The organism is Paenibacillus methanolicus (assembly GCF_008124765.1).
Taxonomy (GTDB): Bacteria; Bacillota; Bacilli; order Paenibacillales; family Paenibacillaceae; genus Paenibacillus_Z; species Paenibacillus_Z methanolicus.
In genome coordinates this window covers 109,744-195,482 of sequence record NZ_VNHS01000014.1, presented here as the reverse complement: position 1 = coordinate 195,482, position 85,739 = coordinate 109,744, and the positions used below count along the sequence as shown (strand labels likewise).

64 protein-coding genes, 1 rRNA gene, 4 pseudogenes and 1 riboswitch are annotated in these 85,739 nt (G+C 58.7%); of the genes and pseudogenes, 8 read left to right on the top strand and 61 right to left on the bottom strand.

Annotation, left to right across the window (positions count from 1 at the left end; genetic code table 11):
* The 6 genes and pseudogenes from BCM02_RS31085 to BCM02_RS36205 all read right to left on the bottom strand — a co-directional run.
* A 16S ribosomal RNA gene (locus BCM02_RS31085) occupies nt 1-92 on the bottom strand; the annotation flags it as partial.
* Nucleotides 93-414: 322 nt separating this feature from the next.
* A complete protein-coding gene (gene speD / locus BCM02_RS31080) occupies nt 415-1,224 on the bottom strand; it encodes an adenosylmethionine decarboxylase (RefSeq protein WP_148933022.1) in 810 nt (269 codons plus the stop codon).
* 300 nt (nt 1,225-1,524) lie between these two features.
* A complete protein-coding gene (locus tag BCM02_RS31075) occupies nt 1,525-1,872 on the bottom strand; it encodes a hypothetical protein (protein WP_148933021.1) in 348 nt (115 codons plus the stop codon).
* Nucleotides 1,873-1,978: 106 nt separating this feature from the next.
* A complete protein-coding gene (locus tag BCM02_RS31070; RefSeq protein WP_148933031.1) occupies nt 1,979-2,476 on the bottom strand; it encodes an NUDIX hydrolase in 498 nt (165 codons plus the stop codon).
* A 130-nt stretch (nt 2,477-2,606) separates the two neighbouring features.
* Nucleotides 2,607-3,065 (bottom strand): acyl-CoA thioesterase, encoded by a 459-nt coding sequence (locus BCM02_RS31065; protein WP_148933020.1) that lies wholly within the window; start codon nt 3,063-3,065, stop codon nt 2,607-2,609.
* 132 nt (nt 3,066-3,197) lie between these two features.
* A pseudogene (locus BCM02_RS36205) lies at nt 3,198-3,506 on the bottom strand (L,D-transpeptidase); the annotation flags it as partial.
* A gap of 1,559 nt (nt 3,507-5,065) precedes the next feature.
* Here BCM02_RS36205 and BCM02_RS31055 point away from each other — a divergent pair.
* Nucleotides 5,066-5,365: a hypothetical protein gene (locus BCM02_RS31055; RefSeq protein ID WP_148933018.1), complete on the top strand. Its 300-nt coding sequence runs from the start codon at nt 5,066-5,068 to the stop codon at nt 5,363-5,365.
* A 174-nt stretch (nt 5,366-5,539) separates the two neighbouring features.
* Here BCM02_RS31055 and BCM02_RS31050 read toward each other — a convergent pair whose 3' ends face one another.
* The 10 genes from BCM02_RS31050 to BCM02_RS31005 form a co-directional block, all read right to left on the bottom strand.
* Entirely contained in the window at nt 5,540-5,824 is a 285-nt protein-coding gene (locus BCM02_RS31050; RefSeq protein ID WP_148933017.1) for a hypothetical protein, read from the bottom strand.
* A gap of 135 nt (nt 5,825-5,959) precedes the next feature.
* On the bottom strand, nt 5,960-11,863 hold the full coding sequence (locus tag BCM02_RS31045) for a DUF3320 domain-containing protein (RefSeq protein WP_187434501.1): 5,904 nt from the start codon (nt 11,861-11,863) through the stop codon (nt 5,960-5,962).
* A 333-nt stretch (nt 11,864-12,196) separates the two neighbouring features.
* A complete protein-coding gene (locus BCM02_RS31040; protein WP_148933015.1) occupies nt 12,197-13,111 on the bottom strand; it encodes a glycerol kinase in 915 nt (304 codons plus the stop codon).
* Nucleotides 13,112-13,326: 215 nt separating this feature from the next.
* Entirely contained in the window at nt 13,327-13,656 is a 330-nt protein-coding gene (locus tag BCM02_RS31035) for a nucleoside triphosphate pyrophosphohydrolase (RefSeq protein ID WP_148933014.1), read from the bottom strand.
* Between the two features lie 96 nt (nt 13,657-13,752).
* Nucleotides 13,753-13,980, bottom strand: a complete 228-nt coding sequence (locus BCM02_RS31030; RefSeq protein WP_148933013.1) for a methionyl-tRNA formyltransferase — start codon at nt 13,978-13,980, stop codon at nt 13,753-13,755.
* 21 nt (nt 13,981-14,001) lie between these two features.
* Nucleotides 14,002-16,413: a restriction endonuclease-like protein gene (locus BCM02_RS31025; RefSeq protein ID WP_148933012.1), complete on the bottom strand. Its 2,412-nt coding sequence runs from the start codon at nt 16,411-16,413 to the stop codon at nt 14,002-14,004.
* Nucleotides 16,385-19,135, bottom strand: coding sequence for an MrcB family domain-containing protein (locus tag BCM02_RS31020; RefSeq protein ID WP_246183627.1), 2,751 nt, complete (start codon nt 19,133-19,135; stop codon nt 16,385-16,387). The genes BCM02_RS31025 and BCM02_RS31020 overlap by 29 nt, the downstream gene beginning before the upstream one ends.
* Nucleotides 19,136-19,169: 34 nt before the next feature.
* Nucleotides 19,170-21,038: a DUF2075 domain-containing protein gene (locus tag BCM02_RS31015; protein ID WP_148933011.1), complete on the bottom strand. Its 1,869-nt coding sequence runs from the start codon at nt 21,036-21,038 to the stop codon at nt 19,170-19,172.
* A 228-nt stretch (nt 21,039-21,266) separates the two neighbouring features.
* Nucleotides 21,267-22,493, bottom strand: a complete 1,227-nt coding sequence (locus tag BCM02_RS31010) for an RtcB family protein (RefSeq protein ID WP_148933010.1) — start codon at nt 22,491-22,493, stop codon at nt 21,267-21,269.
* 40 nt (nt 22,494-22,533) lie between these two features.
* A complete protein-coding gene (locus BCM02_RS31005) occupies nt 22,534-24,153 on the bottom strand; it encodes a limonene hydroxylase (protein ID WP_148933009.1) in 1,620 nt (539 codons plus the stop codon).
* 222 nt (nt 24,154-24,375) lie between these two features.
* On the opposite strand from BCM02_RS31005, the gene BCM02_RS31000 reads away from it, so the two are divergent.
* Nucleotides 24,376-24,936 (top strand): O-acetyl-ADP-ribose deacetylase, encoded by a 561-nt coding sequence (locus tag BCM02_RS31000; protein WP_148933008.1) that lies wholly within the window; start codon nt 24,376-24,378, stop codon nt 24,934-24,936.
* A gap of 233 nt (nt 24,937-25,169) precedes the next feature.
* Here BCM02_RS31000 and BCM02_RS30995 read toward each other — a convergent pair whose 3' ends face one another.
* The 14 genes and pseudogenes from BCM02_RS30995 to BCM02_RS30930 all read right to left on the bottom strand — a co-directional run bounded on the left by BCM02_RS30995 (nt 25,170) and on the right by BCM02_RS30930 (nt 42,678).
* The gene (locus BCM02_RS30995) at nt 25,170-25,613 is read right to left on the bottom strand and encodes a HEAT repeat domain-containing protein (RefSeq protein WP_148933007.1); all 444 of its coding nucleotides are present in this window, start codon (nt 25,611-25,613) and stop codon (nt 25,170-25,172) included.
* Between the two features lie 273 nt (nt 25,614-25,886).
* Nucleotides 25,887-26,006: pseudogene (locus BCM02_RS30990) on the bottom strand (DUF3934 family protein); the annotation flags it as partial.
* Nucleotides 26,007-26,254: 248 nt separating this feature from the next.
* The gene (locus tag BCM02_RS30985; RefSeq protein WP_148933006.1) at nt 26,255-26,905 is read right to left on the bottom strand and encodes a hypothetical protein; all 651 of its coding nucleotides are present in this window, start codon (nt 26,903-26,905) and stop codon (nt 26,255-26,257) included.
* Nucleotides 26,887-27,756, bottom strand: a complete 870-nt coding sequence (locus tag BCM02_RS30980; protein WP_148933005.1) for an ABC transporter ATP-binding protein — start codon at nt 27,754-27,756, stop codon at nt 26,887-26,889. Before BCM02_RS30980 ends, BCM02_RS30985 begins: the two co-directional genes overlap by 19 nt.
* 27 nt (nt 27,757-27,783) lie before the next feature.
* Entirely contained in the window at nt 27,784-29,349 is a 1,566-nt protein-coding gene (locus BCM02_RS30975; RefSeq protein ID WP_148933004.1) for a hypothetical protein, read from the bottom strand.
* Nucleotides 29,350-29,487: 138 nt separating this feature from the next.
* Nucleotides 29,488-29,871 carry a hypothetical protein gene (locus tag BCM02_RS30970; RefSeq protein ID WP_148933003.1) on the bottom strand — a complete coding sequence of 128 codons (384 nt, stop codon included), beginning with the start codon at nt 29,869-29,871 and terminating at the stop codon, nt 29,488-29,490.
* 328 nt (nt 29,872-30,199) lie between these two features.
* Nucleotides 30,200-30,853: a M48 family metallopeptidase gene (locus tag BCM02_RS30965; RefSeq protein ID WP_148933002.1), complete on the bottom strand. Its 654-nt coding sequence runs from the start codon at nt 30,851-30,853 to the stop codon at nt 30,200-30,202.
* 175 nt (nt 30,854-31,028) lie between these two features.
* Nucleotides 31,029-35,555: an S-layer homology domain-containing protein gene (locus BCM02_RS30960; protein ID WP_187434500.1), complete on the bottom strand. Its 4,527-nt coding sequence runs from the start codon at nt 35,553-35,555 to the stop codon at nt 31,029-31,031.
* Between the two features lie 204 nt (nt 35,556-35,759).
* Nucleotides 35,760-36,908 (bottom strand): response regulator, encoded by a 1,149-nt coding sequence (locus tag BCM02_RS30955; RefSeq protein WP_148933000.1) that lies wholly within the window; start codon nt 36,906-36,908, stop codon nt 35,760-35,762.
* The gene (locus BCM02_RS30950; RefSeq protein ID WP_187434499.1) at nt 36,905-38,689 is read right to left on the bottom strand and encodes a sensor histidine kinase; all 1,785 of its coding nucleotides are present in this window, start codon (nt 38,687-38,689) and stop codon (nt 36,905-36,907) included. The genes BCM02_RS30955 and BCM02_RS30950 overlap by 4 nt, the downstream gene beginning before the upstream one ends.
* Nucleotides 38,690-38,936: 247 nt before the next feature.
* Nucleotides 38,937-40,421 (bottom strand): 23S rRNA (uracil(1939)-C(5))-methyltransferase RlmD, encoded by a 1,485-nt coding sequence (gene rlmD, locus BCM02_RS30945; RefSeq protein WP_148932998.1) that lies wholly within the window; start codon nt 40,419-40,421, stop codon nt 38,937-38,939.
* Between the two features lie 72 nt (nt 40,422-40,493).
* The gene (locus BCM02_RS30940) at nt 40,494-41,414 is read right to left on the bottom strand and encodes a diacylglycerol kinase (protein ID WP_148932997.1); all 921 of its coding nucleotides are present in this window, start codon (nt 41,412-41,414) and stop codon (nt 40,494-40,496) included.
* Between the two features lie 117 nt (nt 41,415-41,531).
* A complete protein-coding gene (locus BCM02_RS30935) occupies nt 41,532-42,386 on the bottom strand; it encodes a sirohydrochlorin chelatase (protein ID WP_148932996.1) in 855 nt (284 codons plus the stop codon).
* Between the two features lies 1 nt (nt 42,387).
* Nucleotides 42,388-42,678, bottom strand: a complete 291-nt coding sequence (locus BCM02_RS30930) for a YerC/YecD family TrpR-related protein (RefSeq protein ID WP_148932995.1) — start codon at nt 42,676-42,678, stop codon at nt 42,388-42,390.
* 319 nt (nt 42,679-42,997) lie between these two features.
* Here BCM02_RS30930 and BCM02_RS30925 point away from each other — a divergent pair, with 319 nt between their 5' ends.
* Nucleotides 42,998-43,558 carry a hypothetical protein gene (locus BCM02_RS30925; RefSeq protein WP_148932994.1) on the top strand — a complete coding sequence of 187 codons (561 nt, stop codon included), beginning with the start codon at nt 42,998-43,000 and terminating at the stop codon, nt 43,556-43,558.
* A 237-nt stretch (nt 43,559-43,795) separates the two neighbouring features.
* Here the strand turns inward: BCM02_RS30925 and BCM02_RS30920 are convergent, their stop codons facing one another.
* From BCM02_RS30920 to BCM02_RS30795, 26 genes and pseudogenes are all read right to left on the bottom strand, one after another.
* Entirely contained in the window at nt 43,796-44,332 is a 537-nt protein-coding gene (locus tag BCM02_RS30920) for a hypothetical protein (RefSeq protein ID WP_148932993.1), read from the bottom strand.
* Between the two features lie 139 nt (nt 44,333-44,471).
* Nucleotides 44,472-45,467 carry an inorganic phosphate transporter gene (locus BCM02_RS30915; protein ID WP_148932992.1) on the bottom strand — a complete coding sequence of 332 codons (996 nt, stop codon included), beginning with the start codon at nt 45,465-45,467 and terminating at the stop codon, nt 44,472-44,474.
* A gap of 20 nt (nt 45,468-45,487) precedes the next feature.
* On the bottom strand, nt 45,488-46,099 hold the full coding sequence (locus BCM02_RS30910) for a DUF47 domain-containing protein (protein ID WP_148932991.1): 612 nt from the start codon (nt 46,097-46,099) through the stop codon (nt 45,488-45,490).
* A 301-nt stretch (nt 46,100-46,400) separates the two neighbouring features.
* Nucleotides 46,401-47,492, bottom strand: a complete 1,092-nt coding sequence (locus tag BCM02_RS30905; RefSeq protein WP_148933029.1) for a DUF3048 domain-containing protein — start codon at nt 47,490-47,492, stop codon at nt 46,401-46,403.
* Nucleotides 47,493-47,988: 496 nt separating this feature from the next.
* Entirely contained in the window at nt 47,989-49,413 is a 1,425-nt protein-coding gene (locus BCM02_RS30900) for a sensor histidine kinase (RefSeq protein ID WP_148932990.1), read from the bottom strand.
* Nucleotides 49,410-49,967, bottom strand: coding sequence for a winged helix-turn-helix domain-containing protein (locus tag BCM02_RS36425; RefSeq protein ID WP_148933028.1), 558 nt, complete (start codon nt 49,965-49,967; stop codon nt 49,410-49,412). Before BCM02_RS36425 ends, BCM02_RS30900 begins: the two co-directional genes overlap by 4 nt.
* Nucleotides 49,968-50,156: 189 nt before the next feature.
* Nucleotides 50,157-50,525 (bottom strand): annotated as a pseudogene (locus BCM02_RS30890) (response regulator transcription factor); the annotation flags it as partial.
* A 47-nt stretch (nt 50,526-50,572) separates the two neighbouring features.
* Nucleotides 50,573-51,991: an FG-GAP repeat domain-containing protein gene (locus tag BCM02_RS30885; RefSeq protein WP_148932989.1), complete on the bottom strand. Its 1,419-nt coding sequence runs from the start codon at nt 51,989-51,991 to the stop codon at nt 50,573-50,575.
* A 221-nt stretch (nt 51,992-52,212) separates the two neighbouring features.
* Nucleotides 52,213-53,181: a polysaccharide deacetylase family protein gene (locus BCM02_RS30880; protein ID WP_148932988.1), complete on the bottom strand. Its 969-nt coding sequence runs from the start codon at nt 53,179-53,181 to the stop codon at nt 52,213-52,215.
* Nucleotides 53,182-53,486: 305 nt separating this feature from the next.
* Nucleotides 53,487-53,747, bottom strand: coding sequence for an EsaB/YukD family protein (locus tag BCM02_RS30875; RefSeq protein WP_148932987.1), 261 nt, complete (start codon nt 53,745-53,747; stop codon nt 53,487-53,489).
* A gap of 192 nt (nt 53,748-53,939) precedes the next feature.
* Nucleotides 53,940-55,397, bottom strand: coding sequence for a hypothetical protein (locus tag BCM02_RS30870; protein WP_148932986.1), 1,458 nt, complete (start codon nt 55,395-55,397; stop codon nt 53,940-53,942).
* A gap of 351 nt (nt 55,398-55,748) precedes the next feature.
* Nucleotides 55,749-57,014 (bottom strand): phosphoribosylamine--glycine ligase, encoded by a 1,266-nt coding sequence (purD, locus tag BCM02_RS30865; protein WP_148932985.1) that lies wholly within the window; start codon nt 57,012-57,014, stop codon nt 55,749-55,751.
* A 168-nt stretch (nt 57,015-57,182) separates the two neighbouring features.
* A complete protein-coding gene (purH, locus tag BCM02_RS30860) occupies nt 57,183-58,730 on the bottom strand; it encodes a bifunctional phosphoribosylaminoimidazolecarboxamide formyltransferase/IMP cyclohydrolase (RefSeq protein WP_148932984.1) in 1,548 nt (515 codons plus the stop codon).
* A gap of 68 nt (nt 58,731-58,798) precedes the next feature.
* The gene (gene purN / locus BCM02_RS30855; RefSeq protein WP_148932983.1) at nt 58,799-59,416 is read right to left on the bottom strand and encodes a phosphoribosylglycinamide formyltransferase; all 618 of its coding nucleotides are present in this window, start codon (nt 59,414-59,416) and stop codon (nt 58,799-58,801) included.
* Nucleotides 59,416-60,459, bottom strand: a complete 1,044-nt coding sequence (purM, locus tag BCM02_RS30850; RefSeq protein WP_148932982.1) for a phosphoribosylformylglycinamidine cyclo-ligase — start codon at nt 60,457-60,459, stop codon at nt 59,416-59,418. The genes purN and purM overlap by 1 nt, the downstream gene beginning before the upstream one ends.
* Nucleotides 60,460-60,742: 283 nt before the next feature.
* Entirely contained in the window at nt 60,743-62,227 is a 1,485-nt protein-coding gene (gene purF / locus BCM02_RS30845; RefSeq protein WP_148932981.1) for an amidophosphoribosyltransferase, read from the bottom strand.
* Nucleotides 62,212-64,452 carry a phosphoribosylformylglycinamidine synthase subunit PurL gene (purL, locus tag BCM02_RS30840; protein WP_148932980.1) on the bottom strand — a complete coding sequence of 747 codons (2,241 nt, stop codon included), beginning with the start codon at nt 64,450-64,452 and terminating at the stop codon, nt 62,212-62,214. The genes purF and purL overlap by 16 nt, the downstream gene beginning before the upstream one ends.
* The gene (gene purQ / locus BCM02_RS30835; RefSeq protein ID WP_148932979.1) at nt 64,430-65,125 is read right to left on the bottom strand and encodes a phosphoribosylformylglycinamidine synthase subunit PurQ; all 696 of its coding nucleotides are present in this window, start codon (nt 65,123-65,125) and stop codon (nt 64,430-64,432) included. The genes purL and purQ overlap by 23 nt, the downstream gene beginning before the upstream one ends.
* 4 nt (nt 65,126-65,129) lie before the next feature.
* On the bottom strand, nt 65,130-65,372 hold the full coding sequence (gene purS / locus BCM02_RS30830) for a phosphoribosylformylglycinamidine synthase subunit PurS (protein ID WP_148932978.1): 243 nt from the start codon (nt 65,370-65,372) through the stop codon (nt 65,130-65,132).
* A 398-nt stretch (nt 65,373-65,770) separates the two neighbouring features.
* Nucleotides 65,771-66,661: a phosphoribosylaminoimidazolesuccinocarboxamide synthase gene (locus BCM02_RS30825; protein WP_148932977.1), complete on the bottom strand. Its 891-nt coding sequence runs from the start codon at nt 66,659-66,661 to the stop codon at nt 65,771-65,773.
* An 89-nt stretch (nt 66,662-66,750) separates the two neighbouring features.
* Nucleotides 66,751-68,046 carry an adenylosuccinate lyase gene (purB, locus tag BCM02_RS30820; RefSeq protein WP_148932976.1) on the bottom strand — a complete coding sequence of 432 codons (1,296 nt, stop codon included), beginning with the start codon at nt 68,044-68,046 and terminating at the stop codon, nt 66,751-66,753.
* A gap of 3 nt (nt 68,047-68,049) precedes the next feature.
* Nucleotides 68,050-69,327 carry a 5-(carboxyamino)imidazole ribonucleotide synthase gene (gene purK / locus BCM02_RS30815; protein ID WP_148932975.1) on the bottom strand — a complete coding sequence of 426 codons (1,278 nt, stop codon included), beginning with the start codon at nt 69,325-69,327 and terminating at the stop codon, nt 68,050-68,052.
* Entirely contained in the window at nt 69,324-69,809 is a 486-nt protein-coding gene (gene purE, locus BCM02_RS30810) for a 5-(carboxyamino)imidazole ribonucleotide mutase (RefSeq protein ID WP_148932974.1), read from the bottom strand. The genes purK and purE overlap by 4 nt, the downstream gene beginning before the upstream one ends.
* Before the next feature lie 486 nt (nt 69,810-70,295).
* Nucleotides 70,296-70,398: riboswitch (purine riboswitch) on the bottom strand.
* Between the two features lie 726 nt (nt 70,399-71,124).
* A pseudogene (locus BCM02_RS30805) lies at nt 71,125-71,640 on the bottom strand (GNAT family N-acetyltransferase); the annotation flags it as partial.
* Nucleotides 71,641-71,669: 29 nt separating this feature from the next.
* Complete coding sequence (uxaC, locus tag BCM02_RS30800) at nt 71,670-73,079, bottom strand: glucuronate isomerase (protein ID WP_148932972.1); 1,410 nt, start codon at nt 73,077-73,079, stop codon at nt 71,670-71,672.
* Between the two features lie 227 nt (nt 73,080-73,306).
* Nucleotides 73,307-74,602 (bottom strand): Gfo/Idh/MocA family oxidoreductase, encoded by a 1,296-nt coding sequence (locus tag BCM02_RS30795; protein WP_148932971.1) that lies wholly within the window; start codon nt 74,600-74,602, stop codon nt 73,307-73,309.
* Between the two features lie 332 nt (nt 74,603-74,934).
* Here BCM02_RS30795 and BCM02_RS30790 point away from each other — a divergent pair, with 332 nt between their 5' ends.
* From BCM02_RS30790 to BCM02_RS30780, 3 genes are all read left to right on the top strand, one after another.
* Complete coding sequence (locus BCM02_RS30790; RefSeq protein WP_148932970.1) at nt 74,935-75,816, top strand: AraC family transcriptional regulator; 882 nt, start codon at nt 74,935-74,937, stop codon at nt 75,814-75,816.
* Nucleotides 75,817-75,865: 49 nt separating this feature from the next.
* Nucleotides 75,866-76,267, top strand: coding sequence for a hypothetical protein (locus BCM02_RS30785; protein ID WP_148932969.1), 402 nt, complete (start codon nt 75,866-75,868; stop codon nt 76,265-76,267).
* Between the two features lie 108 nt (nt 76,268-76,375).
* Nucleotides 76,376-76,924 (top strand): hypothetical protein, encoded by a 549-nt coding sequence (locus tag BCM02_RS30780; protein ID WP_148932968.1) that lies wholly within the window; start codon nt 76,376-76,378, stop codon nt 76,922-76,924.
* Between the two features lie 84 nt (nt 76,925-77,008).
* Here BCM02_RS30780 and BCM02_RS30775 read toward each other — a convergent pair whose 3' ends face one another.
* Complete coding sequence (locus tag BCM02_RS30775) at nt 77,009-78,235, bottom strand: multidrug effflux MFS transporter (protein WP_148932967.1); 1,227 nt, start codon at nt 78,233-78,235, stop codon at nt 77,009-77,011.
* Nucleotides 78,236-78,254: 19 nt separating this feature from the next.
* Nucleotides 78,255-78,701, bottom strand: a complete 447-nt coding sequence (locus tag BCM02_RS30770; RefSeq protein ID WP_187434498.1) for a MarR family winged helix-turn-helix transcriptional regulator — start codon at nt 78,699-78,701, stop codon at nt 78,255-78,257.
* A gap of 261 nt (nt 78,702-78,962) precedes the next feature.
* Here BCM02_RS30770 and BCM02_RS30765 point away from each other — a divergent pair, with 261 nt between their 5' ends.
* Both BCM02_RS30765 and BCM02_RS35520 read left to right on the top strand, forming a co-directional pair.
* Nucleotides 78,963-79,610 carry a fumarylacetoacetate hydrolase family protein gene (locus tag BCM02_RS30765; protein WP_148932965.1) on the top strand — a complete coding sequence of 216 codons (648 nt, stop codon included), beginning with the start codon at nt 78,963-78,965 and terminating at the stop codon, nt 79,608-79,610.
* Between the two features lie 76 nt (nt 79,611-79,686).
* Nucleotides 79,687-79,857, top strand: coding sequence for a hypothetical protein (locus tag BCM02_RS35520; RefSeq protein ID WP_187434497.1), 171 nt, complete (start codon nt 79,687-79,689; stop codon nt 79,855-79,857).
* A 222-nt stretch (nt 79,858-80,079) separates the two neighbouring features.
* On the opposite strand, the gene BCM02_RS30760 is transcribed toward BCM02_RS35520, so the two are convergent.
* From BCM02_RS30760 to BCM02_RS30750, 3 genes are all read right to left on the bottom strand, one after another.
* On the bottom strand, nt 80,080-82,005 hold the full coding sequence (locus BCM02_RS30760) for a YhgE/Pip domain-containing protein (RefSeq protein ID WP_246183629.1): 1,926 nt from the start codon (nt 82,003-82,005) through the stop codon (nt 80,080-80,082).
* A gap of 216 nt (nt 82,006-82,221) precedes the next feature.
* Nucleotides 82,222-84,399 carry a YhgE/Pip family protein gene (locus BCM02_RS30755; RefSeq protein WP_148932963.1) on the bottom strand — a complete coding sequence of 726 codons (2,178 nt, stop codon included), beginning with the start codon at nt 84,397-84,399 and terminating at the stop codon, nt 82,222-82,224.
* A 178-nt stretch (nt 84,400-84,577) separates the two neighbouring features.
* Entirely contained in the window at nt 84,578-85,159 is a 582-nt protein-coding gene (locus BCM02_RS30750; RefSeq protein WP_148932962.1) for a TetR/AcrR family transcriptional regulator, read from the bottom strand.
* Nucleotides 85,160-85,739: the final 580 nt, after the last annotated feature.

The window sequence follows — 85,739 nt, the reverse complement described above, 5'->3', positions numbered from 1 at the left end:
AACCTTACCCCGAAGGGTAAGATCCGCTCGACTTGCATGTATTAGGCACGCCGCCAGCGTTCGTCCTGAGCCAGGATCAAACTCTCCATAAAAGAAAGATTGTTTAGCTCATTTCTTACGTTGACATATATCGCTCATTGTTCAGTTTTCAAGGAACAAGTTAGTTTCATTTGCTTGTCCGTCGCTCTCGCGGCCGGAATTAGAATATAACACATTGTTGCATTCCGTTGCAAGCTTTTTTTAAATTCTTTTTGTTTCTCGTTCTCGCGTTTGTTTCGTTCGCTGAGGACTTTTACATCTTACACGCCCATACGACAAAATGCAAGCTGATTTTTAAAGTTTTTTTAAAGGCCTTATTTCCTGCTCCATGCGCAAGGAAAAAGCCGCCCCCACGCAGGTGAGAACAGCTTTCGCTTAACGCGTGATGTTTTTGCCGTAGAAGATCTCGTCCATCTCGTGGCGGAGCTGCTCGGTGATGACTTTTTGTTCCGCGGGCGCAAGCTTGTCCTTGGTGTACCCGAACAGGTAGTTGTTCAGATCGAATTCGCGCAGCTTGCACTTCGTATGGAAGATGTTCTCCTGATAAACGTTGACGTCGATCATGTCGTACTGGTCGATGATCTCGTCTGGAATGTAGTTTTGGATGGAGCTGATGTCGTGGTCGATGAACAACTTGTGCCCCGTAATATCCCGCGTAAATCCGCGTACCCGATAATCGATCGTCATGATATCGGTGTCGAAGGAATGGATCAAGTAATTGAGCGCCTTCAGAGGCGAGATTTCACCACATGTCGAGACGTCGATGTCCGCGCGGAAGGTGCTGATCCCCTCGTCCGGATGGTATTCGGGATACGTATGTACGGTAATGTGGCTCTTGTCGAGCGCGGCCACAACCGCCTCCGGCAGTGGTCCCGGCGATTCTTCGAACGACTCGTTCGGCGCGGTCTCCACCGGCCCCTCTGAGACTAGGATCGTTACGCTGGCCCCTTGCGGCTCGTAGTCCTGACGGGCGATGTTGAGCACATGGGCGCCGATGATGTCCGTGACGGTCTTGAGGATTTTGGTCAGTCGTTCGGAATTGTATTGTTCGTCGATGTAGGCGAGGTAAGCTTCCCGCTCCTCTTTGGTCTTCGTATAACAGATGTCGTACATATTGAACGCAAGCGATTTGGTTAAGTTGTTGAAACCGTGCAGCGTGATGCGTTGTTCGGGCGTGAGCGTCATGAAGTTATCCCCCGTTTCGTTAAAAGTTCCCGCCTAATGTTCCCCCGTTGGATGTCCCCTATTCCGGCCGTACGGTTTGGGTAACAGCTTTTATTACCCGCTTGTCCGTCGTTCTACCAGATCAGCTGCATCTTCTATGAAGAAGCAAACATGGAAGAAGCAAACATGGACGTATTGGGCTTAGCTTGGCGCTGCACTGGCAATCAAAGATGCCTCCGGAAGGCTCAGATTGTGTCCTATATAATGAACAAAGCCTCGCCATCGTTGGCGAGGCTTTGTTGCGTACATGCGGTGACTTCGCTATTTTCTCTCGACGTGCAATAGCGTGACCGTCTTCGCCTGGTAGGTGCCTTGCAGATGCTCGTCCTTGAGCACGCCCAGTTTGAGCAAGCTGGCGATCTTGGCCGAGTCGGGTCTCGCTAACAGACGCCACAGCTGCGGATCGGGGAGCGCCGCGTAGAGCTTCTCCTCGTCGTATTCTTTCCGATCCTGCAACACTAATTTGGCCCGGTAACCGCCCGCTTCGAGTCCGGCCTCTCCCTGCTCGGCGCAAAACCCGGTGATTTCCGCGCGTAGCTCGGCGAGCTCCTGCTCGATTTCCTTCTGCTTGTTCTTCAGTTGGTAATACCGCTTCAACTGTTGATCCACGTGCCCATCACGCTCCTTGGTCTATCTGTATGCGGGATGGGCGGTTTTTAGGCTGGCGGGTTGCGCTCGGCGCGCGGATGCGGCCGGGTGTAGACGGAAGGAATTATTAAAGCTGGACGCGGTGGGTCGGTTCGGTCTGCGCACGATATGCGATCAGTTGCTCGCCGGCGTAGGTGAAATGGTGTTCGCAAAATGGCTGGTGCTCCAGCATGTACGGGAGAAAATACGGCACGTTGCTCACGACGCCGCGGTTGCGCGGGTGGAACAGCCACTCGGGGCTTTTCCAATCGAGGATGCCTTCCCGCGTGCCGACAGGTCCCTCGAAAACGTCGGCGTCCGAGGGCAGCTCCGCGATAAACGCATGCATGCCGCCGCTCCCCTCCTCGCTCGTCCACGTCACGGTGCCCGCATACCGAAGCCGGCTTGCCTCCACGCGAAGTCCCGTCTCCTCCTCGATCTCCCGCACGATATTCGCAAGCGGCGTCTCCCCTTGCTCGAGTTTGCCGCCGACGCCGTTCCACAGCCCCATGTTGGGCGCCGCGTTCCGGTTCAGCATGAGGACTTCGTCTCCCCGCCGAATTAACGCGATCGTATACTTCAGCATGTTGGTCACGCCCCCTCTTCCTTTCTCGCTACAAGGTGAGTTATATTCGCGAAACTTATAACGCTACTATTCAAAAAAAAAGACGGATTGCTCCGTCTTGGTAGTGGTCGTGTCGCGAATGCCGGACTGCTTAGGCGTTGGCGCCTTCGAAGGCGAGAATTCGCTCGCGCGCGGCATCGGAGATCGGCGTGCTCTTGCCCGTCTTCGTGTCGATGAGGACGATCGCGCCGCGTCCGCCCGCTTTCAGTTGGTCGTTCGCCACGAGCGCGTATTCGACGTCGATGGACGAGCGTCCGACATGCGCGGCCCGCACGTACAATTTGATCGGGTCCTTCAGGTAAAGCTGCGTCAAGTACTGGCACTCGAGGTCGGCGACAACGGATACTTTCTCGTCCGCGAACAGCTCGCCGGTCAGTTCCAGATTCTCGAAATATTCGATACGACCCTGCTCGAAGTACATAAAATAGCTGACGTTGTTCACGTGGCCGAGCAGATCCGTCTCGCAATAGCGGACTTTGATCGGCGTATAAAAGCGAAATTTGGCCAGCCAGGTCTGCGGATCGGGCTGGATAAAGGATTCTTTTCTCATGACGAAGCTCCCTTCGGGTTGCACGATGCAACATTCATTGTATCAGGCCTGAGGCGCGAACCACAATACGGTTTGTCGGGTAAGCGGAAGCCCAAGCGATACGGGAAGACTTGGGTTACGCGGCTACCCTTCGATGATTACATTCGTGCCGGTCGGGATCGCGTCGTAGAGCCATTCGACGTCCTTCGGGAGCATCCGAATGCAGCCGGCGCTTACGTACTTGCCGATGGACGAGGGCACGTTGGTGCCGTGGATGCCGTATTTGGTGCCGTTCGTATTCGGAACGTCGAGCCCCATCCACCGCGTGCCGAGCGGATTCGCGGGATCGCCGCCGGGGATGCTGCGGGCCGAGTAGTATGGGTTTTTGATTTTCGTAATGATGACGAACGTGCCGGTCGGGGTCAACCCCTTCGTCTTGCCGCTGGCGACCGCGAACGTCTTCGTTCGCTCCGGCGAGAACGAATAGTTTGTTCGCGGATAGGTCGATCCGGATGCTGAGCGTCTGCGCGGACGGCGAAGGCTTCGCGGTCTGCGCAGGCTTGGCGTCCGGCTGAGCCGGCTGGGTCGGCTGCGGTTTGGCTGCCGGCGCCGGTGGCGTCGTCGGTGGACCGGAAGCGGACGGGTTCGCGGTCTGGCCAGCGGTTGGCGACTGCGTCGCCGCGTTGGATGCGGATGCGCCGGTCGGCATGCTCGAGTACGCGTAGTATGGGTTGGGGACGGCGAGCTTTTGACCAGCCAGAAGCTTCGGGGCTGCCGGGTCGAGATCGTTGAACGCGGCCAGAAATTGAAGATACGCCGCCGGCTTGAAATAGCGGACGGACAAACCGTAGAGCGTATCGCCCGGCTGCACCGTATGCTGCACGTTCCCCGTCGGCTGCGGGATGACGAGGACGGCATTGGTCTGGAGACCACGGGCCGGGTCTAAAATGCCGTTGTATTGCATGATCGCGCGGATGTAGCCGCTGCGCGTGAACTGGCGGCTCGCGATCGCGTAGAGCGTGTCGCCCGCGCGGACTTCGTACATGCCCTGAATAATCGGATTCGGGAGGATGAGCGTCGTGCCCGCTTTCAGTCCCGCCGCGTTCGCGATGCCGTTGTACGCCGCGATCCGCGCGTAGTCGTCGCCGCTTAAATAGAACGTTCGCGCCACGCCAAAAAGCGTATCGCCCGGCTGTACCGTGTACGCTACGCTGATGTACCTTGCCGCGGCCGGTTCGACCTCCGCTCCTGCCGTCGTCCACATGCATTGACCCACCGCGATGAGCATGACGAGCATGCTCGCGGTCCATTTTACCCACTGTCTCACTGTTGATCACACCTTAGATGAAATATGTACGGCGCTGAGGTTTCGTCAAGATTCTGGTATTTTCCTGCTTGTTCGCGGCTGTGCGGTCGAAAACGAATCTTTGGTCCGGGGCGGCACAATGTGACGGATTGTGGCAATGGGTCTGGGGCGGTGGTTGGCGGTGGGCTTGGGGAGGAGTGGCGCGGGCGGGACGATGGGATTTTGGGCGGGGGCATGTGGGTAGGATTAGGCGTGTGGGGGATGATTGGGACGGCGGGATTTGGGCTGGGGTCGTGAGGGCTGATGTTGAGGAGTGCGTGGGATGGATGGGGATGGCGAGGTTTTGGACGGGAGGCTCGAGGGGCTGGAGTTGAGGAATGCGGCATTGATGTCGACGGCAGTATTCTGGATGGGGATCGCGGAGGACTAGGGTCAGGTGTTGGGAGACGGATGGGATGTCGGACTTGGACTGGGGCGTGGGGGCTGGAGATGAGGCGAGCGGGGATGGATTGAACGGCAGTATGGAAGGGAATCGCGGTGGGCTGGAGTTGGCTTACGCGTAGGTTGCTCGGAGACGGCGGCAATGTGGAGCGATTGAAAAAACGGGGAAGTTTGGTGCATGGGCTGCGCGCTGCCCTCCCCTATCGACGCTCGCTTATGGGGAGTCGGTGTAGTAAGATGAGAGGATTAGAACGCGAGGATATGAGGTGCTAAGATGGGCATTAGTTTTACCCGCTCCCTGGTCGATCGGCTGACGCGCGAGATCGCGGAGCTTGAGACGACGATACGGGGACATCAACAGAAGCGCAAGAAAACGCTGGGCAAGATCAACCAGCTGCAGCGCGACCAGAAGTTGAGCCAGTCGGCGAGCGACTTGAGCAGCAAGATTACGCGGGAGAATAAGCTGCGCAAAGAGATCGAGCAGATGGATGCGGAACTGACGCAGATGGCGAAGGCGTTGAAGGAGAAGCAGGCTTTGCTGGCGGATCAGAAGGGGAAAAGCGGCGAGGCTTAGGTTGATGCACCACTGTGGATGATGGATACGGCGACGTGAATGGCGTCGTGTCTGCGCGCTCGTTGAGGGCGGGAAGACGGTCTTCTTGGGAGCAACTGTTGTTGCGCATGGAAGGTTAGAAGGTGAAGGAATGAAAAAAGCGATGGCGCTTCCCGGTGCCATCGCTTTTTTCGTTTATTTTCTTACGTGGTAACGCTCCCAGTCGCGCAACGCTTCGGCTAGCGCTTGGTCGGGGAAATAGGCACGATGTCGAACCCAATCGGCTATGGCCTCGTTGCGCGTTCGGTAGGTTCTGTGGTCCGTGATGTTCCAAGGGTTGTAAATCTTGCGATACATACGGCCATCGGCGATGTATTCCTTGTAACGACGTACGGCTTTCGCGGCTTCTCGCTTGGCCCATGCGGTACCCGGCGTCGCGTGATCGGTCCAAACCGGCGACTTTTTGCGGCTTCTGCTCATGCTCTAACCTCCTTAACGGGAAGCTAGAGTCCATCGAGTTTCTTCAGCCCGGTCACCTCCTGGGCGGAATTTGCGAAACGCGCGCTGCTGCTACGAGAATATGAACCCACCGAGAGAATAGAAGCTCGAGCAGCGTTACTTCATAATAATCCGGTGCTGGTCATCCGTCTGGACCGTCCCGCGTTCCAGCGCGCATTCGATCCCTGCTCGCACGGCCTTATCCAAGGCGGCTCCGCTGCGCGCGTACCCTAGAGCTTTCACGACTTGCTTGACCAGCTCATCTTGCGGCAAGCTGATCTGCGAGGCAAGCACGTATTGCACGGCGGCGGCGATCTCCTCCGGAGGGAGTTCTTCGGCGGTGCGACGCAGCGCGTCTTCTTCCGCCACCCGGAAATGCGCATATTCGCTTGGGTTCACGCCCGCCGGCCAGAAATAAACCGTGCCCTCCCGCTCGGTCCGCGTCTCGCTCACCTGCTGCAGCAGTTCCGTGAACCGTTGGTCGAGCTTGGCGCCGAGACGGGCGATACCCCAAGCCTGTAGGATGCGCTTGGCCAGCAGCCCGCGGCTGATCGGCCCTTCCGCTTGGATGACCTGCCGAATTTGCTCCAGAATAAAGCCGGCGTTGGACGAGGCGTAGAATGCGTCCGTCCCCCAATCGACCTTCTGCAGCGCGGCTGGACGGTAAGGTTGCTTGCTCTCTGCCGTCGGCTCTGGCAGTGCGGCGGTTGCGGTTTCCGGAGTGACTGTTGCTGTTGCCGCTGTCGCTGATGGTGATGCTGCCGATTCTGTAGTTGCCGTCGGCCACGGTAGAAGCGATGGTTTTGGCGAGTCTAGCGTTGCGTTCTGAACGGATTGTTCCTGTTCATTAGCCGCATGTTGAATCGCCGCAATGATCCGCTCCGCGACTTTATCCGCATTCTCCCACCAGTCCGGCGTCCACAGCCGATAGAGCTTCCACCCCAACTGACGCAGCACCTGCTCGCGCAAAATATCGCGATCACGCGCGGTGTCGGCGTTCCGATACATCGGGCCGTCCATCAAAATGCCGAGCACGTACTGCCCGCCCTGCTCCGGATGCCGTACGCCGATGTCGATCCGATAGCCCGACGTGCCGACGTAGAGATCCGTCTCAAAGCCCTTCTGACGCAATTTCTCGGCCACCCCGCGATGCACGTGCGAGACCAGCGGAATTTGCTTCGCCTGTTCGCCCGCCGGCAGCGCGTGTTTGCCTTTCTCCGCATATTCCAAGAACGACTTCAGTCCGAGCACGCCTTGGGCGCTAATCCGGCTGGCCTGCAAATGATGGGCGCGCAGCGTAGAGAAGACGAGCATCTCCTCTCTCGCCCGGGACACCGCGACGTTCAACCGGCGCCAACCGCCTTCGCGGTTCAGCGGACCGAAGTTGAGATTGACTTTGCCGCTCGCATCCGGCCCATAGCCGACGGAGAACAAGATGACGTCCCGCTCGTCGCCTTGGACGTTCTCGAGGTTCTTGATGAAAATCGGTTCCGGCAGTTCGGCCGCCAGCTGCTCGAGCTCCGGTTCGCGCGCGAACGCCGCGTCGAGCATATCCTCGATCAACGTCTGCTGAATCGAGCTGAAGGTGACGACGCCCATGCTTTGGCGCTTGGCGGGATGCTTCAACCGGCGCGCGATCTCCGCGATAACCGCTTCGCCCTCGGCGCGGTTCTGCTTCGTGCGCCCGCGATCGTAGTACCCTTCGATCGGGAACCACGTAACGCTGGACACCGGCTCATCCGGAGACGGGAAGGTCATCAACTTGTTCTCGTAATAATGGGCGTTGCTGAACGCGATCAAGCTCTCGTGACGGCTGCGGTAATGCCAGGTCAGATGCCGCTGCGGCATGCCGAGCGACAAGCAATCCTCGAGAATGCTCTCCATGTCCTGCAGCACTTCTTCCTCGTCCTCCGCGTCTCCGCTGGACTTGGAGAAGAAGCTGGTCGGCGGCAGCTGCCTCGGATCGCCCACGATGACGGCTTGCGTTCCCCGTGCCAACGCCCCGACCGCCTGCGCCGTCGGCACCTGGGAAGCCTCGTCGAAAATGACCAGATCGAATTTCGCGTGTTTTGGATCCAAGTATTGCGCGACCGAAATCGGACTCATCAGCATGCACGGCGTCAGACGGGACAGCAGATTCGGAATGCCTTCGAACAGCTTGCGGATCGACATCGCACGGCCGCCGCTGCGGATGGCCCGCTGCAAAATGCCCGCTTCCGAGCTTTGCGCCGCTTCCTTCGTGATGACGGGAACGCGGGCGGATAACCGGGCGGCGATCTCTTGACGGGTTAGCTCGGCGAAACGTTGATCCGCTTCCTTGAACCGTTTGATCGCCTCCTCGAACAGTTGGCCGGAGAATGAACCCAGTTGCTCGTTGCGCGCGATGATGAAGTTGGCGCAGGCGCGGTACACGCCGCGGTCGAACGCGCCTTCGATCTCGTCGGTCGCGATCCGTCCTTCTTCGTAACTGGCGACGAGCGGCTGCAATCCCGCTTCCACCGCTTGGTCGCGGATGCGGCGCCATGCGCTCCAGTCGCGAAGCTGATCCAGATGGGATGACCATTGCTGCGCCTTCCCTTGCATAAAGGAGTGCCAATGTTCCGTACCGGAAGCGGCCGTCAGTACGGACCAGTCCGCTTGAAGCAAGCGTCCGATCGCTTCCTCGTCGGCCGCAACTTCCTGACCGGCGCGCTCCGCCCGAAGGAGCTGTTCCCGATGTGCCTGCATGCCGCTTGGGCCATTCGCGAGAAGCTCCGCTAGTCGGGTTGTCGTCTGGGCGGCACCGTGGGCGCCGAACGCTTCGAGCAGCGTCCGATCCAACCCCAGAAGCCAGGCGCAAGCCGCGTCGACCGCCTCCCAGTCGCCATGTTCTTCGGTTCGGAGCGACGGTCCGAGCAGCGGAAGGTTAGCGGCGCCCTTCTCGCGGAACGTCCGCTCTTCGGCTTGCAGATCTAGGATCGCGGACAGATGGTTCTTCACCTCGGTCTTCGCGATCGTCACGCCGGGGGCCGCCATCCTCCGAAGCAGCTTCGCGATCCGGTTCTGTCCGAGCCATCTCGGCAGCATCCATTGCAGTTCGGTCTTCGTCCACTCCGAGCTTGTCAATTGCGCGTCGAATTTCAGCACCTCCGGCTTGAACGCCGTCAGCACCTGCGCCTTCAATCGGTCCCGCTGTCTGCCCTGAGCCGACGCGGCTTGCACTTGGGCGACCGTCTCCGCGAGATTAGGCGTCTGCACGAAAGCCGGCCTAATATCCGGAGTTCGGCTAAGCAGCTCGCAGATTCGGGTGAACAGGACGGTCTGCTGCCTGGACATCGCCTTGGCCGATGAGATGCCGAGCAGATCGGCGGCTTGCGCAAAAGCGGCTTCGCCTTCGGATAGATGCGCCGCGTATTGGCGGAGCAGATTCTCCGCCTCTGTTTTGACCGGCTGGGTGTAATTCTTCAGCGTGAGCTCAGCTAGCGCATGACCGTGCGGATTGCCGCACTGGCTGCCGGCGGTCGTCATCTGGGAGACGAGGTCGCGCCATGCCGTCCACCGCTCCGGCTGCAGCGCTTCGATCGCGGCCGCGTTGAATTGGACGCTGTCCGGCCCTTGCCCTGCCTGCTCATAACCGGCAATCGCTTCGAACAGCGAGATCCCGAAATGCTGCTTGCGATGCAGCGCCTCGACATAGCCGTTCAACTCGTCGCGAAGCGCGGCCAACCGGTCGGACTGCGCGTTCCACCCTTCCGGGGGCATCATACGGGCGGTCTCCAGCACCGCGTTCAGCTGATCGAGCACGGCTTTCTTCGTACTCTTGTTCGAATGCAGCTCCAGACAAAACGGACCTAGCCCGATCTGCTCCAATCGCCGCTGCACGACGGATAAGGCCGCCATTTTCTCCGCAACGAAGAGCACTTTCTTACCGCTCGCCAGGGCGCTGGCGATCATGTTCGTAATCGTCTGGGATTTGCCGGTGCCGGGCGGACCATGGAGCACGAAGCTCTCGCCGCTGCCCGCCGCTTGGATCGCCGCCAGCTGAGAAGAGTCCGCGCTGATGGGAACAGCTAGGCTGGAAGGCGATGCCTGGTCTAGTGCCGGCGCGTCGTCCTCCGCTTCTTGCCATTGCAGCTTGCCGGCCATGAGACTGGCCACGATGCGGTTCTCCGCCAGCTCCTCCGACCGCGAACGGATGTCGTTCCACATGACGAATTGGCCGAACGAGAACAGCCCCAAGCACGCGCTCTCCTCCACGTCCCAACGGGGGACTTGAATGAGGGCATGCCGAAAGACGTTGAACACCTGCTTGAGCGCGATGCCCTTCTCGTCCCGCGGCAGCGGGTCCAAGCCGCCGATGCCGATGCCGAAGTCCTGCTTGATCATCTCCAGCAGCGTCACGTTAATCTGTGGCTCTTCGTCGCGCGCCCGGATGACGTAGCCCTGACGGGAAGATCGGCGAATGATGTCGACGGGCAGCAGGACGATCGGCGCATAACGCGGCGCTTCGCTGACGGGGGATTCGTACCATTTCAACAAACCAAGCGCCAGAAAGAGCGTATTCGCCCCATTTTCCTCCAGCGACGTCCGGGCTGAGCGGTACAAATGGATGAGCCGACGATCCAGCTCCGAAGCTTGCAGGTCGGCGCGAAGACGCTTGCGATCGAACTCCTCCCGCAGCAGCAGCGCCAGCGGATGGTTGCTGTTCACGTTCTGGTACAAGCCCGCGCTGCGCGCGTTGTCCTGCCAATCGCTCGGCTTGGCCAACAGTTGGAACTCCTCCCGCTCCGCCAGCGCATCCTCCAGATCGCTCAGTTGCGCGGTGATGATCGGCACGCTGGATTTGGTCAGGCGGAAATTGAGCAGCCCGTTGCGCAGCGTCATATCGAGCAGGCGGCGCTCCCATTGCTTCTGCTTCGTGCCCGGCTGCAGCTGATCGACCTCGATCGGCTTGCCGAGCTCCTCCAGCTGTTCGGGCGCCGATGATGGGCTTGAGCTCGAAGAGGCCGGTGCGGGTTCGATCACCCAGCCGTTCCCGCTGGCCGTCCGGATCGGAAGCGGACGGATCGCCGCCGCGCGCGCTCGGCGGATGTCGACGAGGCAGTCGAATTGATCCGGATTCTGCAAATGCGCGATCGCTTGGCTAACCGCTTCGTCGAAGCTTGCGGCCGAACCTTCCACGAACGCCGTCGCCTCCATGACGCAGATCTCGTTGACGCCCGGCGCGAGCCGCTTCGTCAGCAGCGAAATATCGTCCTGCACGCTCTCGGCGAACGTCTCCTCCACCAGCCATACGCCCGTGAACGCATGACCTGTCGTGAAGACGAGGAGCGGATGCAAGCCGACTGCCTCTAAGCAAGCGGCATAGAGAAGGGAGAGATCGAGACAATTGCCCATGCGATGCGCGACAATCGTCTCCGGCAGCCGGACGCGCTGTCCGATCTGCTCGAAGCTCGGCGGCGCGACGCAGTACGCGATGTTGCGGTTGTGAAGCGCGGCGTAAATCGCGGCGGCTTGGATGCGCGCTTGATTCGCGCTTTTGCTCTGGTAGGAGGTGAACGACGGACTGCCGGTCCACTTGGCCAGGATATCCGCCGCTTCCCGCACGATGCTGGCGACGTGCTGGTGATTCGGCGTGACGAAGGCGGCGGTCATCTCCGGGAGGACCGCTAGGCCGCTCCACTCATCGAAGGCGAGGACCGTGATGGCGCCGCGTTCTTCGTGAATGAGGTGATTGTCGGATCGTACGGTGAGGGTTAACGTTCCCGTGATACGTTCTGTCAGTTCCGCGAGAAATTGCGCCGACATCTGGAGATTCACGATGCCCAGATCGATCGGCTGCCCCGCCGGCAGCACGTCGATGGACTTGCTCCATTCGTAGGCGAACGCGGGCTCCGCGGTGATGGTGACGGTCAGGTTGCGGTTCTCGTCTTCCGTTTGATTGGCGAGCACGATTTGTCGAATAATGGGAACGTGATTTTGCTGCATGCCATAGTTGACGGTCTCGCTAAAGGACCATTGACATTGTAAGGCGCTGTTCAACAATAAAGCCTCCGTCCTATGTAGAATCGATGCTTCTATCATAGCACTATCCTATGTGGGCGCGCGCGGGGATAGGAGGAATATTGGGAATTTTGTGGGATTTTGGAGGGGTGGTGGTGGGATGGCGGGAATGTGAGATGGGGGAAAGAGAAAAGCGATGGCGCTTCCCGGTGCCACCGCTTTGTCTGTTATTTTCTTACGTAGTAGCGTTCCCAGTCGAGTAACGCCTGGGTTAGTCCTTGGTCTCGGTGAGGGTAACGAGTACGATATCTAACCCACTCGGCTTTGGCTACGTTGCTGGTCTGGTACCATTTGTAGTCGCCGTCGGAGGGCTTAATAGGCTTGTATGCCAAATTTCAGAAGCTTTTTGGGCAAGATATCATCCAAGTTCTGAATATCGGCATCTTCCAGCTCAATTAAATTGAAGCCGTATTTGTTATATATTCTAAGCTTCTCGTTTTTTCGTTCCACATAGCGCTTATCATTCTCCATGCCCCAGTATTCAATATATACTTTACCAACGGGGAGGTAGAAGTCGCAGTACACGTCCTCTTCAATTGGCAGCTTCCGCTCGTAGGCATGTACGATTTCAGACATGTAAAGCCAATTATCGATTAACATCTCCGCTCTTGAACGTACATAATGTCCGTCCGCAGTACGATGTTTAGCCTCAAACTTCTCACGAAAACCTATTGCGGCTGGCTTCGAAACATCTACCTTCTCTTCTGTTGATGCTTCTTCCGTTTCGACAACACTTACACCTTGAACGGATTGAATCGTTTCCAGCAGCCTTTTATTGGTCAGGATGCTTTCTTCCCAACACACGTACGGAATTCCTGTTTTCGCGTATTCAAACTGTTTTCCGCCTATGCTTTCTCCCAGCTTGGTAACCGTCCAACCCTTAACAGCCTTTTGAACCCAACCAAGCTCAGATAGAATGGGATTCATTCTGAATCTGGATATATTAAAGTGCTTGCTTAGCGTTACCGCGCTAATAAGTTTGCCGCTATTATCTGACTCGTCGTCCGTGGCCAATATAGTCTTGATTTGTTCATCCCATGCAATATAAGTCCCATGCTGGGGATGGGTTTTGAGTGTACCACCAAATTCTCTACCTTTATCCGTGAGCACCCAACCATCATTCTCTCGCTTGATACAGTCAGCGTCTGTGAGGGTTTGAAAGAGTTCTTTTGCCTGAATGCCCATTTCTTTTGCTAAAGCCGTCGTGGAAAGCAGCTTCTGTGTCATGATATGCCTACTTTCTTATGTCGTAAGAACATCGTGTTAGTATGGTTTACCAAGAAAAATCCGAGTATATGCAACTACAGTTTATTTAAAAACTAATGATATACACAACCGATAGCCAGGCGAACGCCGGACTGCACGACGAAGGAAGTCATAATGTAAATGCCGCTGGCACCGCAATTAGTTCGTCCGCCAGATTCTCGGTGATGAGCTTGACGTTAAGCTGGGTCGTCGGCATCGATCAGATACACCCGTTCTTCGAATCCGCCGCGTTTGTCCGCTTTGGCCGCTCGGATGGACTCCAACTGCTCCCAGGTTGCGCCATGCATGGTTGCGAGGGCGCGGATAACTTCGAGCATGTCGGCCATCTCCTCGAGCGACTCTTGTGGTGACTTGGCGGCGAGGAATTCCTCGAGTTCTTCATGCAGTTTGCGATTCAGCTCTCGATGGTAGTCTACTTCGCTGAGAACCATGGTACGGAAAGTTGCGCCCGTGGCCGCAATGACTTGCGGGATTTTGTCGCGGACGAGTTTGTTGTATGTCGGCATCGCGTTCACCCTCCTAATGGTGGAGACTGGCGGAATTACAGTTGCATCATGCATGCTTGCTCCATCACATTCCGCAACCTCAGTATTCGTTGGCAATTATAACGAATACTCTGAATTTATTATTTCTATTAGTTGTTTAGCCGTTTGTTCGTCTAGTTGTATCGATTGACTTACCTTATCGATATGCAAACGTTCCTTCGAACCATAAGTATTGATTTGAATAAATTTCTTTCCGTTTTGGATTACAATGTTGTAAGTAGCCTCTGCCTCCGATTGCAAACGAGAATTTCTCGTCACCTTGCTTAAATGTTTGATTAATGCCACTCTTTGTCCTCCTACAACATTCTAATCCTTCAAACGCACCTCTATAACTTTGCTAGCCAAATCCACCTGATCGTGATCCAACTCCACCCTCACTCTACCTTGCCGTCTCTGCTCACGCCAGACCAGCAAATCTTCCTCTGTCTCTAGTTTCAGTTCGGCAATCTCTAGAGCACGATCAAACATATACTTAGATGTAAAAAGAAGCGAATGTATCCCCCTGCCGCCTGGAACTATGGCCTTTTCGCGCATTATCCATCGCTCTATAGCGAATTTCACATATAGCTTCTCTTCCGTCCCTCTTCTCGCCGGGCGTTCCGTAATCTCCTTACGACGTACCACTCGCCAATTAACTATTTTGCCATACCAATTCACACCGACCTCGCCATGGTCTTGAAACTGCCTCTTTGACTGATAAAGCGCAACGTATTCCAACTGTGTTAGCAAAGTGTGGTCATTTATATTCTCCAATGGCACGTGGTAGAAACCATACTTGAATGCATCTTCAAGCTGCGATACTTCCCGCAGAGACCCGACCAGCACATTCTTACCTGTCAACTTGTTTCGGTAATATTCCTTCGTCCCTCTCGGACGAGTGGAGCGTTCATAGGCCTTTTCCGGACTATCCTTTATGATCTCATCCAAGAATGCCTCAAGGAGCTCGGTTGAGTTGGGCAGGAATGGAAATGCGCCAATGTTTATTAATTCAATGCTCTTATAGAACTGGTGCTGACGGAATTGTTCTTCATTATGGTAAGGAAACAAGACGTATGCGCCAAACATGCTCCGTTCCAATTCGCGACTCTGAGTATCCATGTAGACGATGGCATCCCGGTAACGATGCATCGTGTTAATATCGTCTTCTTCTGGTCCAGGCAGCTTGTACTTGTTGTAATATGGCGTTCCTTCATAAGCCGGATTTAAGCGATACTTGGCATCGAACACGTACTTATATTCTGCGGAGGAATCGTTTTTCTTCAACGTGAGAACATTATCCGGCTTCTGTCCTAAGGTCTCACTATGATCGCCTTTCGGCAACGCATTGTAGTAGAGGGTGAAAATCTCGCCGTTCTTCGGGTTTCGGTAGACTATCCTCGCCTGTTGTGATTTATCCAGCGTGACGAAAATCCCGGTTCGGTTTACTTTGATGATGTCTTGCTTGAGTAGCTCGTATTTCCGACCGAGCAGATCATGAATTTTGAGGAAACACCAGTACTCATACAGCTGTGCGAGATCTTTCATCGACAACCGGAACAAATCGCTTTGAATGGATAAGCCCTTCATCAGCATCAGGTAATTCCGATAAACCTCTCGATAGCCTGGGGCCATCTGCAAAACAAGCGAGATCGAGAGTTGCCTCATCTCGCCGACGTTTAGGAAATCCAATTTCAGTAGCCGCTGCAGTTGAGTTTGCATGTAATTTAAGCGCCTAGTTAAAATCGGATCTTGTAGTCGACTTTTTTCCGTTAAACGCGCCTTCAAATCTTTGAGTTTCAATATGATTCGTAGCAGTACCCATCGAACAAAACGATTCTCCATTGTGTCGTAATTGACCTGTCGCTTAGTTTCCAATGCATGGGTTGGAAAATAACGTGTATCGTTCAAGGGGATGAAACCTAGTTGTTCATCCGAAACAAGCTGCTGCGGGCGCTTGGTCAAATAGCCGATATTTTCCTTGCCCGCTTTCCTTACCTTTGCAGCTTCCAAAACCCGCTTCTCTCGAACGAGCTTGGCATGCGGAGTAGTCTTAATGCGTTCTACCGCCTGAACGAGTTGGTCAAACATATGCTGAAGAATCGTAAAAAACTCGGTTAAGCTTTGATGGCGTGTTTCCTTTAAACCGGTAAGATTGTATGTCTTCCGCAAGAAATCAAAAGACAGATTATAGACTTGCCGGTTCACGTCATGAAGTATCATTTGGTAGTCTTGCTTGTAATCGATCTTGGACGGGAATATCTCGATTTGCAATTGAAATATGGGGCGCCCGTTTAGCCTAAGCTGTAAGTCTGTAAGCCCAACTTCGTTCTGAAAATTCAACACACCGGATACAATCATTTTCCCTAACGGTTTTATAGCTTGACGGAGATAAACATTCTCATGGTGAAAGGTTATCGCCATGTCATGTTTCTTCTCAATGACGAGCTCATAGCTCTGCGTTTCGAAAAAGACCGGGTAGCTCCGCTCTCCAGTGTGCCAATCTAACAGCTCTCTCCACTCAGGATTGAATATTGAAACCTTCTCAATCACTAGCAATGTCGAAAGCGCGGATACCTGTAACCCGGTGTCTACCCAATTCTCTTCATCAGTTCTATGCAGCTGTAGTGATTCAACTGTTGGATGAAACGGTTTCCCTTGAATATACAAATTAAACAGGTTCGTCTCTATTCGAAGAAGTTCGACGCTCTGACTAAGAGAGCCAGAATGAGGTGAAGCCATCTTCCTCCAACCTCCGTAGCATAAAGGCAATTTTCCGGGCAGTTTGCGGATGTTTAGCCGTCTCTGCTGTTTGGCTCACGCTCCATCTCATATATAGATCGGATGCGTCATCCAATAACTCCGAAATTGGCAGGGTCTTACCTAGTGCTCCCTGCATAAGTTGTAGCAATATGCGCTTTACAGACAAGCTGCTCCCTTGCACGCGAGGTAAAATCTTCTGAAGCAGTTGGAGATCAAAAGCTTCATCCTCGCTCAAGAGCTGAAACCTCTCATTGTAAATCATATAGAAGCAAACAGCATCACGAATTCGAAAGCCTACATGGGAGTGAACTTCTTCAAGAAGAGTATTAATCTTAACCAGCTTCTCCGTTGTTCGCTGAACTAAGTCGCGATAGTCTTGATAACCATCAATTAACTGTATGTACTCGCTCCTTAGGAACGAATTGCTTGCTGGGTCGACCTTCACGCCATCCGATATATTAATTTCGTCCGGGAACTGATTAAGGTTAATATAGTTAAACTCGATTGTGTTTGCACGATCAAGCACCTTTTTACTAAAAGGATGGGTTGTCTCATCCATGTTTACGGTTCCAATCAAATACACATTATCCGGAAGCGACAGATTCCCGTATAACGTCTGGTCCTCTGGCCTAAGCGACGCTTTCTGTATCAAAGGCGAAGTTACAATATTACCGTTCTGCCATTCTTGAGTCTCGATGATGCTAAGCAGATCGCTGAAATAGTGCTCCACTCTAGCCAAGTTCATTTCATCTAAACATATAAAATAGGGTTTGTGGCGATTGCTTGCTTTCGATGCCTCTACTATCACTTCTGCCAACTGTCCTGGTCGGAAAGCGCCCGACAAATCCTTGTAGCCGAGCAGATCCGAAGGATCGTTCCAATCCGGCCTTACCGGAATGAGGGCAAATTGTTTATTCAGGTTGGAGGCGCCCAGCGCTTCTGCAAATAGTTTAACGAGCTTGGTTTTCCCTGTTCCCGATACACCAGCCAGGATCACAAAGGGTTTCGTCTTCAAGGATAAATAGAAATTTTCGATTAATGATTCCGGGAAGTGGAACCCTTTCTGACTAATATATCCCTTGATCTGCGCGATCCTTTCCGAAACCATTAATGTATCCAATGGCTCCTTCTCCTTATCGTCCAGCAAAGTGTATCTGTCTCCAAGCTTTTGAACGAACTCTAGCTCCTCTAGCCAGTTCAGCATGAATCGGGAACGGTTCTCCTGAGTGACCTTTCCCCATTCTTCTTGCATGTGCATGTCAGCGATAAATGCAATATTGAATTGATCCAAGGAGAAATCCTGCAACTCCTGTACAATGCCGATTGCCATCTGAATAACTTGAATTAGATTGCTCGTGACAGCTTGCTGTTCGGTTAGCCTCTGTCTGAGGATTTCTACTTGCTCTGCACTTAACTTCCACATATCCTTTTCCATCACATTGGCATACTGCTCTCCAAAGGAAGTTAATGAATACTGATTATTCTCCAATTGAAGAATACCGAGTTCTAGCAATGCCCTTCCGAGGTGCTGGATTCGCTCCTTGGGGTGCTTCACCTCCTCCCCCGAAATTAAGACAATGGACTGATTGGCGGTTAACTCTTCCAATCCGACTGGCTTCGGTAATTCTTTGCTAAGATAAGCAACGATTCCTTGCGTTAAATAAAGGTGGGCCATAGTAAACTTGAATACGGGCCTTGTTAGTACAGCTTGGTTCATTGTGATTCCAGCATATTGTTTATAGTTGGTTATCATATTCTCTAAGTCGGCAATTAGGTGCTCTTCATCAGGAATATGATCTCGATCGTAGCGTATATATGCTACGGTTGATACTTGGTAGTCTCGTCCCAAGCCACTGGAAGTTAGGTGAATCTGATCGTCCTTATGCATGCTCTGGAGCGGCAGAAGCTCCCTCATCTCCTGAACCTTTTGCGTAAGAAGTTGATACCCCTCCTTCCTGCCTTTATCTCTAATGGGAACGGTTACGCCTTGAAGTAGCGTCAAATAGACCGCGCTCATATCCTCGGCAAAAAGATAAACTACGTATTCACCGGCCTGCGTGGTATCGGTAATCCGTTTGTCTAGTATCGCAAGCCACGGGATATTGGCCCAGTTCCCCTGACCAATTGATCCCTGCACCTTATAATTCTCATCAATGAACGGTAACTTCTTCAAGTTCGTGGGGAGGGTTTGTCTAAGTAAAGCACCTAATGGATGGTTTGAAAATGGTTGTACCTTAGCATCTATATAGCTCGATAGAATCTGCGTTAACGACTCTCTAAGCGATACAGGTGCAGCCAGGTTATTGTTATAGTTATCCAGTTCGACTAGCGCATAACTTTGTAGTTCTGTCATGGTGTCTTCAGTTAACTTGTCCCAGATGACCGTCTTAAAGGTGATTGTTCCTTTGCTTTCGTCAAGAATAGAGGAAAGTGCTTTGATTGGCGTATTGAGCAACGACTTCGTTTGGGAAAGCGTGACATCTGACCAAGTCATGAACACCCCGCTTGGAGGAGCGTCTACCCTCTTCCCAGCTGCGTCAGAATTTTGAAAATAGGCTAAGAAGCGTCTAGCGACAGCATCGAGGGATATCGCTTGATCTTGGGTGGCTCGATATTCATCTATAATTGAAAGGATGAGCACCATTTTATAGGACTTTTGTTTGTTTTTAAATATCGAGGATAACTCGGTGGGAAGCGGCATTATTGTCCTCCTCAAACGTTCAACTTATTGTCCGTCATGTTCTGTTCGTACGATCTAGTCGCTCTTGCAAATAGCGCAGCAATTCTTCATCCCTGCAGTACACATAACAACCTTTCATACCGCGCGAAATCAATACTTTGTATATATTCTTAATCAGAGCAACCAGCTCGTCCGGCTTATTTTTGAGCCCCTTTTTCCCAGTGGTATCCTTGTACTCATTATAGTCAGCTGTCAGGGTTCCCGAAACGGGGTTATACTTCAAGTCATTGCCGATGATGACGCCGACATAATCAAACTCAAGTCCCTGGGTCGTATGAACGCAACCTGCTTGATCAATCCCATCGGGGTGAATCGCCCACGTTTCTCGAATGACATGACCATTCCACGGCATGGAGAAATCGTGCTCTTCTATGGTAACATCCTCAATTTGTCCGTTCGGATTTCCCTTAGCCTTATCCGTCCACGACCACGCGAAACCCGCGACCATTCTAGCCTTATGGCCATTCGACTGCTTTTCTTTGATTAGCTCCAGCAAGCGATGAGGGGAATCGATGACTCTAAAATCGAAGGTTTCTTTATCCCAACCGTTAAAATTGCCCGTATCCCGTATTTGCAGCGCATCATCAACCCAATTGAGAAATCCCTCGGCGCCTGAACAACGAAATTGAGCGACAAGAGAATACTCGTAAATTTCCGATTTACGCTCTTTGGCAATTCGTTTAATCTCTTCCACTGTACCGATGTCATCCGGACGTATGCGTTGGTAATCGTCAATAAAGAATACATTAACTCTTGAGCTCTTAATAATATCGTCAATCTGATTGAGACCTCGATACATGTAAGCGCCCTTGCCCTTTAACCGATGTGCCTCATCGACGAGGATGGCATCGAATTCGTCTGGACGAGCGTCCACAAAGCTACCTGAACCCATAAACAGACTCTTCGTACGCATTTTCGATTTAGAGCTTTGCTTCGTAAGCATCTCTACCATAACGTTTCGGAAAGATGCATTCGGCGCAACAAACTTAGTATTTAGCTGCTTTCGGATTAATCCACCCAAGGCGTTCATCGAGACGACCGACTTTCCCGTGCCCGGTCCTCCCTTGACGATAATGGTTTTCTTCGTCTCTTGCTTCGTTGCTAATGACATAATTGTCTCATACGCAATCTTTTGTTCATCCAACAAAACAAAATCGGAATGCCCTTCGAATAAAGCATTAATATGATCGATTAACGACTTTGAAGGCACGATTTTACCATTTTCTATATCATACAGAAGCTGCATGCCTTTACCCTTACCGACATACTTGAAGATAAAATCCTGCAACTTCTTGATTTCGTGGGCGAAAAACAACGGCGCTTCTTTGATCGTATTCTGATACTGTTCCGCTTTTAATGGCTCCGGATTTTTCTCCTTGTAGTTATGCAGGAATGCAATCGAATGCCCTTTCACGCCTTTGGTATAAACAGCCTCGTTCATGTCGTACATAAATTGCCGATACGACCAGGCTTGATAGGAAGGATGCGTTGTCTCTACCTTCGAGCCGCCCAAGGAGGTACGCACAATATCTTCTTTGTCCGTTGTCCAAGCTTCTTCCCACTGTTTTAGTTCGACGATAATGAAGTTATCGTTGGACTGTGCGTCCTTCCCCGCAATAATGAAATCCACTCTTTTACTGGTCGAGGGGATATTATATTCGATCATGACGCCGCAATCATCCGCGACCTTGGAATTTCGGATCACCCGCTCCATGAATTGCATGGAGTTGTTCCACGATCGCCATTCCGATACGGTAGGGCGCTTACCCAATTTCTCAATATATACGGCCTCTATATTGCTAGCAATGCGATTCTCATCAACCGCTACTTTAAATTCTTCAACGGAGCTGCTGTAGATAATCATAACTGTCACCTGCTACCTAAAGTAATTAAAACAGAAGGGCTATAATAAAGTGAATTTTAGCTAATTATATCAAATATTTAGGAGCTCAAGTGTGGCTGGAGATAGGACTTTAATAATAATTTATGGGATTAAAGGATTAGAAAAAAAGCCAAAAATCTCGTTACAAAACACAAGATTTCCGGCTCAATTTAGACTTGGTTATAAGTTTCATTCTTTCCGGACAAACCCTCAATCCTTATAAGGATCAAACTCATCCGCCCCCGCCATGCACACCCCGATCGGCTTCAGCACATGCATTACCTCGATCGTCTCCGCATGCGCGTCGAGCACCTCCTGCAAGCGGCGATACACGAACGGACTCTCATCCGTCCCCGCGCCTCTCAGCTCCACGCCGAACGCCTGAACCGCATCCTGCATCTGCCGCAAACTGATCTGACCGCCGCTGCGCGTGCGCGTCTTCCAGTTCATCTTGCCCGCAGCCTGGGTGCGGCTCATGATACGGCCGGCGCCGTGGACGGTGCTGTAGCAGGCGTCGCGGTTCTCGGCGGTGTCCTTGCCGCGGACGATGACGGAGATATCTCCCATGCTGCCGCCGATGAAGCCGATCTGGCCCGGCGCGGACGGCGTGGCGCCCTTGCGGACGACGATCGCCTCCTTGCCGTCGTGGGTCTCCTTCCACGCGTAGTTGTGGTGGTTATGCACCTCGAAGTCCGCTTCGGTGCCGAGGATCGCGAGCACCTGGTCCATGACGTAGTCGCGGCCCGCGTACGCGTAGCGGCCGGCCAGCTTCATGGCGCGGTAATACATATCGCCCAGCTCGCTCGACAGGTCGAACAGCACGGGCGCTTGGTCCATGGACTCGCCCGGCGCCTTGCCGAGGAACTCGCGTCCCTCCGCAAGGTTCAGGAAGCCGCTCGCCGTCTTATGCCCGAATCCCCGGCTGCCGAAATGGTTCCCGATCCACACCCGCCCCGTCTCTTGCTCGACGAAGATGTCGACGAAATGGTTGCCGCTGCCGACGGTGCCGAGCTGCTCGCGGGCGAGCGCCTTCAGCTTGTCGTGCTCCTGCTTGCCGAGCGCCTTGTACACGTCCCAGTCCGGATCGTCGAACAGATCGTGGTCGACCCGCTCATCGTTAACCCGCCCGACACCGAAGGAGATGCGGCGCGCGATCTCGTCCATGATTCGCCCGATCCGCGGCTTCACGTCATCCGCATGCAGCAGCGTCCGTACCGCCTTGTTCCCGCAGCCGATGTCGTAGCCGACGCCGGAAGGCGAGATCTGTCTGTCGTATACGACGACGCCGCCGATCGGCTGGCTGTAGCCTTTGTGATGATCTGCCATGAGCAGCGTGCGCACGACGCTGCCGGTCGCGGCGCACGTCTTCGCTTGCGAGACGGCGCTCTCGTCGGGTTGGCCCCAGACGAGGACGCCGTCGATATTTTGATAAGCCATCTAAATCCTCTCCGTTCCCGTATTGTCTCTCCTGCTAGTATTACCCAACGACGTGATCCATCAGCTTGCGCACGCGTTCCTGAACAGCGGCCTCCGGTTCGAGCTGGGCCAGCCGCGCCAGCGTCTCGCTTACCTCTGCGCCCCATGCTTCGACCGGCCACGCTTCCAGCACGCCGAGCGCCAGGTTCCGGTTCCGTACGACCGGGCTCATCAGCGCGGCGGCGATCAAGCGGCGGCCCACGCCTTCATGCGCATCCAAGCTCTGCACGATCATATCCAAGCACATATGCGGCTTGAAGCCCGGACCAAGTCCACGCTCGTCGGCCGGCCCCGTCGCAATCTCCCTCAGCGGCAGCTGCGCCTCGGCAAATTCCACGACGCGCCGTACCCGACCGGCATCCTCCGTGCGCATCAAATCGTAGTAGAGCGACGAGTCCAACGGCTCAACCGCCAGTTGACCAAAAAGCTGCTCCCACACATCCAGTCCCAGCTTGCGCGCGCAAGCGACGCCGTAGAAATGCTCGACTCGTGCTCTTCCTTTACGGGACTCCGATTGGTCACCAGAACCTAATCCCGGCGGACTCACCGCCTCTAGCACGACGCGCGTCCACCGCGGCTCGGCAAGCAGTGCTTCGCACGCCTGCATACACGCCGCTCTCCCCGCTTCCGTCCACCCATTCGCGAAACGCGCTTCCCACTTCTCATCCGCCCGATCGAGAAACGCCCGAATGTCCAGCACGACGGACAGCTGCATCGCCGACGCGCACATCGTGCCCGCATGCCGTACATAGTCGGCAATCACCTGCGGCGCATGGTCGTAGTCGTCTATATCCTCGGCTGGACCGCCGCTGAGGAGCGCCTGCACGATCACGCTCGCGCCCTCGAAAAGTTCGCCGTCCACCTTCTCCGCCGCCAGCGCCGCATGCAGCTCGCCTTTCACGGCGCATACATGCGCCAGGTATTCGTTCATGATGCTGTTCGCGCACCCTTCGCGCAGCAGCCAGTCCCGGATGTGCGGCGTGGTCGGCTCGAGCCGCTCGACGAGGTGGATTTTGCCCCAGCCGTTCACGCGCTGGGCTAGCTGAAATAGCGCGTCGTTGCCGTCATCCGACCCGTTCTGGAGCGCAACGGCCGCATACAGGGTGAACTCGTCATGGCTGCCCAGCGCCAGCAGCAGGTCGCGCACCTTCTCGTTCCGGTACAGGCCGAGCAGCGCGATGCCGAACTTCACGACATTCCGGTCTGCCGCGTGCTCCGCGAACCATTGCGCTTCCTCGAACAGCGGTCCCGCGAGCATGCCGGGATGCTTCAGTACCTCCTCCAGCACGTCGTCCATGGCGCCGCCGAGGTCCGTCTCGAGCAGCTTCCGATAGGTTGCCTTGCGCGCGGACGTCGTCGGCCGACGGGTCTGCTTGGCGAGCAGTCCTACCAGATCGCGCATCTCGTCCGTCAGTACGCCCGGCGCCGCATGATGCCCCATCGCGCCATCCAAGCCTCCGGCTACCCACCGAAGCTGACCCTCGCCCCAGAATTGTTCGTCATCCGGCAGCGCACCGTCGATTGGCGTCCCCTGCTCCGCAATTTGGCGCTGAATATGCGCGTAGATGGACGTTCGTCCCGCCCACGGCGAACGGCGCGCCGGATCGAAAAATAGTACCATTCCTCATCACCTGTTCTCTCTTGTACCCTTCGGTCATCCAGGTTGACCGTTCTCTTGTGCCTCTATCATCGCCGATCCGGCGGCGGCCGAACATGGCAAAAGTATTACGAAGCTGGCAACGTTCGCCGATTTTCACCAACGCCGTGCCGGGGGTATACTAGAAGTAGCAAGGAACGACATATTCTAACGTAAGCGGTTCCTTATGGCGGGGAGGCGAATCCTATGGAGACCAGCATCACGATCAATCGCACGGTCCTCACCGTGGTCCGGGGAGATATTACGAGGATCCCCGCGGACGTCATCGTCAACGCGGCCAATACGAGCTTGCTCGGGGGCGGCGGCGTGGACGGCGCCATTCATCGAGCCGGCGGGCCGGAGATTCTCGACGCCTGCAGGCGCATACGCGCCAAACAAGGCGGCTGCCCGGTCGGCGAAGCGGTCATTACGACGGCGGGATTGCTGCCTGCTAAGTACGTCGTGCATACGGTCGGTCCGGTCTGGAACGGCGGGGATGACGACGAGGCGGAGAAGCTCCGCGACTGCTACCGCAGCTCGCTCACGCTAGCCATCGAGCACGGCGCAGCCACCATCGCGTTCCCGAACATTAGCACGGGCATCTACAGCTTCCCGAAATTGCTCGCAGCCGAGATCGCCTTGGATGCGGTCGCGGAATATCTGTGCGAGCTGGCGGACGACGCGCCCGCGCCGAAGCGGATTATATTCGTCTGTTACGACGCGGAGAACGAGCAGATTTACCGGGAGACGCTGGGGAATTGCTCGTAGTTCATCACATAAACCAAGTGAAGCCGAATTCGCCTTGCGTAATGAGGGACGAAACGCGTTTCATGTTGGAGAGGATCGGCGTCACACTACCATCCTGTCGTTCAAGGTCAAGATACATGAGCCACCCTTGCAGCGGCCTACGCATCCAATGGTAGTCGCAGCGCTGCCATCTTATCGCACAACGCAAAAAGCACCTGCCCGCGGCAGGTGCTTCTTCTTATGCCATATGTCGCTTACCGTCCGCCGAGCGTGCTCCATACGCCCTGCAGCCACGCGTCGAACTCGTCGCCCTTGTCGCCTTCGTACGTATCGTAGATGTCCTCGCGCATCCGCTTCAGCTTGTCCTTGAATTCCTCATAGGAATGACCTGCCGGAAGGCTCTTCTTGACGCGAAGCAGCACTTTGTTCACGCCCTTAAACAGCTCGCCCTTGTGGCGCGCCGGCTTCTGCGGCGACTCGCCGAGCAGCTGCAGCTGGCGGTAGGCCGCCTCCTGTACCGCGTAGACGAGATCGTTGGTCATGCGGTGGTTCAAAATATCCATGATCTTCGCGTGTTCCCACTTGCCCAGCTCTTCCACCGCCGACAGGCGCTCGCGCCAGTTGGACGAACGGTTCGAGGACGTCTTCAGCTGCTCGTAGTTCTCCGGCAGCCCGATTGTAATTTCGACTTGGCTCATTGTATTCCCATCCTATCTATCGATTAAAATATTGGGTTATCTGTCGTCGTTACGATCGCGCATGAATGGCATCATGCTACCTGTCGCGCCACGCGCTTCAAGCGATCTGCGCGTGCTGCCATGCGCAGGCTGCGATGCTTCCGTCGTCGGCTTCTCTCGCTTCACGACTGCCTTCTTCGCCGCTCCGACCGCTCGCTTCACGCCGACGCCCGGCGCTGTCTTCCTCGCGCTGCCGGCACCCGCCGCAGCACCGGTCGATTCGGCGCTTCCTTCCTTCGTGCCTTTGCTCTTATAGGGCTTGGGCGCATTCGCCGCCTTGTTCGCGCTCTTCTGCCAGCGGTTCCAGCCTTTCTTGCCGGTCCCTCTTCCCGTGCCGCCTTTTGCTTTACTCAACTCATCACTCCGTCTTTCCTTATTGCGCGCCGCTTGGGCCATTCCTTACTTTACCACAGGAATCCGCTCTCGCAAGCCCGATCGATCGCTTTATTGTCCATTATAACACGTCGAGCGGGATTTTAACGCAGGTATACCTTTGCGGATGCGAATAGGCGCGCGGAGCGGCAGGGAACAGGAACGAACCACCCACGCTGCCGCCAAAAGAAAAGCCTCCGCTCAATCGGCGAAGGCTTCCCGCATGGCGTCTAGTAAGGCGTCAACTGCAGCTTGCTCCGATATTTAATGACGACGTAGTTTAACAAGAGAAAAACGACCGCCCCCATCATTTGGATGATTGCGTATTCGTCCGGATGCGTATGCGGCCGAGGCCGGAACCATTGAAACAGATAAAGGGTCCCTTGACCGGCACCGGTCGTAAACATGCCGTAGAATAAATAGGCAATGGACAGCACGAGGCCGATCGCGGCGTTCTTGAACAAGTTGATCAGCAGGCAGGTCAGCGCGAACATGACCGCGGCGGCGGCGAATAATGCAAGGACAACCGGGCCGGCCCCCCCGCTAGCGGCAGGACCTGGAGAGCTGGCGATATAGGCGCCGGAGAGAAGACCGCCGTAGAGCAGAATCAGGACGACGGGCTGCGCCATGCCGAACGAGACCGGCGAGATAGGCATTGACACGAATAGTTCCTTTTGATGCAGCGCGCCCAGGGGGGCGTTCACCGCGGCTGCCGGGAATACGAGCGTCCAGAAACCAATCATGGCCAGAAAATCGACCGCCGAAAATGCCGTGCCTCCGCGAAGCGCGAAGCTGATGAAACAAACGACGACGGGCAGCGACAAGAACAAGGTCTGGGTCTTCGCCAGGTATCCCCACAAGCTCAATGTTCCTTTAGCCACTTCATATACCCCTCTTCAAGCGAAGGCTCCGCAGGCTGCGCGTCCGGAATGGGCCGTTCTTCGGCCAACAGCCTCAAACTTTGCAGTCCGCCTGCATCGGACGCTTGAATAATCCGAACGTCGGACCGCCCCTCTAACTGCCGGTAGACATCCGCCGTCACCCGTGTCGTCCATACCTTGCCCGCCGCCAGCTTCAGCACCTCCTCCAAGGCGCCGAAGTATTGCAGCCTGCCCTGCTTCATCATGCAGACGCTGTCGCATGTCATCGAGACGTCCTCCATAATGTGCGTCGAGAGCAGCACGATCCGGCGCTCGGCCAGCCGACGCACCAATCCGCGGAAACGAAGTCTTTCCTCCGGATCCAACCCGGCGGTCGGCTCGTCCACAAGCAGCAGCTCGGGATCGTGAATAATCGCCTGCGCGATGCCCAGCCGCTGCTTCATGCCTCCCGAAAACTTGCGGATTTTCGTTGTCGCCTGCTCCTCCAGGTTCACCTCTCGCAGGACGCGCCTTATCCGCTCCCCGCGCTCTTTGCCGGATGCCATCCCCCTTAAGATCGCGACGTAATCCAAATATTCTTGCGCGGACAAAGCCGGGAATAGACCGACATGCTGAGGCAAATACCCGAGCCGCTTGCGCGCCTCCTCCGTCTGGCCCGACCAGGAAATGCCGTTCAAGCGGATCGATCCGGCGGTCGGTTCATATACGGTGGCGAGCAGCCGCAGCAGCGTCGTTTTGCCCGCGCCGTTAGGCCCCAGCAGACCGATCACGCCGTTCTCCAGCGACAAATCCGTCCGCTGCAGCACCTCGCGCCGACCGAATCGCTTCGTAACACCTTCCAATTGAAGCATTTTCTCCTGCTCCTCCTATCCTTTGGCTCATGATGGCGGAAACAGCTTCTCGCGGACGAGATCCCCCAGCCACATTTGCTGCGGCTTGATGAACAATTCCGCCGGATTGGCCGACAAATTAGCGCTGGATGACACGTAGTAGACCGTTTCCGGAAGTTGAACGTTCCGGTTTAATTTGTGATTCCATTCCGTCGTCAACTGCGCGACCGCATCCAGCTTCTGTCTCGCGGTCCGCTCGGGGTAATGAATCAGTCGAACGTGCTGGCCCGCGACCGCATAAGGCGCGTTCAGCAAGGTGGGGCCGTATGCCTCCCCGGCTAACGCTTCTCCTTCACCCTTGGTTAAATTCGTGACTAGCCGATCGACATCGACGCCCTCCAGCGTTATATCGTACCGCTCCTTCTTCGCGTGTCCCATCGGATCGCGGGCTTCCTCCGGTTCCATCGGATACCAGGGGAGCGTGGATAACAGTTCGAAAGATGTCGCATTTACGTCCGGATAAGCGTCCGTGCTCGCAGCCAAACGAAGGACGCCCGTCCCATCGAAGCCGTCCGGCAAAACAAGCTTGACCCAATTGCCCGCGCGTTCGTAGGGAAGCGGCTTGCCATCCAGCTTCAACTCGTCGATATGTATGGCATCCCACAGCGCCAGGGCGATGGGACCTGTTTTCCCCGTCATGGAAATCTCGGCCTCGTAGCTCAAGCGATGATCGTCGCGGGCATGCCGAATGTTCATGGTATAGGCATTCATCGCGTACGCGTTCGTCGCCCGGAACGGATTCGGCTCCAGCGTCAGCCCGCCGTACACGTCTGTTAACCGCTGATTCGGCGCGAACGCGGGGATCAGAATCAGGCCGACGAGCAGCGGGATCAGCAGCAGCCGGACCGTCTTCTTCCTTCGCACAAGCGGAACGGCCGCCGCATAGATCGCAACGGCGCCAAGCACGGCGAGCAGCCGCTGCCAGCGCACGCCATCGCTGATCATCATATGCTCCGTCGTAAAGAGGTGCTGCGTAATCGAAAAATTAAGATCGCTGATAGCCAGCCACGGAAGCAGCGGCGATGGAAGCAGTTGAACGAAATGATTATAAGGACTTAGCAGAATCCACACCGCTGCCAGCGCCACGTAAGTCGTCAACGAAGGAAGCAGTGAAAACAAGGCATAACCGAGAACCATGTACACGAAAAAAGGGACCAACCAGTTGCAGCCCGTGTAGAGAACGATAATCCATGCGATCTCGCCGGTGATCGCTTCCCCCTGCCGCTGCAGGCATAGGAGAAGAACGACGACGAACAAGCCGTACCAGAACGCCGCGTGCGAAACCCAATATGCCAGCTTGATCCCGTAATAACGAGCGCCGTTCGGGAAAGAGGAGACAAGTTCGCCCGTATGATGTTTCGCCTCCAACCGGGCTTGTTCCGCCCCGTACAGCAAAAATAGAAAGTGAAACGCCATCATAAAAAAAATCATGCCCGGTATGTCTTGCCAGCCTTCCAGCAGACGCAGCGCAACCCCTAGAAAGACGAGCTGCGATACGGCGAACAACGACCAATATTGCGGCTGTGCCCAGAATTGCTTCCACTCTTTGCCCATTGCATCTCCTTGAAATGGAAAGTAGGGAGAAAGATGAACTTTCTCCCCCCTCGATATCCCGTTACTTTGCGGACCAACGCCGATCGGGAATGGCGTACCCGATGCGCGGCCGCGATGGATGAAGCGCGTGTTTCGATCTTATTTGTAGTTCCAGAGGTTGCCTCTCACTTCGTCGTCCGTATCCCCGGTCGCCTTCAGGTAGAATAACGTGCCGCCGCCCTCGAGCCAGTAATCCACCGCTTTGTACGTCGTCGATGAGTTCAGATCGATGCTGTATTCCGTGGAGTCCGGCCAGAGCGATTTCGATTTAATCAACGAGACGCGGCCGTTCTGGCCTTGCGCTAGTCCGGCATCGATACGGCCGTATTGGCCGGCGCCGTTAATTTTGCCGCTTGTCGCGCTCGTTGTGTTAACGCCTTTCACGACATACGTGTGCTGATCGGCCGCATAGACCGACAAGCCGAAGGACAGAACGACGACTGCGGATAAGGATACGATGCCTGCTTTAACCTTTGAAACCATGAAACCATTTCCTCCTTATAAAATCGGGTAAAGAAGATAACCGGTCATCTTCATTGGAAATAGTATCATTTATTTGGATGATTATGGAATAGAAGTTTTTTACTATTTTTGTTATGAGAGAGCACGAGAAGTGTAACAAGGGCTTGATTCTATTATTTTCATGGCGAGATACATCCGTAAGCGACTGATATGTAATGATTTTGTATGTTTCAATAAATTTACATTTCATCCGCGCCGATCAGACGAGATCGAATACGTACCATAGCAAATGAAGATAAATTGCTACTTTAGCCCTAAGACTCTATCCGGCGAGCACGGTGCCCGACCTTCACAGCGTCATCTGCCCCCCATACCTGCTCAGGAACGCTTCCTTCTCCTTATAATCCGGCATGATGCTTCCGACCAGCCGCCAGAACGACCGATCGTGATTCATATGGAACAGATGGCACAGCTCGTGGACGACGACGTAATCGATCACTTCCACGGGCGCCATCGCCAGCCGGTAGTTGAAGGTGAGCTTCTTGTCCGAGCTGCAGCTGCCCCACTTCGTGACGGACTCCACGATGTCGAACGACTTCGCCTTCGCTTTCATCCGCGGCTGGTACATCTTGAGCCGCTCGGCGATCACGTTCTTGCAGCTGGCGAAATAGAATTTCTTGAGTTGAAGCCGCAGCTCCTCCTCGGAGCGGCCTTCCGTCTCGATCAGCTCGTGCAACTCGTAATATTTGCCTAGATGGAGGAATTTGCCCGCATCCTCGTATTCACGTATCTTATGATCTTCCTTTGCTCGCTCGATCGCCGACAGCTGCTTCACGATCTGCGCCCCGTGCTGACGCACCGCGCTTGCGATCGCGTCGTCGCTGGTGCCGTTCGGCGCCTTCACGGTCAGATGGCCGTTCGCCTCGAGCTGCATCGTTAGCTTCTTCCTAGGGCCGTATTGGACATGGACTTCGATCTCGTGGTCGTTCAATTGGACTCTCATGGCGATCCTTCCTATTTCATGGATTTCCGCGTATTAAGGGATACGCAGCGGCAAGAAAAAAGAAGCTGCCGCGATCATCATCATCGATGACGTTCAGGACAGCTCCCCGCTCCTTCTCGCTACTCTACTCCATCCATCATACTCTGAAATGCCCTTCCATGCAGCACCCTTGTTGCTACTTGCTCGCGCGCGCCAACAACTTCAGCAGCACGTTGACCGCTTCGGCTCTCGTAGCCAGGTCTTGAGGGGCGAAAATATTCCCGGCTTTGCCTTGCACAATCCCGCTGCGCTTCAAGTAGCCCACGCTGCCTTTGGCCCATGTCGGAATACCCTCATCGTCCGCAAAGCCGGTCGCGGCCTGCGCTGTATCCGACTGTCCTGCCGCCTTGGCTAGCATGGCGGCCATCTCCGCCCGCGTAATCTCCGCATTCGGACGGAAGCTGCCGTCCGCATAGCCTGTGATGATGCTTAATTCCACCGCCTGCGCGATGGCCGTCCGCGCCCAAGCTCCGATGGTCGCCGCATCCGCGAATTGCAGCGTCGTTCCTTGGACTTGCGGCTGGAGCGCATTCATGAGCATGACCGCAAACTCCGCGCGCGTCACGGTTTGCCCTGGTCTGAACGTACCGTCTTGGTAGCCTTTGACGATGCCTTCGCCGATGGCTTGCTTGATCGCCGCCTCCGCCCAGTGCCCGGAGATGTCGCGCATGGTATTCGTCGGCTGCGGGTCCGTCGTCTCCGTGACCGCTCGGTCTACGGCGAATACCGCGAACTTCGTGAAATGGTCGACTTCTACCGTAATGCGATCGCCGGCCACCTTGCCGCCCTCGACTTTCACCCACGCCTTGTTCACTTCGTCATAGTAGAACACCGCCGGTTCTTGTTCCTTGCCTAGGCTTGCAGCATCGAAAGCAAAGGTCAACGTGACCGGTACGCTGAAATTGCCCGCGATGTTCTTCAGAATCTCGAAAATCGGGCTGGCCAGCCCATCGCGGTCGGTGAGCAGCGCCTTCGCTTCTGTTACTTTGGCCATCGTAATTCGCAGCTCTTGGTCCGCTGCGCCCGCCGGAATGGAGACGCTCGCGGTACCGTCCAAACTCACCTCGCCCGTCGTTCCGACCGGAAGCGTTAGGGTACCGTCCGCGGAGCGCACCGGCGTTGGCGTCGGGTTCGTTGACGTGTTCCCACCGCCTTCGCCGCCAGTTGGCGCGGTTGGGGCCGCCGTTACGGTAATCGTGGCCGATCCCTTGTGGCTCGCTTCAAAGGTTGACGTGGCCGTTACGGTATAATTACCGACTGCCGCATCGGCCGCCACCGTCACCAAACCATTGGCATCGACGGCGACTTTCGGATTGCTGCTGGTCCAGGTTACGGTTCGCGGCGCTCCGCCTCCTACGGTCACGGTTGCCGTCAGCTGACCGGTGGCGCCTTGAACGATCGTGGCCGTGGCCGGACTTACCGTTACGCTCGTCACCTCGCCCACATTCAACTTCGCTGTTGCCTGAGAAGCCAGCGCGCTTGCCGTGGCCGCCGTTCGTACGTGCAGCTTGTCGTTCGGAGCTACTGAGACGTCCAGCACAGCCGTTCCCGCCGCAATCGGAGACGACACCGTCTGCCAGGTTGCCCCGCCATCTCGGCTGTATTCCATCGTAATGGCAGCGCCCACGAGTTTCACGGCTGCCTTCCCGCCGGACATATCCGCCGATACGCCGCTCGGCGCTACCGCAGCCGGCGCTACATGGATCGCCTTCGTCGCCGCGCTCGCTAATTCACTCGCTGTCGCTTTCACGCGTAATTGGACGACTTCTCCGCCGACAAATTCATGCGACGTATTGGTCGCCGTTGCATCCGCCCATGTCGTACCGTTGTTCGTGCTGTATTCCTGCTGCGCCGTCGTACCCGTAATCTGGTTCGACGCCACGTCGACACCTACGCCGCTCGGCGCTCCCGCCGCCGACGCGATGCGGATCGCCGTCGTTGACGCGCTCGCCAGTTCGCTGGCGGTCGCTTTCACGCGCACTACGACCGATTCACCCCCGACAAAATTATGCGAGGTCGCGCTGGCCGATGCATCCGCCCACGTTGCGCCGTTGTTCGTGCTGTATTCCTGCTCTTCTGTCGTACCGGTAATCTGGTTCGCCGCCACGTCGACGCTTACGCCGCTCGGCGCTCCCGTAGCTAGCGCGATGTGGATCGTTGTCGCTGCGCTCGCCAGTTGGCTGGTGGTAGCTTTCTCTCGTACTTGGATCGATTCTCCGCCGACAAAATTGTACGAGGTCTTGGTCGCCGTTGCATCCGCCCAAGTTGCGCCGTTATTCGTACTGTATTCCTGCTGCGACGTCGTTCCCGTAATTTGATTCGCCGCCACGTCGACACCTACGTCGCTCGGCGCTCCCGCAGCCGGCGCTACATGGATCGCCGTTGTCGTCGCGCTCGCCAGTTCGCTGGCGGTTGCTTTCACGCGCACAAGGATCGCTTCTCCGCCGACAAATTCATGCGACGTATTGGTCGCCGTTGCATCCGCCCATGTCGTACCGTTATTCGTACTGTATTCCTGCTGGGCCGTCGTACCGGTAATCTGGTTCGCCGCCACGTCGACGCCTACGCCGATCGGCGCTGCCGCCACCGGCGCGATCGACGCCACTAGACGATAATTCGTCGGTTGGGCTGCCACTCGAACATAGATTGGTCCGGCTGCAAATGTCACCTCAGTCTGCGTATCGCTTGCGGTCGTCCACGTCCCGTCCGTTCCGTCTGTGGAGTCCACGCTATATTCCATCGCCGCTGTTGTACCGGTGATGATGCCGCCTCGGACATCGAGGCCTACGCCGGACAAGTCCAGCGTTACCTGGATCGTCGCCATCCCGATTTTGCTGCCGTCCGCGGTGGAAGTCGCCGTCAGGGTGTAGTCCCCGGGCGCTGCATGCGCGGCGACCGCCGCGAGACCGTTCGCGTCCACAGTTACACTCGCGTTGTCGCTGCTGCTCCAGGTTACGGTAGTCGCCGCTCCGCCCACCACGGTCACTGCCGCGGTCAACTGCTGCGCCGCTCCCGTCGCTACATTCGACGCGGCCGGACTTACGCTGACGCCAATGACGGCTGGCGGGGCCACGGCTGCCTTCAAGTAAGGATAGCCATTATTATAAACCGGATCGATCCCCCAGGCCCCACCGCCGTCCGCGAAATCGAATCCGGCGTACGTCGATTGCAGCTTCATATCATCCGCGGATTTTTTCGTCCCGATCCCATTGTTCATCTCGATGTCGTAATAACTGTTATTGTTCATCCCCACTTCAAACTGATCCCCTGCGAAGCCGCCTAGATTCCAGCCCCCGGTTAGACTTCCCGTCGCGTAGCTGCTGTAGACAAGACCGCGATTCACGCCGATCAAGCCGCCGATATTGCTATTGCCGCTCACGCTTCCCGCTGCATAGCTATCGTTGATCCGGCCGAAGTGCACGCCGACCAAGCCGCCGACCTGGTTGCCTCCGCCCGACAAGTTTGACTTGGCATAGCTGCTGATGATGTCCCCGTTATTCGAGCCTACGAGTCCGCCGATGTATTTATCGCCGGCTTGAACCGTCACGGCGGCATAACTGTTCCTGATCGGGGCGTAATGCATATTCGTCCCGACCAATCCGCCCACGTAGGTGTTCCCTTTCACGCTTCCCGTCACATAGCTGTTGCTGATGGTGCCTTTGCTAAATCCAACCAGACCGCCTACATAGGCATTCCCGTCAATCGCGACGTCCTCCAGCTTCATATTGGCAAGCACCCCAAACCCGCCAAGAAAACCGACTAAACCGATGCCGATGTCGCTTGGTCGGGTAATGGTCATTCGTCTGATCGTATACCCGTTCCCGTCCAGATGCCCCTGGAATGGCGCATCCATGTCGTTTGCGATCGGCACCCAGCCTTCGAAGGAGGCGTAGCCGCTCAGATCGATATCCGCGGTCAGCTTATAATACACGTCGCGCCCCAGCTGATAGCGGACTTTATTGAGATGATCCGCGGTCGCAATCTCATAAGGACTGCTTGCCGTGCCCACTCCGAATTGGATCCCCTCGATGGTCACGATTTGATTGTAAGGCGACGCCCCGCTGTCCGCGAATGCCCCTTCGTCGATCACGATGACGTTGTCCGATCCGGCTAACGCCTGCTCGAAAGTGATGGTCAACGAGCTCGACGACGGCGACGATGTGAGATTCGAGACGATATCGTTCTCCCCCAGCGGCGAGAAGACCGACTCTCCCGTTCTCCGCACGGTCATTTTGCTTCTCAAATCCGCTAACGTGCCCGCCTGCGCGGCATACACCTTAAACGTAATCGCCACGCTCCGATGGTCGCCGCTGCCGACCGCGCTCACGCCGCTACCCAGCTGCAGGTTGCGAATATCGCAAGACTTCACGATGCCCACCGCCGGATCCGCCACCTCGAGCGCCGCAGCCGAACACGTCACGGCGCCGTTAATTACTTTCTTCACGTAGCTGCCGTCTGCCCCGAATCGGATTTCCTTCGTCCCCGCGGCGGCGCATGTCTCCCCTTCATTCGCGCAATGCGTCCAACCGCCGCTATCGTCTGCCGATGCCGGCGCCGGAATGGATGACGACAACAGGATTAGGACCATCAGTCCCATTACAATGCGTACCGTTACGCCTTTCATCCACGTTCGCGCGGCACCGGATACTCTTTTCTTCACCATGTTCTGCTTACGCTCCTCTTGATGGGATGACCCCATGTACATAAACGAACCTCCGTCCTCTGCTTAACGCGAAGCTTGCTGATGCTAGCCCCGCGAATCCATCGTTAGGGCAAGTATACGAAACCCGGCTAAAAGAATAATGAAAGATTCGGCCGGCAAACGAAAAAACCGCGCAGCATCGAGCTTCGCGGTCGTGCATGACGGCTATTCTTTTCCTTGGCCAAACCCGATGACGCGCGTATCATAAAAGCGAACCAGCTCCTCCGACGGACGGATGCCGAGCTCCGCGTCGAGCAGCCGGACATACCCGGCATATTGCGCCATGAAGCCTTTCTTGTCGCTTCTCATCTCGTGCGTGATCAGGAGCAGACGGACGACGGATTCATCCAGCGGATTGCGTTCATGGAGCTTGACCAGCAGCGGGGACGCCGCCGCCGCGTCTTGCAGCGCAATCAGCGTCAAGGCGAGCCTCTGGGCAAACGAGGCGTACAATCGCGCATAACGCTCCGTCTCGCTAATGGCCCACACGTAGCCTTTGTCTCCGAATAGATCGCCGGCGTAGAGCCGCTCGGCTTCCATGGCGTTCTCGATATTCGCGGCATCGATGAGCGGGAGCGCGTCCGCTTGTCGAGCGAATTCGATGTAGTCGATAACGGGATCGCTCAAATCGATCGCATACCCGTCGTTCTCAGAGCGCACGGCCTCGCGCAGCCCCAGCGGCGCAAGCGATTTGCGCAGCTGATACACCGTCGTATTCAGGTAGTTCTCCGCATTCGTCTGGTCCATGCCGCCGAAAATATCCGCGATGAGCCGCGAACGCGGAATGCGCCTGCTATGGTGAAGCAGCAAGTAGGCGAACAGCTCCGCGCATTTGCGGGAAATCCATTTGACGCGGACCGTGCCGTTCCTGACCGAAACGTCTCCGAGCACCGTAACCGTCACGCGTTCGTCCCGCGGAGCCGCCGGCGACGCGAACGACGACGATCGGAACGCTTGCCAATTCGCCAACGCCCGGTTGACCGTCCGCTGCAATCGCTCTTGGGACACCGGCTTGACCAAATAATCGAGCGCGGACAGTTCGAATGCTTCCAAGGCGAAATCCTTATGCGAGGTGACGAAGACGATCTGCAGCAACCCGACTGGTTCCAGCCTGGCCGCGAACGCCATGCCGTCTTCGTCCTTCATGGAGATGTCGATGAACGCCAGCCCCACGTCCGGGTTCCCGCGCAAGAACGCCTCCGCCGACTTCGTCTCCGTGAAAGCCCCCGCTACTTGAATGCCGGGCAGTTTGTGTAACATTTTGCGCAAAATTAGATGCATCGTCGGCTCATCGTCGACGAGTATGACTTTCATCCGCCATCGCCTCCCCCTACATCGCCTGATGCGTCCCCGTCACCGGAAGAGCGAGGCAAGGTGAACGAAAAGGTCGTGCCCCGTCCGGGTACGCTGTCGAACCAAAGACTGCCGCCATGGATGCGCGCGAATTCGTTCGCCAATACCAGCCCGAATCTCGCGCTCCCCGTATCGTCGCCGGCGGCCGGCATGCTCGCGAACGGTCCGTCCAAGCGTATCGCGGCTGCCGTCGATTCCTCGATCCCCGATCCGTTGTCGCGCACGGACACCACGACGAGCTCTCCTTCCGATACGGCGCCGATCTCGATCGTTCCGCCGGTCCCCGTATGTTTGATCGCATTCGATAGCAAATTGCGCAGAATCAGATCCAGCATTTCCTTGTCCGCCCGGACCATGATATTCTCGCCGATGCGCTCGGTTAGCGTGATCTGCTTCATGCCCGCCTTATGTCCCGCAAGCGAGATCGACTGGCGAACCACCTGCCGCAAATTCCAGCCTAGCGGCCGAAAGACGATTCGTCCATTCTGATTGCGGTACCAATCGAGCAGATTCTCGACGAGCTGGAATGTATTTTGCACCTGGCCTTGCAGCCCGTGGAACACCTCCGCATGCTCGACGCCGGAAGCCTCGAGCTCCTCCCCCAGCAATTCGGTCAAGCTGACGAGGTTGGCGATCGGATCGCGAATGTCGTGCGCCACGACGGTGAACAGCTTGTCTTTGAAGGCGTTCAGCTCGGACAGCTGCCTCGCGCTTGTCTGCAGCCGGACCTCGTTCTCCTTCAATTCCGTAATATCGCTGAGCAGCAGCATTTTGCCGATCGGCGTGCCTGAATCATAGATGAACGATAAGCTGCAATGATAGTGCTTGCTGCGACTCGCTTGCGCGCGACGGAACGGAAAACGCTCATCCCCGATGACTGCGGCGCGAACTCGCTCCACGACCTCCGGACTGCCGGACAGCACCCCCCCGACATCGGCGGGGTAATGCTTCGTCAATCCCAGCTCCGGAAAGACGCCCTCGGCCGCTGCGTTGTAGCTGACGATCTGATCCTTATAATCCAGCAGAATGACGCCGTCCCGGATCGTGTCGAACACTTGGGTCAGCGCAAGGGGCGTGAAGCGCAGCAGGTTGAAGCGTAAGATCCCCCACGCATAGACGATCCCGGACACCGCGAACCCGAACGGCGTCAGATCGACGGTAACCCCGAACCAGAACAAGCTGTTGAACAGCATCGGCACGGCCGCGCCCATCACGAGCACGACGATCTGCTTGCGCACGACCCGCGACGACCGCCAATACATGGGGATGAACAGCAGAAATCCGCTTAAGATCACCAAATAGTTGTAGAGGGTATGGATCCGGTACCAAGTGCCTTTGATCGTCGTGTATAGCGGGACCCGGGCGTCTTCGTTCAAGAGATAGCGCTCGTACACTAGATGGTGCGCCTCATTCGTCAAATGCAGGATAAACACCGCCGCGGGGATGGCGAAGAGGACGACCGCCAGCCGCTTGCGATAACCGGCCGCCGTCCCGGTGAATTGAATGACTTGAAAAAACCAGAGCGTCGAGACGAACGGGATTCCCACGTATTCGATCTGCAGCGCCAGCTTCATTTCGCGCAGATTATCGCTTAGCACCTCGAAGGCATAACCGGACGCGTAAAAAGCCGCCCCGATCATGATCAGCATCATCGTCCTGGCGACCGGCATATGCCGCTGTTGGTAAGACAGGAAGGCGACGTATGCCATTGCGCCCGCCGCGAGGAATAGCAGTATCGCCATGAATTGTATCGTATCTACGGCCGCGGCCCCCCTGTAGGATAACATCCGAATCAACGGGTCTTACGACCCTGTTCTTGTTCATCGTACCATCGTTTATATGTCCTGAGAATCACGAGTTTTGGCAAGTCCGCCCCCCGTGGAAGTACCTTCCATATGGGCGAGTGCATCCGTTGACCTCGGGGCAAAAAGAAAGACAGCCGAATCGTGCGGCTGTCCCTGAATTTCCCTATATAGGCTTGCGATTCGGCTACTCCCTGACCAGCACGGCCACGCTCTCCACGTGCACCGTCCACGGGAACATGTCCACCGGCTGCACCTCGGTCGTCCGGTAACCGCCGTCCTCCAGCACGCGCAGGTCGCGGGCCAGCGTCGACGGGTTGCAGGACACGTAGACGACGCGCCGCGGCTTCATCGCGAGGATCGTCTCCAGCAGCGCCGGGTCGCAGCCCTTGCGCGGCGGATCGACGCAGATGACGTCCGGCACGATGCCTTCCTTGCGCCAGCGCGGAATGACGACCTCGGCTGCGCCCGCCTCGAAGTCGGCGTTCGCGATGCCGTTCAGCGCCGCGTTGCGCTTCGCGTCCTCGATCGCCTCCGGCACGATCTCGACGCCGTACACATGGCCGGCCTGGCGCGCCAGGAACAGCGAGATCGTCCCGATGCCGCAGTACGCGTCGATGACGTTCTCCGTCCCTGTCAGCCCCGCGTACTCGACCGCCTTGCGGTACAGCGCGATCGTCTGCAGCGGATTGACCTGGTAGAACGAACGCGCCGAGATCGCGAAGCGGATGCCGTCCAGCTCGTCATAAATGACGTCGCTGCCCCACAGCGTCTTCGTCTCGTCGCCGAAAATAACGTTCGTCGTCCGCATGTTGATGTTCTGCACGATGCTCGTCACTTTCGGCAGCGCCTCGCGGATGCCCGCGAGCCAACGGTCCAGCTGCGGTATACGGTATCCGTTCGTAACCAGCACGACCATGACCTCGCCGGTCACGAAGCCGACGCGCGTCATGACGTGGCGCAGCAGGCCGCGCCCGGTCTCCTCGTTGTATACGGTAACGCCGAGCTCGCGGCCGATCCGCTTCACCTGCGCGACGACTTCGTCGTTGCGCTCATGCTGGATCAAGCACGCGTCCATGTCGATGATGCGATGGCTGCCGCTCGCGTAGAAGCCGCCGATCAGCTGGGACGCCCCCGCCGCGCCGATCGTCTCGGCCGCGACCGGTCCCATGCCCATCGGGACCGATGCTTTGTTGCGGTAGCGCCAAGGTTCGTCCATGCCGACGGTCGGATGGACGAGAATGCCTCCGCCCGCGCTCGCCGCGCCTTGGGACGGAGCGTCTGTCGCGCCGCCATCCTTCGCGCCCGCCTTCGGCGCCGCCTCACCGTCCACGGCCAGCTTCCCGATGCGTACCAGGTTGTCGACGACGTGCTGCCGCTTCCAACGCAGCTGGGCCGCGTAGTCCATATGCTGCAGCTGGCAGCCGCCGCACTGCTTGTAGATCGGGCACGGCGCGTCGACGCGGTCCGGGCTCGCGATCTCATGCTCCATCAGCTTGGCGTAGCCGTACTGCTTCTTCACCTTCAGCACCTTGGCGCGCACGCGCTCGCCGGGCAGCGCCCCTCGTATAAAAAGGGTAAAGCCTTGTTCGCGCCCTACCCCTTCGCCTTCATGCGTCAGCCCGACGATATCGACCGTGACGACGTCGTTCTTATTTACCGGTATGCTCATGCCAATCTCCAGTCTTGTATTCGTTAGTCCTCTCGCTCCGCGCGCCCGGACCAGCCGGGCGCGCGGCCAACGTTATCGCAGCTTATACGTCGATTCTCCCGCCTCGTCCACGAAAATATTCAAGTGCCGCGGCAAATTCGTGAACGTACAAGGCAGCGTGCCGCCGTATTCGCCGTCGAGGTTCAGCTGCACATAGTCCGGCGTCGTCACCGACAGCTGGCGCGTCTGGAAGTGGATGACGTGCGGATCGTTGAAATGCTCGCCGCGCAGCGCCATCGTCGCGATCCGGATGAATTCCGGCAGGTTGCACTTGCGCAGCACGACCACGTCGAACAAACCGTCGTCGAGAATCGCTTCTTGGGCCAGCTTCTCGAAGCCGCCTACGGAGTTGCTGTTGCAGATGAGGAACATCATGAATTCTTCGTGCAGTTCGCCGATCTCCTCGGCCTTCAGAATCAGCTCGGTCGGCCGAAGGCGCGTCATCTTCTCGAGGCCCTTCATATAATAGGCCAACTGGCCGATCATCGTCTTCAGCTTGCTCGGCACCTCGTACGTCAGCTCGGTCAACGAGCCGCCCCCCGCGATGTTGATGAAATACCGCGAGTTGGCCTGCCCGACGTCGATCGGCCGCGTGTACTGCTGCGTGATCAAGTCGCAGGCGTATTCCCAATGCTTGGGGATGCCCAGCGCCCGCGCGAAATCGTTCGTCGTCCCGAGCGGCAGAATGCCCAGCGGCGGGCGGCTCTCCTTCTGCGCCAAGCCGTTGATGACCTCGTACAGCGTCCCGTCGCCGCCGGCCGCGATGATCATGTCGAACCCGCGGTCTGCCGCTTCGGCCGCCGCGATCGTCGCATCGCCCTCGCTCTCGGTCGCATGGCAGCTCGTCTCGATGCCGCCGCGCTCAAGCTTCTGCAGAATATCCGGCAGCCGCCGCTTCATCTCTTCCCGGCCCGAGGTCGGGTTATAAATCAATCTTGCCCGTTTAATCTCCATCCCTGGCACCTCCGGTACCCTTCACCTTACTAGATAACATCCAATGTTCTCTATATTACGCTTATTCCGCGGCAGTCTCAAGCGAGCCCGGCCGCCCCTCGTTATTACCCGATCTTGCTATAAAATATGTCCGTCTCGCCCGTTCAGATACAACTCGATCTGCGATACCATCCAGCGCAAAATACCGGGGTTCGGCAGCATCGGCCGCCCGTTGTACCGGTAGGCGAGCCCTTCCAACCTGCCCGGAACCAGCTTCTGCGTGAAGTAGCCGTCGCTCAGGAAGAGCGGCGCGACGATGACGTCAAGCTCCGGGCGCTCGCGCAGCAGCGCCGACAGCCGTTCGGCCGCCTGATCCGGCAGCAGCATCGCGTACGCGGCCTCGGCGAAGCCGCCGATCGTCCGCATCTGCTCCGCCAGCCGCGACAGCCCAAGCCGCCAGCGATCGTGGAAGATCTCTTCCTTGGAGCCGTGCGCCACGAGCAGCAGCGCTTCCCGCTCCGGCGACTCGGACAGCTCGCGGATGTTCCCGAGCAGCACCTCCGCGATCTCCGCCTGATCGTCGATCGGCGTGCCGAACCGCACGCGCGCGGCGGGACTTAAGCGGAAGCGGCCGAGCTCGCCTTCGCGGTCCGGCGAGACCGGCGGCAAGCCGAAGCCTTGGGCGATGTCGTCCACATGCGTGCTTCCGGACGACACAAAGAGCGGAAGGACGTAGAGTTCCGTTACGCCTTCCGCTTCTAGTCGGTCTATGCCGTCTTGGATGAGACGGCCTTCTACGATCTCCAGGAACGACGATACGATCGGCGTACCTGATTCGAGTGCGCCGGCGTCCGAGCCTTCGGCGCGCTCCGCCGCATCCAGCAGCCGAAGCGACAGCGCGGAGGCGACGCTCGCCACCGCTTCGTCGATGAGCGTCACCCAGCTATCGTCCCGCGAACCATGGCTAATCACGAGAATGCCCCGGTTGCTCATGTTAACGCCCCGCGCGCTCCAGCGCCATTTTGTACCCGTCGTTGCCGTAGTTCAGGCATCGCTTCACGCGCGAGATCGTCGCCGTGCTCGCGCCCGTCTCCGCCTCGATCTGATTGTACGTGCAGCCCTTGCCGAGCATGCGCGCCACTTCCAGCCGTTGGGAGAGCGATTGGATCTCGTTCACCGTGCACAGATCATCAAAGAAAATATAGCATTCTTCCACCGATTTGAGCGTCAATACCGCTTCGAATAATTGGTCGATCGTTTTATCGTTCAGCTTCTTCAGCTGCATGAAAGGTCACATCCCTATAAGAACTATGCAATTAATTGTATTCGCTTTCCCCATACTTTTCAAGCATTACAGTATTCACGCTTTACAGAATAGAAGAACTGCAGTGCCCATTCCTGCGCTGTGAAACGGATTGTCCGGTTGTTCGGCAGTCCCTTCAGCCTATAAGCATATAGGCTGTACTTATGAAGCGAGCCGTGCCGGACGCGCCCCGCGCAAGGCAAGCGCGGAAATTTCTATGCCGTACCCGGGCATTCGTCCAGACCGAATAGACCCTTATCCCATAGACTAACAGCAAAACGTGAAAAAGGTTGTGATCCGCGTGAAATACCGTAACGACCCTTCCGTCAGCGGCTTCCAGCAACCGTTCGGAGGACAAAGTCCTTATCCGGGCATCAGCGACCCGTTCTTCCAGGCGCCCGGTCTAGGCAGCGCCCCGACGCCGTTCAGCCCGACGATCGAAACGAATATTCCGCAGCTCCCCGTTAATACGTCTGTCGACGCGCTCCCCGCCGCAACCGCGGCCGAAGCGCTCGAATCGGCGGCCCCTGCCGCGACCAAGGCCAGCGGCTTCTCGCTCGCCAGCATCGGCGGCAACATCAAGGACCTCCAAGGTCTCGTGGACCGCATGGGCGGTCTCGACGGCATTCTGAGCACCGTGCAAAAGGTGCAAAAGGTCGTCTCGAGCGTGCAGCAGATGGCGCCGCTCATTAAAGTGCTCGCCGGCTCGATCGGCAAGAAGGGCGCCGCGGCGACGGCCGCCACGCTGGACGAGGAAGCCTTCGAAACGGCCGCGCCGAAGCGGAAGAAGCCCCGCAAGCGCGCCGGCGGCAAAAGCAAGCCGCTCGCGGCCGGCGGACCTCGCCGGCGTCCGCGCCGGTAACGAGGCACGAAGCAGGCGCGATCCGGCCAATCGCCGGCATGCGCGCCTCGTCTTCCGTCTTCATTAAACCGCACACAACGAAGACCGGAGCATCGCCCTTCAGGGCGGCTCCGGTCTCTCTTCGACTCTCCTTATCATCCGCTATCTGCCAGCAAATTGCAAGACTTCCGCCGGTCGATTCTGTGACAATTCCGGCCTCCGCAACGGCCGACCGCCGAACTCCGCCAGGCCCGCCGTCTATCTGGCGCGGCCCCGGCGCGTGAGCGGCAGCTTCATTTCCATCGCGATGGCTTTGCTGGCCGTATACTCCTGCTCTACCCGTCTGAAGATGCGCTCCTGCCATCCCTGGTACATATAGATGACGATCGAGATGCCGAACATAAGCGCAAACACTTGAATGTTGTTCAGATTCACCAGACTATACCACCGGCCTTCGAACAGGAACGGACTGAGCACGAACGCCTGAATCGCGTCAATGGCCAGGTTGGTCAGCAGAAACAGCCCCAAGTTCCGATACGCGAGCGCGAAAATCCACATCGTGCCGACGAAGAACGCCCCGTATACGAACGAGACGTTCGTAATGGTGCCCCACGGCACGATCCGCTCCGTCATCTCCCACCACCGGCGGACATACGCGATCTCGAAAATAATGGTGACGATGAGCGCCGTGAATACCGCGACGGGAACATACCGCTTGATCGTTTCCCCGCGCATCAAAAACAACGTTAGCCACGGTCCGATCAGAATCGCCCACAGCCAAATTTGATCCCACATGGTATGGTTGCCTCGCTCCGCTTGGTTTTGATAACCAGTATTGACGCGAGACGCGGCCTTTAAACGACCCCGCCGGTTCCCGTGTTAGGCCAGCGGCGGGCACAAAAAAACGGACCGCCTCCGCGGTCCGTCTACCAATTTACATAAAGAGCGCCATGATTCTGTACACGAGCGCCGCCAGGATAGCCGTAATCGGGATCGTGATGACCCAAGCGATGACGATCTTGCCCGCAAGCGCCCACTTGACGGCGGAGAAGCGCTTCGCGCTGCCGACGCCAAGGATGGCCGAGGTGATAACATGCGTCGTGCTGACCGGCAAATGCGTCAGCGTCGCCGTCATAATGACGGACGCGGACGTAATGTCGGCCGCGAAACCGTTGATCGGCTCGATTTTGAAAATCTTCGTGCCCATCGTCTTGATGATCTTCCAGCCGCCGACCGAGGTGCCAAGCGCCATCGCCGTCGCCGCGGACAGCTTAACCCAGAACGGTACGTCCAGCGTATCTTGCAGCTCCGCCGCCACGAGCGCGAAGGTAATGATTCCCATCGCCTTCTGCGCGTCGTTCGTGCCGTGCGTGAACGATTGGAACGCCGCCGTCAGAATCTGGCCGGTGCGGAAACCCTTGTTGATCTGATGCGGACTCGACTTCGCGAAGATCAGCTTTAGGATCCACATGACGATGAAACCAATCGTAAAGGCAATGAGCGGCGAGAGGATAAGTGCTTTCACGATATCGATGAACCCGCTGCCGTTGATGCCGGCGAATCCTTCCGCGCTGACGACGGCGCCCGCAAGCGAGCCGATGAGCGCATGGGAGGAAGACGACGGAATGCCAAACCACCACGTGAGCAAATTCCAGGCGATCGCGGCGATCAGCGTCGCGATGACGATCTCGACGCCGTTCTCAAGCTTCGCCGGATCGGCGACCGAGCCGCCGATCTTCTTCGCGACGCCCGTGAAGAGCATCGCGCCGACGAAGTTCATGACGGACGCGATGATGATCGCCATCCGCGGGGACAGCGCCCGCGTCGATACGCTCGTCGCGATCGCGTTGGCCGTGTCGTGGAAGCCGTTGATAAAATCAAAGGCTAATGCCAGGAAAATAACAATACCGACTAAAATATAGATATCCATGACCGTGGTCCACCTGCTCCTTAGCTGTTGCGCATAATGATTGTTTCGAGTGTGTTGGCCACGTCTTCACAGTAGTCGGTCGTTTGCTCCAGACGCTCGTAAATCTCTTTGCGCTTGATCAGCTCGATCGGATCTTTGACGTTCGCGAACAGGCTCTTGATGCAGACGCGCAGAATGTCGTCGGCCTGGTTCTCCAGCTCGTTGATCGCGATCGACGGCTCGCGGATCGCAAGCAGCTTCTTCTCGGTGAGCAGGTAGATCGCTTTCTTGATCTGCTGGGCGCTGCGGACCAGATTGTCCGCGAACAGCGTGATGTATTCGTCATGCTCCGTAATATGGTACATCTCGAAGCGCGACGCGCAAGCCTCGATGCCGTCGAGCACATCGTCAAGCGACGTCGTCAGCGCCATAATATCTTCGCGTTCGATCGGCGTGATGAACGTTTTGTTCAATTCCGTCAGAATCGTATGTACATGACGATCGCATGCGCTTTCGTATTCTTTCATGGTTTTGGCGAAATGCGTGACGTCCTGTATGTTCGAGACGTTCTTGGCGAAATATTCGACGGCTTCGAGCAATACGTCCGCCATCGCTTCAAGCGTGATGAAAAACACGTCTTTTTTCTTAAACATGGTTATCCCCTTCGCATCATGCAATTTACGTTGCCAGTTCTTGAAGACACTAAGACCGACAATATCTTAACATAGTTTACTACCCATTTGTTAAGGCATTGTAAAGGAATTATGACATTTTTTAATTTCTTTCATTTTTTAAGTAAGCGTTCAGCTTGCGTATCATTGCGGCTGCTCCCCTATTGTTTTCCTTTCGCGCTGATTTTAACCGCCGAGCCCTTTAGGATCTCATCATGCGGACGCTGGTCCGGGTACGCGAAAAAGCCGGCACGCACGATGCGAACCGGCTTGATAGCGCGATTTAGCTTAACGTGAAATGAGAGGCGAAGTCCGGCGAATTCGGAAGCACGTGGTAGAACGTCCGCCCCGGCACGAGCGGCAGTTCGCTGCCGTCCTTCATAATCCGGATGACGCCGTCGATCCCCCGCTCCCACTCGGCATCCACGGCCAATCCTTTCTGAATCAGCTTCGCCGGTCCGCCGGATTCCAGGTCGACTTCCAGTCGCCCGACGTTGTCGAGTACCTTGTGCGCGGTTCCCAATAGGACGAGGTTCGCCGCCTTCAGCTGCTCCTTGGTCGTCAGATCGATATGCGGCTCATTGTTGATCGACCGGGCGTACAAGCCGGTCGCCGCGTCGTACGCATAGGAGACATGGTAGGATTTCAGCATGAAGGAGATCTCCACCTTCGAGGCCGCGCCTCCCCCTGCCGTCCCGCCCGTCTCCGAGAACGGACGGACCGGGGCCGGCACGTCGCTGGCGTAGGCTTTCTTCAGCGCTCCCGCGCGGATCTTCTCCACATTCGAATACAGGTTGTGCGGCGCCTTGCGGAACGATTCGCGCCAGAAGTAGCTGCCCGCGTTCGTGATCTCGTCGAGATGCTCCTTATCCTGCCCCTGCAGGATCGCGTATGCATCGGGCGAACCGCCGGCATGCACGAGCACCCCGCCGTACGATTCGCCAAGCTCGATCAAATAGGGACGGATACTGCGGATCGGACCGATCGGATCCGTAAACTCGTCGCTCTGGAATATCGCGACAAGCCGCGTGATCCCGCCTTCGGCCAGCACTTCCCAGATGACGTCGGCATGCGGAAGCCCCGATTGCGGGCGGGCTTTGCCCATGTTATTGACCATGACCGCGATCGGGCGCGCGGTCACTTCATGGTCCGACGGCAAGCCGGTCAGCGGCGCGATGTAGCCGCCCGTCTCGGCTTCCTCCTCCGGAATCACCGACTCCGGCTGCGCCTCGTTGCCCGTATTGTTCGATTGCGATTGCTGCTCCGGGAGCGAGTTCAGCCCGCCGCCTTCGGAGCAGCCGGCGATGAGGACGAGGGCAAGCGCGCCGAGCGTCATCCAGCGCAGCGGATGTCGACGCGCGGCATTAGTAAACATGTTGGACAAGGAAGTGGTCCTCCTTCTTCGGCCTTGTTCGCCTGGCAATAACTAGAATACCCCTATTAAACCATAGGAAGACCGGGTTGTCTTCATTTTGTCCTCGCGGCCGATTGACTCGTATCCGGGCAGGTACGGCAGTAGCGGACGATCGCCGATTTCTCCGGCTGCGGATCGGGCCGGCAAGTCAATTGTTACCGCGGTTAACCTACGCGACGCGGTAGGCATACTGTACGTAACTCTCCTCACCTTGCTGGAACGAAAGGACGTGGATCTATGGCCGCGCTCGTGGATTTCGTGGTCGATCACTGGCTGCCTGTCTCGCTGGTTGTGCTCACCGCCCTGGCCATCGCCTATATAACGGCGAAACATAAAGCGCTGTTCTATAAAGAATAGCCATCGCACCGGAAATGCAATTTCCATGCGATGGCCTCTCTATGGGCGCGTATCGCGCTATGATGGGCGCGGCGACTTGGCGTCGATGCCGCATTCCTTACTAGATCGGCTCCGTCGTCTCTTCGGCCGCATGCTGCTCCATGAGCGGCAGCCGGAGCGTCACCGTCGTGCCTTCGCCCGGCACGCTGGCTAACTCTAGCGCTCCCCCGTGCAGCTCGATGATCTCCTTGCAAATCGCAAGGCCAAGTCCGCTGCCCGCGCGCTGGCTTTCGCCTTTATAGAACTTCTCCGTCACGTGAGGCAAATCGTCCTCCGCGATGCCTACCCCCGAATCCGCGATTCGAACGACGGCCTTCTCTTCCTCGCGCGTGACGGTTATCGCGACGGTTCCCCCTTTGGGCGTGAACTTGAGCGCGTTATCCAGCACGTTGATCAGCACTTGCTTGAGCCGGTTGGCATCGGCCATGACCAGCAACGGTCCGTCCGCCCCGTAATCCGCCGACAGCTGCACGCTCTCCCGCTGCGACCTTGCCACGAACTGGCGCACCGTCTCGCGCACGGGCGCCAGCATGTCGAGCGGCTCGGGATGCAGCACGATGTTCTTGGCGTACAGCTTGGAGAAATCGAGCAAGTCCTCGACGAGACCCGACAATCGCTCCGTCTCCCGGTCGATAATTTTGAGCCCCATCCGCACTTCCTCCACATCCGTCGGATCGCCCGATACGAGCGTCTCGCTCCAGCCCTTGATCGACGTGAGCGGCGTGCGCAATTCATGCGAGATGGACGAGATGAAGTCGTTCTTCAGCTTCTCCCTTCGCGTAATCTCCGCCGCCATCGTATTGAGCGTGTCGGCAAGCCGCCCGATCTCGTCGCGATTCTGGATTTTGGCCCGCTTCGTCCAGTCGCCTTCGGCCATCTGCTCCGCCACTTTCGTTAGATTGCGAATGGGCCGGGCGATCAGATTGGCCATCAAGACGCTCATGCCGAAGAACAATAGCACGACGACGAGCGCCCCGAAGATCGTCACGAGGATCATGTTGCGCACGATGTCGTCGATGCCCTTCAGCGAAGAGGTGTACCGAAAAAGCGCGACTACGCGCTGGTCTCGCATAAGCGGCACCGACACGGCGGCGACGCGTTCGTTCGTCACCGGGTCGGGCCCGCGCCAAATGCCGCGGTCGCCGCTCAGCGCCTGCTCGACGTCGGGGGTCGCCAGCATGCGTCCCTCGCCAGGCATACCGTCGCTGTCCACGACCAGCGCGCCCGCGTTGTCGAGGAGTTGCAGCCTGGATTTGCCTTCGGTCATATTCTGCAGCATGTACCGCGCCACCACGTGCATCGGGGCCACCGCGAGATTGCGGTTATGGAGCGCCGCTTCCGTCTCCGCCCGCTGGATGAGCGAAGAGGTCGCGCTGCCGTAGTAGTAGTTCCAGACGAGCGCCGCGAAGAGGGAGCCGAGCGTCACGACGACGAGCATGATCAGGATGCCGAAGCTCCACACCATTCGCGTCCGGATGCTGTTCATGCGCGGCCCCGGTTGAAGCGGTAGCCGAAGCCCCACAGCGTCTCGATATACATCGGATGCGACGGATTATCCTCGATTTTTTGGCGGATGCGGCGGATGTTCACGTCCACGATTTTCAGATCCCCGATAAAATGGCGTCCCCACACGGCGCTTAAAATATCGTCCCGGCTAAGGCCTTCCCCTTCGCGCTCCATCAACAGTTTCACCAGCGTCCATTCGGTCGGCGTCAGCACCACCTCTTCGCCGTTCTTCCATAAACGCCGCTGCACGGCCGACAGTCGGAACGGTCCCGCCTGCAGTTCATGGCGGCCGAACGGGGCGGAAGGATCGGCATTCGTCGTCGTATCGCCGGTCAGATGGCCGTCTGACGTCGTCGGTGCGGGAGGAGCAGACGGGTCACTGGCGCCGGCAGCGGCAGACTGCGAATGAGCGCGTCCATCCACGGTCTGCTCCGAATCAGGATCATGCGGAGCGGCGGAAGGCGTCGCGCTTGCCGGGGTAACGGCTTCCGCGGGTCCTTCGAGACCGGCGTTATCCGACCCCGGTCCAGACATCTGCCGGTCTGAACCGGGTGGAGCCGAGCTGTTCGCTTCCCGGACGCCCGATCCGATTGCGCCGTACGCGGCAGACGCCCGGCTCTCCGGCGGGTTCGCCGTCTCGATGGCAGCCGCCGACTCGCCCGCACCCGGCGCGGCGCCCGGCGTCCCCGAATGTCCCGGCTGCTCCGCCCACGACAAGCCGCCCGGCATCATGCGTCGGTGCAGCGCTCCCAGCCGCGCGATCAGCTCGCCCGGGCTGAACGGCTTCTGCACGTAATCGTCCGCGCCTAACTCCAACCCTCGGATTTTATCCTCTTCCTGGGATTTGGCCGTCAGCATGATGATGCCCATTCGCGGAAACTGCCGCCGCAGCCGCTCGCACACCTCGAAACCGCTAATCGTCGGGAGCATGACGTCCAGCAGCGCCGCGTCGAAGGGCGGGTCGGCCGCTTCGGCCAGCGCCAGCGCCGTCTCGCCGTCTTCCGCTTCGGTCACTTCCATGCCGTTGCGTTTCAAGTTGATGCGGACGAACCCGCGAATCGCTTCCTCGTCTTCCAACAGCAATATCCGCATTGCGTAACCTCCTGCTCTTGCTTCTGCTTGGCTTGCGCGCGCCGGCTTTAATAGTCGGGAATCAACTCGAATCGCTTCGCCAGCTCATCCGCGCCCGGCCGTATCGCCTCGAACCGTTTGCGTATCTCGTCTTCCCACCCTTTCGGCGCTTCCCGCTCCAAGACGGCATACGTCATTCCCGCCGATTTCGTCAGCACGTGGATCGCGCCGCCCTCCGCTTTCCACTGCTGCTCCAGGGTATCCCACTGCTTGAGCGGCACCGCGTAGAGCCAGAACAACGGCGCTCTGCGCTTCGTCTTGGGCTCGACATATTCGAAGGCGGTCCCTTCGATGGCGACGCCCTCGTCCAACGTATGTTCCAACCGGCTAACCGTCACTTGGCCGTACCAGCCGTCGGGAAAGCTGAACGCATACCCTTGGCCGTAATCGGCGTACCGCTGCTGCACCACGTCGAATTTCCGGTTGCCGTCCCACTGTCGCCGCTCTTCGATCCACAGCGTATCGGCATACGACCGGTCCTCCGGCTGACCTGGGGCGTCCACCAGCGTCTCGATGTCCAAAATGCCGTCGCCGTTGCCGTCGCCGCTGAAGGTCGAGGAGGCGTTCCACTGCTCTTCTTCCCGCCCGCTCACCGGCGGGTATACGCGCATCAGCCGTCCGTTCGCCCACGCCAGCACGTTCGTCAGCGAGGAATGGGCGCCAATGCCGCCGTCCATGATGACCCCGTAACGGCCGGCGGCGATTTGGCCGACGGCCAGGTTGTAATACCCGTCGACCGTCCCGTCGATCGGGGCGGCGAGCTCGTCCTTCACTTGCCCCGCCGACACCCGGTACAGATGCAGCGAAGCCGTCATCTGCTCCCGCTCATGCTGGATGACCACCAACTCGGCCTTGCCGTTACCGTCCACGTCGCCCAGCTTCGCCTGCTCGTACGTCAGCTCCGCCAGCGGCACCGGCGGCGACTGCTGCAGATCGGCGTCGGCGGCGATCGTATAGATGAACAGGCGGTGCTGCGGCTCGTCGTATTCGTTCCAGCCGACGACCAGCTCGGGACGGCCGTCGTCGTCCAGGTCGTCTACTTCGAGCCAATCGACGCCGTACCCGGTCGACTCCGCCAGCGTGAACCATTTATGCCAACCCTGCCGCTCGCCGCTCGCGCCGGCACGCATGACCATCACTTGCTCGGTGTCCAGGTCGGTCACGTACGTGACGATCGCTTCCTTGCGTCCGTCACCGTCGACATCGGCTTTGCGGACGGCGGCCAGGCTGCCCTGATCCGACAGCGTCAGCTTGGCTCTTGGCGGCAGCGCCACGCGGATCGCCTGGGCCAATTCCGTGTTCCCGTCCTCGGCCTGCGGCACCGTCAACAGGTCTGCCGGCGTCATTGTATATTGACAGCCGGCTGTTGACATGAGGGCTGATGCGCTTAGCAGCGCTAGCAGCGGGCGGCGTAACCACGAGTTCAATATGGTAGGTTCCCTCCCTTCTATAATCCTCCCCAACCCCTCCGCCGAGGGGCTCCGAGGGCGCTGCCCTCTGGACTCCCGTTTCGTGTTGGCTCGTTAGGTTGGTGGTTGGCGGATGCTTTCGTGCGATGCACGCTTTTGTCCTGGTGGACAAGGCTTACTTTGGATTTCCCTCCCCAACCCCTCCGCCAGGGACTCCGGACCTTTATTCTTCCTTTACTTTAACCCATTTTCTTCCCCTGCGCTTGCGCCGCTTTTTTATTTTGCGCCTTGGCGGCGAGCAGTTCGTCGACCGTGACAAACGTGTAGCCTTTGGCGCGCAGATCTTTAATGATGAGCGGGAGCAGCTTGACCGTGTTGCGCAAATGTTTGCTGCCGAACGAATGCATAAGCACGATTCCGCCGGGGCGGGCGTTCTTGTTGACGTTGCCGCGCATGGCCGTCACGGTCGCCCCGTCCCAGTCCATCGTGTCCACCGTCCAGCCGACGAGCTCGCGATTGTTGTCGCGCACGACCGTTTTGAGCACATCCGACACCGAGCCGTACGGCGCGCGCACGAGATGCGGCACGAACCCGACCGCCTCCCGGAATAAGGCGTCCGTCGTTTTGATTTCCTGTTTGATCTCGTTCTCGTTCAGTTTGGCCAAATTGGCATGATGATACGTATGATTGCCTACCCCGTGCCCGTCCGCGACGATTTGTTTGACCGTATCCGGGTATTTCTTCAGCTGGGTGCCGACCATGAAGAAAGTCGCTTTGGCGCCGCTCGCCTTCAAGATCTCCAAAATCTCGGGCGTGTACCGGTGATCCGGACCGTCGTCGAACGTGAGCGCGATGAGCTTGTCCCCTTGCTTGGCCGAAAAATGCGTCGTGCCGGTCGTCGGCTTCTCAAGCTTCACGGATGCCGCCGCCGCGCGTTCGTCCGCGATCCCCGCCTCCTTATCCTCTTTCGGCTGGAACGCCGCTAGTTCCGCGTCCTCTGGCTGCGCGTTCTCTCTTGCCGCTTGTCCTGCTCCCTGCTCCTTCAACGTCGTCGCGTCTTTCGGTCTCCCGTCGCTCATCGCCGCCGTCGATTCGCCGTTGCCGAGCAATACCCCGAACCCCGTCTGCGCGCTGCACCCCGCCGTCATCGCGACCGCAAGCGCCAGCGCCGCCCCTTTTGTCCACTTGCCTGTAACGCGCCCTGCCATGGCCTATCTCCCCATCTCCCACTCTAGTTGTTTCTATCGTAGCGTAGATAGAGAAGAAAGTTGTTACAATCTAGTAACATGGCTCGAAAATCGTCGCCATCCGCCGCGTTCGCCTTCGACCACCGCTTCTCCCGCCGCTTAGCGCCGTTTCTCGACTGCTTCTCCTACAAACCGCTCCCGCCAAACGCAAAAAAAAAGCGGCCCCTCCCGGAGCCGCCAGTCGCCTTTCGTTCCTCTGTTGACTTGCCGTACTCGAGCGCCGGCATGTCGCATCCGCATCGTGCCGCGCAAGCCATCCCACGCGATCAAACCCGCTCCACGCGCATGAACATGCCGTCGACGACGCCGGCCTCCTGCAGCGTCAGCCCGGGATCGATATCGCTCCAACTAAGCCCGTATTCGCTGACGGACAGCCGCAAGGCCGGCTCCGCCTCCTCGGGGATCTCATCCCCTACGCTTGCTAATAAAGCAGGGCTCAACTGCTGCAGCGGCAGATCGGAGGGCAGCTCCAGATCGAACTCCTTGCCCGATGGCATTGCGATGACTGTCACGACCGTATAGTTCATGCCGAATCCCCTCCGATGTTCGTTTCCATGATGACCATCCCGTATCCATGCCGACCACGTTTGTTCCCTCTCGGGTACTGCACTACATAAACATTAACCTGTCTATTAAACAATCATGCTCTTCCTCAAAAGCGATGCTAGCCTCTCATTCCCCGCTCATCTATCCGACTCGTCAAAAGCGTCCGTGGCCCGTTACCCTTGCAAAGGCGCGGTACCGGAGCCGGCGTCCGGACAACTCCCGGCTGATCCGACGCGGCGCTCCGATAGCCCGGCCAGCGGCTTCTTCTCCCCGTCCAATCCCAACTGTCCGATCCGTACCTCTTCCGAACTTAAGTCCGCCGATGCCCCCGACGATACGTTCTCCACTCGCTCCTTATTCCGCTGCAGTCGATACGGCGCTAGCGTCCTTGCGAAACGCTCGGCTTCCGCCAGCGTCACCCCGTCAGGCGCGAAACGTCCGGTCGGCGCGACGTTCTCCCGCTCCTGCGTACCGGCCGACTGGCCATTCCCCTTGCGCCTGGCGACCGCGCCGCGATCCGGCCACAAGTCGATGGCGAGATGGCACGCTGCGGGCAATTGCTCCTTGCTCGGTGCCAGCACGATCGTGCATGTGCCCTCGGGCGGCGACTCGGCGAGCAGCAACTTGCCGATCGCCGGATGGGCGTCCAAAGCGCTCGGATTCGGAATCAGACAGACGAACGTCGGCAGCCGGCCGCCGGTTCGCCCTTCGCCGCCGACCGCACGCCGCCTGCGACGAAGCTCCGTTAGAAACCGTTCCATCGTCTCGTGCCGATAACCGTGCGATTGGAACAAGTACCGATATTCGCGATCATCGTCCCAACTGTGCGGCAGCCATCTGAGCCAACTCCATGCCTCGCCATGCCGTTCATCGAACACCGCCGCCACCTTCACTTCATCCGGCGCATGATGCGTCGCCAGTTGAATTACCAGCGCCCGCATGAACGCCTCCGCAGGTTGCTCTTCCCCGGCAATGCCGATGAGTCGAAATCTCGCCGCATCCACCCAGACCGGGCTGTCCGCCAGATCGCGACATTCGGAGGCAAGCCGCTCCGCAGTACCATAGACGCCGTCTGCCGTTCCGCCTTCCCGCTTGGGCGCGATGAGCTTCACACTGCTCGAGACCGTGCCGATTCCGGTTCGCAGCCGGAGGAAATCCGCATCAACCGGCTCCCGCTCCCACACGGAAGAAACCCGTAGCGCGACCCGTTCCAAACATAGAGACGGTTCCGGATGCGCATCCTCCAACGCCTCCCGTTCTTCCTGCCGCATGCGCGCCAATCGCTCCCGTACGGTATTCCAATAAATCGCGAGTTCCGCCTCGCGAAGGCTAATTTCCCGCTCATACGCAAGCACTCGGGCCCGATGCCGGCGCAGCTGACTCCGTGCGATAAGGGCAAGCAGCGCGAATAACGCAAGCCCCATCGCCAGATAGCTGCTCGCGCGACGAGGAATCGGCGTATAGAGCCAAGCCGCCAGCGCTGCGACCGCAAAACCGGTCAACGGCGCGAAGAGCGCGAGATAACGAAATCTTGGGCGATCCGGCAGCCCGGGCGGACGCTGCAGATCGATACGCCGTTCGGCCGCATGGTCGCGTCTCCGAGGCGTTCGCTTATAGTAAATGAAAGACAATCCATAATCACCAACTCGATCCAAAATTACAAAACTTGTATAATAATGGTTTTTTGTCATTGTTTATACTAACATACGACCGTAGCCCGGAAAACGGACTAACTGCCCTCATTCGCTAAAGATTTATTAAGGATTCGCGGAGATCGCACGGTGCGGGGGAAAAACGAGGTCGTCGGTTCACGGTCTCCCAAGAGAACGCTAGCACGAACATCCGCGACGGACTGCCGCTCTTCTCCCTCTCGCAGCCACGGCAGCAGTTTCCCCCGGCTCTCGCCTTCATGCGCAACAAAAAATGGCGAGACAGGCACATTGCCTATCTCGCCATTGCTATTCTGCTATGCCGCTTCCGTTCTAGCGCAGCGCCTTCGCCGCGATATCCGTCCGAGCGTGCATGCCTTCAAAATGAATCGCCGACACCGCTTCGTACGCCCGGGCTCTCGCCTCCGCGATATCGCGGCCGAGGCCGACGATGCCGAGCACGCGGCCGCCATTGGTGACGATCTCGCCGTCCGTCAGCGCCGTGCCCGCGTGGAAGACGAGCGCGCCTTGCGCTTTGGCCGCTTCCAGACCGGTGATGACCCGGCCTTTCGGATACGATGCCGGATATCCTTCCGAGGCCGCGATGACGCAGACGGCCGCCTCGTCGCTCCATTCGATCTCCAGCTGATCCAAGCGTCCGTTCAGCGACGCCAGCACGATGTCGAGCAGATCCGTCTTGAGGCGCGGCAGCACGACCTGCGTCTCCGGATCGCCCATGCGCGCGTTGAATTCGATCGTCTTCACGCCATTGGGCGTAATCATGAGCCCCGCGAACAGCACGCCGCGGAACGGACGGCCTTCGCTGACCATCGCTTTGGCCGTCGGCTTGATGATGTTCTCGATCGCGTCCTCCACCAGCGCCGGATCGATGTGCGGCAGCGGCGAGTAAGTGCCCATCCCGCCCGTGTTCGGACCTTTGTCGTCGTCGTATACCGGCTTATGGTCTTGAGCCGGCACCATCGCGCGCACCGTCTCTCCGTCCACGAACGCCAGGATGGACATTTCCTGTCCTTGCAGGAACTCCTCGATGACGACGCTTCCGCCGGATTGGCCGAATACTTTGTCGACCATCATGTCGTGCAGCGCTTTCTCCGCTTCCTCGATCGAGTACGCGACCGTAACTCCCTTGCCCGCCGCGAGGCCGTCCGCCTTCACGACGATCGGCGCGCTTTGTTCGCGCAGATAGGCCAGCGCCGTCTCATGATCGGTGAACGTCTCGTATTTCGCCGTCGGGATGTTGTACTTGCGGAGCAAATCTTTCATGAAGATCTTGCTGCCTTCGATCTCGGCGGCGTTCTTGCGCGGTCCGTAGACCGGAATGTTATGCGCCTCGAACGCGTCGACGATCCCGTCCGCGAGCGGATCGTCCGGACCGACGAAGACGAGGTCGATCGCGTTGTCCTTCGTGTACGTGATCAGATCGTCGAACCGGTTGACCGGGATCGGCGCGCATTCCGCCAACTCGGCGATACCCGCATTGCCCGGCGCGCAGAAAATTTGCTTCACCTTCTCGCTCTTACTAAGCGCCCACACGATCGCATGCTCGCGGCCGCCGCCGCCGATTACTAATACCCGCATCCGAAACCCTCCCCATTTGTGAAAAAGGAGAAGGAAGCGCGGCGCAGGTACTTCTTATGCTGCGCCGCATGCTGCCTTCTCGAATATGACCGTCTCGCGAAACGGGCCGATTCCCAAATAATGGATGACTCGCTCCGCCCACGCTTAATTAGCTTGCGACACCCGGTACTAGTGCTTGAAGTGGCGCACGCCCGTGAACACCATCGCGATGTTCGCCGCGTTCGCCGCGTCGATCGACTCTTGGTCCTTCACGGATCCGCCCGGCTGGATGATCGCCGTAATGCCGTGCTTCGCCGCCAGTTCCACCGTGTCGCCCATCGGGAAGAAGGCATCCGAAGCGAGGATCGCGCCGGTTGCTTTCTCGCCCGCTTGCCCGATGGCAATGCGCGCCGCGCCGACGCGGTTCATTTGACCGGCGCCTACGCCGACCGTCATGTCGTCCGCCGCCAGCAGGATCGCGTTCGATTTGACGTGCTTGACGACTTTCCAGCCGAACAGCAATTGCTTCAGCTCTTCTTCCGTCGGCTTGCGGCTGGTGACCACTTGGAGGTCGGCTTCGGTCAAGCTGTGCACGTCGGATTCCTGCACGACCATGCCGCCTTCGACGCTCGTCACGACCCAGTCCTGCTTGCGCTCGCCGGCCGCTTGGAACTCGCCGAGCTTCAGAAGACGGATGTTCTTCTTCTTCGTCAGAATCTCCAGCGCTTCCGGCGAGTAGCCCGGCGCGATGATGATCTCGAGGAAAATCTCGCTCAGCAGCTGCGCCGTATCGGCGCCGATCTCGCGGTTCGCCGCCACGATGCCGCCGAAGATCGACGTCGGATCGGCCGCGTATGCCTTCTGGTACGCTTCATGGATGTTTGCGCCGATGCCCACGCCGCATGGGTTCATGTGCTTCACGGCCACGACCGCCGGCTCGTTGAATTCCTTCACGATCGCCAGCGCCGCGTTCGCGTCGTTGATGTTATTGTAGGAGAGCTCTTTGCCGTGCAGCTGCTCGGCCGTCGTGATGTTGCCCGCTTCCGCGATCGGCTTGCGGTAGAACGCCGCGCGTTGATGCGGATTCTCGCCGTAGCGCAGATCCTGCACCTTCTCGTACGTCACCGTGTAACGCTCCGGCAGCGGCTCGCCTTGGAGCTTGGAGAGGTAATCGCCGATCAGCGCGTCGTAGGCGCCGGTGTGACGGAATACTTTGGCCGCCAGCCGCTTGCGCGTCTCGAGCGTCGTGTCGCCTTCGGCCTTCACTTCGCCCAGCACTTGGTCGTAGTCGGACGCGTCGACGACGACGGTCACGAACGCGTGGTTCTTCGCCGCGGAACGGAGCATCGTCGGACCGCCGATATCGATGTTCTCGATCGCGTCTTCGTACGACACGTCCGGCTTGGCGATCGTCGCCGCGAACGGATACAAGTTGACGACGACGAGGTCGATGTAGTCGAGTCCGAGGTCTTTCATCGCCTGCTGATGCTCTTCGCTGTCGCGCACCGCCAGCAGTCCGCTATGGACCGCCGGATGGAGCGTCTTCACGCGGCCGTCGAGAATTTCCGGGAAGCCCGTCACGTCGGAGATGCCGATGACCGGCACGCCTTCCTTCTCGAGCAGGCTCGAAGTACCGCCCGTCGAAATAATTTGCACGCCCAGACCGGAAAGCGCCCGCGCGAACTCCACGATACCCGTCTTGTCCGACACACTGATCAATGCTCTGCGAATTGCCAAAAGAATACCCTCCCAAAAGTGTGGTTCTTATATTCGTTCGTTCCCCTATCGCCTGTTCAATGCCCGTCCTACAGCGTCGTCACCGTCACATGACGGCCCGCCAGCGACACGGAGCCGGCCGCGATCCGGCCGACCGTCCACGGCAGCACTTCCTGCTCGGCCGCGTGAATGCGGACGGCGAGCGTCTCCTCGGTGTCGCCGTCCAGCACCTCGACGACGCGCTGGGCGATGACCGGGCCGCTGTCGAGACCGCCATCCACATAGTGGACCGTCACGCCGGTTACTTTGACGCCGTAGTCGATCGCTTGCTTGATGCCGTTCATCCCCGGGAAAGCCGGCAGCAGCGACGGGTGGATGTTGATCATCCGCCCCATGTACGGCTCGACCAGCACCGGCGTCAGAATGCGCATGTACCCGGCCAGCACGACCAGCTCGATGCCCCGGCGCCGCAGCTCGGCCAGAATCTCGCGTTCGTATGCTTCCTTCGATTCGTAATCCTTGGCGCGGAACACGAACGTCTCCACGCCCGCCTTGCGCGCGCGCTCCACGACGGGCGCTTGTGGCTTATCACAAACAAGAAGCTCGAGGCTTGCGCCTTCGAGCCGGTCTTGTTGCGCCGCATCGGCGAGTGCTTGAAAATTCGTCCCCTGCCCGGAGGCAAACACGGCGATGCGAAGCTTGCTCATTACACGTCCGCTCCCGTGAACGTGACGATACGGTTGCCTTCCGTCACGGTGCCGATGCGGTATGCGTCTTCGCCGAGTTCCTTCGCGACGCGAACGGCTTCTTCCCCTTGGTCCGCCGGCACGACGACGACCATGCCGACGCCCATGTTGAACGTCGTGAACATGTCGCGGTTCGTGATGCTGCCTTTCTCCTGCATGAGCTTGAAGATCGGCTGGATCGGCCACGAGCCGTATTCGACGTTAACGTTGACGCCGTCCGGCAGCACGCGCGGGATGTTCTCGATGAAGCCGCCGCCCGTGATGTGCGCCATGCCTTTCACTTGCACGCGATTGATCAGTTCCAGACACGATTTCACGTAAATGCGCGTCGGCTCGATGACCACGTCGCCAAGCTTCTTGCCATCCAGCTCCGGCAGCGCTTGATCGAGGCTGTAGCCGCTTTGCTCGAGCAATAGACGGCGCACGAGCGAGTAGCCGTTGGAGTGAATGCCGCTCGAAGCCAGGCCGATGACCGCATCGCCAGGAGCGATCGTCTTGCCGTCGATGATCTTCTTCTTGTCGACGATGCCGACCGTGAAGCCCGCGATGTCATACTCTTCTTCCGAGTACATGCCCGGCATCTCGGCCGTCTCGCCGCCGATGAGCGCGCAGCCCGACTGGACGCAGCCTTCGGCGATGCCCGCGACGATCGCTTCGATTTTCTCCGGCACCACTTTGCCGCAAGCGAGATAGTCGAGGAAGAACAGCGGCTCCGCGCCTTGCACGACGATATCGTTCACGCACATGGCCACCGCGTCGATGCCGATCGTGTCATGCTTGTCCATGGCGAACGCGACTTTCAGCTTCGTGCCGACGCCGTCGGTGCCCGAGACGAGCACCGGCTCCTCGTACTTGTCCTTGTTCAACCCGAACAATCCGCCGAAACCGCCGAGATCGGTCAGCACTTCGGGACGGAACGTCTTCTTGACGTGCTTCTTCATTCTCTCGACCGCTTCGTTGCCTGCCGCGATATCGACGCCGGCTTGTTTATACGCTTCTGCCACTAACGTTCAACTCCTTAAAAAGTTCGCTTGGTTAACGATTCGCACGGTAAAAATGGGCTTCGCCCTTGCAGATCCCCTTGCTCCCTCCCCCTTCCCCCTCCGCCGAGGGGAACCTGAGGACTTTGCCCTCTGGACTCCCTTCTTCGTGCTGGCGCGTTTGTTCGCGGTTGGCGGGTGGCTTCGAGCTGGCACGCTTTTGTCCTGACGGACAAAGCTTCACCCGTGAGCCCCTCGCTCGGAGCGTTGGGGTGGCACTAGAACATGCCCACGGGAAGAATATATTCTAGCAGCTGCAGCTCTTATCCGAGCTGAAATCGACCGGCGTCGGGTAGTCGTTGTCGAAGCAGGCGAGGCACATGCCCCGGTTCTTCGCGCCCTCGTTGCCGCCGACCGCGTCGATCAGCCCTTCGTGGCTGAGGAAATAGAGCGAGTCCGCGTTGATCGCCTGGCGGATCTCCTCGACCGTCTTGGACGAGGCGATCAGCTCCCTGCGGTCCGGCGTGTCGATGCCGTAGTAGCACGGATTGGCGAAAGGCGGCGACGTGATCCGCACGTGCACTTCCGTCGCGCCCGCTTCGCGCAGCATATTGACGATGCGCAGGGACGTCGTGCCGCGCACGATCGAATCGTCGATCATGACGACGCGCTTGCCCTCGACGACTTTGCGTACGGCGGACAGCTTCATCTTGACGCCCTTCTCCCGCAGCTCCTGCGAAGGCTGGATGAACGTGCGGCCCGTGTATTTGTTCTTGATGAGCCCCAGCTCGTACGGAATGCCCGTCTGCTCGGCATAGCCGATCGCGGCGGAGATACTCGAATCCGGCACGCCCGTGACGATATCCGCGTCGACGAACGCTTCGACGGCCAGCTTCTGCCCCATCCTTTTGCGTGAGGAGTGCAGGTTAATGCCGTTAATGTCGCTGTCCGGACGCGCGAAATAGATATATTCCATCGCGCAGGTCGCCCGCCGCTCGAGCGGCGCGAAACGATCGACCGTCATGCCGTTCTCGTCCAGCACGATCAATTCGCCCGGCTGCACGTCGCGTTCGTATTCGGCGCCAACCGTCTCCAGCGCGCAAGATTCGGAAGCGAACACGTAGCCGTCGCCGAGGCGTCCCATGACGAGCGGACGCAGGCCGTGCGGGTCGGAAGCGACGATCAGCTTGTTGTTCGTCATGATGAGGAACGCGAAGCCGCCGATGATGCGCTGCAGCGCGTCTTTGGCCGCGCCGACGAAATCCTTGCTCGAACGCGCGATCAGATGCGCGATGACTTCCGTGTCGCTGCTCGTCTGGAAGATCGAACCGAGGTTCTCGAGCTCTTCGCGAATGGACGGGGCGTTCACGATGTTGCCGTTCGTCGCCACCGCCAGGTCGCCCTTGCGGTATTTGAAAATAAGCGGCTGCGCGTTCGCCAGCTTGCTCTCGCCCGCCGTCGAATAGCGCACGTGCCCGATCGCGGCGTTGCCCTCGAGCGTCTCCAGCACGTCCTGCGTGAATACTTCCTTCACGAGGCCCATGCCGCGGTGATAGTTGAATTTCCCGTCCTGCGTCGAATCGGCCGTGCAAATGCCCGCGCTTTCCTCGCCGCGGTGCTGCAGCGCGTGCAGCCCGTAGTAGGAAAGGGAGGCGGCGTTCGGGACATTCCATACCCCGTATACGCCGCATTCCTCGCGCAATTTGTCGAAAATATCGTCCCGGCCTATTCCTTCGTTATAGTGAGCGCCCGTCCATAATCGGTGCGGCTGCTTCACTACTTCATCAGACATGGAATCGCATCCTTCCAAACCTGCTCCAGTTGCTCAACCGGCGCTGCAATGCCCGGATTGCCGTTGATGTTGATGGTGAGATCGGTGCCGCGCACGACGCCGATTTGCGCATTCGCAATGCCTTGCTCCGTCAGATACGTCTTCAGCTGCTCCGCTTGGTCCGGCTTCGCCGACAGCAGAATGCGCGATTGCGATTCGCTGAACAGCGCCGCGTCGGGACGCAGATTCGTCACGACGTTCACGTCCGCGCCCAGGCGTCCGCCGATGCAGGACTCCGCCAGCGCCGCCGCAAGACCGCCTTCGGACAGATCGTGCGCCGATGCGACGAGGCCTTGCTGGATCGCGCCGAGCACGCCGCTCAGGAGCGTTTTCTCAACAGCCAGATCCAATTGCGGCGGACGGCCTTCGTTCTTGCCGTGCAAGACGTGCTGGTATTCGCTGCCGCCGAACTCGTGCTTCGTCTCGCCGAGGAGAATGATGATGTCGCCTTCGGATTTGAAGCGCTGCGTCGTAATATGGTTCACGTCGTGCACGAGACCGACCATGCCGATAACCGGCGTCGGGTAGATCGCGCCCTTCGCGTTCTCGTTATACAGGGATACGTTGCCGCCGATAACCGGCGTATCCAGCGCGCGGCACGCGTCGGACATGCCGTCCGCCGCTTTCTCCAGCTGCCAGAACACTTCCGGCTTCTCCGGATTGCCGAAGTTCAGGTTGTCCGTAATCGCGAGCGGCTCGGCGCCGGAGCACACGATATTGCGCGCCGCTTCCGCGACGGCGATCGCCCCGCCCACTTCCGGATCGAGGTACACGTAGCGGCCGTTGCAGTCCGTCGTCATCGCGAGCGCCTTGCGCGTGCCCGGAATCGTGACGACCGCCGCGTCGGAACCCGGCTGTACCGCCGTGCTCGTGCGCACCATGTAGTCGTATTGGTTATAGACCCACTCTTTGCTCGCCACCGTCGGCGAACCGAGGATTTGCTTCAGCGTGCCCGTCAGGTCGGTTACTTCTTCGTACGTCGTGTCGAGCGCGCCGTTCTCCGCATAGTAAGCCGGCTCCGCGGATGGTTTGTTGTACACCGGGCACTCGTCGACGAGCGCCGTCACCGGCATGTTGGCCACTTCTTCGCCTTGGTGAAACAGACGCAGACGACCATCGTCCGTGACTTTGCCGACCTTCGCGCAGATAACGCCCCAACGCTCGAAAATCTCGCGCGCCTGCGCTTCGTTCTCCGGCGCCACGACGAACAGCATGCGTTCTTGCGACTCGGACAGCATCATTTCATACGGCGTCATTCCTTGTTCGCGCTGCGGCACTTCGTCGAGGTACAGCTCCAAGCCGTTGCCGGCTTTGGACGCCATCTCCGCGCTGGAACACGTCAGACCTGCCGCGCCCATGTCCTGGATGCCGAGGACGATGCCGGAGTTGATCAACTCGAGCGTCGATTCCATGACAAGCTTCTCCATGAACGGGTCGCCGACTTGGACCGCGGTGCGTTTCTCTTCGGATTCCTCGGACAGCTCGACCGACGCGAACGTCGCGCCGTGAATGCCGTCGCGGCCGGTTGCCGGGCCGACGTAGAACACCGGGTTGCCGACGCCTTTGGCGACGCCGCGCTGGATTTTATCGTGATCGATCAGACCGACGCACATCGCGTTGACGAGCGGGTTGCCCTCGTAGCTCTCGTCGAACATCACTTCGCCCGCGACGGTCGGGATGCCGATACAGTTGCCGTACCCCGCGATGCCGCTGACGACGTTCTCGAACAAATATTTGACGCGCGCGTTCTCGAGGTTGCCGAACCGGAGGCTGTTGAGCAGCGCTACCGGGCGTGCGCCCATGGAGAAAATGTCGCGGATAATGCCGCCTACGCCGGTTGCCGCGCCTTGGTAAGGCTCGACCGCCGATGGGTGGTTATGGGACTCGATCTTGAACACGACTGCCTGGTTGTCGCCGATATCGACGATGCCCGCGCCTTCGCCCGGACCCATGAGAACCTTAGGCCCCGTGATCGGGAACTTCTTCAGAATCGGCTTGGAGTTCTTGTACGAGCAGTGCTCGGACCACATGACGCTGAATACGCCGATCTCGGTGTAGTTAGGCAGGCGGCCGAGAAAACCGCAAATGAGTTCATATTCATGATCGGTGACGCCGAATTGCGTGTAAATTTTCTGGTCCGCAATTTGCTCCGCCGTCGGTTCTTTAGCCGTTAACTGCTGCGCCATGTTGTTCCCTCCATGCGTTCAAAATCGATGTAAACATCCGTAAGCCGTCTTCCGATCCGAGCAGCTGGTCGATCGCGCGCTCCGGATGCGGCATCATGCCTACCACGTTGCCGCGCTCGTTGCTGATGCCCGCGATATCGTCGACCGAACCGTTCGGGTTCGCGCCCGCTTTGTAGCGGAAGACGATCTGGTTGTTCGCTTGCAGCTTCGCCAGCGTCTCGTCGTCGCAGTAGTAGTTGCCTTCGCCGTGCGCGATCGGAATGTCGATGATCTCGCCTTGGCGGTATTGGTTCGTGAACGCCGTGTTGTTGTTCACGACTTCGAGCAGCGTGCTGTGGCAGCGGAACTTCAGGTCCTTGTTGCGCAGCAGCGCGCCTGGCAGCAGACCCGCTTCCGTCAGGATCTGGAATCCGTTGCAAATGCCGAGGATAAATTTGCCTTGCTCGGCCGCTTTGACCACTTCGTTCATGACGGGCGCAAACTGAGCGATCGCGCCGCAGCGCAGGTAGTCGCCATAGGAAAAGCCGCCCGGCACGAGGATCGCGTCGTATGCGCTGAGATCCGTCGCCGTATGCCAAACATAGTCCACTTCTTGGCCGATCGCGTTCTCCACCGCTTTGTAGCAGTCGATGTCGCAGTTGGATCCGGGGAAAACGAGTACCGCGAATTTCATCGGATTAACCCTCCAGTTCGAAACGGTAGTCTTCGACAACGGTGTTCGCCAGCAGCTTCTCGCACATCGCTTTCAGCCGGGATTCGGCTTCGGCGCGATCGTTCGTGTCCAGCTCAAGCTCGAGGTATTTGCCGATGCGCACTTTGCCGACTTCCTCGAAGCCCATCGTGTGCAGCGCGCCTTGTACTGCGCTTCCTTGCGGGTCAAGCACGTTCTGTTTGATTGTCACGTAAACCGTTGCTTTCATGGGGGGTCGCCTCCTGAAATGTTTGGAATTCTTTGTGAAAATGGAGGGCTTCGCAAAACACCGACGAGCTGGTGGCAAACCGCGCTTCACTGCTCATGAGATGGACTTCCGATCGCTGTTGTTCACGGATTCCCTGAATAGTCAGGGTAGGGAGGAATCCGTTCACAAAGGCGAACGCTGACGCTTCTCCAGCTCATCTCATGCTCCGTTTCGTTGTTTGCCACCGTATCGTCAAAGGCTTATTTGCTGCGCCATTTTCCGAATTGAACAAATTTTCATGCTGCTCGGGGTGCAGGTCGTGGCGCTCGCCGGGAGAACCCGGCTTGCGGACGACTTTATGGGATGCGGGGCATCTTTGCTTGCCCCGCGGGTTTGGTTAGTTGGTTGGCGCTTCGCGCCTAGAGCGTTTGGCCGGTCAGCCGCTCGAAGATGTTGAGATAGCGGCGCGTCGTCTCGTCGACGACCGCGTCCGGGAGCGGAGCCGGCTTGCTGTTCTGGTCCCAGTCGGAGCCGAGCAGATACGTGCGCACCGGTTCTTTGTCCATGCTGTCGATCTCGACGTCGTACGCGTAGTTCTCCTTCGCCCAGAAGCGCGATGCGTCCGGGGTGAAGATCTCGTCGATCAGGATGACTTTGCCGTCGACGAGGCCGAATTCGAATTTGCAGTCCGCCAGGATGATGCCCCGCTCCTCGCAGTAGCCGCGCGCGAACTCGTACAGCTTGATGCTGCGATCGCGCAGCTCTTCGGCCAGCTCGGCGCCGACCAACTCCTGCATCCGCTCGAACGGGATATCCTCGTCGTGGCCGACGTCGTTCTTCGCCGCCGGGGTGAAGAGCGGCTGCGGGAAACGTTCGTTCTTGCGCAGTCCCGCCGGCAGTTCGATGCCGTTGATCGCCTGCGTCTTCGCGTACTGTCGCCAGCCGTTGCCGGTTATGTAGCCGCGCACGACGCACTCGATATCGATCCGTTCCGCTTTCTTCGTCACCATGATCCGGTTGCGAAGCAGCTCCGGCTCCGTCACCAGATCGCCGAGCCGGTCGACGTCCGTATGGACGACGTGGTTCGGCTGGATGTCCGCCGTCTGTTCGAACCAGAACGCCGACAGCCGGTTGAGCACGCTCCCCTTCTGCGGCACCGCCGGGTCCAGCACGTAGTCGAACGCGCTGATCCGGTCCGTGACCACGATCAAGTAATGCTCGCCCAGATCATACAACTCGCGTACTTTGCCTTTATATAGAAGCGGCGCCTTGATATACGCCTCTGCCGTAGACAACGCTTGTTCAGCCATGAACTTCTCGCTCCTCTTCCGCTACTCGCGCATGTTCCCCGGCCCATGAAGCCGGGGTTCTCTTCCTATCCGAGCTTGCCGGTCGCCGCTTAGATCAGTTCCAGACGTTTGAAAATCGTATCGACATGCTTCAGGTGCCATGCCGGGTTGAAGCAATCGTCAATCTCCTCGGCCGACAGCACCGACGTAATCTCCGGCGTCGACTCGATAATGTCGCGGAATTGGCGCTGTTCTTCCCACGCCTGCATCGCGCGAGGCTGCACGGTATCGTACGCCTGCTCGCGGCTGAATCCTTTGTCGATCAACTTCGTCATGACGCGGCCCGAGAACGGCACGCCGAACGTGCGCTGCATGTTGCGTTTCATGTTCTCCGGGAACACCTGCAGGTTCTTCAGGATGTTGCCCAGACGGTTCAGCATGTAGTTGAGCAGCATCGTCGCGTCCGGCAGGATAATCCGCTCCACGGACGAGTGACTGATGTCGCGCTCATGCCACAGCGGCACGTTCTCGTAGGCGGTCAGCATATGGCCGCGGATGACGCGCGCAAGACCGGAGATGTTCTCGCAGCCGATCGGATTGCGCTTGTGCGGCATCGCGGACGAGCCCTTCTGGCCTTTCGCGAACGGCTCTTCCACCTCGCGGAATTCGCTCTTCTGCAGGGCGCGAACTTCGGTCGCGAACTTGTCGAGCGACGTTGCGATCAGCGCCAGCGTCGCCATATATTCGGCGTGGCGGTCGCGCTGCAGCGTCTGGGTCGAGATCGGCGCCGGCGTGATACCGAGCTTCTTACAGGTGAATTCTTCGACGAACGGGTCGATGTTCGCGTACGTGCCGACCGCGCCGGAGATTTTGCCGAACTGGACGCCGTCGGCCGCATGGCGGAAGCGTTCCAGGTTGCGTTTCATTTCTTCGTACCAGAGCGCCATCTTCAGGCCGAACGTCGTCGGCTCCGCGTGAACGCCGTGCGTGCGGCCCATCATGGCCGTATCTTTGTAGGCAATCGCTTGTCCGCGCAAAATCTCGATGAAGTTCACGATGTCCTTGTCGAGAATTTCGTTCGCCTGGCGAAGCAGGTAGCCCATCGCCGTGTCGACGACGTCCGTCGACGTCAAGCCGTAGTGCACCCACTTGCGCTCTGGACCGACGGTCTCGGATACGGCGCGCGTGAACGCGATGACGTCATGGCGCGTCTCTTGCTCGATCTCGTAAATGCGGTCAATGTTGAACGTCGCGCCTTGGCGCAGCGCTACCACATCCTCGCGCGGGATAACGCCGAGTTCCACCCAAGCCTCGCAAGCGCAAAGCTCGACTTCGAGCCATGCTTTGAATTTATTCTCTTCGGTCCAAATGGCCCGCATCTCCGGTCTGCTATAACGATCCAACATTGGTTACACCCTCCAAATATTCGTTTCGGATATCCATGCCAGCGCCGCGTCGACGTTCTCCGCGAGCACGTTGATGTGGCCCATCTTCCGCTTATGCTTCGCTTCATGCTTGCCGTACAAATGCACCTTCGGCGCGACGCCGTGCCGGGCCGCGGCCGAATCGGCAACCGCCACGTGCTTGAGCAGCGGCTCGATATGCTCGCCAAGCACGTTCACCATGACGACCGGCGTCAAGAGCGTCGTATCGCCGAGCGGCAGCCCGCAAATCGCGCGCACATGCTGCTCGAACTGCGACGTCCGGCACGCCTCCATCGTATAATGGCCGCTGTTGTGCGGGCGCGGGGCCAGCTCGTTCACGAACAGCTCGCCGTCCGCCGTCAGGAACAGTTCGACGGCGATCAGCCCGACGGCGCCGAGCCCTTCCGCGATCGCCGCCGCCAGCCGCTCCGCTTCGCGCAATACTGCTTCGCTCGCTCTCGCCGGTACGATGGAGAGATGGAGAATGTTGTCCACGTGCACGTTCTCCGCCGCGGGGAACGTCTTCACTTCCCCTTGCGGGCTGCGCGCCGCGATGACGGACAGCTCCTTCTCGAAGCGGATGAACTGCTCCAGCACCAGCTCCGTCTTGGCGCGGCTGAGCGTCTCGTACGCTTCCGGAATCTCTTCCTCGCCGCGAATGACCCACTGGCCCTTGCCGTCGTAGCCGCCCGTGGCGGTCTTCAGCACGCAAGGCAAGCCGAACCGTCCGACCGCTTCGCGCAGCTCGTCGACGCTGCGAATCTCGCTGTACGGCGCGACCTTCACGCCCGCCGCTTCGATCGCGCGCTTCTCGCGCAGCCGATGCTGCGTCGTGTAGAGCAGCTCGCTGCCCTGCGGCACGTACGATTCTTGCATCAGCATGGCGGCGACGCCCGCGTCGACGTTCTCGAACTCGTACGTAATGACGTCGGAGCGCTTCGCCAGCTCGCGAGCGGCCTCCCGGTCGTCGTAAGCGGCCACGATCTGCTCGGCCACCTGTCCGCACGGCGCATCGGGCGTCGGGTCGAGGGCGACGAACCGGTAACCCATCGCGCTGCCCGCGTTCGCCATCATGCGGCCGAGCTGCCCGCCGCCGAGAATGCCGATCGTCGAGCCGGGCAAAATCACGTTCGCCTGCGGAGCCGTCTCGCCCGCGGACGCCGGCGCGCAGCCATCGATGCCGCAAGCCGCGCCTTCATCCGCGCCAAGCGCGCCGTTAAGCGAAATCAATCCGCCGCTCGGTTGCTTGTCCGCTGCGCTCATAGCGTGTCACTGCTTTCCAGCACTTCGCGCTGTATGCGGTCGCGGCGCGCTTGCGCGCGTCCTTGCAGCTGCGAATCGAACGCGCCCAGCATCTGCGCGGCCAAGAGGCCCGCGTTGGTCGCGCCCGCATTGCCGATCGCGACGGTCGCGACCGGTATGCCGCCTGGCATCTGCACGATCGAGAGCAGGGAGTCCAGCCCGTTCAGCGCTCTGGATTGCACCGGAACGCCAATAACCGGCAGAATCGTCTTGGCAGCGACCATGCCGGGCAAATGTGCGGCGCCGCCCGCGCCCGCGATAATAACCTTCAATCCGCGGTCTGCGGCCGTTTCGGCGTATTCGAACATCAGATCAGGCGTACGGTGCGCGGAGACAACCTTCTTCTCGTACGGAATTTCAAGCTCGTCCAATACATCGCAGGCCAATTTCATTGTTTCCCAGTCCGACTTGCTGCCCATGATGACGCCCACTTTCGCTGACATGCATCGATACCCACTTTCTTTATTATAAATGTAGTCCAAGGCGAAACGGCTAGCGCCGTTTTTTACGGCGATGTGCGTTTCGTTCCGGAGAAATACAGGATGATTAATAAGCGTGAAACTTATAAATCCCTGTATTTCAAGGCGAAACGGCTAGCGCCGTCTTTTGCGGCGATGTGCGTTTCGTTCCGGATAAGCGGATTGGTTTGCATTCACCATCGGAAGATGGGGAATGCAGCATTCCGCGATCGAGGCATAGAGGCCGAAGTATAATCGTGAAACTTATACGTTCCTATATGTCCTGAAAACAGAAAAATCCCGGCTAACAGCGATCCGACCGGATGACTGCCACGGGACACGAACGTAAGCGAAGAACCTCTGCGCCCTGCGCGGGCCGCCGCCCGTCCGAACCGGACTTCTAAAGCGGATGATTCATCATGTCTGCGCAGGTTGCCGGTGCCGCATCTCCGTTATCCCCGGAAGCGCTGGCCGTTCTTCAAATAGGCTCGTAGTCCGAAGAATTTAAGGTTCTCGGGTAGAAACTTTCGGGCCATATTCCCGAACTTATACGAGGGTTGCTTTATTAGGGAAAGCAGACTCGAACGCTGCTTTCTTCGACTCCCCTAGTGTACCGAATGTGCCTTGGCGCTGTCAACCGAAATACGAACATTAATTCCGAAGCTATTTATTAAAGTTCGTTTTTGCGTCACATCGACCGGGCTGAATGAATGAAATTGTCAGAAAACACGAACATTTTACTTCGTTTTTCGTTTCAACGTGTGTTTTTCGCCGTTTGGGCCGGCTTCAGCCCGGCCAGATGCGAGGCAATGGCATAAAACCTCGCCTAACTAAGCTTAAGCCGTCAAGAAACCTTACTCAGACCGTTACAAGACGAAACGACTCGCGCCGTGAAAAAGAACGCGCCGCGCTTCATTCTATTCCCCCACTAGCTTGCGTTCGGCCGTGCCAAACCATGCAGCATTTTCCGGAACTGGCGCGCGCCGATCGGGGGAAGTTCGCCAGCCGGACGATCTGGCAGCTTTTATTGAAGAAACATGAGCATGGTGCATGGGACGGTCTGCGGAATAACTCTGCGCAGTAGCAGTACTCTCGCCTAACGAGAACGTAACCGTTAAAAAAGGCCAACCAGCCGCCGCGGCACTGGTTGACCTCTTATCGCGCAGCCGTCCTGCTGCGGTTGACTGCTTATCTTCGCTTACGCGCATTGCCGCCGGGATTCACCCGAACGTTCGCCAAAGCGGCCGCGGTTCCGCCGTTGATGGCTCCGGCGGCCTTAACTACCCGCGTCCGAGCGCCATCAGTCCGATTCCGAAAGCGCCGCGCCCAGCCGCTTCCTCATTTCGTACCAACTGTCCGTCCGGTCGGGGTAAAAGACATGGTCGAAGGCTTCATAGCCGAGCCGCTCGTAAAAGGCGACGTTATCCGGCAGCGACAGCCGGACCGACACGCGAATTTCGGCTAGACCCGCTTCGCGCGCGATCCGCTCCATCTCCAGCATGAGCGCCTTGCCAACGCCTTGTCCGCGTGCCGCGGGAACGACGGATACGCGGCCGACGTACAAGTGCTTCTCCACCACGTAGTGGAGCGCCGTGCCGAGCGCGGCCGACCCGTCCGCCGTCTCCGCGATCAGGGCGCCGCCGCGGCCGGACACCGTCTCCCGGATGCTCGCCACCGTCTCGCGAAGGGCGCCGGACTGGGGAACGAGCACGCCTTCATATTCGCGGAACGCTTCGATAATAAGACGATGGACGAGCGGCCAATCCGTCTCCGCGGCTGGCCGAAGCTTCAAATTCCCTTCCATGCGCAAGCTCCTTCTCCTTCGCGCCGCTGCCGTTTACTCGCCTATCCGAACTCGAAATACCGCTTCGCGTTGCCGTAGCAGATGTCTTCGACCATCCCGCCCAGCAGCTCCATATCGTGCGGCGCTTCGCCGCGCGCCACCCATTCGCCGAGCATGTTGCACAAGATGCGGCGGAAGTACTCGTGGCGGGTGTAGGAGAGGAAGCTGCGGGAATCGGTCAACATCCCGACGAAACGGCTCAGCAGCCCGTAATTCGCGAGCGCGTTCATTTGGGCGAGCATGCCGTCCTTCGTATCGTTGAACCACCAAGCCGCGCCGAGCTGGATTTTGCCCGGAATGCCGTCGCCCTGGAAGCTGCCCATGAGCGTTCCGAGGACGTCGTAATCGTTCGGATTGAGCGAGTACAGAATCGTCCGCGGCAGTCCGCCTTCCGAATCGAGACGGTCCAGCAGGCGCGACAACGGGTAGGCGACCTCGCCCTCGTTCACGGAATCGAAGCCGGTATCCGGTCCCAGCTTGGCGAACATTCGGCTGCTGCCGTTGCGCGCCGCGTGAATGTGCAGCTGCATCGCCCAGCCGAGCTCCCGGTAGAGATTGCCGAGGAACAGCAGCGTGAAGGTTTTATACTTCTTCTCTTCTTCGAGCGTGACCGACTCTCCTGCCGCCGCCCGCGCGAAAATGGCAGCCGCTTCCGCCTTGGTCGTCTCCGCGTACGGCACGTAATCGAGCGCATGATCGGAGACGCGGCAGCCTTGCTCGTCGAAGAAACGCGCGCGCCCTTCGAGCGCCGCGAGCAAGCCGTCGTAATCGCCAATCGGCGCGCCATGAACCGCCGCCAGCTTATCGAGCCACGGCAGGAACGTCGCGCGGCGAATCTCCAGCGCCTTGTCCGGACGGAAGGACGGCAGCACGCGGCAGTCGAAGCCTTCGATCTCGCGAATGCCGATATGGTATTCCAGCGTATCCGCCGGATCGTCCGTCGTGCAGATGACCTCCACTTTGTTGGCCGCAATCAAGTCCCGCACGCGGAACGCGTCCGTCGCCAGCTTGGCATTCGCTTGCTCCCAAATCGCGGGCGCGTTCTTCTCGTTGATCAGCTCGGTGATGCCGAAGTAGCGGGCCAGCTCGAGATGCGACCAATGGTAGAGCGGATTGCCCAGCGTCGCCGGCACCGTTTTGGCCCAGGCCAGAAACCGATCGTAGTCGGAGACGCCTTCGCCGCCGGTCACGAGCTGCTCGGGCACGCCGTTCGCGCGCAGCGCCCGCCACTTATAGTGGTCGCCGTACAGCCAGATGGCCGTCAAATTGGCGAACTGCTTATTCTCGTAGATTTCCTTCGGATCCAGATGGCAGTGGTAATCGATAATCGGCAGTTTCGCCGCGTGCTCATGGTACAGCTGCTCGGCTACGGCATTCGTCAACAGAAATTGGTCGTCCAGAAAAGGTTTCAACGGATACGCCTCCTTCATTTTTCGGGGAAATGGGGAAAACGCGCGCGGGCGACGCCATTTAAAAAATGGAGACAGTCCGACGCGCGGGTGTTTGATTGGCGATGCTGCGACACTCGGATTTGCGCTTTAAGGGATGAGCGTGAATCCATTCCTGCGAAGGCAGCAACGGTTACCGCCTATCGTACTGCGGCCGCGATCCAAGCAAGCCGACCGCGACGGACGGCCGGTTACCCGCGGAACTTCACGAGCGAGTCGACCTTCACCGGAAGCCCGGTGCGAATCGACTGGTTGGCCGCGATGCCGGTCAGGATCGATTTGGCCCCGTCGACATGGTTGGCCGCGCGGCGGAAGCGATCCTCGGCCGGCACGCCGAAAATATCGTTCAGCAGCACCGGGTCGCCGCCGCCGTGGCCGCCCGCGCCCTCCTCGACCTGCACCTCGTACGGCGCGCCGAACATCGGGAAGACAGTGATTTGCTGCCCCTTGATCGCGCCTTCCAGCGCCTTGTCGCCGCCGGAGTTGACGTAGGATTGTTCAACGACGTTCATCTCGATCCGTCCCTTCGTGCCGTTGAACGCGATCCGGTAGCCCTCCCAAGGCAAGTAGGCGTTCAGCGAGTAGGTCAGAATCGCCTTGTTCTTGTAACGAACCATGACGCCCATCGTATCCTCGATGTTGATGCCGTCGCCGAACACGCTTTGGTCGCGGCGGTATCCGTCCTCTGGCTCGGCGTCCAGGTACATCCTCTTCAGGTGCGGATTGCCGTCCAGCTGCAGTGCGAACGGGTCGCCTTCGGCGTTCGGGTTGCCCGTCGCCCGGTCGTAGAACTTCGTCACGCCCCGAGCTTCCGCGTTCTCCTTGCCGTAGAACAACAGGTCGCCGAACGCGAACACCGTATCGGGCTCCGAGCCGATCCAGAAGTTGACGAGGTCGAAATGGTGCGTCGACTTATGGACGAGCAAGCCGCCGCTGTTGCGTTTGTCCCGGTGCCATCTGCGGAAGTAGTCCGCGCCGTGCTGGGTGTTGAGCAGCCATTCGAAGTGAACGCTCGTTACTTGCCCGATCGCGCCGTCCTCGATAAGCTCCCGCGCCTTCGTGTGATGCGGCGCATAGCGGTAGTTGAAGGTGACGCGCACATGGCGGCCGGTCCGCTCCACCGCGTCCAGAATGTCCTGGCATTTGTCCGCGTCGACGGTCATCGGCTTCTCCGTGATGACGTCGCAGCCGAGCTCCATCGCCCGGATAATGTACGTATGATGCGTGCGGTCCACGCTCGTCACGATGACCGCGTCCGGCCCCTCGGCGGCGATCATCTCGTCGAATTGCTCCGGCTTGTACGTGCGCACCGTCTCGTAGTCGTAGCGCTCGGCCAGCAGCTTGTTCGCATAGTCCATCCGCGTCTGGTTCGAGTCGCAGAACGCGAGCAGCTCGCTCGTCTCCCGGAAGTCTCTCGCGATCGCCCCGTAGAAAAATTCCGCCCGCCCGCCGCTGCCGACGAGCACGTATTTCTTTTTGACCGTCATGTCCTTCATCCTTTACGTTAAAATTGTGCGTTCAAAAAGTCGACAGTTCAGCACCGAGAAGGTTGCGAGAAGGCGAAGAAGGAGGAGCTGAGTTTAGGTCAACCTAAATGAGCACCGGACTTCAAGCCTGAACGCAAGATTCGACGCCGAGTTACGCCTTGTTCTGCTTCGTGATCAATTGGCGACCGCTTGAACGTCGTGGAATCGCTTTCCCTTTTCCTTAAGGATAGGGCAACATACAATCTTTTTCTCTTCATTTCCTGCTCAATTCATCCCCAACCCCGCTAATCTTGCTATAATAAGGACAATCATCGGCCAGGAGGCGGTCCACCATGGCATACGCCAAACCGGAACAGCTGGATTACGGCGCGCCGGCGGGCAAGTCCATCTATATGGAATATATTCGGCGGACGGAGCCGTTCAGCATGGACAGCCAGCATTGGCATCCGTATTACGAAATTTATTTGCTGCTCGAAGGCAGGCGCACCTACTTCATCAAGGACGCCGCCCATCCCGTTGAGGCCGGGGATCTGATCTTGATCGGCAAGCACGAGCTGCACAAATCGATCCAGTCCGGCACGGGCCCGCATGCCCGCCTCGTGATGCATTTCGACGAACCGATGCTGCAGGCGCTGCCCGAGGCGGACGCCGAGCTGCTGCGCAGCCCGTTCGCCCTCGCCACGCCGCTCGTGCGCCTGCCGGCGGACGAGCAGCGCATCGTCCGGGGCCATGCCGCGCGGATCGTGCAGGAGCTGCGGGATCGGGCGCCGGGATGCGAGTTGTATCTTCGCCATGCGCTGATCGATCTGCTGCTGCTGTGCGCCCGGTACGCCGCGGACCACCCGCAAGCGGCGGATGCCGCGCCTCCGGTCACGCCGATGCACGGCAAGGTGTCGGAGATCGTCCGCCACTTGAACGATCATTACGCCGCGCCGGTGCATATCCACGAGCTCGCCGCGCGCTTTTATATCAGCCCCTACTATCTCAGCCGGATGTTCAAGGAGATCACGGGGTTTACGATTATCGACTACGTCAATCTGACGCGGCTGAAGGAAGCGCAGCGGCTGCTCCGGGACACCCCGCTCAAGATTACCGATATCGCCGGCCAGGTCGGATTCGGCAACTTCTCGCACTTTGGCAAAATGTTCAAGGCTGTGACGCGGATGTCCGCAAGGGATTACCGAAGGTTGCATCAAGGGGGAGACGAGGAGTAGCGGGGTTATTGGGCGGCCATCCGATAAATAGCTGTGCGAGGTGATGCAAATGGAAGCCGAGGACGGAGGCGCCAGAACCTACATTTGGTGCTTGGTCGGAAATATTTTGAGCGAAGGAACCTACCTTGATCGCGGCAGCGAAATTTTCTTCAGCGGCACCAGGCAGTTCAGGCCGGGAACGAAAGTGTATTGCTCTCCCTTTATTTGGGGAGACGGGTATGAAAGAATCCGCGTGATCGGGAGGGCGAGCGATAACCAGAAATTCATCTCCGTCATCATGGATTCCCAATGGATCGCCAATTGGAGAAGACAGAAGGTTTATACGCCCTACATTCTCAGGCGAAACGAACAAGAGCGCGACTCCTGGGACGCTTCGGAGGAATCCGTTAGGATCATGGATGAAATGCTGACCTGGCTTCCGGAAAGATCGTTAATCAAGTTAACTAAGTAAGATCGGGTGGCACGGAAACACGACACCTTCGCGTATTTCCTTGTACAATGAAGCGAGGGTAGCCTATATATTGAAATGCGGGGGAACGAAATGATTAGAGGATACGAAATGCCCGACACGCTGCGGCGCTTGCATGAGCTCGACAAGACATTAATGGACCGACACGGTGCCGACTTCGATGAATTATTCGGAGCTTGTCTCTACTTTGCCGAAGATGACGACGTCACATACGATTGTACCCCCGAAGACGCCATCGTCTTCTTAGCGACGGGTGCCAACGGGGACCATTTTGCCTTTCTTACCGAAGGCGATACCGTAGATTCCTTAGAGAATGCCCCTGTCGTATTCATACAACCGATGGAATCCGACGACCCGATTAAACCGGTTGCGCGTAACATCAAAGAGTTCCTGGCGTTGTATGTTCAACTGAAAGAACTCTATCTGTTCGAGTGGCTGCCTAGCTACGAATCCGAAGAAGCGTTCCTAAGCGATTATGAAAATAGCTTCGCGGAGGCTCTTCGAGCAGACGAAGAGCGAACGGCTATCATCACAGCCGCCATTGAGCAAGCGATCGAGCTGCCGAAAATTGAACATGTATATGCCTATATCCAGGAGATGAAGCTTGCCTTCCAAAAAAGACAGCAAGCGTTGAAATGAAAAAAGCCAGCCGCTCCGTCGGGTTCCCCCGTCGGCTTGCAGCTGGCTTTCATTATTTATGCGGATTGCGGCCACGTGTCCGGGCTACTTCCGTCCGCCCCGGACGAGCGCGGCATAGCAGAGCACCGCGCACAGCTCGGCGATCGCGATGACGACGCCGAGCGGCAGCGCCGTGTGCTCGCCCGCGATGCCGACGAACGGCGCGGCGATGCCGCCGATGATGAAGGAGAGCAGGCCGAGCAGCGCCGACGCGCTGCCCGCGTTCTGGCCGTGCCGCTGCAGCGCGAGCGAGAAGCCCGCCGTTGAGACGACGCCGACGCTCGCCACGACAAGGAACAGCGGCGGCAGCACGACGGCGAGTCCTCCCTGCGCCGCCAGCGCCGGGAGCAGCGCGAGGCCGCCGGCCGCCGCGATCGCGATGCCCGCCCGCAGCAGCTTCGTCTCGCCGACTCGGCTCGCCAAGCGGCCCGTAATCTGAGTCGCGGCGATGATGCCGATTCCGTTCATCGCGAAGATCAGGCTGAACGTCTGCGGCGAGACGCCGTACACGTTCTGCAGCACGAACGAGGAGCCCGAAATATACGCAAACATCCCCGCCATGATGAATCCTTGCGTCAGCGCATAGCCCATGAACAGCCGGTCGCGCAGCAGCAAGCCGAACGTGCGCAGCGTGCCGCGGAGCCCGCCGGCCGATCGCCGGTCCGCCGGGAGCGTCTCGCCGAGCCCCGCGCTCGCCGCGATCAGCATGACCGCGCCGTAGCCGGCGAGCACGGCGAACACGGTCGGCCACTCGCCGAACCGCAGAATCTGCGCCCCGATAATCGGCGCGAGGATCGGCGCCGCCCCGTTCACGAGCATGAGCAGCGAGTAGAATTTGGTCAACTCCGTCCCGGAATAGATATCGCGCACCATCGCGCGGGAGATGACGATGCCCGCCGCGCCGGCAAGGCCCTGTATGAAGCGCAAGGCCAAGAAGAGCCCAATGTTGCCCGCGAAGACGCATAGTACGGACGAGACCGCGTAGACGACTAGGCCGATCAAGAGCGGCCCCCTTCTGCCGCGGACGTCGCTGAGCGGTCCGGCCAGCAGCTGGCCGAGCGACAGGCCGAGCATGCACGCGGTCAAGCTCAGCTGCGCCAGCGACGCGGTCGTCCGCAGATCATCCGCAAGCGCCGGCAGCGCCGGCAAATACATGTCGAGCGACAGCGGCCCAAAGGCGCTCAGGCTGCCCAGAATAATCGCCATCCAGAGCCGCTTGGACGCGCCGATCCGCCCCGGCCGCGGTTCGTTCGTTACGTTCGGTTGTGCCATAAGAAGTGTTTCGTCCCTTTCATGAATCGGATGATGGCGTCTGCTGGAGATGATGGCGAACCCGTTCGAGGAAGCGTCTTCCCGCTTCCAGTTCTTCCGGCGCGAAGCCTTCGGTCAGCAGGCGCGTCGTCCGCTCGGTCATCGCGAGCACCTGTTCCTCCAGCGCCCGCCCCTGCTCCGTCAGCCAGACCCGCTGCACGCGCCGGTCCGCTCGGTCCGACCGCCGAATGACGACCCCTTTGCCCTCGAGATTATCGATCATGCGGTTCACGTTCGTCTTGTCCTTGCGCAGCCGGAGCGCGATCTCGTGCTGCGGCAGCCCGTCTTCCCGATACAACAGCAGCAGAATGAGACTTTGCTCCGGCGCGAGGCCAAGCGGCGCCAACTGGCGCTTCACATAGCCCGAGATCGCCAGATCGACGTCGCGGATCAAGATCCCGATATGTTCGTCCAAATGGTGGTTCACGTTTCTTCTCCAATCCTCCAATTAGTTGCTATAACAACAGTTGATTATGTATACTATCACGCGTATTCGTCAGGCGTCAACAATATGGCTTGTGATAAACCGAGCCGAGTTGCACCTCTCGCTCCGGCTTCGCCCGAGCCCTTCTCGGCCATCATGCCGCGCCGAACTTGCGGGCCTGCGTCCGCCGGCGTGTATAATAAGGGAAGACTCGTCCGCTTCCGGCGGCACACCTTTATTGCAACGAAGGAGATGTTCCCGTATATGACCGATTATTCCGCAATCCGCAACATCTACTGCGTCGGCCGCAACTACGCGCTCCACGCGAAGGAGCTCGGCAATGACGTGCCCGGCGAGCCGATGATCTTCGGCAAGCCTACCCATGCGCTGAACCCGGCGGAGGGTACGCTCGTCCTGCCGGCCGGCATCGGCGAAATCCACCACGAAGTCGAGCTCGTCGTCCGCATCGCCTCGGACTACGCGCCGGGCAAGCCGCTCTCCGAGCTGATCGACGGCGTGGCGCTCGGCATCGACTGGACCGCCCGCGACGTGCAATCCGCGCTCAAGGAGAAACGTCATCCGTGGCTGCTTGCCAAAGGCTTCAAAGGCTCCGCCACGCTGTCGGCCTTCCGCCCGTTCGAGGGAGAACAATTCGCCTCGTTAACGTTCAGCCTCGTGAAGAACGGGGAGACGATCCAGCAGGGATCTCCCGCGGATATGATTTTCCCGCTCCGGCAGCTCGTCGACTTCATCGGTTCCCGCTTCGGCCTCGGCGCGGGCGATCTGATCTATACCGGCACGCCGGCCGGAGTCGGTCCCGTCGCGGACGGCGATACGCTCGAGATGAAGCTTGCGGCGCCTGGCCAAGCGGACGAAACATTCGGCCCGCTTCGCATCGCGTTGTCAGTTTAACCGAATGATCCTCTCGGTTATGTTCCGGCGAATTCTGGCAATAATAGGAACATTACCGGCAAAAGGAGGTATCGCGATGGATGCATCCATGAGCGCGAACGATGTGATTTCGCAAATTCGGCAGCTTAAGACGAGCGGACAGAATTTGAACAAGAAGAAAATGAAAACTTCGCATCCCGAGCTGATGCAGAACGCTCTATTCTACTTCCCGAGCTGGGAGCACGCGTTAACCAACGCGGACCAATAATTGTTCTCTATTCGCGCCGCCATTCGTTCCAGCGTTCGCACCCGCGCCCTGCCGCTCTCCCAAGCGGCGGGGCTTTCTTCATGCCTTCTATGTTGCCTACGGCTGCATGGCAAAGAGGTTAACGGCTTGAACGTTCAAGCGCGTTAACCTCTACGGAATGCCTTCTTGTTGCAATTCGCGATACGCCAACGCTCGCGGCAGCCCTTGCTTATGACAACCCGCTCACGCCTCTCGCGCTTTCATTCGTCTCTTCCGCCGCACGAACGCCGACAGCATAACGACCGTAATCGCCGCCGCGATCGCCCAGTAGACGAGCAGCAGCCAGACGTCCTGCCGCAGCAGCTCATAGTCGCCCGTCGAGAGAATGGAGCGGAATCCTTCGACCGTATAGGTGATCGGGAGAAACTTGTGGATCGTCTGCAAGCCGTCCGGCCCCAGCTCGACCGGGAACGTGCCGCTCGTCGCCGCCAGCTGCAGGACGAGCAGAATGATGGCGAAGAACCGCCCGACGTTGTCCCCGAGCGTGACCAGCAGCTGGATAATCGCCATGAAGACCAGGCTGACGAACAGCGTGTACAAGCCAAAATCGACGGTATCGAGCGGGTTCAGCCCGACGACGCCGGTCAGCACGAGCGAGACCAACAGCGCCTGCCCGATCGAGACGGCCGCCATGACCGAGTATTTGGACAGCCACCATAGAACCCCCGAAGGCGGCGGCGCGAAATTATGGCGCAGGGCGAAGACGGTCGTCAACAGCAGCGCGCCGACGTACAGGCTGATCGAGACGAAGAACGGCGCCATCCCGGTACCGTAGTTGGGCAGCGCGTTAATGTTGTCCTCCCGGACCCGGACCGGGTTGGCCATCATCTCGAACAGTCCCTGCGAGGAGTGGATGCTGTCCAGCTCGCTTGTTCCGTCTTTCAGCGCCGCGCTCAGCTCCCCGCTGCCGTCCACCAGCTTCTTCTCGCCCGCGGCCAATTCGTCGATGCCTTGAATAAGCGCCGTCCACGCCGTGCTTACCTTGTGTACCCCGGTATAAAGCGAAGCCGCCCCGGTGCTCAGCTGCGCGGCGCCCGTCGTCAATTGCTTCAGATTCGGCGCGAACGCGTTGACGCCGCCTAGCAGCTGGCCGTGTTTGGTTACAAGTTCGGCGACGCCCGCATTGAACGTCTTCACGGAAGCCTGTACCTGCGCGAGCCCCGCGGACACCTGCGCCCCGGCCGCCTTCAGCTGCTGATACGTTGCGTCCGCGGCCGCTTCCGGATGCTGGGCGGCGTACCCCCCGATCAGCTGATCGACGCCGGCTGCCCCTTTGGCCAGCGGATCAAGGCCCGCGGCCAGCTGCTTGCCGCCGGATTGCAGCTGCGCGAGCGCCGTATCGACCTGCTTCGTCCCCGTGCCGATCTGCGCATATGCCGCGTTCAGCTTCGAAGCGCCTTCCGCCAGCTTGGCCGCAGCCGTCTTCAGGCCGGCCGCGCCCTTGTCCAGCTGGGTGATCGACGCCTGGTTATTCTTGACCGTCGCGGCCAGCTTGGCGGTGCCGGAGGATAGCGTCTGCAAGCCCGCGTGCAGATCGCCCGCGCCCGTGCTCGCCTTCTGCATCCCGTCCTTCAGCTCGTCCAGGCTTTTGAAGATCGCCTCCGTATAGTTCAGCGTCAGCTTCTCCGCCAGCTGCTGCCGGATTTTCTCGATGCCGGACTGCCCGATTTTCGCGACGATGTAGTTTAAGCCTTCGTTCGATTTGATCGTAATCTCGAGCGGCGTCGGCTGCTGATCCATCAGCGTCGTCGCCCGCTTGGAGAAATCCGCCGGCACGACGATCGCGAAGTAGTATTCGTTCGCGACCAGCCCCCGGTCCGCTTCCTCCCGGCTGACGAAATGCCAATCGAAGGAGCGGTCGGCCTGAAACTCTTTCACCAAATCGCCGCCGATCGCATACGTCTCGCCCTCGAATTCGGCCGGCTGGTCCTCGTTCACGACGGCGACGGACAGCCGCTCCAGATGACCGTAAGGATCCCAGAACGCCCATAGGTAGATGCCGCTGTACAAGACCGGTATGCAAATGATGCCGATAAGCGATACGAGCATTTTGGGCGAGCGCACGAGCGACGCCCATTCCCCCGCGAACCAGCGCAGTCCTTTCTTCATCACCTTCACCCTTTCCTCCGCCGCGAGCGAACCAGCCGCCCGATTGGCAGTCCAAGAACAAGTTTCCATCGCTTGAGTATTATGCGTGTCCCGGCGGCCCGCTATGCGAATAGCGGCGCGTTTGCCGCTGGCGAGGATGGGCGATCCGATTGCGACAATATGGGCCGCACGCAAAAAAGACCGCTTCCCGGATGGAAACCGGGAAGCAGTCTTAGGTTACAGGCTTGCCGCCGTCTCGTTCATCGGCATGGCCGGCTTCCGCCGCATGAAATACGCGAACGTCAGCAGGACGAACACGACCGCGTAGACGGCCAGGTTGGCCAGCTGCTCCCACATGAGACTGAAATCGCCGCTGGCGATGACCGCCTTCAGGCCGATTATGCTGTGCGTCATCGGCAGCCACGGGTTCAGCGTCTGCATCCAACCCGGCAGCAGCTCGAGCGGGAACGTGCCCGCGCTCGACGTCAGCTGGAAGATCATCAGAATGATAACCAGGAACCGGCCCGGGTTATCCAGCCACGTGACGAACGACTGGATAATCATCGCGAACGCCAGGCTCGCCATGAACGCGAATAGGTAGAAGAGCGGCGCGCTCTGCACGTGAATGTCGAGCACGAACAGCACGACCGTGGCGACGATCGCCGACTGCGCGGCGCTCATGACGACGAAGGTGAGCGTCTTGCTCAGGAACAGGCCGAAGCGCGACGCGTTCGGCACGACGGAATCGCGCACCGAGAAGATCGTCGTGAAGACGAGGCCGCCCATGAACAGCGCCAAGGACAAGAAGTAAGGCGCGATGCCGATGCCGTACTTCTCGACCTTGCGGTCGTCGTTCTCCACGATCTTCACCGGATCGGAGAACATCGACACCGTCTCGTCGCCGGTCTTCACTTCGGCGGTCTTCGTCGCGGCGTCGGTCAGCTTGTCGGCCAGCTCGCCCGAGCCGTCGACGAGCTTCGCCGATCCGTCCTTCAGCTCGCCGGTGCCGCTGCCCAGCTCCTTGGTCCCTTCCGCCAGCGTGCCAACGCCGCCGGCCACCTTGCCCAGCCCTCTCTTCAGACTGGCAAGACCGCTCGTCAGATCGCCGGCGCCGTCCGCCAGCTTCCGTCCGCCCGCGGCCGCTTCACCCAGCTTGCCGGCGAACGCGTTCATGCCCGTCAGCAGCTGGTCCTGTCCGCTCGCGAGCTGCCGCGCCCCGCCAAGCAGCTGCTGCTGGCCAGCCTCGAGCTGTTGCGCGCCGCCGAGCAGCTGTCGCTGACCGGCTTCGAGCTGTGCCGCGCCCGCCGCCAGCTGCGACTGGCCGTCGCGCAAACTTGCGCTCCCTTGCGCGACCGCTTGGCTCGCGGCGAGCAGCTGATTAACCTGCGCATTAGCCGCCAGCTGCGGATTCGCCTTGAGCAGCTGCGCGAGACCGTCGGCTACCTGCTGGGCGCCGCCCGCCACCTGCTTGCTCGCTTCCGCTGCCGAGGCGAGACCGGAAGATAGCGTGGCCGCGCCTTCGGCCGACGATTGCAAGCCGGTCGTCAGCTTGCCGGCGCCTTCGGCCGACGACTGCAGCCCGGCCTCGAGCTTGCCCGCGCCATCGCGCGCCGCCTCGGCGCCCGCGGTGAGCTTGCCCTGCGCGTCCGACAACTGCGTCAGTCCGCTAGCCAAGCTGCTTGCGCCTTGCTTCAGCGTGCCTGCGCCGGTATGAAGTTTCGCCGCGCCGCCGGCCAGCGGACCTACGCCGTTCTTGAGCGACTGCGTGCCGTCGGCCAGCTTCGCCGCGCCTTCCTGCAGTTTGACCAAGCCGTCTTCGAGCTTCTTGGCTCCGTCCGCCAGCTTGGTCGCGCCGTCTCCGGCTTCGCCGAGTCCATCCGACACCTTGTCGATCTGCTCCAGCATGCCGCGCGTGTACGCTTCCGTAATTTGCGCGGACAGCTTCGCCCGCAGCTCTTTCACGGCGCTGTTGCCGATCTGACCGGCGATGTAATTGTATTGGCTGTTCGGCTCGAATATAATCTCGGCCTGCTGCGGCTTCTCGTCCATGACGGTCGCCGCCTTCTCCGAGAAATTCTCCGGCACGGTGATCGTAATGTAATACTTGTTGTGCGCCATCCCGTCCCGCGCGCCTTCCGCCGTGACAAACCGCCAGTCGAAATCCGGGTTCTTCTTCAGCTCCTCGACGAACTCCTTGCCGACATCCAGCTGCTCTTCCTCGTACGAAGCGCCTTTATCCAAATTCACGACCGCGACCGGCAGCTTCTCCAGGGACCCGTACGGGTCCCAAGAGCCTTTAATGAGGAAACCGCTGTACAGCATCGGAATGACCGCGACGCCGACGAAGGAGACAAGCACGAGCGGCTTCTTGAACACCGCCATCATGTCCTTGCCGAACACGCTGAGTGCTTTCATAACTTTCACACGTCCTTTTCGTATTACTGCTCGCTTTGTGGTGCCTGGAATGAATTTATGACTAAAATTGAATTTTGGTCATTTTGTATCATAAAAAAATCCCCATTCCGGAGAAATACAAGTCAGGGATAAGACGAAACTTACACCGCCTTGTATTTTAAGAGGATTTTGAGCTTTCTTAGCCGCCGCGCAGTCCGTCCGCGAAAAACAGCATCAGGTGATCCTGAATTTGCGTCTTGTTCAGCGGCGTCGCGTGGGTTTTGTTCCAATCGGTCGTGAGCGCCACGTACATCTTCAACATCGCGTAGGAGACGATCTCCGGATCGCACGGCTTGATCTCGCCGTTCGCCACGCCGGTCTCGATGTGCCGCTGCAAATATTCCAGCACGAGTCCCTCCAGCCGGTGCGTGCCGTCGAGCGCCTTCGCCGTGCCGATATCGCGCACCTCCTGCTGGAGCTTGATGAACAGCTCGTGGTCGGAGCGAAATTCGAGCAGCGCGCCCAGCACGCGGAACAGGTTGTCGAAGAACGGCTCGCCTTCGTGCAGTCCCTCGTCCAGCACGCTCTTCAGCTCGTGCAGCGCCTTGCGCACGATCTCGTCGAACAAGTCTTCCTTCGTCTTGAAAAACGTGTAGATCGTGCCCTTTCCCACGTTGGCGATCTTGGCGACCAGATCCATCGTCGTCGCCTTATAGCCAAATTGGGCAAAGGACTGCGTCGCCGCCTTCAAAATAAGCGCTCGTCTGTCGACCCCAGCCATCGAAGTTCCTCCTTCAGGTGCGCCAAATGCTGCATCCCCAATATCCGATTGGGCACGCAAACCAATTGGCCTTTCGCGCCAAATGCTGCATCCCCAATCTCCGATTGGGCACGCAAACCAATTGGCCTTTCGCGCCAAATGCTGCATCCCCAATCTCCGATCGGGCACGCAAACCAATTGGCCTTTCGCGCCAAATGCTGCATCCCCAATCTCCGATCGGGCACGCAAACCAATTGGCCTTTCGCGCCAAATGCTGCATCCCCAATCTCCGATCGGGCACGCAAACCAATTGGCCTTTCGCGCCAAATGCTGCATCCCCAATCTCCGATCGGGCACGCAAACCAATTGGCCTTTCGCGCCAAATGCTGCATCCTCAATCTCCGATTGGGCACGCAAACCAATTGGCCTTTCGCGCCAAATGCTGCATCCCCAATCTCCGATCGGGCACGCAAACCAATTGGCCTTTCGCGCCAAATGCTGCATCCCCAATCTCCGATCGGGCACGCAAACCAATTGGCCTTTCGCGCCAAATGCTGCATCCCCAATCTCCGATCGGGCACGCAAACCAATTGGCCTTTCG

Bases quoted from the DNA above. Each gene is read 5' to 3' on its own strand.
- speD (WP_148933022.1), bottom strand. From the start codon at position 1,224: ATGACGCTCACGCCCGAACAACGCATCACGCTGCACGGTTTCAACAAC.
- BCM02_RS31070 (WP_148933031.1), bottom strand. From the start codon at position 2,476: ATGCTGAAGTATACGATCGCGTTAATTCGGCGGGGAGACGAAGTCCTC.
- BCM02_RS31065 (WP_148933020.1), bottom strand. From the start codon at position 3,065: ATGAGAAAAGAATCCTTTATCCAGCCCGATCCGCAGACCTGGCTGGCC.
- BCM02_RS31055 (WP_148933018.1), top strand. From the start codon at position 5,066: ATGGGCATTAGTTTTACCCGCTCCCTGGTCGATCGGCTGACGCGCGAG.
- BCM02_RS31050 (WP_148933017.1), bottom strand. From the start codon at position 5,824: ATGAGCAGAAGCCGCAAAAAGTCGCCGGTTTGGACCGATCACGCGACG.
- BCM02_RS31040 (WP_148933015.1), bottom strand. From the start codon at position 13,111: ATGACACAGAAGCTGCTTTCCACGACGGCTTTAGCAAAAGAAATGGGC.
- BCM02_RS31035 (WP_148933014.1), bottom strand. From the start codon at position 13,656: ATGCCGACATACAACAAACTCGTCCGCGACAAAATCCCGCAAGTCATT.
- BCM02_RS31025 (WP_148933012.1), bottom strand. From the start codon at position 16,413: ATGGCTTCACCTCATTCTGGCTCTCTTAGTCAGAGCGTCGAACTTCTT.
- BCM02_RS31020 (WP_246183627.1), bottom strand. From the start codon at position 19,135: ATGCCGCTTCCCACCGAGTTATCCTCGATATTTAAAAACAAACAAAAG.
- BCM02_RS31015 (WP_148933011.1), bottom strand. From the start codon at position 21,038: ATGATTATCTACAGCAGCTCCGTTGAAGAATTTAAAGTAGCGGTTGAT.
- BCM02_RS31010 (WP_148933010.1), bottom strand. From the start codon at position 22,493: ATGGCTTATCAAAATATCGACGGCGTCCTCGTCTGGGGCCAACCCGAC.
- BCM02_RS31005 (WP_148933009.1), bottom strand. From the start codon at position 24,153: ATGGTACTATTTTTCGATCCGGCGCGCCGTTCGCCGTGGGCGGGACGA.
- BCM02_RS31000 (WP_148933008.1), top strand. From the start codon at position 24,376: ATGGAGACCAGCATCACGATCAATCGCACGGTCCTCACCGTGGTCCGG.
- BCM02_RS30995 (WP_148933007.1), bottom strand. From the start codon at position 25,613: ATGAGCCAAGTCGAAATTACAATCGGGCTGCCGGAGAACTACGAGCAG.
- BCM02_RS30980 (WP_148933005.1), bottom strand. From the start codon at position 27,756: ATGCTTCAATTGGAAGGTGTTACGAAGCGATTCGGTCGGCGCGAGGTG.
- BCM02_RS30975 (WP_148933004.1), bottom strand. From the start codon at position 29,349: ATGGGCAAAGAGTGGAAGCAATTCTGGGCACAGCCGCAATATTGGTCG.
- BCM02_RS30970 (WP_148933003.1), bottom strand. From the start codon at position 29,871: ATGGTTTCAAAGGTTAAAGCAGGCATCGTATCCTTATCCGCAGTCGTC.
- BCM02_RS30965 (WP_148933002.1), bottom strand. From the start codon at position 30,853: ATGAGAGTCCAATTGAACGACCACGAGATCGAAGTCCATGTCCAATAC.
- BCM02_RS30960 (WP_187434500.1), bottom strand. From the start codon at position 35,555: ATGGTGAAGAAAAGAGTATCCGGTGCCGCGCGAACGTGGATGAAAGGC.
- BCM02_RS30955 (WP_148933000.1), bottom strand. From the start codon at position 36,908: ATGAAAGTCATACTCGTCGACGATGAGCCGACGATGCATCTAATTTTG.
- BCM02_RS30950 (WP_187434499.1), bottom strand. From the start codon at position 38,689: ATGGCGATACTGCTATTCCTCGCGGCGGGCGCAATGGCATACGTCGCC.
- rlmD (WP_148932998.1), bottom strand. From the start codon at position 40,421: ATGAGCATACCGGTAAATAAGAACGACGTCGTCACGGTCGATATCGTC.
- BCM02_RS30940 (WP_148932997.1), bottom strand. From the start codon at position 41,414: ATGGAGATTAAACGGGCAAGATTGATTTATAACCCGACCTCGGGCCGG.
- BCM02_RS30935 (WP_148932996.1), bottom strand. From the start codon at position 42,386: ATGAGCAACCGGGGCATTCTCGTGATTAGCCATGGTTCGCGGGACGAT.
- BCM02_RS30930 (WP_148932995.1), bottom strand. From the start codon at position 42,678: ATGCAGCTGAAGAAGCTGAACGATAAAACGATCGACCAATTATTCGAA.
- BCM02_RS30920 (WP_148932993.1), bottom strand. From the start codon at position 44,332: ATGTGGGATCAAATTTGGCTGTGGGCGATTCTGATCGGACCGTGGCTA.
- BCM02_RS30915 (WP_148932992.1), bottom strand. From the start codon at position 45,467: ATGGATATCTATATTTTAGTCGGTATTGTTATTTTCCTGGCATTAGCC.
- BCM02_RS30910 (WP_148932991.1), bottom strand. From the start codon at position 46,099: ATGTTTAAGAAAAAAGACGTGTTTTTCATCACGCTTGAAGCGATGGCG.
- BCM02_RS30905 (WP_148933029.1), bottom strand. From the start codon at position 47,492: ATGTTTACTAATGCCGCGCGTCGACATCCGCTGCGCTGGATGACGCTC.
- BCM02_RS30900 (WP_148932990.1), bottom strand. From the start codon at position 49,413: ATGAACAGCATCCGGACGCGAATGGTGTGGAGCTTCGGCATCCTGATC.
- BCM02_RS36425 (WP_148933028.1), bottom strand. From the start codon at position 49,967: ATGTCTGGACCGGGGTCGGATAACGCCGGTCTCGAAGGACCCGCGGAA.
- BCM02_RS30880 (WP_148932988.1), bottom strand. From the start codon at position 53,181: ATGGCAGGGCGCGTTACAGGCAAGTGGACAAAAGGGGCGGCGCTGGCG.
- BCM02_RS30875 (WP_148932987.1), bottom strand. From the start codon at position 53,747: ATGAACTATACGGTCGTGACAGTCATCGCAATGCCATCGGGCAAGGAG.
- purD (WP_148932985.1), bottom strand. From the start codon at position 57,014: ATGCGGGTATTAGTAATCGGCGGCGGCGGCCGCGAGCATGCGATCGTG.
- purN (WP_148932983.1), bottom strand. From the start codon at position 59,416: ATGAGCAAGCTTCGCATCGCCGTGTTTGCCTCCGGGCAGGGGACGAAT.
- purF (WP_148932981.1), bottom strand. From the start codon at position 62,227: ATGTCTGATGAAGTAGTGAAGCAGCCGCACCGATTATGGACGGGCGCT.
- purL (WP_148932980.1), bottom strand. From the start codon at position 64,452: ATGGCGCAGCAGTTAACGGCTAAAGAACCGACGGCGGAGCAAATTGCG.
- purQ (WP_148932979.1), bottom strand. From the start codon at position 65,125: ATGAAATTCGCGGTACTCGTTTTCCCCGGATCCAACTGCGACATCGAC.
- purS (WP_148932978.1), bottom strand. From the start codon at position 65,372: ATGAAAGCAACGGTTTACGTGACAATCAAACAGAACGTGCTTGACCCG.
- BCM02_RS30825 (WP_148932977.1), bottom strand. From the start codon at position 66,661: ATGGCTGAACAAGCGTTGTCTACGGCAGAGGCGTATATCAAGGCGCCG.
- purB (WP_148932976.1), bottom strand. From the start codon at position 68,046: ATGTTGGATCGTTATAGCAGACCGGAGATGCGGGCCATTTGGACCGAA.
- purK (WP_148932975.1), bottom strand. From the start codon at position 69,327: ATGAGCGCAGCGGACAAGCAACCGAGCGGCGGATTGATTTCGCTTAAC.
- purE (WP_148932974.1), bottom strand. From the start codon at position 69,809: ATGTCAGCGAAAGTGGGCGTCATCATGGGCAGCAAGTCGGACTGGGAA.
- BCM02_RS30795 (WP_148932971.1), bottom strand. From the start codon at position 74,602: ATGACGGTCAAAAAGAAATACGTGCTCGTCGGCAGCGGCGGGCGGGCG.
- BCM02_RS30790 (WP_148932970.1), top strand. From the start codon at position 74,935: ATGGCATACGCCAAACCGGAACAGCTGGATTACGGCGCGCCGGCGGGC.
- BCM02_RS30785 (WP_148932969.1), top strand. From the start codon at position 75,866: ATGGAAGCCGAGGACGGAGGCGCCAGAACCTACATTTGGTGCTTGGTC.
- BCM02_RS30780 (WP_148932968.1), top strand. From the start codon at position 76,376: ATGCCCGACACGCTGCGGCGCTTGCATGAGCTCGACAAGACATTAATG.
- BCM02_RS30775 (WP_148932967.1), bottom strand. From the start codon at position 78,235: ATGGCACAACCGAACGTAACGAACGAACCGCGGCCGGGGCGGATCGGC.
- BCM02_RS30765 (WP_148932965.1), top strand. From the start codon at position 78,963: ATGACCGATTATTCCGCAATCCGCAACATCTACTGCGTCGGCCGCAAC.
- BCM02_RS35520 (WP_187434497.1), top strand. From the start codon at position 79,687: ATGGATGCATCCATGAGCGCGAACGATGTGATTTCGCAAATTCGGCAG.
- BCM02_RS30760 (WP_246183629.1), bottom strand. From the start codon at position 82,005: ATGAAGAAAGGACTGCGCTGGTTCGCGGGGGAATGGGCGTCGCTCGTG.
- BCM02_RS30755 (WP_148932963.1), bottom strand. From the start codon at position 84,399: ATGAAAGCACTCAGCGTGTTCGGCAAGGACATGATGGCGGTGTTCAAG.
- BCM02_RS30750 (WP_148932962.1), bottom strand. From the start codon at position 85,159: ATGGCTGGGGTCGACAGACGAGCGCTTATTTTGAAGGCGGCGACGCAG.